A 115343-nucleotide genomic window follows, 5' to 3' on the forward strand; every position below is an offset into this window, starting at 1 on the left:
GCCGTGCGGCGATACTCGCGGAGGACCTCGGCCAAGCGATCCGGGCGATCTCGCCGCCGGCATAGGTCGGCCAGCTTATGGCGCGGAAAACCGCGAAGGGACCGGACGCCGGCGGAAAGAAATCCGACACACAGGATGCCGCACGTCAGAATCCAAAAACCGAGACTTTGGGCCTCCACGTGAGCTTGCCGACCTCCTTTAAGCTGTTTCCAAACCGAGCCGTTCCAGGTAGTGGTCCTCCCGTCGGCGCATGACCGCCCGATCGCGGGCCGCAATATCATCGTAGCCCGCCAGGTGCAAGGCCCCGTGAACGACGTACAAAATCAACTCATGCTCGGGCGGTCGCCCGAAGCGCGGGCCTTGCCGCACGGCGGTTTCGGCACAGACGATGATCTCTCCCTCTATATGATTGTTCTCCACCTCCAGGGGAAAACTCAAGACGTCGGTGGAGGAGTCGTCGCCCAGGTAACGGGCGTGCAAGGCTCGCATCGCGGCGTCGTCCACCACTGCCACGCTGATTTCGCCGGTTTCGAAACCGGCCTCGGAAAGGACCAGCTTCACGGCGCGGCGGATGCGGCGACGGTCGACGGGCACGGCGCGGCACAACACGGCTATCGGTACGCGAATCATGACGGCATGCCGGTACGGTGCGAGGGTCCCTTGCCGGGGATCGGCCCCTCTCGCCCCTGCAAAATGTTCGAAAATGCTCCACTCCTCGAATCGACGTCGTCTCCGCGGAAATGCCGCAACGACGGCATGTTCTTCATCGGTCTGAGGTTCATGGTCGAGTTTGCGGCGGTGCGGCGGGGCCTGCCGGGTCGGCGGACGAAGCCTCGGTCGATCGGTCCGCGGACCCTGCGATCGCGCCCCGGGGCTGCGTGCCGGGGGCGGCCTCGGAATCGCCGGACTTGGCGGCGGGCGATTCCTCGCGTTTCCCTCCCTCCCGCAACTCCTCCGTTCTGCGATCCGTCGTCTTTTCGCTCCGCTCGGTTCGCTCGGGGTACTTGATCCGGCCGTGATACATCGCGGTCAACGTTTTGATCATGGCGTCTTCGATCGCCCGCAACTCCCGCAGAGTCAGATTGCTGAAGTCGAACTGCCCTTCGTCGAGCTTGCGCTCGGCGATTTCCCGGACGACGGCCTCGATCCGCGAGGGTGCCGGGTCCTTCAGGCTCCGCACGGCGCTTTCCACGGCGTCGGCCAGCATCAGGACGGCGGCTTCCTTGGTTTGCGGCGGCGGGCCGGGGTAGCGGAAAATCTCCGCGTCCACGGCGCTGCCCTCCGGCCGGCCTTCGCTCTTCTCCCTGGCTCGCCCGTAGAAGTATTCCACCAGCGTCGTGCCGTGGTGCTGTTCGATGAAGTCGATGATCGGCTCGGGCAGGTGGTAGCGCCGTGCCAAGTCGGCTCCGTCCTTGACGTGCGAGATGATGACCATGCTGCTCATGGTGGGTTCCAACGTCTCGTGTCGGTTGGGGTTTCCCGCCTGATTCTCGATGAAATACTGGGGATTGATCATCTTGCCGATGTCGTGGAAATAGGCCCCCACGCGGACGAGGAGTCCCCGAGCGCCGATGGCGTCGGCCGCCGCCTCGGCGATAGCGCCCACATTGATCGAATGGTTGTACGTGCTGGGCGCTCGCCGGGCCAGCTCGCGGAGCAAGGGATGCGAGAGGTCCGTCAGTTCCAGCAGGCTCATGTCGGTTAGCACGCCGAAAAACCGCTCCACGAACGGAAGTAGGCCGGTCACGAGGAACCCGGTCGCCACCACGGCCAGACCGATGCGCCCGATTTCGCCCAACAAGGTCGCGTCGAGGGGGACTTCGTTGGCCAGCGCGAGGAGGAATCGGATCGCCATGGCGGCGGCGGCCGTCCAAAATCCCACGTAGATCAGCTTGGCCCGGCCGCGAAGGCTTTGCAGTTGCAAGACGCTGACGATGACGGCGGTGCCGAGCAGGATGCCGCTGCCGACGTCCTGCCCCGTGGCCAGCAGAAAGGTCAGGACGGCCACCCCGCCGAACAGCACGGCGAGCTCTTGCGAATAGGCGACGGCGAGGATTTGGGTGAAAATGAGGAGCGGGCAGATTTCGGCGTGGGGGACCTCTTGAATCAGCCACAGGGCGATTGCCAACGTAACCCAATACAGGACGAGCAGCGTTGCCAAACGTTGAATGCTGACCAGGATCCGGCGCTGGCGAATGAATAGATAGGCCGCGATTCCCGCGAATCCGCAGGCTACGATCAGCCAGGTGCCGAGGAAGCGCCGCGACTTTTGGCCCCAACCGCGGAGGTCGCGATATTGCAGAAAGGAATCGTGAAGCTCCGCTTCGGCCTCGGCCTGCTCTTGAGCCGTCCGCTCGGCCCGGATGCTGTCTCCCGCGTCGGCATCGGGCCGCGGAGGGGGGAACCAACGGTAGGAGGTTCCCGCGGGAAGCCCTTCGCGGCTGTCGATCGCGAGGTTGTCGCGCCCCTTGGTACCGACGGGCGGGTCCCACGCCCGGATGACCACCGCCGTTACCAGCGTGCTCAACACGCCGATGGCGATGCGGGCAATCACGTCGCGGCGGCGAAGGCGATTCCACGCCTGCTCCCACTTGCCGGGCGTGCGAATCAGACCGGTGACGCGGTCCGCTCGCGTTCGTTTTGTCGTTCCGGAAGCCATTTTCGTCGCTTCAAGGTGGAGTGGCGTCGTCGGCGATGCCGGCAGGGCGGAGTCATTCAGGCGGCGGCAAACGTTGCCCTGAGGAGCCTGCCATTCCGTGTCCTCATACGGCGTCGTCCGCGGAGGTCGAGCGGGCGTGCTCCGCGGCCGTCTCCTCCGGTCGTGTTTCGTCGTCGGAGGGCCTGGGTCGGCGCGGCCCCCGCCCTTCGTAGGCGTCCACGATCGCCTGGACGAGCGGATGCCGCACGATGTCGCCCGTCCCCAATTCCACGTGGGCGATGCCGGGAACGCTCCGCAGTCGAGTCCAGGCGTCGATCAGCCCGCTGCGCACATGCGAAGGCAGGTCGATCTGGGTGGTGTCGCCGGAAACCACGATCTTGGATTGGCTGCCCATTCGGGTCAGGAACATTTTCATCTGCGCGATGGTGGTATTCTGGGCTTCATCCAAGATCATGAACGATTCATTGAGCGTGCGACCGCGCATGTACGCCAGCGGCAGCACTTCCACCCGCTCTTCCTCCGCAAAGCGCCGCACCGTGTCGTAGTCGATCATTTCGCGGAGGGCATCCATCAGGGGTCGCAAATAAGGGGAGATCTTGGCCTGCAAGTCGCCCGGCAAAAAGCCCAGGCTCTCGCCGGCTTCCACGGCGGGGCGCACCAGCACGATTTTTCGGGTCCGCTGTTCGCGCAGGGCGGCCACCGCCAAGGCTACCGCCAAGTACGTCTTTCCCGTGCCTGCCGGCCCCCGGCAGAAGACGACGTCGTGGTCGAGGATGGCTTTGACGTACCGAGCTTGGCCGGGCGTCCGCGGATAGACGCGCCTGCCGGTATAGACCTCGATGGGCGGCACGCCCTCCTGAATCGGCCCGCTGCGCACCTCCATCACCAGCCGCCGCACTTCGTCCGCGGCGACCAGCCCCTGTCGGCGCACGATCTCTTGGAGCCGTTCCAAGATTTCGGCGGCCTGCGTGACGGCCTCCGCCTCGCCCGATACGCAAATCCGATTATGGTTGCTGGTCACCCGAACGCCGAAGGCCTCGCGGATCATCCGCAAGTGCTGATCGCAGGGTCCGAGGACCGCCAACAACGTTTCCGAATTGACGATGCTTAAAGTCTTTTCACTCATGCCATGAGCCGCGCAACGGGGGCGCGCGGCCGAATCGGAAAATGCCCCTCGCTTTGCAAATTGTAGTCTACCATAACGGCGGATAGTATTGGCTGCCATTCCGTCAACGGCAGACCTTGGCGGGCGATCCGGCGCCAATCATTCCAATGAGGGGTGGCCGACAAGCAAGAGCAGGTGCTTCCGTTGGAGCACTAGGGCGGTCGCCGGCGTCGATCGATAGCCGAGGTTCAAGGGGTACCTACCCCCCGTTGGTGTCGGCGGCGCTGTCGCGATCGGTGTCGGCTCATTCGAGCGACTTCTCGTAGATGCGGTACCGCTTGTAGAGTTTTCCGCCCACGGCGCTGACCGTGCGGTTGATGGCCTCGTTGTCTTCCAACGTCCAGCTCAGTTCGGCCCCTTCGAAACCCAGCCGACCGACGCCGTGATCGATGGTCCGGTAGATCATCTGCTCGGCGATTCCCCGGTGCCGATAGCCGGGGATCAGCCCCAGCACCATGACCCGGGCGATTCTCACCTGCCGTAGCCGCTGGAACAGCCGTACCGCGCCGATCGGCATTCCCCAGGAGGTCAGCCGGCCGTTGAGCGGGCGGATCGCCTCGTTGAAGTCGGGCACGGCGATGGAAAATCCCACCGCCTTGCCGTCCAATTCCGCGATCAAGACCATTTCGGGCCGGGCGAACTGGGCCAAGCGCTTGGCGAAATAGCGGAACTCGGCCGGTGTGAGGTCGATGAACGCCCATTGATCGTAGCGCGTGGCGGCATAGACCTTCGCGCAGCGCTCGATTTCGCTTTCGAAATGGTTCATGTCGAAGGGGCGAATCACCGCGCGACAACGCTGCTCCACCCGCCGCACCCGTTCCATCCAGGCATGAAGCCGTTCGTTGTCCGTGTCGAACCACCAGGCGTAGAGGTCCTTGGCTTTGGTCAACCCCCACCCTGTCAATAGGCCCTCGTAATACGGCGGATTGTGATTCATCATGACGCGGGGGGGATACTGGAAGCCTTCGATCAAGAGGCCGCACGGGTAGTTGATGGAGTAATCGATCGGCCCCATGAGGTGGTTCAAGTTGCGGGACTTGGCCCAATTGGCCGCGGCCTCCAGCAGGGCGGCCGCGACCCGCGGCGACTCGATCGACTCGAACATCCCGAAGCATGCGGTCTTGGTGCCGTGCTTGGCGTTGTAGCGGGGATCCTCGCTGACCAGCACGCGGCCGACCGGGCAACCGTCCTGACATGCCAAGAATTGAACCGCCGTGCCGTGCTGAAGAAAGGGGTGCTTGCGGGGATTGAGAAATTCCTTGACCTCGATCAAAAGCGGGGGAATCCAGGCCGGATCGTTGCGGTAAATCAACCACGGCAGGCGCGTGAAGTAATACTGATCGCGCCAGGTCCGCACTTGGCGCACGCGCACCGGGGCCTCCCTGTCTTGCGGCATCCGCAGCCGCAGCATGGGGCGGGGTTCCATCCCAAAGTCGAAGAAATTCGTAAGATTGAAGGAAGTCATCGTCGCCCCGATCGGGGTTCCACGGCAAACGGAAGGGAACCGGCTCCGCGGGCCGATCGCGCCCACATCACGGCCCCAGGTCGTACAGCCGATAGGTCTTGATTCGCTTGGCTCCCCCTTTTTCCAGGCTTCCCCGAGACAGCGCGTTGGATTCCAGAACCCAAGAGAACTCAGCCTCTTCGATGCCCCATTCCAGGGCCTTGGGCACCAAACCGTCCAGGAGTACCAGCCCCAAACCCAGCAATTGATATTCGGGCAGGACGTTGGTGCTGATGACGCGAATCCGTTTGATCGCCCGCTTGTTCCTCAGCAAATGGATAAAACCGAAAGGGAATAGGCGACCGTCAATTTTTTTGATCCGCGGGTTGTAGTCGGGCAGGCCGAACACGGCACCCGCCATCCGTCCATCCACTTCCACGCCCAAGGCCAGCTCGGGGACCATCAACCACCGGAGGGCGGAGGCCATGTGCCGTACCTCGCCCGCGCTCATGGGAACAAATCCCCAAGTGTTGGTCAGGGATCGATTGTAAATGTCCAAAAACAGATGCACATCCTCCAAGAATCGCCGCTTGTTCAAGTAGCGGATCCGAGCGCCCAACCGCTCCGATATTTTATCGCAGACCGGCTTGAGCTTGGAGCGAATATCGGGGAGCATGCTGACATGCCCCCAGTAGGCGTACAGGTCTTGCGTTTTGCGGAAACCGTAGGATTCGACGAGCCGCTGATAGTACGGCGGATTGTAGGTCATCATGAAGGTCGGGGGCGAGTCGAAACCCTCGATCAGCATCCCTAATTCGTAGTTCAGGCTGGGATTGACGGGGCCGCGCAGCTTTTCGATCCCCCGTTCGGCGAACCAACCGCGGACGGCGTCGAACAGCCCGGCCGCGGCTTCAGCGTCGTCGCGGCATTCGAAGAAACCGAAGAATCCGCGTTGATCGCCGAAGCGCTCGATGTGCCCCCGGTTCAGAATCGCCGCGATTCTGCCTACCACTTGCCCGCCCCGAAGTGCCAAGAACGTCTGCGCCTCGTTCCGTTCGTAAAAGGGGTGCGCCCGATAACCGACCAATTCCCGCTGATTGCTCCGCAGGGGCGGGATCCAGTTGGGATCACCCCGGTAGAGCGACCAGGGGAATTCCAGGAACAGCTTCTGCTCGCGTTTCGACGCGACCGGTTTTACGACCAAGGAGTCCATGCTTGAACCAATGCGGGGCGAAGTCGTCAAAAGCGGGATTGTACGCCCGAAATGGAGGAACGGTCAATCGGAGGATGCCGCAAGGGAGGCCGTGCGGCGAAAGGGAAGGCGGCGCTCCGTCGTCGGCCGGAGCGACCAAAACGGTGCTCCGGTGGGATGCCGTTCTCTGCTCCCTTCGCAGGGTGAGCGGGAGCGCGAAACATGCCCCGTCTCCCCGTTTCCAACCACGCGGCAGCAACTCCCACGGTTTCCGAACGGGGCCATTTTCGTCGGTCGGCGGCAAACGCTCTTTGCGACCCAAGCCTTCTTGGCGACCCAAGCGATTTGGGCGACCCTTGACGAGCAGCGGCCGACGGCTGACAATCGCTAAGGTTTGGACGGGCGGATTGGTTTGGACGGGCGGATTTTAGGACGGTCGGGAGGGTTGAAATACCTCGCAGGGCATCGGGATTTCCAGCGACGCGTTCGGCGACGACGCGGCGTTGCGGGTGGGGTGTGCCGTATCGTTTCGGGCAAGGCGTCCCACCGGGCTCACCCTTCATCTCTCAGTCCCCGATGCCGCCGGGTCCCACCGCACGGCACAGCTCAGCACAAGGCGTCGGGAGACGTGCTCACATGGATCTGGTCACCGTGTTGGCGTTCGTGGGCCTGGCGCTGTTGGCATGGGACTGCATCGAGGTCGGGCGGAATGACGCGGCCAACATCGTCAATGCCGTCTTCGGCGCCCGCATCCTGCCGCGTCGCTTAGCCGTGGCTCTGGCCGGCGCGGCGGTCATTCTAGGGGCGTCCTTTTCCACGCCCGTCATGGAAACCGCCCGGAAGGGCATCTTCGATCCTGCGCTACTCACGTTGCAAGCCGCCGTCATCGCCTACATCAGCGTCTACCTGGTGGACACGGTGCTGCTCTACGCGTACTCCACTTTCGGCATGCCGGTGAGCACCACGGCCTGCTTGATTTTCGAATTGGTCGGGGCCTCGGTGGGCTTGTACGGCGTCTCCATCGTCCATTGGGATCAAGTCGGGACCGTCGTCGCGGCCATTTTCGTCTCCATCCTCATGACAGGGTTCGCCGGATTTCTGATTCAGAGGGTCTTTCGGGCCGCGGTCGGCAGTCGCATCGAGGATCGTGAAACGATTCTGCTGCACGGCCCCTGGATTTGCGGTTTAATGCTCACGGGGCTGGCCTGGTTCATGGTGCTGAAGGGGATGGGCAGCCTGAGCGTCGTGCAAAGTTTTCGCGAATCGACGATCGACGCCTACACGCCCGCCTTCGTGCTGATGGCGGCTTGGGGGCTGGCCACGCTGCTGGTTCATACCTTTTTGTTATTTGCGGGCGAATTCGGAACCAAGTATTTGTTTTCCGGCATGGCGGTGATCGGCATGCTGTGTTTGGCGTTCGCCTTCGGCCAAAACGACCTGGCGAACTGCGCATCGCCGGGGCTTTCGGCGTTTTGGCTCTGGAAGAACTCGCACGAGTCGGTGGCGGCGGCCACCCAAATCCCCATCCCACCATGGGTGTTGTTTGCCTGCGGATGCCTCATCGTGGGGGGCATGTGGACCCGCGATGCCCAGCGTGTGACGCGGGCGGCGGTCAATACGGGCAGCCAGTTCGACCGCGTGGCGCTGTACGCGCCGCATTGGTGTCGCGTTTTGGCCCGGTGGATCGTGGCTCGGTTTCCCCACCGCCCCGAGTTGGCCCCGCCGCCCAGCAAGAGTCCCACCGGAAAGAAGCTGCACTACGACCCGCTGCGGGCCGCCGTCATCAGTTCCACCAGTGCCGGGGTGATCGCCCTGGCCTCCAGCCGCGGCTTGCCGGTTTCGACGACGTACGTCGCGTTCGCCGCGGTGATTGCCACGGGTTTGGCCGACCGGGTGCTGAGCCGCGGGGACGCCGATCTGAAGATCGGGCGGGCGATCTGGGTGGTCGTGTGCTGGTTCTTGGCGGCAGTCATCGCCGTACTCGCCACGGCGGCCGTGGCTCGGCTGATTTTCCATTTCGGATTGATCGGACTGGCGGCAGCCGTGGTGCTGAACGTGGCGGTGCGATTCGTCGCCAAACGCCGCGCGGATGCACAAGAGGAGCGGGTCCATTTGCGGGTGCGCGACACGGCCGCTCCCGAGGAACAATCGCAACACGACCACGACGCGGACCCGCCCTAACCCCGGCTCGCAAGGATGACGAACCGCCGCCGCGAGGCGCTACTTCGGCGGAGCCCCGCAAATCATCCGATAATAATCGATCGAGCGCTCCAGGCCGGTCAGAAAATCGACTTGCGGTTGGTATCCCAGCAGGGATCGAGCGGCTGCGATGTCGGCCATGCTCTCGCGGATATCGCCGGGCCGGGGAGGGGCGAACTCGGGTTCGATTTGGGTGCCCAAGACGCTGTTGACCGCGGCCAGCAGCTCCAGCAGGGTGATGCTCTTTCCGTTGGCGGCGTTGAATACCTTGCCTGCCACTCCCGGCCGTTCCGCCGCCAAGAGATTGGCGTGGACCACGTTGGCCACGTAGGTGAAGTCGCGGGACTGCGTGCCGTCGCCGAACACGACCGGCTTGCGACCGGAAAGGATGGCGGTAATAAATAGGGGAATGACGGCGGAATAGGGGCTGTTCGGGTCTTGTCTGGGGCCGAAGACGTTGAAATAGCGCAGCACCACCGTTTCAAACCCATACGTGGCGAAAAAGGCGCGGCAATAGTATTCCCCGGCGAGTTTGGCCGCGCCGTAGGGCGAGATGGGATCCGGCAGGTCCGTCTCGCGTTTGGCGCTGAACGGCTGATCTCCGTAGGCGCTGCTGGAGCCGGCATAAACGAATCGCCGCACGCCGGCCCGCCGCGCCGCGTCCAGCAGCACGATGGTGCCGGTGACGCAGGCGGCATGCGTGTCCAAGGGACGCTCCACGCTTCGCGGCACGCTGGCCAGGGCGGCCTGATGGAAGACGCAGTCCACGCCCCGCACGGCCTCCGCCGCCGTGTCCGGGTCCTGGACGTCGCCGTGGATGAATTCCACGCGATCGAAAAACGGCTCCAGATTGGCGAGATAACCGGTGCTGAGGTTGTCGAGCACGCGGACGCGGTCACCCCGTTCGACCAAGGCCTCCACGATGTGCGAGCCGATGAAACCGGCGCCTCCCGTGACCAAGACCGTGCGCATTGCGATAGGACTCCTTGCTTTGTGCGTCCAAACGGCCGGCGTACCCGCGGCGACGGCGCTGCCGGGACCGATGCCGCGAGGGGCGATCGCCGTGACCGGCCGATCTTCGCCCTGGAGCGGATTTCTCGTGACGTTTCCCGCTAAAGCTGCCGCGGCGCGGCGGGTTCTACGATAACCGCTTCCGCGGCGGATGATAAGGGGGCGGGGCGGCCGGCTAGTCTCCCTGTCCGGCATCGGCCAGCATGTGATCCAGGTTCTCGCAGCGCTGCAACAACGCGTGCTCCCGGACGAAGTACTCGTACGGGGTGCCGTGAATCAGCGCGGGCGGGAAACAAGCCAGAATCGAAGCCGCGGCCCGTTCATTGAGGCTTCCGCTCGGGCTGTAGCGAAACAGCGGCACCGCGTAAGCCGCCGTGAGCGAGGCCGTCATGAGGTGCCAGATGCGGTGCCCTTCATCCCCCAATTCTTCCCGGCGGTGGATGTCCGCGGAGAAGTCGCGAGCGCGGGCGGAGTCGGCCGCGAAACGGGCGACGTCTCCCCATTCCAAGAGCCGCCCGATGAGCACGTCGGTCCAGCGTTCGTTGCGCTGTTGGAGTTTTTGCAATTTGACGGCGTCGGCCTCCACGAACGGTTTACCGTCCAAGAGCAGGGAGAGGGCGCGGTTGCGGGCTTCCAGATGGGCGAGCAGCACGCTGTGGCCGGTCGGCCCCGCCTCCGTCCGCTCCCGATAGAGGTCGTACAAGTGCAGAACGGCCGCCCAGACCCGCGCCAAAATCTCGGCCGTGAAGATCTCCTCCATCAGGGCCGCGTTTTGCCGCCGATATCGGCCGGGATTGCCGCACTCGGAGACGTGTTTCAGCGTACGCATCCAGTGTTCGGTTCGCTGCTTGTGACTGTTCCAAAAACCCTCCAGCGCGGCAGGCGGGATTTGGTAAGAAGTATCCTCCGCCAGTAAATACCCTTTGTCCGCGACGAAAACCGCCAAATCGACCAGTTCACTGGAATGCATGGCTTGAAGCATGGAAATACCGACCGAGATAGGTTCACTTTGAGCGAGGAGACGCCCGAGGCCGGCGTGCGAAGCCCGGAAGCTTGGCCTCGAGCGGGGCGAGCCGCCGATATCCCTCCCACCACCAAACGAACATCTCTCAAGCAATTCGCATGCCATCTTTCGCCGACGTTGGGTGAACGCGGCTGAGTCCGTTGTTTTCGAGGCGACGAGCGACGAATTTGGCCGCACGGTCCGCGGTCGACCGCCTGTATTCTGCGATGGCGGGCGGTGATTCGCGAGTTGAAGGCAAGCGGATGATGTCATCGCGAGCCGCCGCGTTGCTTTCCGGCAACCAGGGAGTGGGAAATCGGCGTCATCTCGCAAGGGTCGGATTATGCGGGCCGGGCCGGACAATCCGACGGCTCGGGATATTCCCTCAATGCCGAATACGGATTCTGCCGATGACGTAAAACGATGGGAAATGTCGGACCGCGGCTTAGCGGACGCGTCTCGGCGGGGAGGCGGGAGGTCGTCCCCGCGGGATGGGGCGGCGTTCGCCGCGACGGGCTTGCGGATCAACTCGAAGACAGATTTACCGATTCAGGGGGAACTACGATGTTTCGGCGCTTGATCGTTGCCGCGTTCGTCGCCGTGATGTTGACCGCGGCCGTGCATCAAACGGCTTCCGCGCAGCAGGCATACGGTAGGCAGTGGGGCCGAACCTACAGCACGCAGGATTGGAACCGTTTCTACCACTACCCGTACGTGTATTATCCCCAGAACTACTTCGGCCCGGACTACTACAAGAGCAGCGAGGATCTGTACTTCCGCTACCCGCCGGAAATGCGAATCCCCGTCTACAACCAACGCTGGCAGAACTATTACCCGGAACCGCGGCGATTCCATAGCGGCCACCACTTCATCATGGACGTGTTCTAGGCCGAGGATCGCCCGCCGCCGATCGGGCGTAGCATCCGAACGAATGTCGAGAGGACTCCCCGGCCGCCGGGCGCGGTAACACGTGTGCGGCGGTCGTCCTTCTTTCTTTTCTTGCCCAGATGCCTCCTGGCGTACGAGTCGCAACCTGTATACTGCCTACCCCTGCTCCTCCAATATGAGTCGGGCGGCGCTGTTTCGTGTCGGCTGTTCAGGACCTCGTAAGCGGGAGCGTCGGCCCGAAGCGGCGACGCTGAATTGCGAGGGGTGCTTTCTACCACTTACGGTGGGGACCTTTTTTTGCATCGAGCCACGATGGATCTCGGTGTTGGAGCTCGGTGCCGGAAAAGAATCCTCATCACTTTTCATCCGAGGGATTAGGGCCCACCGCGGCCGAATGAGGGTCCCCGGTCCAGCGCCGCCGGATTCCATGACGCCCACCCACGAACCTTTCTTAAGCGTTTCCGCCTTTAATCCGCATTGGCTTTGTGATAAGATGTGTCGGTGCCGTTCGCAAAGCCGGCCGTTGGGTAGCGTCAAATTGAGCAGCGAAAAATTCGCGACCCCCCCCGAATGAAGTATTGAATTTCTCCGATCACAAGCCGATAATCAAGAGCAGTGGGGGTATCCCTCACAGCTCAGCCCTTCGTAGGTCCCTGCCCCGCCTACGGAGGGCACTTTTTTTGGTTTCATCCAAGCATCGCTTTTCCGTTTTAGGGCCTTGATCGGGCTGGTATGATTGCGATTGGCAGCGAGGGTCCATCCCGTCTTGCGTCGCGAACCGTCGCTTTGTCGTTCACGTACGGCACGCGGGCGGGTAATCAGGTTTGAGAGAGTTCCTGCTGTAGCTTCGTTGTGGGTCGGTCATGGTTCGGCGAGTCAACGGAGTTTGGAAACGCTGCGCCGTCCTTGCCTTGGCGGGATGGTGGGTTGTTTCGCTTACGTTCGCGCCGCTCCTGCACCGCCACGCGGCCGAGCTGATCGGCGCTTCGTGCGGCCCGATCTGCCTGGGCCTGCCCGATGCCTCTCCGTCTTCGGACGCCTGCCACGTCGGCCTTAAGCACTCTCGGCACGTCGGGGGCGCGTTGTCCGCCGGCACTTCGGACGTTGACGGGCCCGGTTTGCGGTCTGCGGCTCCCAGCCGGCAATACCTCGACGCCGCGCACTGCCACGTCTGCCATTTTCTCTCGCAAGGCCAGGATCGCGCCCCCTTGGGATGCTGGGTTCCACGCAAGGCGTTGATTGGTTGGAACCTGGTCTTGGACGACGCCCCGGGCGGCTTCTCGCTCCGGCTCTCTCATTACAGCCGCGGTCCCCCGGCCGGCGCATGATTCCGAAATTCGGCCCGGCCGACCGCGTTTCGACCTGATCCGGCGGAGCATTTTCCGGATCGTCGGATGCGCGGCGAGACCGGCCGACAGTCTCTCCGCGGCAGGCCGCGCTGCGCTGCTGCACGTCGCGGATTCATCGGACGGATCGGTATCGGGACGCCCCCTTTTCCCGCCTAGGGATCGGGTGCCTCCCGGCCGAGCTCCCCTGCTCGGATCGCGAAAAGCTCGCTGGCGACGCCCCCGCGATCCATCGCTCGGTGACGGGTTGTCCCACGGAATCATTCATCTTCGACGGAGAACCGTATCATGCGTAGGTTCAAGACCTTGGAATCTCGTTCGCCCGAAGCGCGGCATCATGGTTTTACCTTGGTGGAGCTTTTGGTCGTGATTGCGATCATCGGAATCCTGATCGCACTCTTGCTGCCGGCCGTTCAAGCTGCGCGGGAGGCGGCCCGGCGGAGCCAGTGCAGCAATAACCTCAAGCAGATCGGCTTGGCCATCCAGATGTATCACGACGTGCACCAGCGTCTGCCCGCCGGTTGGACCGGCTACAGCGAAGACGGGCGGCGCCCGCTGGTGAACGGCGGGCCGGGTTGGAGCTGGGGCGCGGTCATCCTGCCCTATCTCGAGCAGATGAATCTCTACAACGGCAAAATTGTACTGGACGCCCCGATTTGGGATCCTCGCAACGAAGCAGCACGCCAGGCCGTGCTGCCGATCTTCCTCTGTCCCTCGGACATCAATTCCAGCGAAAAGCTCTTTCACGTCGAGGAGTTGCACGAAAGCCACGACCATGAGGAAGACCACGACCACGATCACGATCATGGGGACGAAGACGAGGAGCTGATGGAGATGCTCTTGGCGAAGAGCAACTATATCGGCGTGTTCGGCGTGAAAGACGTCCACGATTGCGAGGGGCTGGCGGAAGGGCAGCAGTGCCGCAGCGACGGGGTTCTGTACCATAACAGCTTCTTGTCGCTCGCCCACATTACGGACGGCCTGAGCCAGACCCTGCTGGTCGGCGAACGCACGGCGGAGCGCGGCTATTGCACGTGGACCGGTACCATGCCGGGCGACGCATGTGTCTTGGCGGCGGTTGTCGGGTCGGCCATTCTGCCGCCGAACATCAAGGAATTTCACGCCCACGGCTTCAGCAGCCAACATCCCGGCGGTGCGCAATTCTTGCTGGGAGACGGCTCCGTGCACATGATCTCGGATACGATCGATGTCCGCGTCTATCATGCCCTGGCCACGGCCTCGGCGGGCGACATCCCCGGAAGTTTCTGAGGCCGGCGGTGGTCCGCGTCAGCCGGACGGGCCGCGGGGAGCCGAGGTCGCGCGGTCGCCAACGGTGGGGTTGGGACGGGATGCCCGGCCCCGGCCGCCGCTCGCGTTTCCGTATGGAACGGCGGGAGAGAAATTGGTATCCTGCCCCACCGGAAATCGGCGGAGCCGGCCGAAATATCCGCATCGGGTACGACGAACCCCGCGCGTGGTGACGGAGATGATCGGCGCGACCTCAACATCGAAACACGACGTGCGGCGTCGGCAAGCCTTGGACGGCGCCGAGCGTCGGCCTCCCCGCGCCATCTGGGTGTTCGCGGCCGCGGCGGTGTTGCTGGTGCCGGGCTGCGTTCAGCGACGCCTGATGATCCGCAGCGATCCGCCGGGAGCCATGGTTTACGTGGACGATTACCAGATCGGTTCCACGCCCGTTGCCACGACGTTCACGTACTACGGCACGCGAAAGATCCGCCTCGTGAAGGACGGTTACCAAACCTTGACGGTCTACGAGCGCATCGATCCGCCCTGGTATCAGGTTCCGCCCCTCGATTTCTTTTCCGAGAATGTCGTGGCGAGCGAGATTCGAGATATGCGGGTTTTGGACTATCAGTTGGTCCCGCAAGTGGTCGCGCCGCCGCAAAACCTGCTGGATCGGGCGGAAGAGCTGCGAGCGCGAAGCCGAACGCCGCTTCCACCGAACATCATGCCGGTGAATTGAGGCTCGGGCGGTACGGGGGGGACCGTCCTGCGGCTGCCGGATTCGCGATGCCAAGGCCGGTTGGACGCTCCCAGTGGCCCGGTTTCGATCGCCCGTCAAACAAAGCGTTTTGAAGTCAACCGCCGGACCCGAGCCCCAAGCCTCGGGCGTATGCATGAGCTGCGGGCGTCAGCATGAGCCTCGGGCGTAAGCCCGAGGTGCCGGCCGCGCCGCCGATCCCCGAATGCACCACGTGTTCGCGGCGATTCCACCGCCGACCCGCGCCGGCGGCTCGGCATCCGCGTGACGCGGCCGAAGGCGTCAAAGACCAGGTGGTTGACCACGGTCGTGGTCCCCGTCTGCGGCTCGAACTTGGCGATGTCCCGCACCGTGTTCAGGTGGTCCGTCAGCGCCCACGCTACCAAATCCGCCGTGGGGGTGTCAAACAAAATGATGGCTGCGATTCCGCGTGACGGATGGACCGCTGTGGTTCGCCCTCTCCCGCGGCGAGAGCATCGCGAGCGCCGGCGAGCCGGGTGTCGAAGGTCAATTTCCACGCCGGGCCCCCACAGGTAGCCCCGGCAGAAGTGCGCGACCGGGGAGAAACTCACGGGGTTCGAGCCCACGGTGGCAAAGTCCGCGGCATTACGACAATGGCAATTGACCGATGTAAACAGTATAAAGCTGTACCCGGCCCCTTATGCTGGCATTGCGAGCCTCACTCGATAGGCCGTTCGGTAGGCCGCACATTCCCGGTAATACCTCCAGGCGGGTGGCACAACGAAGCACACAAAGCTTGCAAAGCCCGTGAAGAAGCCAGCGAAAAATATCGTAACAGCTGCCTCTCCTCCAGATGCTGAATATGCAGCAAGAGACACCAACCAACCGATTATGCCAATCGGGAACAGGACGATTTTGACGACGGCGCCCCAAGCATAGCCGCAGCATGCGAATATCGTCGCAATCACTTCCAGGAGCCCAAGGCCGCAGCTCCCCAAACCTAGTGTAGTGTCTCACTCAGATGGGGCCTTATCCAGTGCGGCGCGGGCGCGACGGACTTTGGCGAGGATCGCCTCGGCCTTGGCCGTCCACGTGAAGCCCTTGGGATTGGCATTGTGATCGGCAATGTATTCATAGATCGCCCGTTCCAACTGCCGAACGCTCTTGAAGACGCCGCGGCGAATGCGGCGATCCGTGATGTCGCGAAACCAGCGTTCGACCAGATTCAGCCAGGAACTACTCGTCGGCGTGAAGTGGATGTGAAAGCGTTGGTGCCGTGCCAGCCACCGCTGCACCTTCGGATGCTTGTGCGTGGCGTAGTTGTCCACGATCAAATGCAAGTCGAGTTCGGGCGGCGTCTCCGCATCGATCTTCTTGAGAAACTTCAACCATTCCTGATGGCGATGTCGCGGCATGCACTCGGCGATGACCTTGCCTTCAGCCACCTCGATGGCCGCAAACAGCGTCGTCGTCCCGTGGCGTTTGTAGTCGTGCGTCAGCGTACCCAACCGGCCGGGATACAGCGGCAAACTTTTCTGCGTGCGATCGAGCGCCTGAATCTGGCTCTTCTCGTCGCAGGAGAGCACCAAGGCGTGTTCGGGCGGGTTGAGGTACAGGCCTACGAGGTCCACGACCTTTTCGACAAACCGCGGATCGTTGGAGACCTTGAAGGTCTTCACCAAGTGCGGCTTCAAGCCGTGGTCACGCCAAATGCGATGCACAGTCGCCTTGCTCACCCCCACGGCCTTCGCCATCGAGCGGGTCGACCAGTGCGTGGCGTTGGCGGGCTTCTCCTGCGTCGTCTTGCGGAGGATCTCCGCCTCCTTCGCGGCGCGGACCTTCGGTCTGCGACCGCCGCGCGGCTTGTCCTTGTCGAGGCCCGCCAGGCCCGCCTCCAGGAAGCGGGTCCGCCACGTTCCCACCGTGCGACGCGTGCAGCCGAGTTCGGCGGCAATCTCGTCGTTACGCTTGCCCGCCGCCGCGGCCAGGACGATCTTGGCACGCAACACCACGCGTGCCGGCGTGCTCCGACCCCGCGACCATTTCGTCAGCGTCGTTCGTTCCGCGTCACTCAACTCGATGGCTTTCGCAACTCGCATGGCGTCATCCTCCTCGGTCTGAGAGTGAGACGCCGGCGGCCATGGATAAGTTCCCTCAATTACAAGACACTACACTAGGATTGCCAGAGCCGCAGCCTGGTCGGGGCTATTGGCAAGAAACTGGTTTTCACCCGCTTGTCCCACTAGGGATGATACGACGGAAAGCAAGAAAGAAAGAAAGTAAAGGGACAAGCCGGCTACGATGACACCCGGCATCGCAGGTTTCCTAAGCTCGGAAACACCCGCCTGCCCAAATCTTCCGTAACCGATACCAGGTAATGGCGGAGGAGCGGGGTTCGGGCCTATCGCGGTCTCTGTCCCACAATGGGGACAGGCGATATTTTCACCTGGCGAAGCATGCGAGACCCCAAGCCACTGGCGGCACTTCGGGCACTGAAAAGTGAGCATGTGATCACCCGCTCCCGTTGACAGGCTACCAAGGAGACCGTATTCCAAGTCGCAATTACATACCCTTCCGCCGAGGCTTACGGTATCGGCCAAAGCGAAAAACCTCCACCCAACAGCCATGTTTCTCGGCGGCGGCGTGGGGCACGCACCTTTGGCTGCCCTTGGCATCTGCGATCCCATTATAAATCCCTGGGACAGCGACGCAAATGGTTATGGGGGGAACCCCATAACATTGCCCCATGACGGCGCAACCGTTGTGCGTACGACGCGTCAAAAAACAAGAGAAGAATCCAACCGACCTGGAAAAGGTGCCCGGCGCCACCCGGCTCCCCGGTGGTGGCCAGGCGCAACGGGGATCTATGAGGCATCTACAGCCGGCTCTTCACCTACCGCGGCAACCAGATCGTGATGGACTTATTGTTGCCCTCACCCTCGGCCCCCTCTCCCAAAGGAAGAGGGGTAGAGGTGTAATCGTTACCCCAATCCGTCACGTTAAGGGAGACGAAGCCTGGAACTCATTGCGGTGGCGCTCGATGCCGCCAATCCCCGCACGCACCACGTGTTCGCGGCGATTCCACCGCCGGCTTACGCCGGCGGCTCGGTCTTAAACGATCTGCGAATCCCTGTTCGTACAGATGCCCGTCGCCGTCGGCGTCCAGCCGCTTGCGGACCCAGCGGTTCTCGTAGTCGTAGGCGTACTCCACCACCTTATCCACCGCCGCCGCGTGGTCAGATTGACGACTAACTTGCTTGACAATCGCTCCGTGGCACTTCAAGATGGCACCAGCTTCCGAGTGGGATCAGCCGCCTTCGAGGTGCCTGGCATCCGCGAAGTGTTGCGGGCTGAGACGTCATCTTTCTGCGATCCAGAAATGGGAGGGACGAAGATGTGTGAGCACTGCAATCGCCGCGAGTTTTTGGGGTCGGGCGTTCTGACGGCGCTGGCCTCCACGGGGGCGTGGAATTACACCTGGGCATCGCAGGCCCCCGCCGCCCAGCCGCCGGGAAAGGCCCGCATCTGCGTCTTGTTCGCGGGCGGTCCGGGACCGGCGGATCGCGGTTGGAATGCCGATCCGAGCCAAATGGAACAGGCCCGCCAAGTCCTGGCCGATTGCGAGGCCAAGCTGGGCAACATCGAGTTGATCGTGGGGCAATCGAACAGCAACGAGCAGACGGCGGAATTGTTGGACAAGGCGGGCGAAGGCGTGCCCGTGCTGGCGATCAACTTGAATTGCTTCGCCCTGACGCGGCTGGTCAACCCGATCCTCGAGAGACGGCACCCCATGGCCGTCTTCTCCCTCCCCGCCAGCGGTCACGACTGGATGTATCCGCCGCGGTGGCAGCGGGCGGGCCATCGCGTGACGCTGCTGGCCAGCAGCGATTACGGCGAGTTGGAGCGAGCCTTACGCCTGCTCCGCGTCATTCCCATGATGCAGAAGACCCGTATCTTGCTCTTCCCGCCCGCCCGAGGCACCGCTCCCGCCTGTTCGCCGGATCTGGTCAAAGAGCGTCTCGGTGCGGATGTCTTGGCGGTGGAGCAAGCCGCGTTCGACGAGATGATGGCGGCCGTGGATGAAGAGACGGTCCGCGCCGAAGCGGAGACCTGGACGAAGAACGCCAAGCAGATCATCGAGCCGAATGAAGAGGATATCGCCAAGGCCGCCCGCGTCAGCATCGCCTTGCAAAAACTGATGGAACAGCACCAGGCGCAGGGGTTGGCCGTCGGCACGTGCATGGGCTGGCTGCCGCGGGGATTCCCGTGCCTCGGCTTCGCACGGCTTCGCGATCGCGGTCTGCCCGCCGCCTGCGAAGGCGACATGGACTCGCTGCTGACGATGATGCTGTTCCAGTACGCCATCAACAAGCCGGGCTTTCAAGGCAACGCCACGTTCGACACCTCGCGGAACGTGCTGTGGACGGCGCACTGCACGGCCCCGCTCAAACTGGACGGCCCCGACGGCCCCGAGGCCCCGTACCTGCTCCGCGGACACTCGGAAGTCGGCGGCAGCGGCTGCGTTCCCGAAGTGCAATACCGAGTCGGCGAGGTCATCACGCGGACCAAATTCGTCAACCTCGATACGTTCCTGGCGTCCACCGCGAAGATCATCGAGGTGCCGGAGAAATCGATTCGGGCGTGCCGCACGCAGATCGTGACCGAGGTCAAGGATGCCGCAACCATGGCCGCCAATTGGAGCAGCGCGCTCGACACCGAAGACGCCATGACGTTGCTGCACCGCGTGGTGTTCTACGGAGACCACATGCAAGACATCCAGCACATGGCGCGGCTGATGGGCTTCAAGGTGGTCATGGAAGGCTGACCGTCTTCCCATTTCCCGGTCTGTATCCCGGACCGGCGGCCGGGGTCCGAACCGGTCCCTATATCCACCCGAACGTTCCGAAGCGCGGCGACAAGACTTGCAGCTCCGATCTTTTCCCGGTCGCCGCGTTTTTTCTCCGCCGCAACGTCATCTCGGCTTGTCCCGTGCGTTCGATTCTCCCATAATCCGGGGACGCGGTCGTATCGACGTCACGGCGGTCAGCCGACAAAAACCGGTAATGACGAACATCATCGGGGGGATTTTGCGTGCCGACTCCGTCTCGCAGTGGTGATTTGCAAAGCGATTCCGAGGCGACCCGGCTTGCCCGGCGCGGCATTCCCCCCACGCGCTACGGGCTGTTTTTCATTCTTGCGGCGGGCGGATTGTGGGCGGATTTGGCCACCAAGGAATGGATTTTTGCCAAACTGGGATTGCCCGGCGAAAAGCCCGTTTGGTGGATCATCCCGCACGTCTTCGGTTTTCAGACCAGCCTCAATGAAGGGGCCTTGTTCGGTTTGGGACAGGGCTGGAGCCTGGTCTTCGCCTCCGTCTCGATCCTTTTCGCCGCGGCCGTGATGGCATGGCTATTCCTGCTGGGAGCGGCACGAAGCAGATTTCTGACCTGCACCATGGCGTTGATCACGGCGGGAATCCTGGGGAATCTTTACGACCGGCTGGGGCTTCACGGGCTCCGCTGGCCCGACACCACGGCCATGCACCAGGCCGGCGAGCCGGTCTACGCGGTCCGCGATTGGATCTTGGTTATGATCGGCCGATGGCCTTGGCCGAACTTCAACATCGCCGATAGCCTGCTGGTCTGCGGCGTGTTCCTCTTGTTGCTGCAAGCCCTGTTTTTCGCGGAAGGTGACGCCGCGGCCGCCAACGGTCCCGCGGATTCGACCGGTTAGACCCGGGACGCGGCCGGGGTGCAAAGGAAGGCTCGCCGTCGCGACAAGGACGGACGTCGCTCGCCGGGCGAGGCGGTCCGCCGCGAAAGTTCCGGCCGCCTTCCTTCCATCAGGATCAGGTTGAGTTCTCCATTCCGAGTCTTTTGAATCCGTGAATCCTCCCCAAGGAACATCACCGCAAGGCCCGCATGCCGTTTCTCCTCCGCCCCGGCAACGACGGCGGGGCGACGCACCGCTCCGTTTCGATTGGGCCGTTCCCTTGGCCGATGGGATCCGCCGGCTGTTCTCGTGGGACACCTCCGGACGGATGCTGGCCTGGAGCGCCCTCACGGGCGCGGTGGTGGGCATGGCGGGCGTGGTCTTCGTTTGGGGATTGGAATCCGTGCAACACCGGGCCTTGCGCGAGACCATGGGCTACCGCTCGCCGCCCGAAGCAGCCGCTGATCCTCACGCCCCCTTCAGCTTGCCCGAGCGATGGTGGTTGGTGCTGCTCCTTCCCACCTTGGGCGGCCTCGCCTGCGGCTTTGTCGTCGAGATGTCGGCCCCGGCGGCCAAAGGGCACGGCACCGATGCCGTCATTCGGGCATTTCACGGCCTGCGGGGAGTGATCCCGGCTAATATCCCGTGGGTCAAGGGGCTGGCCAGCGTGATCACCATCGGGACGGGCGGTTCGGCGGGGCGAGAAGGACCGGCCATGCAAATCGGCGCCGGAATCGGCTCGATCTTGGCCTCGCGCTGGAAGCTCAGCGACTGGGAACGTCGCATCCTTCTGTTGGCCGGGGCGGGCGCCGGCCTGGGAGCCGTCTTCCGGGCCCCCTTGGGCGGCACCATGTTCGCCGTGGAAGTCCTGTATTCCACGACGGCCATGGAGTTCACGGCCCTGGGGCCGGTCTGCGTGGCGGCCGTCGTCAGCTACACCGTCTTCGTCTCCGTCTTCGGCGGGAAGCCGATGTTCGTCCTGCCCACCGAGCCGGATCTCGAGACGGGGTTTCTGCCTTGTGCCTTCAATGGGGCCCACGAGCTGCCGTTCTACTTCGCGTTCGGCCTCCTCTGCGTGGGAGTTGCGTGGCTGTACGTCCGCGTTTTTAACGGCTTCGAGCGCGTGTTCGCGCGACTCCCACTCCCACCGCTGCTGAAGCCGGCGATCGGCGGATTGGGCGTCGGGCTGATCGCCCTCGCCTACCCCCACGTCATGGCGGGAGGATACGGTTGGGTGCAAAAGGCGATCTTGCAGTCGCCCGACCTCCCCTGGAAAACCATGGCGATCCTCGTCCTCTGCAAAATCGCGGCGACCTCGCTGACCATCTCGTCGGGCGGGAGCGGCGGGATGTTCGCCCCGTCTCTATTCATCGGCGCCATGCTGGGTGGCTCCTTCGGCGGCATTTGCCGGCTGTGGTTTCCGCATCTGGCGCCGCCGGTCAGCGCGTTCGTCTTGGTGGGGATGGGGGGATTCCTGGCAGGCGTCTTCAAGACCCCCTTGGCCGCCCTCATCATGGTCGCCGAGTTGACCGGCTCGCACGACCTGCTCGTTCCCATGATGCTGGTCTCCTTCCTGCACGTCGCCCTGCTGCCGGGGAAGGTTTCCCTGTGTCGCGAACAAGTGCCGAGCCTGGCCGACAGCCCGGCGCACATCGGCGACTTCGTCATGGACGTGCTGGAGCAAATGCGGGTGCGGGAGGTGTACCATCCGCAACCGCGACCGACGATCGTCGCCGAATCCTGCAAGCTGCCTCACCTGCTGCGGCTGGCGGCCGATTCCTCGCAGTACGTCTTTCCCGTGGTCGATCGCGAGAACCGCCTGACCGGAATCATTTCCCTGAACGACCTCCGTACGGTGCTGGCGGGCGAAGGGGCCGGCGACCTGGTCATCGCCGTCGATATCGCGGGACCGGCGGTCACGCTGCGTTCGGCCGACGATCTGCACACCGCCCTACGACTCATGGCACGCCATCGTTTGGACGAACTGCCCGTCGTGGCCGACGACGACCCCAACCGTATCTTGGGAACGCTGCGCCGCGAGACCATCCTCGCCGCGTATGATCGCCGCGTGGCGGCTCTTCGCGCGGGAGACGAGACTTTCGGGAGCGCGTAGCCGATTTGCCGGACCGGCCGGCCGACCTTTCGAGCGGGCGATCGACGACCCACAGCCTCGAGTTTCCCCTCGATTTACGTCAAAAGCGGTTGCGGATATTATGGGCGGAGGACCGGAGTGGCTGAACTACCGCGTCTCGGCGGGGCGGGTGAACTTCGGCGGGCGGACTTCCCGTCTGCGATGCGCGGTCATGCCCGGCGTGCCGGCGGCCGGCCGGGAGCGGGGAAAACCGGCCTCGCCCTTTGCCGGTCCATTTCAACCTGCTGAGACCTGAAAACACTGGAACCTGCAGTCCGAGGAAAAGAGGGATTATGGCCGAAGCGACCTACCGCGTGGAGCGTGATTCGATGGGGGAAGTGCGGCTGCCGGCCGAAGCGTATTACGGCGCGCAAACGCAGCGAGCGGTCGAGAATTTTCCCATCTCCGGCAGGCGATTGCCCGGCGAATTCATTCACGCCTTGGGCCTCGTGAAATGGGCGGCGGCCCAGGCCAATCACGCGCTGGGGCGTCTGACGACGGGCCCAAAACCGCTCAACGAGGCTCAGGTGCAGGCCCTGTTGCAGGCTTGTCGCGAAACCGCGGCAGGCCGGTTCGACGACCAGTTCCCCGTGGACGTGTACCAGACCGGCTCGGGGACCTCGACCAACATGAACGCCAACGAGGTCATCGCCAATCGCGCGATCGAGTTGTCCGGCGGCGATCGTTTCCGGCCGGAAAAGCCCATCCATCCCAACGACCACGTCAACATGGGCCAAAGCACCAACGACATCTTCCCCACCGCGGCGCACGTGGCCGTTGCCGTGGGGATACGGGAACGCCTTCTACCCGCCCTCCACGACGCTTGGAAGGTCTTGGACGGCAAAGCCCGGGAATGGAAGGATATCCTCAAGATCGGCCGGACGCATTTGGCGGACGCCACGCCCTTGACCTTGGGGCAGGAGTTCGGCGGATTGGCCCGGATGGTTGAACTGTCGGTCCGGCGGGCGGAACGGGCGGTGGAGGCCGTGCTGGAGCTTCCGGCGGGAGGCACCGCCGTGGGCAGCGGCATCAATACGCACCCCGAGTTCGGCCGCCGCGTGGCCGAACTGCTCGCCCGCGAGACCGGCATCCCCTTCCGCGAAGCGGAAAACCATTTCGAGGCCAATGCCCAGCGTGACGGGTTGGTGGAATGCCACGGGCAACTGCGAGCCGTGGCGGTCACCCTGTTCCACGTGGCCAACAACATCCGGTTTCTCGGCTCCGGCCCTCGTTGCGGGTATTACGAAGTCATTCTGCCCGACCTGCAGCCCGGCAGTTCCATCATGCCCGGCAAAGTCAATCCCGTGATGTGCGAAAGTCTGATGCAGGTTGCCGCGCGGGTGTTGGGCAACGACCACACCATCGCTTTTGCCGGGGCGACGGGCGGGCAATTCCAGCTCAATATCATGATGCCGGTCATGGCCGATACGGCCCTGGAGTCCGTGCGCCTCTTGGCCGGCGGAGTCGCCGCTTTCACCGACAAGGCCCTCCGCGACCTCAAACCCAATCCCGAGGCTTGCGAGGCCGCCGTGGAAAAGAGCTTGGCTTTGGTGACGGGCTTGAACCCGTACATCGGTTACGAACGCGCCGCGGCCATCGCCAAAGAGGCCTTTCGCCGGGGAAAAACCATCCGCGAGGTGTGCCGCGAACAGCATGTCTTGCCCGAGGATAAGCTGGCCGAGGCACTCGACCCGCGGCGGATGATCAAGCCGCTGGATTGACGGAACCCGGGAAGCCCGCGTCGGCTTTCCGCTTGAGGTCCCCCTCTTTCCTCCCCTTCCGCGAACCGCAGGCGGCGCTTCCCGTCCGCCCGGCGACCATCCGCATGGTTCCGCCGTTCCACCGCCGGGTTACACCGGCGGCTCGCGGTTTCGGGTTGGAAAGGAGGAGCCTCGGGCATCAGCTGGAGGCGGTCAAAACTGGGAGCCTGGAGTGTCCGCGCGAGGTGCAGAGACTTCGGTGTCAAATCGCCCTCCCCAGCCTCCAACGTCGGCCGGCGGCGAAAAGGCCGAAGACTGCGGCACGGCGGAGGACTACAGATCGAACCACCGGCGGAACATGTGGATCGTAGCGGCGCGCCCCATCCGCGCGATCGACGTCGTCAGCGGAATCTCCTTGGGGCAGACCTTGACGCAATTCTGGGCATTGCCGCAGACTTGGATGCCGCCCTCGCCGATGAGGACGTCCAAGCGTTCGCGGGCGTTCATGGCGCCGATGGGGTTGCTATTGAAGAGGTCGATTTGGGCGATGCCCGCGGCCCCCATGAACGCGCGATTCGTCATTTCCGCCTCCCGACGGCGATAGTCGTCTTCGCTTTCGCCGGGCAAACGCCGGACTTCGATCTTGAGAAATTGCGGGCAAGCCTCCATACAGCAACCGCAGCTCATGCACTTGCTCAACAGGTAGGCGACCTCCTGATTCTCCTGGGATTGCCGCGGCCCCGGCCCGAGGTCCAGGTAATTGTCCACCGGCACCCATGCCCGGACCTTCTTCAAGGTGGCGAAGATCCGCGTGCGGTCCACGACCAAGTCGCGGATGACCGGGAACTTGGACATCGGCTCCAATCGGATTTCGTGAGGGTTCTGCTCCAAAAGCCGATCGACCAGCGCGGTGCAGGCTTGACGCACCCGGCCGTTGATCAGCATGGTGCAGGCCCCGCAAATCTCCTCCAAGCAATTGCACTCCCAGGCCACGGGAGGGACGCGTTTGCCCGCGGCGTTCTCGCCCAAGGCGGCGATCTTTTGCAGCACGCTGATGACGTTCAGGTCGGGTTCGTAGGGCAGGGCGAACGTTTCCCAATAGGCCGCCCGGCCCGGGCCGTCTTGCCGCCGTACCCGCACGTTGATTTGCCGCGGGCGCTGATCGTCGTGCCGGTGGGAATCGCTGGAATCCGTCATGGTCTTAGTACCGAATCGCGTCAAAGGTCCGATGTTTTTGCGAGTCCGGCGGCCGTGGGAGGGCTGGGGCGGGTCGCATCGCGCCGTCGCGGCGCCGCGGCCGGCCGGTCCGCCCGATTATGCCGTCGCGGCGACCTCCGGCCGGCGGCGTTCCCGCCAAACCTGCTCGATGATTTGCCCGCCGACCAACCCGTACAATCTCGGCCGCGGGGGAATCAGGCTGGTATCCACTTCCTCGTAATGAACGACCGGCTCGCCGTCCGCGTCGCAAGTCGCGATTGTGGACTTGAGCCAGCGCCGGGTATTCGCCTCGAAGCGGTCGCACCAGGCCTCGGCCTGCCGCCGAGCCTCGGCGGGATCCTTCGCCGTGACGGCCGGCATCTCGAATTCCGGCTTGTAATGGGCCCCCCGGCATTCGTCTCGCATGCGGGCACCGCGGAGAATCGCCTTGGCCACGGGGAACATGTCCTCCAAGGCACGGGCGAATACCAAATTCTGATTGGTCCACGAACCGCTGTCGGAAAGGGAGCAGTGCTTCGCCCTGGCTTCCAATTCCAGCACCTTTTCGTACGCCTGATCCAGCTCGTCGTTATGCCGGACTACCGTGGCCGCGGCGGTCATCACCCGGCCCAATTCCTGGTGAATCCGGTAGGGGTTATCTCCGTCCTGCGGGCGGCGCAGGAACTCTTGCAGGCGTTCTTTCTGGCGCCGCTCCGCCTGCTCGAAGAGCGAGGAAGGCGCCCGGTCCCGCGACCCTTGGTCACCGTCCTTTAGATACGATAGGATGCCGGGGGCCGCGATCAAACCGCTGAAAATGCAAGACAACAGGGAATTCGCGCCCAGCCGATTGGCCCCGTGGTACTGATAGTCGCATTCGCCCACGGCGAAAATGCCCGTGATGTTGGTGTGCTGATTCCGCGGCGAGCCGATCCTCAGACCGCCGGCCGCCGTACGCTCGTAATCCACCCACAGCCCGCCCATCGAATAATGCACGGCGGGAAAGATCTTCATGGGCACGGAGCGGGGATCGACTCCCTGAAACTTCTCGTAGATCTCCAAGATGCCGCCCAGCTTGCGGTCCAAGAGATCGCGGGGCAGGTGCGTCAAGTCCAAGTACACGCACAGGCGGTCCTTTTCCACGCTCAGCCCCTCTTGCGTGCAGACCTTGAAGATTTCCCGGGTGGCGATATCGCGGGGCACCAGATTGCCGTACTTGGGATAGCGTTCCTCTAGGAAATAGTAACGCTCGCTTTCCGGGATTTGGTGGGGCGGCCGGGGGTCTTGCGGTGTGCGAGGGACCCATACGCGCCCGCCTTCGCCCCGCGCCGATTCGCTCATCAACCGCAGCTTGTCACTACCCGGAATGGCCGTGGGGTGGACCTGGATGAACTCGGGGTTGCCGTAGCGCGCGCCGGCCTGGTAGGTCCGGCTGACGGCGCTGCCGTTGCACGCCATGGACATCGTGGACCGCCCGAAGATCACGCCGCAGCCGCCGGAAGCGATGACCAGGGCGTCGGCGGGCAAGGCTCGAATCTCCATGCTCACCAGGTCCTGAACCGTGCAACCGCGACAGACGCCGTTTTCGTCCAAGATCGGGCCGAGGTATTCCCAGAACTCGAGTTTCCGCACATGGCCGGTCACCTCCCAGCGGCGAACCTGCTCGTCCAGCGCGTACAAAAGCTGCTGGCCGGTGGTGGCCCCGGCGAAGGCCGTTCGCGGATAGAGCGTTCCGCCGAAGCGGCGCTGATCGCGAAAACCCTCCGGCGTGCGGTTGAACGTAACGCCCAAGCGGTCCATCAAGTCGATGATCCGCGGCGCCCACTCCGCCATCTCCTTGACCGGCGGTTGATGCTGGAGGAAGTCGCCGCCGTACACCGTGTCCTCGAAGTGGGACCATTCGGAGTCGCCCAACTGCCGGGTCAAATTATTGACGCTGTTAATGCCGCCTTGGGCGCAACAACTGTGGGAGCGTTTGACGGGGGTGAGACTGACAAGCCAGATCTCCGCCCCCAGCTCGGCCAATTTCATGGTCGCCGAAAGACCGGCCAAGCCTCCCCCCACCACGATCACGCGAAACGATGCCATGCCGTGCCTCGCAAAAGATGAAACCGCCCGGCGTTCGAGAGGTGCGCCGGGCGCAGGTCAGGGACTCTCGGCGAAGGAAGTTTCCACGCGGGCCTCGGCCGCCGGCACGCCGCCCCCGGAAACCTTCTCACTCGCCCGACCGCCCGCGGTGTCGATCGTATTCATGCCGTACAGGGCGGCCACGGAGATGCCCCCCAAAAATAATCCGATCACGAGGGCCAAGGCGGAGGCCGTCCGTTGTGCCCGCGGGCTGATCCATACGCCCCACGTGATCCCCGCCGTCCAAATCCCGTTGACGAAATGGTATACGCAAGACAGCACGCCCACGATGTAAAACAGCCGGATCCAAATCGAGGCTTGAATCGCCTCGGCCGCCGTGATGACCCGTGCGGGATCGAACTGATGGCCGCCCAAGGGCTTGGCCACGTAGTTCACCCACCATTCGAATTTGAGCCAACCGTGCATGTGAAAGACATGCCAGAAGATGAAAAAGAAGGCGATCACGCCGGTCCACCGCTGGAGCGTGTAGCGGATATTCTCGGGATAGGGATACGCCGTCACGTTGCGCTTGCCGCGCGAGACGATCATCATTCCCACGATCGCATGGAACAGGATCGGCAGAAAGATGAACGGCCATTCCAGCATCATGATGGTGGAGGGGCCTAGGCCGTGGATCACGTTCACCCGGTACTGGAAAATCTCCACGCCGTCGGCGATCGAGGCGTTGGTCGCGAGGTGAAAGACCATGAAACCGCCGACCGGGACCAGCCCCGTAAAAGAATGCAAGCGACGGATGAAGAATTCGTGACGCCCGAACAAAGAAGCCAAATCGGCCTTGAGCACGGGAAACGATCCTATGGGCTAAGGGTTAGCAGCCTGTTGAAAAACAAAAACGCTTGCACAAGCCGTCGTGGGTGGAAGCCGATTGCAACCGCTACCAGTTGTGCTAGCAAACACTTTTTCAACAGGCTGTTAGGAGCGATCGCGGCCGGGCACGCAACCCAGCCCGACGCGAAACCGCGCCTCGAACCGGATTCGCCGGCACCGGGGGCGCAAGGGGCGGCCGTCTCGATAGGAGATCATTACGTCGGCCGCGAGTGTCTTTATTCGCAATATAATCCTCCGCCCCGCGCGGGACAAGGCGCAATCGCCGCCCTCTTCCTCGGCCGGAATCTGGTCCACCGCCGGGCCCCACAGATAGCGCTGGCGCAGGTGCCCGATCTGCAAATCTCCCGAGTTGGCCCGGCAGACGTGCAAGAGCATGTGTCCGGTGGCCCTCACCCCCAACCCCTCTCCCAAAGGGAGAGGGGAGTTTATATGCCTCCCAGGCAAGCGCCCCCGGTTAACAGCCGCCGCTGGTCGGTGTGCCCGTCGCCGTCGGCATCCAGCCGCTTGCGGCCCCAGCGTTTCTCGTAGTCGTAGGCATACTCCACCACCTTGTCCACCGCCTGCCGCTCTTGTCAGGCACGGTGTGCCTGACTTACTTGGCTGGAAACAGCACTAGGAAATCCGTAACATTTCAGCCATCTGAAGCGAAATGCTGTTCAGGCACCGGGAAACCCCGTGCGAAGGAGGAACTCCGTCACGTTCGGGCCGCCGGATGCCGCATTGCCACTTGTCGGCCCCTCCAATTGGCTGAAATGTTACGGAAATAGCATTCGCGGTCTCATTTCAGTGGTGTAGTGGGCGGTAGCTCCTCAAGCTCCCATGCCAGAAGTACCAGGCACAGAGTGGCAAGTACGACCAACCAAGCGACGCCGCATATCAGGTTTGCAATCGTGTGTCTGTGTTTGAGCGCAGCCAAACCGCCCACGGCCGCAACAAGGATCGCAACCACCAGGCCAAGCCACCAATGCTGCAGGAGCGTTGTAGGCAACGTGTACCTGGGAGGATGTGCATGTGCAATTCTGACGCTGACGCATTTCATTTGCCCGTACGCCCATGCGAAGGCCGCGACAATAATCAGCGCCATAGTGGCGCTGAGTACCCTGAACCATTCGTCATATCTGCGCATCTCTGGCACCTTCGATCCCCGGGACATCGCGTACCAGAAACACTTTCTGGGCCGGCCTTACAGATTCTCCATCGCTGCGTCCCATGCGTTTCCGGGGGAAGTTGCCGGAATGCTGCTGATAACGTCGCCGTTATGGTATTCTTGCCCCGCGAAAACAAGCACGGGCGGATGAGAATCCACCCACTGAAAGTTGATACAGCCCAGCACCTGCTGAACGGTGACCGCAATTCCCGATTGCAGGTGGTATAGGCATGTCGTGCATACCGCACAGACTGTGATTTCCCATCTATGCGCAGAAGTAAAAGCCTTCCAGGGATTGTAAGGCCGATCTACGATACTGTTAGGCGCACTGCCCGATTGCCCCGGGTATGGCGGCCAAAACAGGTTCGGCGGCGTGTCTCCTGCGTCGAATTCGGGTGACGTACCGGTAAGCCATCCATGAGAGTACAATGCCTGGACCATATGGATAGTTTCGTTTGCCTGCTGGCATACACCAGCTGGCGGACGGTAGGTCACTTCGTACCCGATTGCTGTCTGGCCAAGCACCGCCTGCTGTTTTGGGTCGGAAACTTGGACAACGTGGAGGCTCACGTCGAACGAGCCGGATGGAGACGGGTAGATACTTACCGCGCCTGGGAGACGGACAGTTCCGCGGGGATCGGCCAGCACCAAAGGCGCATTCCCCACGTACCGGTACAAGTTCTCATCGCCGGCATTGAAGCCCACCGGGTCCTCGCTCAGCCACCTTCCTACCGCCGGGTCGTACCAGCGGTGGAGGTTGTTTTGCAGGCCGGTGTCGGCGTCGAAGGGTCGGGCAGTGAAGAGGAAGAGACTATCCACCGCCGGCTCACGCCGGCGGCTCCCCATCCGCGTGACGTTGCCCAAGGCGTCGTAGACCAATTGATTGACCACGGTCGTCGTATCCGTTAGGGAATCAGCCCCGGTATATGGTTAAGGCGGCCTACATCATTCACTTGGTAGACGTTTCGAATGGGTCTGAGATTTCCCCCACAAGCAGCTTTCCCGCAGTGTTAAGGTGAGGAATTACGTGATAAAGAAAGCCTATTAAAAATTCGCCGGCCTTGTCTGGATTCCAGTTCTCAGGGTTGTGAACCATATCGTAAAGCTCCTCTAGATCAAAGAGCCAGTCTGTCATGTGAAAAACAAAATCGAATTGCTGTTGGCGAAACTTCTTGGTGCGCCGCCCGGCCTTACACACCTCAAACGCCCGAGCCAAGAGCTGTTCCAGCTTGTTGATTTCGCTGCTAGATGTGTTCACTCTGAGAGTCTCCTTAGTTGGTCTTTCCATGCCTGCACCTGTGGCTCAATCTGTTCGCGCGTCCTTTTCCCCACGCAAGGTAGGTATTCCTCCACACGCCGTATCAACACCGAAATTTCGTGCTTCCAATGGGCTACTGCTTGAGCACCGGGCTCTTTCGCTAGTTTCGCAAAATGAATGTCGATTTGCTCTGCAAGGCCCCAAATACGCTTCAAGGCTTCCCTCCGCGCGAAGCCAGCCAGGGGACATACGAAGTCTGAGGGATCAAAATTCTGGCGGCACTGGCGGATGCCCTGCTCGTCATACGGCCAAAAGAGCCAATCCGGCCACCATCGAGGTCTGGGGGTTGGACGTATTACTACCACTGCTAGGCCAATGGGGTCAAAAGAGTTCCCGGGGGCATTGCCCACGTACCGATACAAGTTCTCATCACCCGCATTGAAGCCCACCGGGTCCTCGCTCAGCCACCTTCCCACAACCGGGTCGTACCAGCGGTTGAGGTTGTTTTGCAGGTGACTATCTTGGTCGAAGGGCCGGGCGGTGAAGATGAAGAGCGAGTCCACCGCCGGGTCGGTCTCGCTCGTCACGTTGCCGAAGGCGTCGTAGACCAGGTGGTTGACCACGGTGGTGGTCCCCTCGTCCTGCTTCCAGCGCCCTTTCCTTATATTCGCGCCAGGGCTATATATTTATAGTCCCGCGATGCCCGTATATTCCCGGTATGGGCGTGTTAGTTGCGAGGATTCACGCCACTGCCCGGCTGAGCGTGGCGATGTACGGCATGGTGTTAAGGTGATCCAACAACAGCCATTGAACCAGGTCCGCCGCCACGCCGTCAACTTCCTCCGCCGCGTCAACCGCCTGCGGGGACGTGCACACGAGTCGCAGCGGGCGCCTGTGAGCCGCCCGCATAAGCCGGCGGAGGATGCGATCGGCGCGCGTTTTCCATGCCGCACGGCGGTCGGCATCCTTGCCTCGGGCGAAAGCCCCAAGCGGCCGAAGCGCGGCGGCAAGCCCGGCCTTCACTCGATCTCGAACCGCAGCGGCGCGGAATAGACGTTGGAATGCGGCCCGCTGCGGCCCATCGCCACGACTTGCAGCGAAACGGGACCGCGCCCCAGCCTTTTCGTGTCCGCCGTCAATCGGCCGGTCTCACCCAAGCAGCGATCCAAGACTCTGCCGTTGTGACGCAGAAGGAGGGCCATGGCGCCCGGCGATCGGGCTTGCACCGCGATGGTATTTCCGAATGCGATGCGGTCCGGGACGTCGGCCTGGACCTGAATCTCGCGGTCGTAATTGCGAAAGACGACGTCCACGACCAAGGAGCCGCGGGCGGCGATCAGCCCCTTTTCCACGGCGACGACCCGCAACTCATGGCGCCCATCGCCCCAGGCGGCGGTATTGATCACGCACTCTCGGCCCGGCTGACAGCGCTGCCGCAATTCGCCGTCCAGGTAGTATTCGAAGGCGCTCGCCTCTCCGCCGCCCAGCGGGGCGGGCAGGCCCGGTCGCGGAAAATGGGCGGTCGCCCGCAGGCGAAGTTCCCCGCTGACGATCGGCCCCGGCAACCCTTCCAGCGTGACCCGCGGAACATTCGCCCAGGGGCGGCACAGCGGGTCGCCCACGATCAGCAGTTGATAGGGTCCGTAAACCGATTGATAGAAGGCCTCGGCCGCCGTGCAGCCCCGCGCGTAATGCACGTGGAGCATGGCGAAGGGAAATTTCTCTTGGATGGCGAACGGCTCGGTAACGGTTCCGGAGGCCGCGGCCGCTCCGTGACGGAGAAACTCGCTGAGCGGCGTTTGCCCCCCGTTCCGACGCATGACCCCTCCCAGGCTGGTCAGATGATCGCAGAGGGCGCCCGGCCGAATTTCGCTACCCGACTCCTTCCAGTTGAATTGGGCCGTGCCCATCATCACGCCCTGGCAATCCTTCTTCTCCTTCGGCATGATCCCGAAGACGATCTCGCCGCGGACGCCCAGCCGTTCCAGTTGCTCCACCGCCTCGGGGAAGGCCGAATGCCGCGTCTTCGAACGGATGTCGTCGTTGCGGACGTAATAAATCGTCCCCGCCGGAAACGTGGCGTCGGCCCGGGCCGAGCGTTCGAGATAGCGCAGGATTTCGGGGAGGCTATTGCCGCGGTTCTTTTCGTTCTCCACCACGCCCAGCACCATGGAGAGCAGATAGCGGCGGCGCGATTCCACTTTCAGGGGATCGATGCCTGGGGCGGAGGGCCAATCGCGGTCCGGCTCCCAAACCTCTCCGTTCGGCCCGAAACGCAATCGGCTGCTGAAACCCAGCGTCGGAACGCCTTCCTGCTCCGGCGTCGCCCGGCGCATGTACTGATTTTCATGCAGATTCATGTAGACGGGCGGGGCGGCCGCCAAGACCGGGAGGTAAAGATACGTCAAGCCGTTGATTGATCCGACCGGCGTCAACGGCTTGGGCCACCGCGCCAGGGGATCGTCGTTCGCCGCGGGGTTTCCGCCGCCCGCCTTTCGCTCCGGCGGCGCCGGGAACAGCTCCGGGTTTTCTCGAATAAAGGTCCGGATATCCGCTTCCAACTGCACGCCCCAGGGAAAATCGGTGGAGTAGGCCACGCAGTCGATTCCGAGTCCGCGAGCGAGCACGACGTCGACGACGGGCCGGAGTATCTTCTCCCGAAACTCGGCGACCTCGGCCACGGTCCGGAGCGGGTCCCAGTCCAGATACAGCACGTTTTCGGGCGGTATTCCGCGGAGGGCTTGGTAGTGATTGGCGACGGTCAGCGAGGTCTCGCTCCGCGCGTTGACGACCAGGAGGACGTTTTCCGGCCCGACGCCGGCCGCGCATATCCCCCACCAGGCCGGCAGCATCGCGACGGTGAAGCAAGCGATCCGGAGCCGCATGCGGCGGTTCGACCGATGGAGCATGGTACAATCCTCCCGTCTCGCCTACTATCTCGGGCCGGCCCCTGAGCCTCGCGACTCCGCGGTGGACATGACGCATCTCCGAGCCGCCGGCGTAAGCCGGAGGTGTTGCGGCATCGCCCAAGAGTTCACGCCGGCTTACGCCGAGGTCTTGTCGCCGGCGGTCAGTCGGCCGAGCGACCCAAGGCCCGGCGAAAGCGCGAACCGTTTTCGCGTTCCTCGGCGATCCATTGGGAAATCTGCCCGGCGGCGTCTTGAACGGGCAACCGCAGGGCCGTCGAATCCCACCTCCATTTGATTTCGACTTCGCCGTTTTGCAGGCCGCGCTCGCCGACCACCACCCGGAGCGGAAAACCGATCAAGTCGGCGTCCTTGAATTTGACGCCCGCGCGGACGTCGCGATCGTCCAACAGCACGTCCACTCCCGCCGCGCTTAATTCGTCGTGCAGCGCCCGAGCCGCCCGAGCGGTTTCGGGATGAGCGGCGTTGACGGGCACGACCAGCACCTCGTACGGTGCGAGCGATACCGGCCAAAGGATCCCGTTGTCGTCGTGAGTGGTCTCGATCAGGGCGGCCAAAATGCGATTCACACCGATCCCGTAGCAGCCCATGATCATGGGGTGCAGCGTCTCGTCCTCGCCGGCATAATTGGCCGACAAGGCCACCGAGTATTTCGTGCCCAATTTGAAGACGTGGCCGACTTCGATGCAGGGCCGCAGCCGCAGGATGCCGCTGCACCGGGGGCACGGATCGTTGTCGGCGGCGCAGCGGAGATCGGCGAATTTCTGAGGCTGGAAATCGCGTCCCACGCTGACGCCGCGCAAATGCATGTCGGCTTCATTGGCCCCGGTCACGGCGTTGGTCAAGTATTGGACATCGTAGTCGGCCCAAATGGGGATCGGCTGTTTCAACCCGACCGGCCCCGCAAAGCCCACCGGCGCGCCGGTCACGTGCTCGATGACCGCCGGTTCGGCCAGCGCGACCTCCTTGGCTCCCAGCGCCCGGCGAATCTTGTTTTCGTTCGCCTCGCGATCGCCGCGGATCAACACGGCGACCGGTTTGCCGTCGGCGACGTAAATGAGGGTTTTGATCATGTCGCGCGGGCGGCAGCCCAACAGCTTGCTGACCTGTTCGATGGTGCTGCTGCCGGGAGTGGGCACCCGCTCGATCGGTCCCGGCTCAGGGACGGCGTCCTCCGGGGCCCGGGCGCCGATCTCGGCCCGCTCCAGATTCGCCGCGTAGCCGCACTGCCGGCAGTGGGCGATTTTGTCTTCGCCGTTGCCCGCGGGGACCATGAATTCGTGGCTGGCATCGCCGCCGATGGGACCGCTCTCCGCCTCCACCGGGATGTAATCCAGCCCGCAACGGTCGAAAATCCGGCAGTAGGCCCCGTACATGGCCTGATAGCTGCGATTCAATCCTTCCAACGAGACGTCGAAGCTGTAGGCATCCTTCATCAGGAATTCGCTGGTCCGCAGGACGCCGAAGCGCGGTCGCTCCTCATTACGGAACTTGGTCGAAATCTGGTACAGCGTGATAGGCAACTGTCGGTAGCTGGAGATTTGATGCGCCACCAGGTCGGTCACGATCTCCTCGTGGGTCGGCCCCAGGACGGCCGCGACCTTGCGGTTCTGGCGCTTGAGCGCCACCTGGATCAGGACGTCTCCGAATGCCTCCTTACGGCCGGTTTGCTCCCATAGGGAAATCGGGCTGAGGCAGGGCATCAACAACTCCACGGCGCCGGCGGCGTCCATTTCCTGCCGGACGATCCTTTCGGCCTTCCTCAAGGCCCGCAATCCCAGCGGCAGGTAGGTATAGGCTCCGGCCATGACCTGGTTGATCAGCCCGGCGCGAACCATCAGGACGTGGCTGGGAACTTCCGCCCCTTCAGGCGTCTCTTTCAACGTAGGGATGAAAGTCTTGCTCCAGAGCATGTGGCGATTCCGTGCTGAAAATGGCGAAGACGGGACGGCCGCGACGGCGGCACCGGAATACTGGATTCTAAAAGAGTCGGGCGAGAAGCGGTAGGCGAGTCGTCGGCCGAGTCGTGCGGTCGCACTCGCGCGCCGCCGGAATCAACGCGCGGCTCACTCGCCGTCCCGGCGTTCCGATCCGGTCCAGAGATGCACCTCGGGCTGACGCCGCGCGGCTCGCGCGGACGCGCACCGTATTCCCGTATGGATGCATCCGGCGCCGCCTGCTAGCGATTCCCGCCGCTCGAGGCCTCCGCTGCCAGACGCGCGAGCCTTTCGGCCGTGTTCATCAGCGCCCGGCCGTTGTGGTAGCCGGCCTTCCAGATGTGCCCCAAGGCGCGATCCGGCAAGGGCTTCCCCTCTTCCGTCACGGTGTCGTACCATTCGCCCAGTTGCGGGTCGATTTGATACCGGCGAATGAACTCCCATTGCTTGCGGAAGGCCGCCAGGTAGCGATCGCTTTCCGCCCCGAACCGATCATGCATCAGCAGCAAGGCGTTGAGTCCCTCCGCCTGCGTCCACCAGATTTTCTCCTTGGCATACGCCGGGGAGAAGGCGAAACCGCGGTCGTAGAATCCGCCGAGGCGGTCGTCCCAACCGTAGTCCAGGGCGTGATCGACCAGGCTCCGGGCGACGGCCTCGGTGCGGGGATCGCGATCCTCTCCCAGGGCCTCGGAAGCCTCCAGAATCAAGTAGGCCGTCTCCACGTCGTGGCCGAACGAGTCGTGGTCGGGCACCGCGCGCCAATCCGGGGTGAAATAGAGATTCAAGCATCCGGGCGGAACGGCGATCTTGTCCCGTACCACGCCCAGCAGTTCCCGCAATCGCTCCCCGACGGCGGGATCGGGGCGGGCACGATACAGTTCCGTGACGGCCTCCAAAATGTGGATATGGCTGTTCATGGACTTGTAGCCGTAGGGCGTCCCCAGCAGGTCGCGCGGGCGGCGCGCGCCGTCCGGCAGCTCCGGCGACTGTAACAGCGGCGTGCCATCTCGGGCGAAGGCCTCGAAATACCCGCCGTCTTCTCGATCCCGGGCGTGCTCCTCCAGCCATGCGAAGGCCGCCTGAGCCAGTTCCAACGCTTCAGGATCCCCGCAGGCGCGATAGACGCCGGCCGCCGCATAGATCCCGAAGGCCGTGCCGTAGAGGTGCTTTTCCGTACCGGACCCGGCGAGCGGGCGGCCGTCCGCCGTCACGCCCCAGTAGAACCCGCCGTGGACTTCATCCCAGAGCAAGTCCCGGAGCGCCCGCAGACCGTGCCGGGCATAGTTCGAATAAGGCTCGCGGAGGTCGGGATACCGCCGGGCGACCTCGGCGGCCAGCCACGTCATGCGCGCCTGGAACACAACCGTGCGGTCGGAGATCGGCCCCTTGGAACCGTCCGCCGAAAAATGGGGATGAAAACCCCCGCGCTCAGCGTCCACGCAGCGAGGAAACCAGAACGGCAAGACCTCGTTCAAGAAATGGGTTTCCACTTGCCGGGCGAGTTGTCGGTACTCGTCCGGTGACGGCGCGGACGCGTACCCCGACTCCGCCCAGGCCGTGCGCGATCCGGCGACGATCAGCACGGCCGCCGCAAGGCACCGGCCGGCGCGGAAGGCAATGCTCGGGAGGCGGCCGCCGGCAAGGGCCGCAACGAAAGCCACGCGGCGAATCGGTTTGCCGTTCATTTCGAGAAACTCCAGTTCAGCTCTTTGCCGTCGCGGGCGCGCAGGGTTATGCCCAGGATTTGCAGACCGCGCGCGTCGTCGGGCTGGAAGCGCAGGTGAATCAAGCGGCCGGCGACGGGCAGTTCCAATCGGATGGTCGTGGGTTCCGCGGCGGTGGCCCAGGCGGCCTCCGCCTTGTTGTCCGGCAGGAAGTCCTTTTGGCCCGCGGTCCGCCAAGCCAACACGCCTCGACCGGCCTGTTGGGCCCGCAATTGGAGCGCGACGGTGACCGGACCGGCCAGGTCCATCTGAGCATGGGCGATGAACGGACGGGCGTCGCCGGGCCGATTCGGATCGGGCACGATGACCAGCGCGCCGTCCCGAACGGCGAGTGTGCCGTTGCGGCAGAGCCAGCCTCCGAAAGCGTCCGCCTCGGCGGGGGAGGCTCCGCCGTCGGGCGCTGCCGCCGCGGGCAAGGGGGCCGGCTTCCCCTCCAGGTAATAATCGAAGTATTGGTCCCAGACGGGCGCCATCGCCCCGTTGGTCAAGCCGGGCGGGTCGAGTTCGTCGCACCAAGCTTGCAGCCGGGCGCGCAGGCGGGCCGCGATGTCGGGGTGGATTGCCGCCAGGTTATGTTTTTCCTCAATGTCGGTCGCAAGATCAAAGAGATACTCGCGATTCCCGCCGCGAAGCAGCTTCCAAGGACCCTCTCGAACGGCACTTTGGGCAATCCACCGCCAGCACAGCGCTTCATGCGGCCGCTTGTCGATCTCGCCCGTCAAATACGGGACGAGATTCACGCCGTCGAGGTCGCCCGGCTTCACGGGCAGGTCGGCGAGCCCGGCCAACGTGGCGGCGACATCGAGCGCGCTGACGGGATGCTCGAAAGTCTTGCCCGCCGGAAGGGTACCGGGCCACGCGATCAGGAACGGCACATGGATCCCGCCCTCGCTCAGCATCCCTTTTTCGCCGTTGAGGGGGTCGTTGAGGCTGCCGTCCCAGCCGGCGGCGTCGCCGGTCAAGGGCGAGTCCAGCTTGTGGATCTTGAGCGGCGCACCGTTATCCCCGATGAAAAAGATGAGCGTCTTTTCACGGAGGCCGTGTCTCTTCAGCGTCTCGGTGATCAGCCCGACGCCGTCGTCCACCGCGGCCAGCATGCCCAGCGCCGCCCGGCGCCGTTCGGGCATCGAACCGGGAAAGCGGTCCTTGTAGTGCTGCGGGGCGTCGAGCGGCGTGTGCGGAGCGCGGTACGCCACGTACAGAAAAAACGGACGATCCTTGTATCGTTCGATGATCGCCGCGGCGGCCTGAGAACAGGCGTCGATGTGGTACGCGGCCGGAGCGAGGTCCCCCATCGGCCTATCCGTGCCGTCGATGTTGATGTTGGCCGCGAACGGGTGCCGGCCGTCCTGGGCGAAGACGTGCGTGAAGCCGTGCCGCGGAATTTCGTTTTTCGGACCGAGGTGCCATTTGCCGAACTGCGCGGTAACGTAGCCGGCCGCTTGCAGGCGTTCCGCGATGGTGGTTTGGCGGTTGAAGCCGTCCAGCGGCGACGCATTGCTCTCGACCCCGAATCTCGCTTGGAATCGTCCCGTCAGCAAGCCCGCCCGCGAAGGCACGCATTGCGGCGCGGTAACATAACCGTGTCGGGCGATGACGCCGCCGCGGGCCAACTCGTCGAGATGCGGCGTGCGGACGTCCTGCACCGCGCCGTGGACGCCGAGATCGGCCCAACCGTGGTCGTCGGTGTAAATGACGATGAAGTTGGGACTCGCCGCCGAGGCTGTCAGCGTTGCGAGGGCGGAGCAGAAACAGAGGAGGCCTACGAACGTCGGGAGAATCGTTTTCATCTTGTTCATCTTGCGCACCCTCGTCGTGCCCATCGTCGTTTCTCCGCTGCGGTCGCGACGGTTCGTTCGGGCGGGGCGGCGGCACATCCCGCGCGGCCGAAGACGCCGGACCGACATTCCAGGCAATCCGCTCACGGAAGCCATTCCGGACGCGGTTCGCCCTGCAAGTAACCCAGCGAAACCAGGAAGCGGTCGGCCTCCAAGAGGGTTTCGCGGAATGCCCGATTGTCCGCCCGGCCGAAATTGAAAAACCCGTGGTCGAAGCCGGGCCAGACCTTCAATTCGCAACGATTGCCTTTTTCCTCGGCGGCCTTTTGGAACTCTCGGGCGCCGGCAAGAAAGCGATCCTCGCTCCCGAAGAACATGACGCTGGGCGGCAAGCCCTCGCGGATGTGATAGTACGGGAGGACGTCCTTGGCGACGCCCAACTGTCCGGTTTGGCTGCCATCGGGCAGGGCCTTGCCCAGCATGGCCGGATTGAAGAGGACCAAGGCGTCGGGTCGGCTGCTGACGGCGAGGTCTTCGCCCGGTTCGTCCCAGCCGGGGACCGCGCCGCAGACGGCGGCGATCATCCCGCCCGCCGATCCTCCGCCCGCCGCCAACTTGTTCGGGTCGAGGCCGAGCTCCTCGCTATGGAGGCGCATCCAGCGGACGGCCGACTTGCCGTCGCGGAACGATTCCAGGGGCGTGGTGCCGTGCCGGTTCTTCACGCGGTACTCGGCCGTGACGGCGACCATGCCGCGTTGACTGAGGTAGCGGCAATGCGGTTCGAACTGCTTGGGCGAACCGCTCACGAATCCCCCGCCGAAAAAGAACACGATGCCCGGTCGCGGCTCGGTCGGAGGGCGGTGTTCGGGAAAGAATACGTAGAGCGAGAGCGCGACATCGCCGATGGTTTTGAAAACGACGACACGGTCCGCCTGGATTTCGGAATCCGTGCCTTCCGCCCGGCGAGCGGCCGCACCCCTTCGCGTGGGATTGCCCCCGGTCTCCGCCGCATCACCGGTTGCCGGATCGATAGCGGCTACTGCCAAAAGGGTGACAAACGCGATCATCATCGAGAACATGGAACGCACGGTGAATCTCCCTGACTCGAAACCGGGGCTGACTCGAAACCGGGGCGAGACCGCACAGCACGGATTTGCGACGACACCCCTGCCTAGCCTAGTTTAACCACCCAAACGACCATAGCTATCCCCTTTGGGGAAATATTTCGGTAACTTTGAGACGTCGGCGTGTTTACAATAAAAGGGAGGTGCCGCCATCGGTTGCGGGTGCGAGTCGCGGCGAAAGCCCACCGGCGAAGCGATCGTTTTGCTTCCGACGATAGTTTTCCTTCCTCGCTTCGGGGCCGTTCGGGCGAATTGCTTGGCCGCGTGCAGCCGTCGTCCGGGGGGAGATTCCAGGCCCTCGGCGGCAACGAGCCGGCATTGGGGAATCACCGATCGACCTCGTTCCATTCGGTGTTCGTGCTTAAGGACTGTGCAGGATGTCTGAATCGAAAAACCGTCAGACTGATCGGGGCGCGCGCCGTTCCGGCTGGATCATCAAGGGTACGCTCTTCGCCGTCGGTGCGGTCGCGGTATCCGGGCTGGTCTTTTTGACCTCGTTTCTTCCCAAGCTCTCCTGGGGTGGGACCGGCGAGAAGCCGCTGACGTACCAGGTGGTTCGCGGCGAGTTCGTCAGCGAAGTGCTGGAGCGCGGCGACGTGGAAAGCGCCAGCAACGTGGAGATCCAGTGCGAGGTCGAATCGCAGGGCAACGGCGTGATGATCCTGCGAATCGTTCCCGAGGGCACCTACGTTCAACCCGGCGATTTCCTGGTCGAGTTGGATTCCTCCTCCCTGCGAGACCGCTTCACCCAACAGCAGATCACGGTCGCCAATGCCCGGGCCAATTTGATTCAGGCCCAAAACGTCTTGGATACCGCCCGCATCGCCAAGCAGGAATACCTGGAAGGGCAATACCGGCAGCAGTTGCTGGCGATTCAGATCGAGAACTTCGTGGCCCAGGAGAACAAGCGGCGAGCGGAAGATTATCTCAAGTACAGCCAATCGCTGGCGCAAAAGGGGTACATCACGCAGGCCCAATTGGAGGCCGATCGTTTCGCCCTGGAAAGGGCCGAGAAGGACGTCGAATCCGCGCGAACCAAGCTGGACGTCTTGGAGCGATTCACCAAACCCAAGATGCTGAAGCAATTGGACGCCGACATTCAGACGGCGCAGGCCAAGTTCGAGGCCCAAAAGCACGCCATGGAGCTTGAGGAGCAGGAGTTGAAGGAGATCGAGGACCAAATCGCCAAGTGCACGATCACGGCACCGGAGGCCGGCCAAGTGGTTTACGCCAATCAAGTCGGCGTCCGCGGACAAACGGACATCATCATCCAAGAGGGTGTGCGGGTGCGCGAGCGGCAAACCATCATCCGTCTGCCCGATCCCAAGCGGATGCGCGTGAAGACCAAGGTCAACGAATCCAAGATCGGCTTGGTGGCCGAGGGGCTGCCCGCCCAGATTCAGGTCGACGCCCTCGCCAACCAGGTGTTCGAAGGCCAGGTGGTGGACGTGGGCGAATATCCTTTGCCGACGTCGTTCTTCAACTCCAACGTCAAGGACTACGAGGTCATCGTCCGCATCGACAGCCCGACGGAACAACTTCGGGCGGGACTGACGGCTCAAGTGCGGATCGTCTCCCACCGCGAGCCGAACGTGCTGCAAGTCCCCGTCCAGGCCGTGTTCGAGTACGCGAAAAAGTTCTATTGCATCGCCTGGCAGGACGGCGTCATGAAACCCGTCGAGGTCGAACTCGGCCCGAGCAACGAGAAGTTCGTGATCGTTCGCAAGGGTTTGGAGGAGAATCAGGAGGTCGTGCTCAACGCGGCGGCCTACCGCGACAAGGTCGGCATGGCGGATGAGAGCCTGGTCGTGCAAACGTCGTCCTCCGGCGCACCCGTGATTTCGGGAGAGAGAAAGGCGGGGGCGGAAGGCGCGGCCGGTCCCGCCCGTGACTCGGAAAGCTCGCGAGAGGGCGGCCCGAGTATGGAACCGCCGCGGCGAGGCGGAGAACCGGGAGCGGAGGGGCCGCCCGGTGGCGGAATGGGTCCCCCCGGCGCAGGCATGGGACCGCCCGGCGGCTTCGACCCCGCCGCGATCGTCGATCGCATCTTCGACCGCATGGACGCCAACAAAAACGGCAAGATCGATCCCGACGAAATCCCCGAGGATCGCAAGGAACAGATGCTGCAAAACGACACCGACGGCGACGGGGCGATCTCGAAGGAGGAGATGCGGGCGGGGATGGAAAGAATGCGGGCTTCCGGCGGGTTTGGGCCTCCCGGCGGCGGAATGGGTTTCGGTGGTGCAGGTCGCGGAGAAGGACGCGGCGAAGGACGCCGCAACGGGCCGCCCAACGCCGCGCGCGATCCCGCCGCGACCGGCAATCCCAACTAAGCCGGAGCCGCTCACCATGAAGCTTGCAGCCTCGGTCCAAAACCTGGTCAAGGAATATCACCTCGGCGGCGAAGTCGTCCGCGCCCTCCGCGGAGTCTCGTTCGACGTGCCGGAGGGCGATTACGTCGCCATCATGGGCGCCTCCGGCTCGGGAAAGAGCACGCTCCTCAACCTCCTCGGGTGCCTGGATCACCCTACTTCCGGAAGCCTCTTTCTCGGCGACGAAAACATCGCCCACGCAAGCGATGACCGCCTGGCCGAATTGCGAGCCGGGCGGATCGGATTCGTTTTCCAGTCCTTCAACCTGATTCCCCAATTGACCGTGCTGGAAAACATCGAGGTTCCGCTCTATTACCAGGGACGCCTGAGCCGCCGCGACCGCGATCGTTGCCGCGAATTGGCCCAGTTGGTCGGTCTGGGGGATCGGTTGAATCATCGCCCCACGCAGCTTTCCGGCGGGCAGCAGCAGCGCGTCGCCATCGCGCGCAGCCTCGTCAACGATCCGTTTTTCATCTTGGCGGACGAGCCGACCGGCAACCTCGATTCCGCCACCACGGAGGAAATCCTGGCCTTGTTCGACCAGTTGAACGCGGCGGGAAAGACGATCGTGCTGGTGACGCACGAAATGGACGTCGGAAAACGGGCCCGGCGGATCATCCGCTTGAAGGACGGCCGCATCGAAAGCATGATCGATAATCCGCCGTCCGCCCGGCCGGCAAGCGCCGGCGCCGCGCTCTCGGCGGCGTCGCCGCCGTAATTCCCGTTTTTTGCTTCGCTCGTATCCTTTCGTCGCGTGAATCGACCCTCGCCATGCTGATTTGGATTCGCACGTTTCGCCTGGGCACCAAGAGCCTCATGCTCCATCCCCTGCGGTCCCTGTTGACCGTGCTGGGCATCTTCATCGGCGTGGCCAGCGTGATCTGGCTTTTGGCCATCGGCGAAGGCATCAGCCGCAAGGCTCAAGAGCAGATCGAGAGCCTGGGCGCCACGAACATCATCGTCCGCACCATCAAGCCGCCTTCCGACCAGGTCACCTCGACCAGCTTGTTGCTGCAATACGGAATCACCCGCGCCGATTACGAGCGGTTGTCCCAAACCATCCCCACCATTACTCGGGCGATTCGGATTCGCGAATTGCGGCAGCGCTTCAGCCGGGCGGGCCGCGAGATGGACGGCCGCTTGGTCGCTTGCACTCCCGAATACAGGGACATGCTGCGGCTGGAGATGGACCGCGGCCGATTCCTGCAAGACGTCGACCTAAATCAGGCCAAGAACTATTGCGTTTTGTCGGCGGGCGTGGCCGAAAAGCTCTTCCCCTATGAAGACCCCGTCCACAAAACCATCCGCATCGAGGAGGCGTTCTACGAGGTCGTCGGCGTTTGCAAGCCCAAGATGCCCTCCGCGGGGATCGGCGGTTCGATGGCCGCCCAAGACTTCTCCAGCGACGTGTACATCCCCATCACCACCTTGTGGTGGCGGATCGGCGATGTCGTGATCTCGCGCCGGGCGGGCTCCATGGAGGGAGAGGAGGTCCAGTTGAGCCAAATCACCTTCCAGGTGGATCACGTGAAGAACGTCCTGCCCACCGCGGAGATCATCAAGTCTTTGCTGGCCAAGTACCACCGCATGGAGGACTACGGCGTCACCGTCCCGCTGGAACTGCTCGAGCAAGCTCGCATCACGCGGATGATGTTCATGATCTTCATGGGCCTGATCGCGGCGATTTCGCTGGTGGTGGGCGGCATCGGCATCATGAACATCATGTTGGCCACGGTCACGGAACGGACCCGCGAGATCGGCATCCGCCGCGCCTTGGGGGCCAAACGCCGCGACATCATCCGCCAATTCTTGGTGGAGACGATCGTGCTATCGACGGTCGGCGGCCTGACCGGCATCTTGGCCGGCTTCACCTGCCCCTTGTTCACCTACTTGCTGAAGGCGGGCGTGGAAGCCTTCCTCCCCGGCGTCTACGGCGCCTTGCCGGACATCGTCAAGACCATGCACCCGGTGATCGTTCCGGCCTCCCTGCCGCTGGCGTTCGGCATCTCGGTGGCGATCGGGGTGATCTTCGGGCTGTATCCGGCCCGCCGCGCAGCCGCCATGGATCCCATCGAAGCCCTGCGGCACGAGTGAGGACGGGAACGTACCGCCAAGCTCGCGGCACGGGACGAGCCGCTGGCGAGCCGCTCCCGCCGCCGGAAGCGTGATGGGGACTTTCGCGCGCTCTCGCCGTCGGCCCGGCGGGAGCGGAAACCGCTTCGTTTTGCTCGGAGAATTGCCGCTGAAATCGTCCCTACCCCAGGCCGTACTTGGCCAGTTTGTCGCGGAAGGTGGAGGGTTTCATCCCCAGGGCCGCCGCGGCCGCCGATTTGTTCCCGCCCGCCTCCCTCAGCGCCGCCTCCAATAGTTCGCGTTCCGTCTGCTCGATGGTCTGCTGAAAACTCCCGCCGCCGATCGGACGTTCACCCTTGCCGTTGCGCTCCGGCCAGGGGGTGATTTGCGATCGAATGAGGTCGGCCGTGAGATGCTCCGAGCCGAGCAGGTACGTGCGCTCCAAGGTGTGGTACAGTTCGCGGATGTTCCCCGGCCAATCGTGTTCCATCAAGACGGCCACGGCGTCCGGGTCGATGCGGAACGCACGATCCGGGGCGATGCGGCGCAGGAGATGTTCCGCCAGGGCCGGGATGTCCTCCTTCCGCTCCCGCAGCGGCGGGATGCTGATCCGCAGCACGTCCAGGCGGTAATACAAGTCCTGGCGGAACGTGCCCTCCCCCACCTTTTCCAGAAGATTCTTCTTGGTCGAGGCGATGATTCGGACGTCGGCGTGGACCGACTCGGTGCCGCCGACGCGCTCGAAGACCTTCTCCTCGATGGCGCGGAGCAGCTTGGCCTGATGCTCCAGGGGGATGTCGTCCACATCGTCGAGGTAGAGGGTGCCGCCCTCGGCCAGTTCGAATCGGCCGATGCGCCGCTGCTCCGCCCCCGTGAAGGCGCCGCGTTCGTGCCCGTACAATTCGCTTTCGATCAGATGCGACGGAAAGAGCGTGCATCCGACCTTGACGTAGGGTTTTTCGCGGCGATGGGAATGCCGGTGGATGGTCTGCGCGATGAGGTCCTTGCCGACGCCGGTTTCGCCCCACAGCAACACGTTGGCGTCGGTCCGCGTGCAGATTTCGATCATCTTTTTGACACGGCTCATCGCGGCGGAACGGCCGATCAATTCGCGATCGACCTCGGCGCCGACGGGTTCCGCAGCGGCGGATCGGGCGGTTGCCGGCCCGCGTTTCTCCTCCAATCTCGCCAGCAGGGGAAACAAGTCCTCGTTGCGGAAGGGCTTGGTGATGAAATCGTAGGCGCCGGCCTTCATCGATTCGACCGCCAATTGGATGCTGCCGTAGGCGGTCATCATGATGACCTCGGTGGCGGGGGCCTGCTCGCCCTGTTTGATGCGGCGGAGAAGCTCCAAGCCGTCCATGCGCGGCATCTTGACGTCCGCCACGACCACGTCGAAGGGTCGGCCGCGAAGCCGCTCCAAGGCCTCCTCGCCGTCGGCCGCCGTATCCACCTCGTGACCCTGGGCGGCCAAGTCGTCCGCCAGGGTCACGCGCTTGATCTTTTCATCATCGACGATCAGAATTCTCATGGCTGATGGCTGGATTCGTGATAGGCGTTCAAGACCACGGTAAAGGTGGTGCCTTGCCCCAAGGCGCTGCGGACGTCGATCCGGCCGCCCATCTCGGAAATCATCATGCGACACAATCCCAGGCCGAGGCCGGTCCCGCCCGCCTCCGCCCGCGTCGTGAAAAACGGCTCGAAGATGCGCTCCAAATTGACGCGCGGAATGCCCACTCCCGTGTCGATCACGTCGATCGCCACGGAATTCATCTGGTCGTCGTCCTGGGTGCCGAGGGTCCGCGTCCGCACGGTCAGCGTTCCGCCGTCGGGCATGGCGGCCAAGGCGTTGGTACAAAGGTTGAAGACGATTTCTTGAATGGTGTACATATCGCCCAGCACGGGCGGCACCCGGCGGAGGTCCTTCTCTACGCGAATGTCGTCTCCGATGCGCGGGCCGAGCATGGCCAAGGTACCCTCCACGGCGGCGTTGACGTCGGTCTTTCCCAACACCACGCCTCGCGGCTGGGCAAAGGCCTGCACCCGCTTGGCCGTCCGCTCGATCCGCTCCAACGCCTCCGTCATCAATTGCACATACTCGGTAAGTCGGGGATTGTCCTTGACTCCTTCTCCGATGCGGCGGAGGCAGTTTTGCACGCCGTCCAGCGGATTGGCGATTTGGTGGGCGATGCCGGCCACCAATTGCCCGATGCCCAGCATCTTCTCCTTCTGCCGCAGTTCCGCGTGCGCGCGATCGACGTAGCGGCGGATGGAGGTCGTGAAATAGACCGCCATCCAGATGCTGCTGGTAACCGCCAAATACACTCCCAGCACTTGCAGGGCGTGGAGCGGCTGATCCCCGCCCGGCCCGAAGTGCAACGGAAAGCGAGGCAACCGGCCCGCGTATTCCGCGAACATCACCAACCCCAGCAGCACCGTCGCCAAGCCCGCCGCCTGAAACGGACGATAACCCCGCAAATACATCCCGGCGATGATCATGTGGAATACGTAATAGATGATGAACGGATTCCGCGCGATATCGGAGAAATACAAGAGCAAGGTCAACGACAGCAAGTCCAGAACGACCTGGGCGAAGATGCTGTCCTCCGGTCGCAAGAGCTGCAAGGGATTATTTTCCCAGAGCAGCCACGCGAAGGCGAGGTTGTAAAGCAGCAGGAAGGCTCCCACCCCGTAAATGGGCACGGCCGATTCGATCACGCCCAAGACGGACGAAGCCGAATAACCGGCAAGAAATACGCCCCCGGCCGCGATCCACCGCAGCCGAATCAGCCAGAGAGCGCCTTCCGGGGGTAATTTCATGGAGACAAGCGGAGGTCTTGGAAGTCCAAGTCGATCTTTCGGAGGTCCGGCGCCGCTGCTGGGCCGCGAGCACGACGCACCAAGCCGCGGATCGGGTGAGAGGCCGACCCCTTCGGAACCACGCATTTCGGCGAAGCCGATCCCGTGTATTGTACCAGCCCGCCGCAATTCCGGCACGTCGTCGGATCATCGCCCCGCCGCACCGCGCGGGAGCTTGAACCTCCGGCGGGGTGTGAGCCTCGGGTGTAAGCCCGAGGTGGAGGTCGCCAGCCTCGGGCGTGAGTCCGTGTTCCGAGTGGAAACGCGAGCCTCGGGTGTGAGCCCGAGGTGGAGTGGAGGTCGCGAGCCTCGGGTGTGAGCCCGAGGTGGAGGAAACGGCCCCTCGGTTTGCCTCGGCGTAAAAAAAACACCGCCGGCTTGCGCCGGCGGCTCGCGTTTGCCGTATACAGGGCCGGACGTCGGCGGTCCGGCCGAGGGGCGATCAGAACCAACCCAGGGCGGCCAGGCTGTAGCGGACGGCCAAGCCCGCCACCACCACGCTCACCATGCTCATCAGCTTGATGAGAATGTTGAGGCTGGGGCCGCTGGTGTCCTTGAACGGGTCGCCGACGGTATCGCCCACGACGGCGGCCTTATGGGCATCGGTCCCCTTGCCGCCGAAGGCGCCGCGCTCGATGTGCTTCTTGGCGTTATCCCAGCTTCCGCCGGCATTGGCCATGAAGACCGCGATGCAGAACCCGGCCGAGAGGGCGCCCATCAACAGGCCCATCACGCCGGCCACGCCCAACAGCAGGGCCACCACAACGGGCGTGACCAGCCCCAGCACGGAGGGCACGATCATCTCGCGCTGAGCAGCTTGGGTGCTGATCCGCACGGGGCCGGCATAGTCGGGCTTCTCGGTGCCCTGCATGATGCCCGGCTTCTCGCGGAACTGCCGCCGAACTTCCTCGACCATGCGGTAGGCGGCGCGGCCCACGGCTTTCATCGTCAAGGCGCTGAACAGGAACGCCGCCATGGCCCCGATCAATACCCCGACCAAGACCTTCGGATTCATCAGGTGCGCTTCGTAGTAATTGGCGAAGTCCGGCATCGTGGCGCGATCGATGCGGACCAAGGGGGACTTGGTTTTGACGAACTGGAGCCGATTGCGCTGGATGCCCTTGGCCGTGTCGGTAAACGTCTCCAATACCCCCTCGGGAATAGGGACGGGGCCTTTGGAGGCGTCCAGCTTCTTCCAGTCGTCGGCGATGCTGGGATCGGCGACGGTGGACGGGAAGACCAAGTAGCCGTGAATCTTGGGCTTGCCGGAGACGTCCTTTTCCGTGCTACTGACTTCTCCCACGAATCGGTCGGAGAGCTTGTACAACCCCGGCTCAGCCGATACCAGGGCGGAGTGGGACCACCGCTCGAAGCCCACGCGGACCTCTTCCACATAGGCGGCCAAGAGGGCCAAGGCCGTCAACGCCGCGGAACCGATGGCGAAGCCCTTGCCGGTCGCCGCCGTTGTGTTCCCGAGGCTGTCCAGGGCGTCGGTGCGTTGCCTGACCTCGGGCGGGAGGTGCGACATCTCGGCGTTTCCGCCGGCATTGTCCGCGATCGGACCGTAAGCGTCGGTGGCCAAGGTAATGCCGAGCGTGCTCAGCATACCGACCGCCGCGATACCCACGCCGTAAAGCCCCATCGCGAACCAGGTCACGTCCGCGAAGTTGCCCTGCACGGCGAAGGCGAAGGAAAGCAGCGTGGCTACGGCCACCACGATCACAGGGAACCAAGTGCTCTTCATGCCGTCGGCGATGCCGCCGATGATGACCGTGGCGGGGTCGGTGAGGGCCTGCTCGGCCAACTTTTTGGTCGGCGTGAATTCATCGCTCGTCGAGTATTCGGTCCATTTGCCGATCAACCAGCCGGCGATCAAACCGGTGATCACGCTCAGCGACACCGTCCAGAAGGCCGGCATCAGCCAGAAGGTGAAAATGAAGGTGACGACCACGATGGCCGCCGTGGACAGGTTGATACCCCGGGCCAGCGCTTTCAACAAGGTCCGCTGGGTGGCGTCCTCGTCGGACCGCACGGCGTAGATGCCGAGGATGGAGAGCAGGATGCCCACGCCCGCCAAAACGATGGGCAGAAACATCGCGCTAAGCTGGTAATTCAGCTTCGCGGCCTCCATCGAGAGCGCGCCCGCGGAGATCTTTTCCAGCACGGAGGCGGGCAGCAACTCGCCGGTGGCGAAGGCGGCCACGCCCAAAGCCGCGGTGGCCAAGATCGAACCGCAATAGGACTCGTATAGGTCGGCGCCCATGCCCGCCACGTCGCCCACGTTGTCGCCCACGTTGTCGGCGATCACGGCGGGGTTGCGGGGGTCGTCCTCGGGGATGCCGGCCTCGACCTTACCGACCAGGTCGGCGCCGACGTCGGCGGCCTTGGTGAAGATACCGCCGCCGACACGGGCGAACAACGCCTGGCTGCTGGCGCCCATGCCGAAGCAAAGCATGGTCACCGTGATTTGCTCCAGCGACATTTGATAACCGAGCCAGTACACGACCCAATACAGGATCGCGAACCAGAGGCAGATATCGAGCAGGCCCAAGCCGACAACCGTCAAGCCCATCACGGCGCCGCTGCGGAATGCCACGCGGAGGCCGTCGTTGAGCGACTTGCGGCAGCCCTGCGCCGTGCGGCTGCTGGCCCAGGTGGCCGTCTTCATACCGAACCAGCCGGCCAACCCGGAAAAGAAACCGCCCGTCAGGAAGGCGAACGGAACCCAGTTGCTTTGCGCGTGAAGGCCGAAGGCGGCAATGGCCAGCAGAACGAAGATCACCAGGAAGAACAGCGCCACGATCTTGTACTGCTGGTACAAGTAGGCGTTGGCACCCTCGCGGACGTAGCCGGCGATCTCTTCCATGCGCGGATCGCCCTTTTCCGAGGCCATCATCTCCTGAAAGAACTTCCAGGCGAATATGAGGCCGACCACCGATCCGGCCAGGCCGATGACCCAGGGGAAGAAAATCCACCAGCTCGACCCCGTGCCGGCGCCGCTTGCCGCGGCGGCGCGGCTTGCTGCGGCGGCTTCTTCAGCCGACGCCACGGCACCGAGTCCGCAGGCCGTCGCGAAGACCGCGGCCGCCGCGAGTGGGGCAAGCCCGCGACCCAACCATGCACTCCATTTTCTGGCAGTCATACGAACCCTCACTTTTTCCCAACATTTCCGAATGAATTGGAACCCTCACGGTACCCGTACCCGGCGGGAGCCAAGATGCCGCCCCCGGGTTTCCGATACGCCCGTCCCCCCAAAGCGACCAAAAAGACTTGCCCTTTCCGATTGCGGAATCGGCGATCTCGCGCGCAGTCCGTTCCCCGGCATTCGGTTTCCATATTCGCTTTCCCACCTCTTGGGCCGCCGTCTCGCCCGCGAATCCGCCCGGTGGGCGATCTTCGTCTCCTTCGAATACGGTACGGCAGACGATCGGCGGAGATGGGTGAGTGATGCCTTCGGCGTTCACTTCGGCCGGGCACGCGATAGACAAAACAAGCAGTTTAGCGGAGGGGCTTCGTCTGTGTCAACAATAGCTTGCGCCGCTTACATTGCGCGCCGTAGCTGCTCGACCGTCGCGATTTCCCCAGCTTTTCAGCCCGAACAGTCGCCAAGCCTCTTCGGTCCGACAAATCCCGCTCAAGCCGAACTGTTTCGGTAATCGACCAGGATTACCCCTCTTGCGGAGTAGGGGAGTCGGAACTTTCAGCGGATGGCATTCGTCCAAATAATGTGCAGCCCCGGGCCGGGACCGAGACGGACCGGCCAAATTCGCGCTGCCGACGGTTTTTGCGTTGCTTTTCCCGACTTTCCGATTACGCTGAATTAGTAGGTGTTGCGAGCGCGCTGAACCGTGCGGCCGCAGTTCGTACTTTTTGGAGGAAAATTGGGATGTCTCGCTCGGTTTTGCGGATCGTTTGTCTAGTCGGCGCCTTTCTCTTCGGCGCTTTCATTTCCTGGTTCGCCGGAGTGGAACAAGCCCCCGGGGCGGAACCGAAGAAGGAAGTTCCGGCCGCTGAAAGCGTAGAACTTTTCGCGGCCATCGAACAGGGCATGGTGGAAGTCAAGCTCATCGCCAAGGACTCCACCGAGTGCAATGTCCGCGTCAAGAACAAAACCGATAAACCCCTCAGCATCCGGCTGCCGGAGGCCTTTGCCGGCGTGCCGGTCTTGGCTCAATTCGGCGTCGGCGGCGGCGTCGGCGGTCTTGGCGGCGGGGGCTACGGCGGAGGCTACGGCGGCGGGGGCTACGGCGGCGGTCTCGGCGGAGGAGCCCAGGGCTTCGGCGGCGGCTTCGGCGGCGGCGGATTGGGCGGCTACGGCGGAGGCGGATATGGGGGCGGAGGCTTCGGCGGCGGTATGTTCAACGTCCCGCCCGAGGTCGTCGTGCAGGCCAAAGTCCCCATCGTCTGCCTGGACCACGGCAAGCCCGATCCCAACGCCCATGTTCAATACGAGATTCGTCCCCTGGAGGACTACGCCAAGAGGCCCGATGAAGTCCGCGAAGTATTGAAACTCATGGCTGCCGGCAAGATTCCGCAGCGCGTCGCCCAAATCGCCGCTTGGCATTACAACAACGGCATGAGCTTCGAGGAGCTGGCGGCCAAGACGATCCGGTCGGCCATCGGCCTGCGTCGTCCGTACTTCTCACCCGCCGAAATCCAAGCCGCCTTGCAGGTCGTCAGCCTGACGAATCAAGTCGTGATGAACAACCGAGCCAAGTCCAAGCCGGCGGAGGTCTCGCCGGGCGAAACGGCCACCTCCTTCAACCCGTAAGGCCCGCCGGAGGCCGCGGCGGTGCGTTCGCGTCCGCCGCGACCCTTCCGTCCATCGCCTTCCACGATCGGGGACGCAGATGCCTGCGTCCCCTCGTCTTGCGCCCTTCCGCGCAGGGCCGCTTGCGACGGCGACGTTGCGCGGTCCCGGCGTCCCACGCTTAGGGGAAGCCCGGCCCTCGCCCCGCAGACGTATGCTAGACTTTCTGGTTGACGGCGCCGGACTACGCCCTTTTCGGCCGGCATGCCGACCGCGCTTTCGTTGCCGGGATCGCGCCGGGGGGCGAGAATCCTCCGCCGCGGGACGGCACGCTGCATCGGTTGCGATTAAGAATTACCAGGAGTTTGCCATGGGATTGCAGGACCTCGAGGCCAAGATTCGCGAGAAACAGGCGACGATCGGCGTGATCGGTTTGGGATATGTGGGCTTGCCGCTCTTGCGTGCGTTCATCCGATCCGGCTACTCCGCCCTGGGTTTCGACATCGACCCGGAGAAGGTCCGGCTTTTGAACGCCGGGAAGAGCTACATCGGGCACATCCCCTCGCAGTGGATCGCCGAATGGCTGGCGGCGGAGAAGTTCGAGGCCACCTGCGATATGGCCCGGCTCGGCGAGCCGGACGCCATTCTGATTTGCGTCCCCACCCCCCTCAACGAGAGCCGCGACCCGGACTTGCAATACATCGAGCAGACGACCGTCGCCATTAGCAAGGCGTTGCGCCGAGATCAACTGGTGGTGTTGGAAAGCACCACCTATCCCGGCACCACCCGCGAAGTCATGCTGCCCATTTTGGAAGGTACCGGCCTGAAGGTCGGCGAGGACTTTTTCCTTGCGTTCAGCCCGGAACGCGAAGATCCGGGCAACCCGAATTTCTCGGCCGAACGAATTCCCAAGGTGGTGGGCGGGATTGAACCGAAGAGCGCTCGGTTGGCGGCGGCCCTCTATGCCAATGCCGTGGTGCAAGTGGTGCAAGTCGGCAGTGCCGAGGTGGCCGAGGCCTGCAAAATCCTGGAAAACACCTACCGCGCCGTCAACATCGCCATGATCAATGAGTTGAAGGTGCTCTTTCAGCGTTTGGGCATCGACGTTTGGGAGGTGATCGAGGCCGCCAAGACCAAGCCCTTCGGCTTCCAGCCCTTTTATCCCGGCCCGGGATTGGGCGGGCACTGCATACCCATCGATCCTTTCTACCTCAGTTGGTTGGCCCGGCGACACGGCATGCCTACCCGGTTCATCGAGTTGGCCGGCGAAATCAACACCTCCATGCCCGAGTACGTCGTCCAGCGCCTCGCCGAGGCCCTCAATGAGCAACGCAAGCCCGTCAAGGGAAGCAAGATTTGCATCTTGGGCGTGGCCTACAAGAAGGATGTGGACGACCCGCGCGAAAGTCCCTCCTTCGAGCTGATGCAATTACTCGCGGCGAAGGGCGCCGAGCTGAGCTACAACGATCCTTACATTCCCAAGCTCCCGCGGATGCGGCACTATCAGGTCCCGCCCTTGAACAGCCAGGAGCTGACTCCGGAGTTTCTGACAGGGCAGGATTGCGTCTTGATCGCCACCGACCACTCGGCCTACGATTACGACTTCATCGTCCAGCATGCTCCCCTGATCGTGGATACCCGTAACGCCACCAAGAACGTCAAAGAACACCGCGAAAAGATTTGGAAGGCGTGAGAGATCGGGAACGGGGGACGCACCGAGGCCGCCACGTTGCCGGGCGCAACGCGGGTTCACGGGACGGAATGACGCGATATGGCGAATCGCTATTTGGTGACGGGTTGTGCGGGCTTCATTGCGGCCAGGGTGTGCGAGCTGTTGCTCGACGCCGGCCACACGGTCGTCGGCTGGGACGAACTCAACGACGCGTACGATCCCAGCCTGAAAGTCTGGCGACTGGCGCGGCTGCAAGGGAGGTCGGGCTTCTCGTTTCGCAAGATCGACGTCTCGGACGCCGACGCCGTGCGGGCGTGGTTCGCCCGCGGCACTCCCGACGCCGCGCCGCCCGCCGATGGACCGCCCTATGATGCCGTCATCAATCTTGCCGCCCGCGCCGGAGTCCGCGCCAGCGTTCTCCGGCCCGACGTCTATTATCAAGCCAACTGCATCGGGACGCTGGTCCTGCTCGAACAATGCCGAGCCGCCGGCGTGAAGAAATTCGTCTTGGCTTCCACGTCCAGCCTGTACGGGGCCCATAACCCCGTACCGTACCGCGAGGACGCCGATACGGACCGACCGCTGTCCCCCTACGCGGCCTCGAAGAAGGCGGCCGAGACCTTGGCCTACACCTACCATTACCTGCACGGCCTGGACGTCACCGTGTTTCGCTACTTCACGGTGTACGGTCCCGCCGGGCGACCCGACATGAGCATCTTTCGCTTCGTCCGTCAAATCAGCGAGGGCGAACCGATCACCGTCTTCGGCGACGGCTCGCAGCGCCGCGATTTCACCTATGTGGACGACATTGCCCGGGGTACGGTGGCCGGTCTGAAGGAACTGGGGTACGAAGTCATCAATCTGGGCGGCGATCGTTCGCTCCCGCTCTCCTTCGTGATCGACGAGATTTCCCGGCAGTGCGGGCGGTCGGCGATCGTCCATTATCAGCCGGCGCACCCCGCCGACGTGCCGGCCACTTGGGCCGACATCGCCAAGGCCCGATCGCTTCTCGGATGGACGCCCGAGGTGCCGATCGAAGAAGGCATCCGCCGCTGCATCGCCTGGTATCGCGAACATCGCGAGACGATGCGGCACGTGCGGCTCTGACCGATGCGAACGCTATCGCCCCGCACCAACCTCCGGCGTCCGCCCGCGGTGGCAAAACTTTCGGCTCCCCGCGGACCGTTTTCCTGCGATAAACTACCTCTAGGCGGCCGCGATATGGTAATTGCGCGCTGCGCGGCCGACAAAACGATCGCGGCACTTCCTTGAGCCCGACGGGAGCGGTAACCATGGAGACAGTTTCGGACACGATCCTCGTCACCGGCGGGGCGGGCTTCATCGGCAGCAATTTCGTGCGGCTTTGGCTCCGGGAGGAGTCCGGCCGACTGGTCAACCTCGATAAGCTCACCTACGCCGGCAATCTCGACTCCTTGGCCGATGCCTTGCGGGACCCCCGCCACGTGTTCGTGCAAGGGGATATCTGCGACGGCAAACTGGTCCGCCGATTGCTCGACGAGTACCGGCCCTGGGGCATCGTCAATTTCGCCGCCGAATCGCACGTCGATCGTTCGATCGACGGCCCCGCCCCGTTCGTGGAGACGAATGTGGTGGGCACCTTCCGCCTGCTGGAGGCCTCGCGGGACTATTGGAACGGTCTCGCCCCCGACGATCGCTCGCGCTTCCGCTTTCTCCACGTTTCGACCGACGAGGTGTACGGCTCGCTCGGTCCCACCGGGTATTTCGTGGAAACCACGCCTTACGCCCCGAATTCGCCCTACTCCGCCTCCAAAGCGGCGGCCGACCATTTCGCCCGAGCCTACTTCCACACCTACGGCCTGCCGGTGTTGGTGACGAATTGCTCGAACAATTACGGCCCGTACCAGTTTCCCGAAAAACTCATTCCCTTGATGATCCTAAATGCCTTGGAGGGCAAGCCTTTGCCCGTCTACGGCGACGGCGGCAACGTCCGCGATTGGCTGTACGTGGAGGACCATTGCCGGGCGATTCGTACCGTGCTGTGCCAGGCCCCGCCGGGTGAGGAATACAACATCGGCGGAAACTGCGAGCGGACCAATCTCCAAGTCGTGCACGCCATTTGCGACATCGTGGGGCGTCTCCGGCCGGACCTGTCCCACAAACCCAGGGACCTGATCACGTTCGTCAAGGATCGGCCCGGACACGACCGCCGCTACGCCATCGATGCCGGCAAGATTCGCCGCGAACTGGGCTGGGAACCGCGGGAAAACTTCGAGTCCGGTCTGGAGCGTACCGTCCGCTGGTACATCGAGAATCCGATCTGGGTGGACCGCGTGACCTCGGGCAAATATCGGCGGGAACGCCTCGGTCTTGGCAACCGGGAATGACGTGGGCCGGGCCGGGCATTTCCGCCTCGGGAGGACGCCCGAGGCCCGTAGCTCGCTCAACTCGTGCTCTCGCCCGTCGGGTACCTGCTTTCGCCTCTCCGCCGCCGTACGTAAAATCAGGGTTTACCCAACCGAGCGGAACTTGCCGCACAAGGCACGTTTCCGAACGCCGTCCGCTTCGTCGTCCCCCTTTGCGGATGGAGCCGGTGAGGTCCGCTTTCCAAGATTGGCTTCCCGTCGAGGTTCCCTATGGTTCAACAAAAGCTCTTGCGTGTGGCGGTAATTGGAGGTGACGGCACCGGACCGGAAGTGACGGCGGAGTCGGTCAAGGTCCTGAAGGCGGCGGCTCGCTTGGAGAACTTCGAGATCCAATTCAAGGAGTTCGACCTGGGCGGCGAGCGCTACCTCAAGACGGGCGAGATTCTGCCGGAAGAGGTCTTCCAAGAATTGAAGACCTTTCCCGCCATCCTCTTGGGCGCCATCGGACACCCCGACGTGCCGCCCGGCGTCTTGGAACGGGGCCTGCTCCTGGAGCTCCGCTTCCGCCTGGATCAGTACATCAACTTGCGGCCGGTAAAGCTCTATCCCGGCGTCGAGACCCCGTTGAAGGGCAAGGGTCCGAACGACATCGATTTCGTCGTCGTCCGCGAGAACACCGAAGATCTGTACACCGGGGTGGGCGGATTCCTCAAGAAAGGCACGCCGGACGAGGTTGCCACGCAAACCGCCGTCTTCACGCGCAAGGGCTGCGAACGTTGCATCCGCTGGGCCTTCGAATATACGCGCAAACGGAACGCCAAAAAACGGTTGACCTTGGTGGCCAAGACCAACGTCTTGACCTACGGCCACGACTTGTGGTGGCGGACCTTCCAAGAGGTGGCCAAGGAGTACCCGGACATCCAGACCGACTACAACCACGTGGACGCCTGCTGCATGTGGATGGTCAAGAACCCGGAGTTCTACGACGTGATCGTGACCACGAACATGTTCGGCGACATCATCACGGACTTGGCCGCCATTCTGCAAGGCGGGATGGGCGTGGCGGCGGGCGGGAACATCAACCCCGAGCCGGGCGGTACCAGCATGTTCGAACCGATGGGCGGCAGCGCCCCCAAGTACACCGGCAAAGGCGTCATCAATCCCATCGCCGCCATCGCGGCGGGCGGAATGTTGCTGGAGCAGGCGGGCTTCGAATCCGCCGCCGCCAAGATCAACAAGGCCATCCAGGTCGTCACCGGCACCAAAATGAAAAGCCAAGCCGCGGGCAAGATGGGCTATTCCACCTCGCAAGTCGGCGACTTGGTAGTCGAGGCCCTCGGCTCCGTGTAAGCCGTCTCGGCCGCCGCTCCTGTGCCCGTTTCACGCGCCGTTCGATCTCGCCCGATCCGGACGGCGCGATTCGTTTTCCGCATCCGCCGTATCCGCCGCCGTGCCCGCCCCGGCCTCGGACGCGCCGATCGTGCCATTTGGGCGACCGCCCGGCGATTCCGCGAAAACTGCCTCACCGCGGCCGATCCAACCTCGCCGGTAGAACGTGTACATCATCCCCAAGGCCACCAGCAACATCAAACTTAACGCAAAGGGATACCCGAAGGTCCATCGCAGCTCGGGCATGTTCCAGGGGGAGGCGTCGGGGTCGAAGTTCATGCCGTAAATGCCGGTGATGAAGCTCAGCGGGATGAACAGCGTGGCCGTCAGGGTCAGCCACTTCATGACTTCGTTCATGCGATTGCCGATCAGCGACATGCAATAGTCGCGGAGATCGGCGCACATTTCGCGGTAGGTCTCCGTCAACTCCATGATGGCCGTCACGTGGTCGATGCAATCGCGGAGATGGATGCGGGTTTCGGGGCCGAGGAAGCGGTCCTGGCGGGCCAGCGTCTGCAAGGCGTCGCGATGCGGCCAAACGGCACGCCGCAAAAACAGCAACTCGCGGCGCAGGCCGTGGATGGCGTGCAACACGGAACGCGGATCGGAAGTCGCCGCCTGCTCGTCGATCGCATCGATGCGGTCGCCGAAGTTTTCCAGCACGGGATAAAACGCGTCCACCGCCAGGTCCAGCAACGAATAGGCCAGGTAGTCGGCGCCCGCCGAGCGAAGGGGCGAGGCCGGATCGCGCAACCGCTTGCGAACCGGGGCGAAGGCATCGCCGGGCCGGGGTTGAAAAGTGACCAGCAGACCTTTGCGCAAGAACATGCTGATCTGCTCGGTTTCCAATTCCCCGTTCAAATGGGGCAGCCGGGCGACGATGAAGAGCCAGTCTCCGTATTCCTCCACCTTCGCCCTCTGGTGCGAGTGCACGACATCCTCGAGCGCCAGCGGATGAAGCCCGAGCGTCCGGCCGATCTGCTCCAGCGCCGCCGCGTTGCCGGTCCCGTCCACGTCGATCCACGTCGTGACCGTCGGTTCGGCGGTCAGCGGCAGGTCTTCCAGGCGGGGGATCCGCCGTTCCGAGCAACTCTCCGCGTCGAACACGGTGTAGGTAACGGTGGGCGGCGGGGCGGAAGGCACGGAGACCAGGGTGCCCGGCGGCGTCCCCGGCGGCGTCCTCCGGCGAAAACCGTGACGCCGTGACTTGAGGCCGGCGGCGCGACGCTTCTTCGATCGCATGGCAGCGCTCCCTGGGCGTTTCGTCGGCCTGAGCGGATGCCGCCCGGGCGAGACTTCGACCTATTTTGCCGACTTTTGCGCCCCCGTGGAAGCGAAGTCCCCGGAATTCGCGTCGTGGAACTCGAGTCGCAGGTAGCGTGCCGCGAACACACCCCTATCGGGCCTGTGCAGACGGCCTGTGCAGACACCGAGAAGGGCGATCGCCCCGCAGGCTCCGGAATGGGCCGCGCTCGGTCGCGCAGGACGCCGGCCGGGCATCGCGCTGCCGCCGCGGACGAGACGGAGCACCTGCGCCCTGTTCGCCCCGGGCACCAAAATCGCCGGGAAACCATACCATCGGATGGGTCGCCCGGCACCCATAGCTGCGGGGTTCGTTGACGCCGGCGTGCCCAGCCCGTAGACTAAACGGTTCTATCGGATGGAATCTTTATCAGTTACGGTGGGTTTACAAGTCCACCGCGGGACGCGTCGCGCTAGCCGTCGCCCATTCGCGGCGAGTTTCGTTCCCATTGGCGCGAATCTTAGCTGTTGGGGCTTGGCAACCACAGGGCGGGCACAGAGGACGGAGTCTTAGGATGTCCCCGCATCAAGGGTAGCCGGGAGTACCCTCCGGGGAGTTGGGAAGGTCGTTCATTTTTTAAGGAACTCACACGATGGCACAGTCTGCAAAGTACGTCTATTTTTTCGGACCGCAGGGCACCGAAGGCAACGCCGGCATGGTCAACCTGCTGGGCGGTAAGGGCGCCAATCTAGCGGAAATGGCTGGACATCCGGACCTCCGCCTCCCCGTCCCCGCCGGTTTCACCATCACCACGGAAGTCTGCACCCACTTCATGAAGCACGGCGGGCAATATCCCGAGGGATTGAAGGCACAGGTGGCCGACGCCCTGGCGAAGGTCGAAGCGGCCATGGGCATGAAGTTCGGCGACGCGGAGAATCCCCTCTTGGTCTCTTGCCGTTCGGGCGCGCGGCGGTCCATGCCCGGCATGATGGAGACCGTGCTGAACGTCGGTTTGTGCAGCAAGACGATCCCGGGTTTGATCAAGAAGACGAATAATCCCCGGTTCGTGTACGACGCCTATCGCCGGCTCATCATGATGTATTCCGACGTGGTGATGGAGAAGGCCGAGGGGGTGGAACCCGCGGAAGGCCAGGGCATCCGCCAGCAACTCGAGCGTCTGATGGAAGCCCTGAAGCACAAAAAGGGCTACGAGAAGGACACCGATCTGACGGCCGAGGATTTGCAGGCCCTCTGCGAGCAGTTCAAGGCCAAGGTCAAGGAGGTGCTCGGCAAGCCGTTCCCGGACGACCCGCAAGAGCAGTTGTGGGGCGGGATCGGGGCGGTCTTCAAGAGCTGGAACGGCAAGCGGGCCGTCTCCTACCGCCGCATCGAGGGCATTCCCGACGAATGGGGAACCGCCTGCAACGTGCAGAGCATGGTGTTCGGCAACATGGGCGACAACTCGGCGACGGGGGTGGCGTTCAGCCGCAACCCGGCCACCGGCGAGAACAAGTTCTACGGCGAATGGTTGCCCAACGCCCAGGGCGAGGATGTGGTGGCGGGCATCCGTACCCCCAACCCGCTCAACATCGCCACGAAAAGCGAGCAGAACAAGCACCTGCCTTCGCTGGAAGAGGCGGCCCCCGCCCTCTACAAGGAACTCGACGATATTCGCATCCGCTTGGAAAAGCACTACAAGGACATGCAGGACATCGAGTTCACCATCCAAGAGGGCAAGCTTTGGATGCTGCAATGCCGGGTCGGCAAACGGACGGGCACCGCGGCCTTGAACATCGCCATGGACATGTTGGCGGAGGGCTTGATCGACGAGGCCGCCGCCGTCCTCCGCGTGGCACCCAAGCAATTGGACGAGCTGCTGCACCCGATCATGGATCCGGCCGCCGAGAAGAAGGCCAAGCCGATTGCCGGCGGCTTGCCGGCCGGCCCGGGCGCCGCCTGCGGTCAGATCGTCTTCACCAGCGATGACGCCGTGGCCTGGGCCAAGCAGGAGAAAAAGGTCATCCTCGTTCGCGAAGAGACCAACCCGGAGGACGTGGAGGGCATGCGTGCCGCCGAGGGCATCCTTACCGCTCGCGGCGGCATGACCAGCCACGCGGCCCTGGTGGCCCGCGGTTGGGGCAAGTGCTGCATCGTCGGCGCCGGGATGATCAAGATCGACGTCGCCGCCGGCGTGATGAAGATCGGCGATAAGACCTGGAAACAGGGCGATTACGTGACCTTGAACGGCACGCGGGGCCTGGTGTACGAAGGGCGGCTGCCGCTCATCGACGCCACGGAGAACCCCCGCCTCAGGCGGTTCATGGAGCTGGTGGAGAAATTCCGCGAGCTGGGCGTGCGGACCAATGCCGACACCCCGCAGGACGCCAAGAAGGCCCGGGAGTTCGGCGCCGAGGGCATCGGGCTGTTCCGGACCGAGCACATGTTCTACGGCGAAGGCTCCGATGAGCCGCTGTTGGTATTGCGGAAGATGATCCTCAGCAAGACCACCGCCGAGCGCCAAAAGGCCTTGGACGAGCTGTTCGTCTTCTTCAAGCGCGACATCAAGAGCACGCTGGAGGCGATGGACGACTTGCCGGTCACGATCCGTCTATTGGACCCGCCCTTGCACGAGTTCGTCCCGCAAGAGGAGGACAAACAGGCGGATCTGGCCAAGGTCCTCGGCATTACGGTCGAGCAGATCCAGGAACGGGCCCGCGAATTGCATGAAAGCAACCCGATGATGGGCCATCGCGGCGTGCGGCTGGGAATCAGCTACCCCGAGGTCACGGCCATGCAGGTCCGCGCCATCTTCGAAGCCGCCGCCGAGCTGCTCAAGGCCGGCAAGAAACCCCACCCGGAGATCATGGTCCCCGTCACCTGCGACGTCAAGGAACTCGACGTCACCAAGGCCGTCGTCGATCAGGTCCACGCCGAGGTCGAAAAGCAGTTCGGCGTGAAGATCGCATATCTGTACGGAACGATGATCGAGATTCCGCGGGCCTGCTTGCTGGCGGACAAGATGGCCGTCACGGCCCAGTTCTTCTCGTTCGGCACGAACGATCTCACGCAGATGGGCTTCGGCTTCAGCCGGGACGACATCGGCGGCTTCCTGCCCGCTTACCTGGAGAAGCGGATTCTGATGGCCGATCCGTTCCAGACCATCGACCAAGAGGGCATCGGCCAATTGATCCAGATGGCCGTGACCAAGGGTCGCGCCACGCGTCCTGAACTCAAGGTCGGGATCTGCGGCGAGCAAGGCGGCGATCCGGACTCGGTCGAGTTTTGCTTCCGCACGGGCCTGAACTACGTGAGCTGCTCGCCGTACCGCGTGCCCATCGCCCGACTGGCGGCCGCCCAGGCCTCCATCAAGGCCAAGCGCGCCAAGTAACGCGAGCCAAGTAACGCGAGCGACCCGCCGGCGCGAACCGGCGGCCGGAATCGCCTGATGCAAGTGTGAAAACGAGCCCGCACCACCGGCGCAAGTCGGTGGTGCTTTTTTTGCGAAGTTGCCGCAATGCGAGCCGCCGTCGAAGCAAACGGGGGATCAGGCGGCTCGGGCGAGTTGAAGCACCCTGCGATACTTGCTCACCGTCCGCGCAGCGACGCGATCCCAGGTCAATTCACGCAGTACCCAGTTTCGCGCGGCGAGACCGGCCCGGGCGAAGGCCGCCCCGGGGCATTCGGCCAGGTTGCGCAGATCGCGTGCCAGTTCGTCCGGCTCACAAAAAGTCTCCCAGCCGGCTCCCGCGGCCGCCACCTCCTCCGCTACATTGGTGCCGAGGGTCACCAAGACCGGCAGTCCGTACGACATGGCCTCCAACACCGCCGTGGGATGTCCCTCGGTACGGGAAGGATGGACGAACAAATCGGCGGACCGGAACCAGTCCCGCTTCTGATCGCCTACCGCCGCATCGGCGAGCCGCACCAGCCTTCCCAAGTCCGACGCCCGAATACGGTTTTCCAGCAGCCGCCGGGAACCGTTCACGTCCGGTCCCACGATGACCACCTCGACGCCGCGGCGGAGCAAAAGCTCCTTCACCCGGGCACACGCCTCCAAGAGCACGTCCAAACCCTTGTGTTCGACGTGGAGCCGTCCTAGGAAGAGCCATCGTCGATCGGCACGCGACCCCGGCCGGGCAAGCTCGTCGTCGGTTGGGGGATGAACGCCGTTGCCTGCGATGATCACAGGTCGTCCCCAATCGCCGGACCTTTGCCATTCGCCGTGCGAAAGATATTGGATGGCCGCCGCGTGCCGGATCAGCTCATCAAAGAACCACAGCCGCCCCAACTGCTTTTTCCATGCCTTTTGCCGCAGGGCTTCCGCCGTCATGCCGCCGTGGGGGCAAACGAGATAGGGAACACCCAAAGCTCGCCAGTGCGCCGCCAGGACCGCGTGATGCGGGACAAAGGTGCTATGGAACACCACCAGGTCGGGGCGACGAAACGGTTCCGGCAGCCCGGCCGGCAGCCGGCCGCGGGAAACCTCGAACCCTTCTCCCAACAGGAAAACGGGAAACTCCAGGGGCGGTGGCACCCCGGCGTCGCGCGAAGTAATCAAGAGGGCCGCACGACAGTCGGGCACCGCGTTCTGTGCCGCAACCGCGGATTGAACCGCCGACGTCACGCCGTTCGGGGAAGACCACGTAACCGGGGCCGCATGGAGGATGATCATCGGTGGAAGACTCGGGGACTGGGCAACGCGGGGATGGTGTCGGAAAACCCACCCCCTTTCCTATCGACAGGGGGAGGAAGGTTTCTGAAGTACCCGCTTGGAAACTCTCGCCACGCCCCACCGCCGCAACCAAGAGCAAAGGCCCCACTCGGGATCACCGCCGGGTCTTCCGATCGCGTGGAAGCCCCCATGCCCGCCCCCAGCGAAGCGGGATCCAGAAAGGCCAACAACCAGGCCGACGTGACGATCCAATGAAAGTGGCGGTAAAGCACGGCCGTCATGCCGAATAGCGTCGTGGCAAGCAACAGCGTGCGGCGGGAAAACGTTCCCTCGGCTCGATCCAGGAGCGAAGCCTGCCGCCAGCAGGCCAAGTAGAACCAACCGCCCGGCACCAGGCCGAGGATGCCGAAGCTCAACAGCCATTCGATGAACATGTTATGGCAGTTGCGGAGGTAGTCTCCGTGCTCGCTGGGGGCGGCGCCCTCATCGAGTTCGCCCACCGCGTAGTCGGCCTGCCCCGTCCCGGTACCGATCAGAATGCGGCTGACATCCGCCGTCCAAGCGCGGAAGGCGTTTTCCCAGATGGGCAGACGACTTCCCAGCGAGCGGATGCTGACCGATTCGCTGCCCATGAGGCGTGCCTGGATGCGTTCCAACGGATTGATCCCGGAGAGGAAGACCGCCAAGGCACCCAGCCAAAGGGCGACGAGGCCCACCGCCACGAAGTCGCGTTGTCGCCCGCCTCTTTGGAATCGAGCATCCGCGATCAAGAGCACGCCGAGGGAAGCGAGAAGCGCCAGGCCGGCCCCGCGCGAACCGGTGAGGATGCACCCCAGGGCCAAGAGGCCGGCCGCCGACAGCGACAGCCAGTCGAAGGCCGCCGCGCGCACGGCGCCGACGCCGGGGCTTGCGTCGAGGTGGGATAGGCCCCGCGAGCAGGACCGTGCCGCGCTGAACGGCACGTTCGAGACGCCCCCGGCGGCCCCGCCGCCGACAGGGACGATGCAGTCCGCGCATTCCCGGCGGTCGCTCATGCCCGGCAGGGCATCGCTCGAAGCGCCCGACTTCGGCGCCGCGCGGCTCGACCTCAGAAACAGGATCATTCCCATGACGGCGGCCAGGGCGAATTGCCCTCCCACCTGATTCGGATTGGTCGAGGCCTCGCCGTCTTGCAGGCAGGTGTAGCCGAATCGCACGAGGATACGGCCCCAACTCCCCGCATGCACGACATAGTCCAAATACAGGATCAGCAGCAAAGCGGCGGCGTTGGCGAGGACGAAGACTCGGGCGGCGGGAATCCACCAGCGGTGAGCGGTAATCATCGCCGCAATGGGAATGCCCATCACAAGGAAGGCCGCGACCACCAGCGGCGTGTTGCCGCCCGCGAAACTCGCGTAGGTCAAACCCACGATCGGGACGGCCGCGAAGACCGAGACCGCCCGCGAACGGGGAAACGACGGACAATGCAACCAGTACATCATCCCCAAGAGGAATGCCGGGGCGTAGGCGAAGAAATGGGTCAACTCGGGAAAATGGACGCCGCCGTACTCGCCCAGCCGCCGCAGCGTGATCGCGAATGCCGCGACAACCACAGCCGCCATGATGGTCGCCTTGGCCCAGCTCACGCCGCCGACCTCCCTTCGCGCAGCGTTTCGCTTTCTCCCGCGCCCTCATTACCGAGAGGAAGCGACGATGCCGCCGGGCGGCGACGCACGCCTTCCCAGTCGGGGCTGCTCTCGGCAAACGCCGGCTCCAGCCAAAGTTCGCGCATCTGCCGGGCATGGTGTTCGATGGTAAACGGGCTTTCGGCGAACGCACGCCGCATCGCCGACCGTTGCGCGGTGGTGGGATGGGCCGCATGGGCGATCAGCTTCGCCCAATGGCGGTCCGACTCGGACAGCGAGATCACCCGGAGCCCCGGCAAGAACTCGGCGATTTCACGGATGCTGGGCAGGTCCGAGGCGACCACCGGCGTGCCCGCGGCGAGGCTTTCCAACACCGCGCCGGGCAACCCCTCCCACAACGAGGGGAACAGCATCACGTCCGCGGCCGCCAGCAAGTCCGGAACGTCGTCGCGGCGCCCTAGCACGCGAACCGAGGGACACAACCCGAGCGAGCAGAGCCGTTCCGCCAGCCACGCCGTGCGGTCCAGCGTATCGCCCACCAGCATTAACATGGCCCCCGGCGTGCGTTCTTCGACCGCCTTGAAGATTCGCAGCACACGCTCGTGATTCTTCGGCGGACGCAGGCTGCCGACGTGGATGCAAAGCGGGCTTTCCGGGAGAACGCCCAACTTCTCCCGCGTTTTCCAGGCTTTTTGGACATCCGTGGGATCCGGGAAGCGCGTCAGGTCCAGGCCGTTATAGATGACGCGGCAACGCGGATCATTGCGTCGGGACGGCTTCCAAGCTTTTTCCATAGCGGCGCGGCTGACGGCCACGATGTCGGTCGCATAACGATCGATCAGGCGTTGCAATCCCCAGCACACGATCCGCCTGGTCCAAGATTCGCTCCGGCCGTCGGAATCGCTGCGGAAATGGACGATCCGCCGCTTCACACCCGCTTGATAGGCCAGGCGTAGAATCCACCCCGACGGATAGTGCACATGCGCATGCACCACATCGTAGCCCTCGCCGGCAAGCAGGCGGCGAAAGGCCCGGGCAAAGCCGGCCTGCTTCAACGGCAGCCGGTGGACTTGGCCCCCAAGCGCCCGAATCTCGTGATCCAGAACTCCCGGCAACCCGGACAACGCGCAAAAATCCATCCGGACTTCGCGCGGATCGACGGCACGCATGAGTTCCAGCGTGCGGTGCTCGGCCCCGCCGCAGTTCATGCGGGCAAAAATGTGCAGGACTTTGACCGGGCGACTCATGCAGCAACGCCCTCTTCCTTGACCGCTGTGCGCATTGTTCCCCCCCTTCCCGTTGCGGTTTTGCGGCAGACCGGCACCGCCGGGAGGGGAGAACCTAGCAAACGCTCCGTGCGGGAGCAAGAGAGAAACAGCCGCGGCACAGCCCGACGCCCCGCCGGTCCCGCTTCCGCGGTCGCGCCCGCCGGTTTGTAAAAAATCGGTAAATTCCATTTCCGTCGGTGGAAACAGCCGCAATAAGCCCCTAGAATCTTCAACGATAGTCAGCCTCCGGCGAGAGCCGACGGCGGAGACGTTGCGTCCGCGGCCAAGTAAGGAAAGATGAAAAGATCGCAACAACTGAGCTTGGTTGCGGTATTCGGGTAAAAAAGAGAGAAGGAGGAAAAAGTGATGCGTCGTGTTTCTCGGCGTAACGTACTGGCAAGTGCCTTGGCCGCCTTGGGCGGAAGTCTGTGGGGGAGAGGTGGTACGGCTCGGGCCGCGACCACGGCGCTCGCCCCCAACGGTTTTCGTTTCGTCCATCTCACGGACATTCACGTGCAGCCGGAACTGAAGGCGGCCCAGGGTCTTGCAGCCTGCCTCCAGGCCGTCAATCAGCTCGACCCCAAGCCCGACTTCATCATGACCGGCGGCGATCTCATCATGGACGCCTTGGAGCAGTCCGCCGAGCGATCCTCTTCGCTGTTCGATCTGTTCAAGAAGGTCGTCGCCGACAATACCGACATCCCGGTTCGCCATTGCATGGGCAATCACGACGTCTTCGGCTGGGGCCGCAAGCACGGCGTGACGGAAGAGACGCCGGGGTTCGGCAAGCGCATGTATTGCGAAAAGCTGGAGATCAAGCGGCCCTACTACGCCTTCGATCACGGCGGCTGGCGATTCTACGTCCTGGACAGCATCCTGCCCTCCGAGTCGGGACTATATGAGGGCGGCCTAGACGAGGAACAGCTTGCCTGGCTGCGTCAGGACCTGAGCGAGAAGCCCGCCGATACCCCCGCCGTGGTCGTCAGCCACATCCCGATCATCACGGTTACCGTCCTACCTAACGCCGTGAACGAGGGGGCCTTCAAAATCGGAGCCGCTTCGATCTGTGCGGGAAGCCAATCACTCGCCGGGCTTTTCGGCGAGCGCAACGTCCGCTTGGCCGTCTCCGGGCACATCCACATGGTGGACGAGGTGTTGTACCGAGGCGTGAAGTACGTCTGCGACGGGGCCGTCTCCGGCCGCTGGTGGAAAGGCGCCAACAAGGGCTTTCCCGAGGGCTTCGGCATCTTCGACCTGAACCCCGACGGCAGCACCCGGTTCACTTACCACGCCTACGGTTGGCAAGCCGAAGGACAAGGCTGACGCAACCGGTGTTCCCGCGCGGGCAGGATCGCACCCTTCGATGGGCGGCGCATGCGCCGGCACGCGGTTCCTCATGCGACCGGAATGAAAGCAGCCCCGCCGCTTCCCATGCGACGGGGCCGCTTCCGTTTCTTGGGTCGGCCGCTCCGGACCGAATCCCCTTCCTCAACCGTCGATCCCGCCCGGCCTCCGTGTCCGAGGCGGATCGCCGGTGCCATTCTTCCATAAAACCTCAGAAGAGCAATGTAGCGTCGATCGCCGCGGTGAACTGATCATCGCGATTGCCGCCGTCGAAAGGCAGCCCGGTCGGGCCGGCGGGACCGTCGTACCAGTCCCAACGGATTTCAGGCCGGACCAGCCAATTCGGCGTGGGGCGCCAATTCAACCCCAGCGTGACGTTGTAGAAGTCCCCCGCGAACCCCCGCCCGCTGAACGCCCGCACGCCGGGGATGTTTCCCGGCCCCGCCACGCGCGCGCCGTCGTCGTCGCGCAGCCATTCCACCCGCATCGCCGCCGACCAGCACGGGTTGATGGTGTAGATGAAATACTGATTGATCCCGTACCACTCGGCGTCCTGCCGGGCCGGCGGATTCTGAAGGTCCGGCAAGGCGTCGTTTTCGTAGCCGATGTTCTGAACCAAAACGTACTTCCAACGCTTGCTCGCCTGCCACTGGGCCACGAAGCTGCCGGCGAAGCGGTCCTGATTGCCGGCGTCGTCCTGAGGTCCTACGGAGATTGCGTACGCGAATTGCAATCGCCCGTCGCACGATTTCCACCTAATCCCGCCCATGAAGTCGAGCGTGTCGTTGTTGTCCTCGAACATCATCCAGCCGCGATGAAAACCGGCTTGGATGGAGAACTGATCGGTCCAGCGATAGTCGGCCAACATGCCGGTCACCAGTTGCGGCACCGTATATCCGTAGGAGTAGGAGTGGCTGTAGAAGGGATTCATGGGCGCCGGCACGGCCTCGTAATCCAGAATCCCCGCGAAGTGCCCCAGCTTGATCGACAGACGATTCCAGGCGAACTCCAGGTACGCCTGCGGTATGACCAGTCCGTAGGTCTGCCGGTTGAAGCCGTTGATGCGATCCTCCAACCCGCGATTGATGCCGAATCGCCAGTCCGTGCCGTACGTCATGTCCAGGTGACCGCCCCAAGCAAAACCGCAACCGCCGTTGTCGGCGGGGCGGTCGAGGAACAGCCACAACTGGTTCATCTGGTATTCGCCGTCCAGATCATTGGTTGCCACGGGACCGTTGAAATGGTCGGCCGGGTCCGTGGCGTTGAAGGTGATACCCTGCTCCAGCCAGCCGCCCAGGCGAATGTTCGCGGCCTGCAAGAAGCTCGGCTGAGGCAAGTGCCACGGCGTGCTCCGCGGCGGACAGATCCGCGGTAGAACGGCCGACGAGGAAGGCTCGGACACCGTGAGCATCGCCGCGGGGCTATAGGCGGTGCCGCTCACGGCGGCCGCGGACTCCGGCACGGCGAACCGATTCTCCCCGCCGCCCCAAGCCTGCCCCCATGCCCCCGCGCCGGTGAAAAGTGAGACGCAGAGCGCGAACGCGAAGCCTGAACGCACCGGGCGAATTCCTTCCATGAATCATCACCTTCCCTGGTCGACGCCGGCCGGTCCGATGCTGACGATCCGTCGGATTCCGATGTCTGATCCCCAGACTTCAAGCGCCTGCCGCGAACGACGACGAGCCGCAGGGAGTGGCGCGGCGGAGGCAGGCGATCCCGCGCCGCGATCCCTTTTTCGATTCCATCGAAAAAATCGGTCTTCGCGAATAACGAAAAGACGCGCCGCGCCGTCGTCTTTTCCGCGGAGAAGCCGTCGCAGTGGGAAGGTTTTCCGTTCCGGCAAGTCGGGCAAATCCCGTCTCGGCCGTGCGCCGGCGCGGGGCGGGGTCGGCGGCGGGGGACGCCGGCGACTCAGTTTCGGCCGCGAGATGATCCGTTTGCCCCGGTGCCCAACGGACGCTTGCTTGGGACGCGATTGCCGTTGACGCGTCCCGCTGTTGAGCCGCGGGAATGGCCGTTTCTGCCGTTCCGCAGTCGCAAGGCCAACCTTCGCACGCGGCCCGTCCCGAGAATCTCCTCGAGGCGATCGGTCAGTTCCGAGTCGAGTGCCACGCCCAACCCCCGGCAGTCCATGACGACCTGCCGGCCGTCCCGCAACAACAACAGCAATTGCAATTCGCCCTGGCCCGGATACCTCTTCACCAGCCGGTAGAGATGATCGAAAACGTCGCCGGGATCCCGGTCCTCGATCACCTGAAGCTGAAGCCCGCGGGTAAAACGCCGTTCCAAATCCTCGACGGGGATCAACTCTTGCACGATGAGGTTGAATTCGTCGCCGCCGCCGCGTTTGTCGATCGTTCCCAGAGCCACCACGACGCGATCGCCGGAGAGATGTTCGCCGTACCGGGCGTAGGCCTCCGGCCACATGATGCAGCGGACGATGCCCGAGGTATCCTCCAAGTCGAACATGGCGAATTTGTTGGGGGCATCGGGCCTGGGGTTGCGGGTGAGCTTGACGTTGACGGCGGATACCACGCCGCCCACCGCCGCTTCCGCCCCCTCGCCCAACTCGGCCAGGTCGGCCGTCCCGTGTGAACAGTATTGCCGCAGCTTTTGCTCGTATTCGCGGAGGGGATGGCTGGAGAAATAGAAGCCCAGCACCTCCTTTTCATGGGCCAGTTTTTCCCGCTCCGACCAGTCGGGAACGTCGGGGAGGGTCATCTCGCTCGGCGCTTCGCCGGGTCCTTCGTCGCTCTCGAACAGGCTGCGCTGCCCTCGGCGGCGGTCCTCGGCGGCGGCGGACCCGTGCTGGATGGCCCGGTCCAAGACCGCCGTCAACTGCGCCCGATTCCCGCCCAGCCGATCAAAGGCCCCGGCCTTGATCAGCGACTCGATCGCGGTGCGGTTGACGGCCGACTGTTCCAGCCGCTCGCAAAAATCGAAGAGGCTGCGGTAGGGTCCGTTGCGGAGCCGCTCGGCGACGACGGCCTCGGCCGCCGCTCCCCCGCAACCCTTGACGGCCGACAGCCCGAACACGATCCGCCCCTCGCTCACCGAAAACTCGGTCTCCGATAGGTTCACGTCGGGCGGCACCACCTCCAGCTCCATGCGGTGGCAATCCTCCAGATGCTCGACCAGCGAGTCCTTGCGGGTGAAATTGCGGTTCGTAATGTCGCTGGAAAGCAGGGCCGCCATGAACTCCAGGGGATGATGCGCCTTGAGGTACGCCGTGATGTAGGCGATCCGCGCGTAGGCCGTGGAATGGCTCTTGTTAAAACCGTAGCCCGCGAATTTCTCGATCAGATTGAACAGTCCTTCGGCCGCCGATTTCGACAGCCCTTGGGCGCACGCCCCCTTGACGAAGTCCTCGCGATACTTGGCGATCTTGTCGTGCTTCTTCTTGCTGATGGCCTTGATGCAGGTATAGGCCTCGGCCAGCTCGATTCCGCCGAGCCGATTGAGAATCCGCATGACCTGTTCCTGATAGACCATGACCCCGTGCGTCTCCTCCAGGATTTCCTGCATCACGGGGTGGGCGTACTCGGCCTTTTTGCGGCCGTGCTTGACCTGGATGTAGTCGTCCACCATACCGCCTTCCAGCGGCCCCGGGCGGTACAGGGCGTTGACGGCGATGATGTCGCGGATGTCGTCCGGCTTCATCCGCTGCAACAGCTCGCGGATGCCGCCGCTTTCCAATTGGAACACGCCCTTGGTCTCGCCGCGGCGCAGCAATTCGAACGTGGCCGCGTCGTCCAGGGGAAACTCGTAAGGGTTGACGCGTTTGCCGGTGGTCTGCTCGATCAGCGCGATCACCTTGGAGAGGATCGTGAGATTGCGGAGGCCGAGGAAGTCCATCTTCAACAGGCCGGCCTTCTCCACGCAGCCCATCTCCCACTGCGTGATGACTTCCTCCTTGCCCTGAATCCGCTGGAGGGGCAGATAGTCGCTGAGCGGGCGATCGGCGATCACCACGGCGGCGGCATGCGTTCCCACATTACGGGCCAACCCCTCGATCTGACGCGCGTAGTTGATCACCTCGCGGACTTGCGAGTCGGTCTCGTAGCGGCGGCGGAGGTCTTCGCTCAACTGCAAGGCGTTCTCGATGGTCATGTGCGGCGTGTTGGGAACCAGGGCCGTGACCTCGTTGACGAACGCGATGGGCAGTCCCAGGACCCGTCCCACGTCGCGAATCGCCGCCCGCGCCGCCAGCGTATTGAACGTACAAATCTGGGCCACGTTTTCGTGCCCGTACTTCTCCTTGACGTACTGGATCACCTCCTCGCGGCGCTCTTGGCAGAAGTCGATATCGATATCGGGCGCCTCGCGGCGGTTCAAATCCAGGAACCGCTCGAACAGGAGGTCGTACTCCAACGGGCAGACGTGGCTGAGATGCAGCGCGAATCCCACCAGCGAGCCTACGCCCGAACCTCTGGCCGTGGCCTGAATCCCGCGCGATCGGGCGAATCGCACGAAATCCCAAACGATCAAGAAGTAATTGGGGAACCCCAGCGTGTTGATGACGTGGAGCTCGCGTTCCAGCCGCTGCTTCACTTCGGGAGCCAATTCACCGTCCTTCAGCCGCCGAGGATCGCCGCGGTAACGCTCCTTGAGGCCCTCCACGCACAATCGGCGGAGGTACTCCTCGGGCGAAGAGCCGTCCGGCGGCACGAAGCGGGGAAAGTGCCGTTTGCCCAATTCCAAATCCAGCTCCGCCCAATCCGCGATCTGTTGGGTCCGCGCGACGGCGTCCTCCAAGCCGGAGAAGGCGGCGCACATCTCCGCCGACGATCGCATGTAGTATTCCCGGCCGTCCATCTTCATGCGATTGGAGTCGTTGCGGTACTTGCCCGTATTGACGCACATCAGCACGTCTTGCGCGTCGCAGTCCTCTTGGAGCACGTAATGGACGTCGTTGGTGGCGACCGTGGGGACGTTCAGCCGCTTCGCCACCTGTACCTGGCCGGGGAGCAATTGCCGGTGAATATCGATGTGATTGTTTTGAATCTCGATGAAGAAGCGGTCGCCGAAGAGGTCGCGGTACCAGGCGGCGGCCTCGCAGGCGGCGCGGATGTCGGGATCGTCCTTGGCCGCCAAGATCCGATTCATTTCGCTGGAGGCGCAACCGCTGAGGCAAACCAGCCCCTCGTGGTGCGCGGCCAGCAGATCCTTGTCGATCCGCGGTCGATAATAGAAGCCTTCCAAAAACGCCGCCGAGGCCAGCTTCAGCAGATTCCGGTAGCCGGCCGCATTGATCGCCAGCAAGGTCAAATGCGTGCTGGCCTCCCGCATGCTCCCCTCACGGGTGAAGCGGCTGCCGGGCGCCACGTAGGCCTCGTAACCGATGATCGGCTTGATCCCCTTTTCCAAGGCCTTTTGATAGAACTCCAACGCCCCGTAGAGGTTGCCGTGATCGGTCAGGGCGAGCGCGTTCATGCACAGTTGCCGTGCCCGTTCCAACAGCCGATCGACGGTCCCGGCGCCGTCCAGCAAACTGTAATGGCTATGACAATGCAAATGCACAAAAGGCGGATGAGACATGTCGCGTGCTCCTGCGCGGTGATCGCCGATGCTTCGTGCCTCGGCAGAGGCCCGTCCGCCGATTGTAACGCGCCCGGCCGAGAGAGAAAGAAACCCGTAATGGTGGTTCGGCTCCCCGACCGATGATGAACCGGGGCGGCACCGTGTCGGAGGGACTGCGCTTCGCCGGCAAAAAGGCCCCGCGGATTCGCCCGTACCCGATCGAGGCCGGCCGGGCACGTAGCCGCAGGAAAAGGTCCGCGGCGCGGAACGAATCGCCGCCTGCGGGAGGGCCACGCTGCGTCGCACCCGCTACGGCGCACACCATGCGGCGGAAAACGCGGAAGCCTCCGCACTGCCGAGAGATTCGCTTGCGCGTCCGGCATTGGGAGGCCGGAATGCGGCCCTCATCCCCTCGGCGAGCGGATTGCCCACGGCCTCATTCACTCCGTCGGCTCGCCGATCTGCTTGAGGTACCCGGCGACGCGGTCGTAGAGGTCGAGTAAAGCCTGCCAGCGGCGCTCGTCGATTTTGACGTGGCCGCGATGCGCCGTCATCTCGCCCGACCTCACGACCCGGCGGATGCGGTAGTGAATGTAATGGAAGATCTCGGCAAGTTGGGCGTACTGGGCAGGAGAAAGCCCCTCGGGCAGCTCGGGCGGCAACAGCTCGTGAAGCGGCGCCAATTGGTCGGCTTGCTCGCCCCAATCCAGTTCAAAGTCCAGGGAGACCGGCGCCCACGACGACGAGGCGGAACTCGACGGCGAGTCCGATTGCCCCCCCGCGCTCTTGCCGGCCGCCGTTTGAGCCTTGCGCAGGTCGGCCAGACGCTCGGCGATCTCCTCACGGGAACCGACGAGCATCACGGTCTTTCCCAACGATACCACGTCGCCGGGCCGGACGATCGTCACCTGCACCGGTTCCCCGTTGACCTTGGTCCCGTTGGTGCTGGCCAAGTCGGTGAGGACCAATCGGCCGCGATCCTCCTGGATTTTGAGATGAAAGCGGCTGACGCGCTCATCGTTCAGACGTATCGAGTTCCCTTCCTCCCTACCCACCGAGACCGGCGTGGGAAGATTCTCGAAGACGCGTCCGCGATCCGCTCCATCGACGATACGGAGAGTTACCAAGGCCATGATCGGCCACCTGGGATCACGCGAAATCCGTTCTCAAAAGAAAACGGGAAGAGTCGTGGCATGCGACGACCGCCGTGGGAACCGGGCCGGTACCCTGCCTTAACGGCCGAAACCCCCGACTTGAGTGTTTTGTAGCACGTCGCGAGGCACGGGGCAAGTTGCCGCCCCCACGGCTCGCTACGAATGCGACGTCGGCCCTTGGACACTTTCCGAACTCGAGGTCCCGTCGTCCCCTAGGTCACGGGCGGCGGCAGCGGACCAGGGTCATGATCGCGAACGCCGTCCCATACTGCTGGTGGTAATCGTAGAGCGGGTAATCCCACCACGAACCGTCCTTCTCCTGCAAAGCCAAGAGGATGGTCGCCAGGTGGTCTTGATACCGGGGCCGTTCCTCCGGCGGGAGCAACTCCACGCACATGGCCGCGTAATAGTGGCCGTAATAGTAGAAGTAACCCGCCACGGCGAACCAGGACTCGTGGGGAATGGGTCGTTTGCGGCCCATATCCAGCCATCCGTTGCGGGCGATCAGGCGCTCCAGCCAATTCTTGAGGATCTCGTCGGTGACGGCCCGGTCGCCCCACAACCGCATCGCCAGGTTGCACGCCTGGTTGCGTCCCAGGCTCCCGCCCGGCTGATTGACGGGATGCATCGGCACGTACTTGAGGTATTCGCCGTAACAATAAGTGAAATCCGGCTTGCGCTGGCGGAGGATGGAGGCCTTGGCGCGATCCACCAGGCGGGAAGGGATTTCCAGGCCCGCAGCTTGGGCTTCGTGAAAGGCCGTCAAGACCGTGGCCGTGACGAAACTGATGGTCGATCCGGCAGGCTTCTGCGTACCGTAGTCGAAGTCGTAGTAGGCCCAACCGCCGTCCACGCATTCGTAGCGGGTCAACCGATCGAGCTGGCCCCGCATCAGTTCGCGAAGGGCCTCTTGGCGCTCCGGGTCGCCCTCGTGCCTTGCCACCAGCCGGGCCAGGGCTTGCAAGGCGTAGGCATGCGCCCAGTTGTTGTAGATGGCGTCGGGGGTCGCCCGCCGCACGCGCGGCAGATTCTCCCGCAGCCAAACCTCGCCGCGCTCGACGGCCTCCGCCACTTCCGGTCGATCGTCTCCGCTGTCGATCAGGGCCGAGATGCACAACGACGTCGTCGCCGCGCGGAACCCGTGGTGCGCGCCGGGCACGGGTGCGTAGATGTTCAACTCCTTGGTATTGCGCGCGGAACCCCACGAGCCGTCGCGGTTCTGCCGCAAGAGGAGGAAATCCACACCCCTGCGCAAAGCGGCGGCGACGGCTTCGCCGGAAGGCTGCTCGACGTCGGCCGGTCGGGGACCTTCCACCGCCGCCAGATACGGGGCGGGGTGGGTGGGGGCTTGGGGAGCAATCCCCTTCGCGAAGCGAACCTCGAAGGTCCACCCCGCCAGCCCGATCATCGCGGCCGCCGCCAACGCCCCTCTCATGCTGAGGACGCTCACGATTGATTCTCCCAAAGCGCGAAACGTGCCCGGCCGCTCCAGCCGATCCGGACCGCGTTTTCCGCCACGCCCGCCGTCACGCGGACCCTCACGCCGTTTTCACTCTTCCGACTTGGGCTTTTCCAGATAGACGACCTCGGCCTCGCGCAAGCCGTCGAGAATCTCCAGCGATTCGCCGACCGACTCGCCGACCTCGACCGGCCGCTTTTCCGGGCGGTCTCCCTCGCCTTTGACCCAGACGTAGCGCCGGGCCGGGTCCAAGTCCTCGGTGAACACGGCCTTAGCCGGGACCAACACGGCGTCCTTCTTGACGTACACCAAGAACCGCGCCGTGCCCGTCATGCTGGGCACCAACCCCAGAGGACGCTTCGGCAAGGTCACTTCGGCCGTGACCTCGAACTTGTCGGCCGCGATCGGCACCCCGGCGACCTGGGTCACGACCGCGGGCAGATACGTCCGCGGGGCGGCCTTCGGCTCGACGGTACCTTCAAGCCCGGCCTCCATCCAGCGGATGTCGGCTTCACCCACGCTGAACGTGACCTTTTCCGTCGGCAATTGCACGATGGTGAAGAGGACTTCGTTCTTGGAGACGGTGCCGCCCGGCTTGAGTTTGCTTTGCAGGGACGTGGCGCCGCCCCACTCTCCGCGATTGAATGCACCGTAATAGGCGATGCCGTCGCACGGCGCGCGGCAATCCAACAACTTGCGGTCGGCCACCAATTTGGCCAGCCGTTCCTCCGCGCGCTCCAGGTCGATCTTCTGTTGCTCCACGGACCGGCGCTGCTCCACCAGCATGGCGGGCAGGCTGATGCGCGACCGCGCGGCAAGGAGTCGCACGCGCTCCAAATCGCGCTTCATGCCCTCGTCCTGCCGCGGCAAGTCGATCTTCATGAATTGTTCATGCCGATTTTGGGCCAAGACGAAGCTCAGCTCGGCCCGTTCCACGGCGAAGCGCTGGCGACGCAGGATCAACTCCTCCGTCTCCTCCGTCAGGTCGTCCGCCTTGTACATCTTTTCCAGTTGCTCCAGCTCGGCCCGGGCATAGTCGAGCGATTCCTTGGCACTGCGGAACGACATCTCATAGCTCCGCAGAAGCAATTCGCGATCGACCTCGAAGTACCGTTTGGTATCCTGTTCGGTTTGCTCGAGATTGATTTCCAAAGACTTCAGGTCGAAGGGCACCGTCTTTTCCATGATGGCCAGCAACTCCTCGCCGTCCTTGAGAGATCGCCGTGCGCCCTCCAGCGAGCGTTTTTGATCGGCGATGGCGCGATCCAAGTCCTCGGTCTTGAAGCGGACCAAGACATCGCCTTTCTTCACCCGGGCACCGTGTTCCACCGCATCCAAGACTTCCGCCTGACTCCACGCTTGAAAGCGCAGGGCCAACTCCGTCATGTCCTTGGGTTGGAAAACCGCGTTATACGTCTTTTCGACTTTCACCAGTCCGCGTCGGACCGTGGCGGTCGCGGGGGCGGGTTTCGCCGGTTGCTGAGCGGGGGCTTGCGCCGTTTTGGGCGGCTCCGCGGCCGGTTTGGCTTCAGCGGTCGGCTTGGCTTCAGCGGCCGGCTTTTCCTTGTGGGAGTCGCCCGCCTCCGCCTTCTTTTCGGAGCCCTCGTCGGCCGGCTGTTTCGCGGCCGGTTTTTCCTCCGCCGCCGAATCTTCGGCCTTTTCCTGTTTTTCGCCTTCCTTGGAATCCTTCTCTTCCTTGGAATGCTCCTCATCGGCCTGCTCTTCCACAGCGGCCGAGGAAGCCCTCGCCTCGAATGGATACGGATGCGCTACCCAAGTCACCCAAACCAGCACGCTGAACGCGACCAACACGTGCCTCAAGGACCGATTGTCAGTGCCCATAGCAATACTTCCCGTCCGATTTGTTGAAACAGGTCAACTATTCCGAATTCACCCCTCGCGCGAAGGGTTAGATCATGCCTGACAGTAGCTTGTCACGGTGCAGAAAGCAAGCTACCGGCGAATTTGCCGAGGCGTTGCCCGGTGCCTGCACCGCGCCGATGGCGACACGTACGAGGGGACTCCGCGCGGTGCCTCTGGAAAGCATACGTCGCGTTTGAAGCCAAAGCGATACCGCACCCTTGCGGTTACCCAGAACTCTTTAACCTTCCAAAACGCGCAACTATGCCGCAACTATGCCAAGCTATCGTCTCGCTCGCAGCGAAGCAGACCTTGCATGAACCCCATCGCGTAGGCCATCCCGGCGTGCCACGGGGCTTCGCAGGTCATCAGCGGGGTGTGGTCGGGGATCAACGGCCCGTCATAGCCGCAGTCTCGGAGGGTCCGAACGATCCGCCGCATGTCGATGTCGCCTTCGTCCAAAAACGTCTCTTGATAGTTCGGAATCTTCCCCCGCACGTTGCGAAAGTGGATGTACGCGATGTTGCCTCCGCGGGCAAACTCCTCCGTTGCCGCGTAGATGTCGCCCTCGGTCATCTCGGCCAGAGTGCCCAGACAAAACTCCAAGGCGTTGCACCGGCTGGGATAGAGGTCCAGCAAACGACGGTACATCCACGGCTGGTACACCAAGCGCGGCGCGTTGCGGAGGACGGGAAACGGCGGGTCGTCGGGATGGGCGGCTAAACGGACGTCGGCCTCCTCCGCCGCCGGCAGCAAGTGCCGCAAGAACCACTCCAGCCGTTGCCAAAGTTCGTCGTGGGGGAAGAAGGCCAAGTGCCCCGAGCCGCCGGGGGCGTAGCGCATGTTCCAGACCATGCCCAGGGGGATGGGCCGCTCGTCCGGACCGGCCACATAGACGGTTTCCGCGCCGCCGCGGGCGAGGGGTCCCGATTTGCGGCCCGCCACCCCGGCGATGGAAAAGTTGTATCCGAATGCTCGGATCCCCGCCCGGCCCACGTCTCGTATCAGCGTTTGCAACCGCGCCATCTGCCGATCTCGCTCCGGCCCGTTCAGCAAGATGTCGTGCCACAGCGCCGGGTCGAAGTTCTCGATCGCCCAAATCGTCAGGCCGTGCCGCCCGGCCGACTCTTGCAGCCGGGCCAAGGAGTCGTAGTTCCAAATGGGGTCCTCGGGGTCGCCCGCCCAACCCCAACCGTCGTCTCCCACCGGTTGGTTGTCGCGCAACTCGCCGCCGCGGAAGTAATCGACCAAATGCACGACCAATTCCGTCGCACCGCACTGCCGCGCAAAGCGAAAGTTGTCGTCCGTCAATTGGTGCCGATACAGTCCGAATCCCAGTTTCATGATGTCAATCCCGGTAAATCTCACAATGCGGTAGAACCGCAGTAGGACGGCCTCGGGGGTTCCTTCCGCCCGCAGCGCCCAAGGTCACGATAACCGGGCGCAAGTCCGCGACCTGATTTCCGCCGGATGCGGCGCCGTGAGTGCGCAAAAATCTCGAACGGGGAATCGTATTCGTCTCTGCCGGGAAAGAAAATGGAGGGTGCAGGCCCATGCTCCATCGTTACGCCGTGCGTGAGGAAATGGGCATCCGGCAATCGCAACGGCGCGGGACCCTCCGGGCGCGGCGCAAGCGTGGGGGCCTTGCCTGCGGCAGCCGCCCGGAAGCCGCACTCCGCGGCGTCGAGAACAGGGCCGACGGCTCGCATAAGCGACCGGCGCCGGCTCGGCCGCGGGCGGACGTGGGCGTGCGGATCGTCACCGTGCATCCGGCCGCCGAGATCTTCCTGTTTCCCTCGTTGTACAAGCAAAAGCAGACTATGGCGAACAACGGAGAAGAGAAACGCATTCGGTGCCCCATCTGCGGCAAGCCATTTTCGCCGCGGCAGAGCGACGCCCTACCGTTTTGCAGCGGGCGGTGCCGCAACATCGACCTTTATCGGTGGTTGAAGGAGGACTACGCTCTGCCGCTTCCGCCGCGATTGGAAGACGAAGAGGACGCGCCGCGCGAGGAGGCCCATCCCGGCCGCGAAGACTGAGGTTCCTCGGGAAACGGACGCCTCGTGCCGCGCCCGCCGTCCTCGCGAGGGCCTGCGACTCGCTCTCAGGCCGAAGCCGGGCGCGCAACCCGCTTTTCCAGGGCTGCCGCCACGAACGCCTGAAACAACGGATGGGCTCGCGTGGGCTGGGACTTGAATTCCGGGTGAAATTGAACGGCCACGAACCAAGGGTGTTCGGGCACCTCCACGATCTCCACCAATTTCCCGTCCTGACTGGTCCCGGTCACCATCATGCCGCAGCGCTCCAGCGTTTCGCGGAACGCGAGATTGAACTCGTAACGGTGGCGGTGGCGCTCGGAGATTTCCCGCTTTCCGTAGGCGGCGGCCGCGCGACTCCCTTCCTTGAGCACGGCCGGATAGGCCCCCAGCCGCATCGTTCCGCCCTTGTCCGTGACCATCCGTTGCTCATCCAGCAGGCAGATGACGGGATGCGGGGTATCCTTGACGAATTCGGTGGAGTGGGCATCCTGCAAGCCGGCGACGTTCCGCGCGAACTCGATGACCGCGCATTGCATACCCAGGCAGATGCCGAAGAAGGGGATTTTCTTCGCCCGGGCGAAGCGGACGGCCTGAATCTTGCCGTCGATGCCGCGTTCGCCGAAACCGCCCGGCACAAGAATGCCGTCCACCCCCGCCAGGAGCCGCTCCGCTCCCTCCCGTTCCACCCGTTCGCTGTGCAATCGCTCCACGCGGACCACGGTCTGATGGGCGATGCCGGCATGGTCCAAAGCCTCGTAGATCGACTTGTACGAATCTCGCAGTTCTACGTACTTGCCCACCACCGCAATGGAGATCTCACTCTTGGGGTTGCGGATGCGGTGCAGCAGTTCGTGCCAGCTTTCCAGGTCCGGCATGCCGCACTTGAGATTCAACTTGCGGACGATCAGGGCATCCAGGCCGTGCTCGACCAGGCTGAGGGGCACCTCGTAGATGGAGAAGGTCTTGTCTTGCTCCTCGATCACGCACTCCGAGGGGACGTTGCAGAACAGACCGACCTTCGCCCGCAAGTCCCGGCTGAGGGGCTTTTCCGTGCGGCAGATGAGGATGTCGGGCTGGATGCCGATTTGCCGCAACTGGCCCACCGAATGCTGCGTGGGCTTGGTCTTCAGCTCGTCGGCGGCTCGCAGATACGGCACCAACGTGAGATGGATGTACAGGCAATTCTCGCGCCCCAGGTCCAGCGACAGTTGCCGGATGGCCTCCAGGAAAGGCAGGCTCTCGATGTCGCCGACCGTCCCGCCGATCTCGGTGATGACGACGTCCACGTCCGGCTCGGCCAGCTTCGTCACCGCCCGCTTGATCTCATTCGTAATGTGCGGGATGACCTGCACGGTTTGCCCCAGGTATTCTCCGCGGCGCTCCTTAGTGATGACCGCCTGATAGATCTTACCGGTCGTGTAGTTGCTATCCCGGGTGAGGGGACTGTTGGTGAATCGCTCGTAGTGCCCCAGGTCCAGGTCGGTCTCGCTGCCGTCGTCCAACACGTACACCTCGCCGTGCTGGTAGGGGCTCATGGTCCCGGGATCGACGTTGATATAGGGGTCCATCTTCTGCATCCGCACGCGGAGTCCGCGGCGCTCCAGCAGCATCCCGATCGACGCGCTGGTGAGACCCTTGCCCAGGGAGCTGACCACGCCCCCCGTGATGAAAATGTGTTTGGTCATGGTGCCCATCCGTACCGCCGACCGCGGATAAAAACGAATTCGCCGCGCACAGCCATGCGGGACTCGGCCGCCCCATGGAACGCAGCGAAACGCTTGAGAGAACGATCAGAAAGAGGCCGTCGGCGCGGAACCAAGGCGGAACGCTCCCCCGCCTCCTCCGCCGCGCCGCCTACCGGAGATTGTACCGAGCTTGGTACCGGGCCACAAACCGGCGGTAATCCTCGGGGGTGTCGATCCCGGATGATGAGGTATCGATGATCCCCACCATGATGCGCGTCCCGTGATAGAGGAATCGCAATTGTTCCAGCTTTTCGACCTGCTCCAACGGCGGCGGCGACCACGCACCTAATTGCAGCAAGAATTCCCGCCGGTAGGCATAGATGCCGAGATGCTGGAGGAAGACGGGCGGGTCGGCCTGGAGGAGACGGTCATCCCACTCGCGGGGATGAGGGATGAGGCTGCGGCTGAAGTACAAGGCCCAGCCCTCGGCGTCGCGGACCACCTTCACGCAGGCCGGATCATCGAGCAATTCCCGCACGCGGAGCGGGGCGGCCAAGGTTCCCACGCGGGCCTCGGGGTGCTGCTCCATCAACTCCAACAAGCGATCGATCGCTTCCCGGGCCATCTCCGGCTCGTCGCCCTGAAGGTTGACGAAGACATCCACCTCGCGCATGGCGCGGGCGACCTCCGCCACGCGATCCGTCCCGCTTTGGGCGTTGGGGTCCGTCATCCGCGCCGTCCCGCCGAAGGCCTCCACGGCGCGGCGGATCTCTTCGCAATCGCAGGCCACGCACACGCCCGCCGGCCTCGTCGCCGCAGACGCTACCTCGTAGGTATGCTGAATCAAGGGCTTGCCCGTCTCGCTCAGCAGCATCTTGCCGGGCAGTCGCACCGAAGCCAGCCGGGCCGGGATGACGACCCAGGCGGTCAGCCCCCGGGACGATTTACCGGCGGAGGCGCCGGGTTCCCGCGTTTCGCTCGTCATGTCCTTGCTCACATGGATTCGGGCCGAAGAAGCGCCGCCCACCCCGCGGTGCCGGACTGCTTCTCTTCGCAGGCGGATTTCCGGCCCAAGCCGGCAACGTCACCCTACGGCCGCCAAGGTCCGCATCCTGGGAAACGGAATTGGGTTCACCGCCAGTCTAACGCAAGGCAATCAGCATGGAAGCCGGGCCTCGCGCTCACTACGGAGCCGGATCCGTCACTGCTGGAACTGCACCTCGGCGGGTTCGTCCGGGACCGGGGCCGGGGGCAGCGGCATGGGCAAGCCTAGACCGCCGTTCGGCGCCGCAGGCTCCGCCGGGGAAGGCGATGACGGCGCCGGCTGGACGGGCGGAGCGGCAGTGCCACCCGCAGGCGGCATGGGCTGCGGCGCGACACCGCTCGGATTCGGCCCGACTTGCGCGGCACCATTGGGGGCCGGCTCGGTCACCGGCGGCACGGCGGGGGCGACCGGCGCGGCGGGAGCCGCGGCCGGCAGCGGCTGCGGTGCGGGCGTCGGACTTGATCCCGACGAAACTTCGCCGCCCGCGCCGGCCCCGGTCCTCAGCGAAACGAGTACGTTGCGGGGCTGCTGATACCGAACCTGCCAACCGCCTCCCAACGCCTTGTACACGGAGACCAGGTTCAAGGCGACCTTGCCGCGGGATTCCGCCAGGGCGTCTTGTTGCTGCACCAACGCCCGCTGCGAATCGATCACCCGTTGGAAGTCGATCAAGCCCTCTTGGTATTGCGCCATGGCCAGCGCGGAGGCGGCAGCCGTGGCTTGCGTGGCCTGCTCCAGGGCGAGGAGCCGACGTTTCTCCTCCAGGAAGGCGGTAATCATGTCTTCCGCCTCTTCGTTCGCCCGCAGAACGGTTTCCTGATAGCCCAACACCGCCTGGCGGAATCGCGCATCCTCCATCAACACGGAATTGCGAATGCGGCCGTAGTTGAGGATGTTCCAGCGGAACCCAGGCCCGACCATACCGGCGAAACTTCGGCCGTTGAACAAGTCGCTGAAGTTCTCGGCTTGATAGGCGATTTGGCCGGTGATGGCGATGTGAGGATAGAACTCGGCTTCGGCGATGCCGATGCGGGCGGATTGGGCGGCCGCCAAGCGCTCCGCGCGTCGGACGTCGGGCCGCCGCCGCAGGAGATCGGCGGGGATGCCCACCACCACCTCGGCCGGGGCCTGGGGGATTTTGCCGCTCGACCCGAGGATCGGGTCCAAGTTTTGCGGCGGTTCGCCCAACAACGTGCAAAGGCGATTTTCCGCCACCCGCCGCAAGGATCGCAACATGGGGATGAGGGCTTCGGTGTTCGATAGGATGGCCTGCGCCTGGTGCACGTCGAGCTGGCTGACGACCCCCTGCTCGAACCGGGCCTGGGCGATGGCCAGCGTGTTCTTCTGCAATTCCACATTCTGCCGGGCCAGGGAGAGTCGCTCGTCGATCGTCCGCAATTGGATGTAAGTCGAGGCGGTCTCAGCCTGCAAGAGCACGAGGGCTGCGTTATACGCCTCCTCCTCGGCCTCCAGGTTGGCTTCGGCGGATTCGATCATGCGGCGGAATCGCCCCCAGAAATCCAGCTCCCAAGCCATTTCCGCCCCCAAAGCCCAATTGTCGTAATTCATCTTGAAGCCGGGGATCTTGCTGAAATTGGACATGGGGAAGGCGTTGTGGCTCATTTGGTTGCGAGAATACGCCCCCACGACCTCTTGCTGTTGCGGCCACCAGGTGCCGCGGGCCACGCCGAGCATGGCCCTAGCCTCCAAGATTCGCTCGGCGGCGATCTTCAGCGGAAGGTTCTCCTCGTAGGCCGCCTGAACCAGCTCGTTCAGCGTCGGATCCTGGAACACCATCCACCACTCGACATAGTCGGCCGCGCCGTTGCCGATCCCCGGCTCCGAGGAATCCAGAAAGGCCTCGCCGACCTCCGCCCCGGGCGGGCAGTAGTTCGGGCCGACTTTAAAGCCGTTCTGGATCCATTCGCGGAAGCTCGTCATGCAGCCGGCCGCGAACAACAGGACCGTAAGGATCGCCACGGTGCGGGCGGTCCGTTCGACGCGGGATCCGGCGGGAGATCTCGGGGCGTGCCGATCCCGCATGGTTTGACGGCCGACCGGGGATTCCCCACCGTTCTGAACTTGTGTCCCAAAAGTGAAACCCATGGTTCCGCTCCCAAAAATCCCCCCCAAATTTCGGTGTCGTTCCGCAGTTGCCTACAGTGACAACCGCCCGCCCAATCGAGGGGTTTTCATTAATCGTAAAGCAGTAATCTGCGGCACAGGCGGCACGTTCGACAGCAGAGTCACCTTCAGTGTTTTCGGAAAAACCGGCCGACGCGCTTGATTCGTAAACTGCCGAGTCGTAGAAATGAATGTACGGTCATTTTTCTGAAAACCAGTTCGGAGGTCTGGCCGTAATAAGAAAAGAGTAGTGCTTTGGGAACGAAAGCAACCGAGCGAAAGCCGATTGGTCGAGAAAAGATCAGTCCCGCTCTCGATTTCGAATTCCACGGCGTCGACCGGTCGCCAAAAAGAAGAATTAGGGCAAGCTAGGGAAAATGCACGGAACAACAAATCTGACGGAGCGCTGCCGAAAAATTGCCGGCGACGCCATGAAGGAAGGCATCCTTCAGGCGGCGCTCGACGTGCTTAGAAGCGACGGCTTCGAGCACCTCACGATTGAGAAAGTGGCCGAGGCCGCCGGAATCGCCAAAGGCAGCGTGTACAACTACTTTCGCAATAAGCAGGAGCTGGTGACCCAGGTCTTCGAGCGGTCCATTGAACCGGCTATTGAAGCGGGGGGGCACATCATCGCTAGTTCGATGGGAGCCGTGGAGAAATTGGAGGCCATGCTGCGGCTGTGGTTCAGCCACTTTTCGAAGCACCGCGGCCTGTTCGATTTCCTGTTTCGCGATCCGCATGTCCGCGAGCTGTGCTTCACCTCGCAGCGAAGCAAGAACACGTTGGCGATCGACCGGTTCCGCAGCATTTTCGAGCAGGGCATCGCGGAAGGGAGCTTTCGCGAGTTCAACGCCGTCTCCGCGGCCGAGATGGCCGTGGGGGCCGTGCAATTCTGCATCGAGCGGCAACTGGAGTCCGGCGAGCAACGGCCCATCGAAAACTCAATCCGGGAGCTGATGGACCTGATCCTGTGTGGGATACGGTCTCACGAAGCCGGGAGGGGGGCGAACTCATGAAAGCGAATCGTAGATGGTGGATTCAAACCGCCGTTACGTTGAGCGTGGCAGGATTGATAGTGGTGGGAGCGGTCTTGGCCGCGGCCGCCGCCGGGGTGTTCGGCACCGCCCGCGCGGAGCCTTCTCAAAATGGTGCGAGTGAAAGGACGAACCCGGCGGGAGGTTCCGGCACGCCGGCCGCCCCCGCCGATGCCGTACCGGTCGTCTTGACCCCTGCCAAGGAGATGATCTTCGAGGAGCGGTTGATCATCGCCGGATCGGTGCTGGCCAAGCGTTACGCCTTGGTGTCGGCACGCATTCCCGGCACGCTCGACCAGATTTTCGTCGAGGAGGGAGACTACGTCGAGGCCGGCAAGACCAAACTCTTTCAGACCGATTCGGTCAAGCTGGCCCAGGCGGTGGCCATCGCGCAAGAGCAGCTCCGCGTGGCCGATTGCGCGGTCCGCGAGAAGGAGGCGCTCTTGGAAAAGACGTTGGTGGCGCAACAACAGGCGCTGACGGACCTGGCGCGCTACCGAGACCTGAACGCCCGCAACGCCGTCGCCACGCAAGTCGTGGAGCATCAGCAGGCGCAGTGCCGCCAGTTGGAGGCCGACGTCCGCCACGTGCAGACCTTGATCGATCTGGCCAAGGCCCAACTGGAGCAGGCGCGGCTGAACGTCAAGGTCGCGGAAAAAGACTATGCCGATTCGCTGGTCGTGGCGCCGATCTCGGGCCGGGTGTCCCTGCGGCTGAAAGAACCGGGCGAGAGCGCCGGCTCCGGCACGCCCGTGCTGCGGATCGATGATTTGACGCTGATCGAGATCAGCGTGTTCGCGCCCGCGGAATACTACGACCGCATCGAGGTGGGGAAAAGCAAGATGCGGGTAACGGTCGGGCGAACGGAGGTCGGCGAACTGACCGTCACGTATAAAAGCCCGACCGTGGAGCCGAAATTGCGGACCTTCCAGGTGAAGTGTCTCTTGGAGAATCCGCCGGCCGACGTCGTCCCGGGTCGGCTGGCCCAAACCACCCTGCTGCTGCAATCGCGGCGCGGCGTGGGCGTGCCGATCGCCGCCGTGGTCCAGCGGGAAAACCACCAGATGGTCTTCTCGGCCAAAGACGGCAAGGCGGCGGCAACGGCGGTGCCCCTGGGGATGCAAACCGACGGCTGGTGGGAGGTTCTGTCCGGAATCGAGCCGGGTACGCCCATCATCTCCATGGGTCAAACCCTGGTCAGCGACGGCACGCCCATCCGCGTGATCGAGGAGGCCGCCCGATGACCCTCTCCGATTTCGCCGTCCGCCGCCCGGTGGCCACGAGCTGCTTGTTCATCGGCTTGACCATCCTGGGGATCAACGCCTACCGCAACATGGGCTTGGAGCTGATGCCCAAGCTGGACGTCCCCTTCATCACGGTGCTGACGGTCTACCCGGGCGCGTCGCCCGAAGAGCTGGAAATCGACGTCGCCAAACGGATCGAAGACGCCGTATCGTCGGTGGAGGGCCTGAAGCACGTCTCCTCCGTGTGCATGGAGAACGTGGTCCAGACGCTGCTCGAATTCGAGATGAGCGTGGATGTGGACATCGCGGCCACGGACGTGCGGGAAAAGATCGATCTCATCCGCCGCGATCTCCCCGAGGACGCCGAGGATCCCATCATCCAAAAGTTCGACATCAACGCCAAGCCGGTGGCCACGCTGGTTTTGACCGGTAATTTGGGCGTGGAGGAACTGTACGACTACGCCGACAACGAGTTGCGGGACCGCCTGAGCGTGCTGGAGGGCGTGGCCGACGTGCAGCTCATCGGCGGCGCCAAGCGCGAGGTCCATCTGGAGCTGGACCGCGACAAGCTCGCCGCGCGGGGGCTTTCCACGATGGACGTCGTGCGGGCCGTGCAGTCGGGGGTCCGCACCATTCCCTCCGGCCGCGTCCGCGAGCACGGCATCGAATACAGCGTCAAGTTCGACGCCGAATACGAAGAACTGGAGCGATTGAACGACCTGGAAATCGCCAATTCCGAGGGAAAGCGGTGCTACCTGCGGGACGTCGGTCGCGCGGTGATGGGCACGGAGGAGTTGCGGCAGCGGGCCTATCTCGACGGGCGCGAGGCCGTCGCCGTCAAGATCGTCAAGAAGGCCGACGCCAACGCCGTGCGCACCGTCGACGGCGTTCGTCGCACCCTCGACCGCATCAATCGCGATCTCCCCGCCGGAATGAAGCTGGAATGGGTCTCCGACGACGGCACCTTCATCAAGGCGATGAATCAGGACGCCTGGATGAACGTGGGCATCGGCATCGTGCTCACCGCCGCCATCCTCTTCTTCTTTCTCTACAATCTGCGGTCGCTCATCGTCGTCAGCATCAGCATGCCGCTGACCATCGTCATCGGCCTGTTCTTCATGCAGGTGGTGGGCTACACGCTGAACACGTCCACGCTGATCGCCATCGGTCTGTCGGTGGGCATCTTGGTCACCAACTCGATCGTGGTATTGGAATCGATCGTGGCGCGGCTCCAGGAGTCGGGCGACCCCAAGGAGGCCGCCCGGATCGGTGCCTCCGAGGTCTTCGTCGCCGTGCTGGCCAGCGCCCTGACCAACGTCGTGGTGCTGTTCCCCTTGGCCGTGATGCGGACGCGGGTCGGCCTGTTCATCGGCCCCTTGGCCATGACCATGTTCATCATGACCGTGGCCTCACTGTTCATTTCGTTCACACTGACGCCCATGCTCTGCGCGCTGCTGCTGAAGCCCGCCAAGGCCGATTCGCGATCCCTGCCGGCGCGGCTGGAGCGGGCGTTCAATCGCATGCTGGACGCGAACGTAGCCCTCTACCGTTGGTTGCTCAAGTTCACGGAGCACCGCCGTTGGGCCGCCGTGCTGGTCCTCCTGGGCGTGGCCGCGCTGTTCGTCCACGCGCTCTTCCTGGCCGGCGAGGTGGGCACGGGATTCTTCACCGACTCCGACCGCGGCGAGGTTTACGTGCGGTTGGAGTTCCCCACCCGCTACGACCTCGACGCCACTGTCGCCCAAGTGCAAGAGGCCGAGCGGCGGTTGCGCGACGTGCCCGAGTTGCGACACATCCTGACCACGGTGGGCAAGGCCGAGGGCGTGCTGGGTCAAAGTAGCGAAGGCGTGTACATCGCGCAGGTGCTGTTGGTCTTTTCGCAGCGGATCGAGCGGAAGGCCGACATCTACGCCCTGATGGACGACGTGCGGCAGCGGTTGCAGAACTTTCCCGACGCCTTGATCACGGTCAGCATCCCGTCGATTATCGGCGGTCAGTCCAACCCGGTGGAAATGGAGATCGCGGGGCAGGACCTGCGGGAATTGGATCGCTTGGCGCTGGCGGCGTTGGCCCAGGCCCGGCAGGTCCCCGGCGTCCTCACGCCCGACACCTCCGTCCGCGCCCCCAAACCCGAAATCCGCATCCGTCCCCGCCGCGACATCCTGGCGGACCTCCAGTCGCCCGCCGTGGGTATGGGGCTGATCCTGCGCGGCAATTTGGAAGGCATCAAGGCGGGCACGTTCAAGTCCCGCACCACGGCCCGCAATTACGACATCGTCGTCAAGTTCGCGGAGCAAGAGGGCAAGGATCAAGTGGCGGGCTTTCTCTTTCCCGGCGCGGAAGGGCACCCCCTCGTTCTGGCGGCGTTGGGAAGCGTCGAAGAGCGCACCATGCCCATCCAAATCATCCGCAAGGACAAGCAGCGGATCGCCAAGCTGACCTCGCAATTGGCCCCGGACCTGCCTTTGGGCAAAGCCGTGCAAGAGATCAGCGCCCAATTGGATCAAAACGTCGCCTTCCCGCCGGGTTATCGCTACACCTTCGCCGGTCTGTACGAGACGATGCAAGAAGGGTTGGGCGGTCTGGCCGAGGCCGGGTTGATCTCCGTCCTCTTGGTCTTCCTCTCGCTCGCCGCCATCATCGAGTCGTTCAAACGGACCTTCCTGGTGCTGGTCACGGTGCCGCTGGGCCTGATCGGCTCCATTTGGGGCCTGTATTTGATGGGAGAAAGCCTCGGCATCTTCGCCGTGATGGCCATCGTGATGTTGACCGGCATCGTGGTCAACAACGCCATTCTGATCGTCGACGAGTTCAATCAACTGGTCGCGCAAGGCGTCCCCTCGCACGAGGCGATGATTCAGGCGTCGTGCGATCGTTTTCGGGCCATCGTGATGATTACCCTGGCGGCGGTCCTGGGGATGCTGCCGCTGATGCTGGGGAAAGGGATCGGGGCCGAGCCGCGGGTGGGAGTCGGCGCCGCCAGCGTCGGCGGGATCTTGGTTTCCGGCGTGTTGACGCAAATCACCGTACCCATCTTGTACGACATGGCCACGCGCGGGGCCGACGGCAGACGGAAGAAAGCCAAAGCCGCCTCGGCCCCGGCAACCGCCACGTGAGACCGGGCCCGCCCCGGCGCGGCGGAGCGAACGATCGCCGGCGACGCCGACCGGGCTTGACGCGGCGGCAGAGAACGGCCGGGCGCCGCTTCATGCCGTATCCGGCGAGTCCCCCGAGGCGACGGGCAGGCGAAGGCGAAACACGCTGCCCTTGCCCAGCGTGCTTTCCACATCGACCTCGCCATGATGGACCTGCATGATGTGTTTGACGATGGACAGGCCCAAGCCGGTCCCGCCCAGTTCCCGGCTGCGGCCGGGGTCCACGCGGTAAAACCGTTCGAAGATGCGGGGCAGGTGGCGGCTTTCGATGCCCCAGCCCTCGTCGGCCACGGTGATTTCCGCCCACCTCCCCCGACGCTCCGCCGAAACGCGGATCGTCTTGCCCGGGTCGCTGTATTTCACCGCGTTATCAATCAGATTGACCACGGCTTGCTCCAACAGGCGGCGATTGGCAAAAGCGGTCAATTGGGAGTCGGCCGCCAATTCCAGGGTCATGTTCCGCTCCTCGGCGCGGACCCGGCACAGTTCCAAACTATCGTGCAGGACTTCGTGAACGAAGAGCGGCTCCATCGGCGCCGGCTCTTGGTCTTCGCTTTCCAAGCGGGCGAGGCTGAGGATGTCGTCCATCAGGGCGTCCAACCGCTCGGTCTGTTCGCGGATGATTTGCAGAAACCGCGCGGCGGATTCGCGATCGTCCAGGGCTCCGTCCAACAGCGTCTCCACGAACCCGTGAATAAGGGTCATCGGCGTCCGCAGCTCATGGCTGACGTTGGCCGTGAAATCCCGGCGAACGCGCTCCAGATAACGGATCCGAGTGACGTCGCGGAAGAAGATGAGAAAGCCGGTGTTTTCGCCCTGTTGACCGCGCAGGGCGGCGCCCTGCACTTCAAAGGCCCGGCCGTCCGCCTCGCCGGCGGCCAATTCCATGCGAGTCGCGAGGCCCGTCTTCATGAGCGTGCGCGCGTATTCCACGAGCTTGGCGTGATGGACGACGGACTCGATGCGTTCGCCCCGCGGGTCCCCGGCCTCGAATCGCAACATGCGGCGGCCGACGTCGTTGTAGGCCCGGATGCGCCCCTCGGAATCCAAGACCAACAATCCCTCGGGCACGGCTTGAAAGACGGACTCCAAACGTTCGGCTCGGGCGCGGAGGTCGGCGTGCTCCCGGCGGAGGGCTTCGGCCGCGTCCCGGAGCGCATCCCACAGTCCCTCCAACTCCCGCGGGGCGGCGGCGCGTTCGGCTGCCGCAGGGGGCGAGAAATCGCCTTGAGCCCAACCGCGGAGCCGCGATTGCAGCCCCTCCAGGGAGCGCGCGAAGCGGGCGGCGATCCACAGCACTCCCCCCACCCCCGCAGCCGACATCACCCACGGCACGTACTGCCACTGCGCCGACAAAGGCGGGAGAAGGAATAGGGCGATGACCGCGAGTTGCGGCACGATCACGGCCCGGAGAAACGCGCCTGCCGGCCGCAAGGCGGGTCCCGCGGCCGAAACCGAAGAACGGGAGATCATGCGAAACGTCCTGCTGCCGGTTGTGCTTCGGGAGTGGAAAAACCTGCGGGTCGAGCGGCGATCGTCCCAGCCCGCCGGCCGCCCCGAACGCGGCCCTTCCGGCCGGTTGACCCATCCCGACCGGCGACTTAAAGTGAATGCTAGAGAGAGATTCCGGAACGACCGCCGTTCTTGGTTTTCCTTCACAACGGTGCCGTGCCTTTCCTCCCGGCATTCCGCAGCGCGGCCAGGCAGCCGCAGGGCTTCGCGGGTTGGAAGATCGCTTCTTCTCATTGTAAACGACGCTCATGCTGGCGAAGCGCATCATTCCTTGTTTGGACGTGGAACGCGGCCGCGTGGTCAAAGGCACGAATTTCCTCAACCTGCAAGACGCCGGCGACCCCGTGGAAATAGCGCGGCGGTACGAGGCGGAAGGCGCCGACGAGCTGGTATTCTTGGATATCACGGCCAGCCATGAGGGCCGCGACATCATCCTCGACGTGGTACGCCGCACGGCCGACGTCGTGTTCATGCCCTTGACCGTGGGCGGCGGTATTCGCTCGCTGGAGGATATCCGGAACCTGCTTCAGGCCGGGTGCGACAAGGTCTCGATCAATTCGGCCGCCTGCCGCAACCCCGAATTCGTCTCGCAGGCCGCCCGACGTTTCGGCAGCCAATGCATCGTCGTCAACATCGACCCCAAACGGGTGATCCGGGAAGGCAAGGAGTTTTGGGAGGTCCATATCAACGGCGGACGCATCGGCACGGGCTTGGAGGCCGTCGCTTGGGCACGCGAGGTCGAGCGGTTGGGAGCCGGCGAGATCGTGCTCACCTCCATGGATGCCGACGGCACGCGCGACGGCTACGACCTGGAAATCACGCGCGCCGTCCGGGAAGCGGTCACGATTCCGGTCGTGGCCAGCGGCGGGGCGGGCTGCCCGGAACATATGGCCGACGCCATCCTCCTCGCCGGAGCCGATGCCGTCCTGGCGGCGGGGATCTTCCATTTCGGCGTTTACTCCATCCGCGAAACCAAGCAATACCTGGCCTCGCGAGGAATACCGGTGCGACTATGACCGCCACGCCATCGAGCGCGCCGCCCCGCAGCGCCGGCGGTGACCGCCGCGGCCTCGCGACGCAGGGCGGCACCCGCTTGAAACCCCACGCCCCGGCAGGGGAAGATATAGGTTCCGCCGTCACGGCGGCGCCTCGGCCGCGACGCCGAGACTCCCGAATGCGGCGCCTTTTCGCAAAATGACGACACGGATCCTCCGAGTTCGCGCCCATGACCATACCCATCGAAGAAGACAAGAGGCGATTCGGCAAGCGACCCTCGAACCTCGAGATCGACAAGCTCTTTCGCGCGCTGGTGAAACTGCAAGGGAGCGACCTGCACCTCAAGGTGGGGCGGCCCCCGGTCGTCCGCGTGGCGGGCACGTTGCGACCTCTGAACCGCGAGCCGATCGACGAGGACGAGATGGTGCGGCTCATCTTCCCCATGCTGGATGAGCGACTGCGCCGCATTCTGGACGAAGACGGCGGCTGCGACTTCGCCTACGTCGTGCAGATCGACGATATCCGCTGGCGATTCCGCGTCAACGTCCTTCAGCAGATGGGATACCTCGGCCTGGTGGCGCGCAGGATCAACAATTACATCCCCGACTTCGAAAAACTCTTCCTGCCCCCGATTCTCGAGGATCTCTGCAAGTTCCACCAAGGGATGATCCTGCTGGCGGGCGTCACCGGTTCCGGTAAGAGCACGACCATCGCCTCCATGCTCAATTGGATCAACCGCAATTATCGCAAGCACATCCTCACGCTCGAGGATCCCATCGAATTCACCTTCACGGAAGACAAGTGCCTGATCAATCAGCGGGAAATCGGCATCGACGTGAAGGACTTCATGATCGGCATGAAACACGCCGTCCGCGAAGACCCGGACGTGATGTTGGTGGGCGAAATGCGCGACCGGGAGACGTTCGAGACGGCGATCCAGGCGGCGGAGACGGGCCACTTGGTGTTCGGGACCATTCACGCCTCCACCGCCCCCAGTACGCTAGGGCGCATCTTGGACCTGTTCCCCAGCGAAATGCACAGCGCCATCCGCAGCGCCATCGCCTTCAACATGAAGGCCATCATCGCCCAAAAACTCCTCCCGTCCATCAAGGAGGGCGTCCAGCGCGTACCCACCTGCGAAATCATGATCTTCAACCCCACCGTACGCAAGCTGATCTTGGAGGGGCAGGATCACAAGTTACCGGACGCCATTCGCCTGGGTTATCAGGAGGGCATGCAGGACTTCACGCTCAGCCTGAAGCAACTGGTGGAGCGACGGCTGATCGACCGGGCGACGGCCTTCGAGGTCGCGCCCAATCCGGAAGCCCTGAGCATGGCCCTCAAAGGAATCGAAGTCAAAGAGCCGGGAATCCTTTAATGCAGCCTTGGATGTTTCCTTCACGCAAGGTTTCGCGGCGGGCATGTTCGCTCGCAGCGGCCGCAGCGGCGGTCGCCGGGCATGCCGTCCCCGCCTTCGCACAGACGATCGCGTCGACGACCTTACCCCTGGCCCAATCCGGCTGGTCCGGACCGGGTTACTATTTCAGCCTGCTGAAGTTGACCGTCTTCATCGCCCTCTATCTGGTGTGGGTCAAGATCGGCGATTGGGTCAACCAGGACGTGCAGCGGCTGCACCTCAACGCCAAACTTTGGAACCCCTTGGTGTTCTTCGTCTTCGCGGTCTTTTTCGGCATCGGGTTCGTCGTGCCGATCTTTCCCGTGGGGATATTTCTGGCGACCCTGGCGGTCTTCGTGCCGTTCATCGTGTACGTGGTCCATCGCAACGGCAAGGTCGATCGCGAGGATCGCGTCTTTACGCCCTTGCACATCCGCAAGGTGATCGGTCGTTTGTCGGGGAAGAAGGTCGTGGAGCTGGGGCCGGACGATCGCCCGCCCCCCATCCGCTTCCAGGCCCTGGGGCCGAACGAGCAGGTCCGCAACCTGCGCATGATCCCGGCGCGGCAGCACCCGGGCTATCAGGCCGCCCGCGAGCTGGTGGCGGGGGCCGTGGAGCATCGGGCGGAAGGGGCGGTCTTCGATATTCAGGCCGCCGGCGCCACCTGCCAGTATGAGATCGACGGCGTATGGATCAGCCGCCCGCCCTTGCAGCTCCCGCAAATCCTGCCCGCCGTGGAAGCCCTCAAAATCCTCTGCGGCCTCAATCCGCAGGATCACGTCAATCGCCAGGAAGGACGTTTCGAATTTCAATACGCCGGCGTCCCCCTTGCCGCCACGTTCCTTTCCCAAGGGATTTCGGGCGGAGAAAAAGTCGTCCTTCGCTTCCAAGAGAAGCAGACGCGATTCCGCAAACTCGAAGACCTGGGCATGCGGCCCAAGCTCATGGAGCAGCTCGCCAAGTTGCTCAACGAGCACCGCGGGATGATGATCTTCTCGGCACCGCCGGCCCACGGACTGCGGACCACCGTCACCTGCGCCTTGACTTCCGCCGACCGCTTTTCCCGGGAGTGGATCGCGATCCAAGAAGAGAGCGCCGTCTATCAGCCCGTGGAAAACGTCCACGTGCATACCTACAAGGCCGCCGAACGCGCCTTGCTGCCGGATATGCTGGACAAGTGGTTCCATTTGGAACCGAACGTGGTGGTCTTCCGCGATATCCCGGACGGGGAAGTCTTGGAGCTGACCGCTCGGGAAGTGGAAAACGATCGCCTGATCATCACCACGGTTCGGGCCAAAGACTGCTGCGACGCGCTGCTTCGCCTGGCGGCCTTGCAACCGCGTTCGCCGTCCTATCCCAAGGCGGTGTTGGGCGTGCTGAACCAGCGGGTTTTGCGGCGATTGTGCGACGCTTGCAAGCAGCCCTACGCCCCGCCGCCGGAATTGCTGCAACGATTGGGCATCCCGCCGGGACGCGTGCAGGCCTTGTACCGCCCCGGCGCACCGACGCAAGAGCGGCCGGAGCCGTGCCCCCAGTGCCAAGGAATGGGTTATCTGGGACGCGCCGCTTTCTACGAACTCTTGGTCGTCAACGATACGATCCGCAAGATTTTGGCCGGCAAACCGGACTACGCCACGCTCCGCAAGGCCGCCAAGGCCGCCGGCATGGTCAGCCTGCAAGAGGAGGGCGTCCTTTTGGTCGCCCAAGGAATCACGTCGCTGGAGGAGCTTCAGCGGATCCTACAACAGAAGTCCTAGTGCCGCATCCCGAAGGAAAAACGTTTCAGCCGATCCTCGGCCCGATCAGAGGCGTTCGTCATGATCCTACTGCTCATCAACCTCGCCGTCCTCGCCGCATTCATCGCCTTCGCCCTGCGGGACGGTGCTTGGGGCACGTTCATCCGCGCATGGAACCTCCTCTTCGCCGGACTGCTGGCGACCAATTTCTTCGAGCCGGCGGCACGGTTCCTGGAAGGCACGATCGGTTCGGAGTTGACGTACTTCTACGATTTCTTGGCCTTTTGGGGGACGTTCGCGGTCTTCATGGTGATTCTGCACTCCCTGACCGCCGTGATCTCGCGCGTTTCGGTTAAATTCAATATCTACGTGGACCGGACATTCACGGTGTTGGGCGCACTCTCGTGCGCCGGCACCTTCAACGCCCTTTTGCTGTTCTCGCTGCACTTCGCCCCCTTGGGGCCGACTCCCTTCGGCACGCCCTTGGTCGGCGACAGCGGTGTGCCCCTCGGTCTGCGATGGGGCGTTGTCGCGAACATGATGTCGACCGGTGCCTTATCGCGGAGCGTGTCGGCCGAGGAGGCGGCCGCCTACGGGGCCGAGGTCGCCGCCTTCCCGGGCAAGAACAAGATCTTCGAGGTCTATCAGAAGCGGCAAGAGGCCTTGAAAAGCCAGGTCGAGAGCGGCGGCGGATACAAGGCCTCGGGGGCTGAAGCACGGTAGCCTTCCCCGGCAAGCCTGTCACGAACCGTTCCTGCATCCCTTGCGTAGGGTTTGCAGCTAGGCCCCGGACGGCGACCGGTCGGCCGCGGGGCGTCCGGCATCCGATCGGCAAAGCGTTGCAGCCTGTGAGGCCGCCGTATGAGCGCAACCCGTCACTCCGAGACAACGTTTACCTCGGGCGAGACCGCCGAATACCGCCCTTTGAGCGGTGCGGCCGTAGCCGCCCTGATAGCGGGCCTGCTATCGGTTTTGGCCTTCTTCTCACCGTTCCTGTGGTTCATTCCGGCCCTGGCCGTCATCTTGGGCGTTTGGGCCGAGTTGTCCATCCGCCGGCAGGACCCGCCGCGCTTGGGGCGGACGGCGGCGCGGATCGGGGGCGCCCTGGGCTTGTTTCTGTTCGCCGCCGCGCCGGCCCAGTGGTTTACCCATCGCGCGCTGGTCGACGCCGAAGCCCGGCAGTTCGGGCAAACCTGGCTGGAACTGGTACGGTCCGGCGACTTGCTCCGCGCCCATCAGCTCAGCATGTCCGCGCCCTTGCGGCAGCCGATGGATGACCGTTTGCCGGAGAAGTACGCGGTGGGACAGCCCGCCCGACGCGATCTGGAGGCCTTTTTGGGGCGGCAAGAGACCCAGGCCCTGACGGCCTTGGGAAAGCGCGGCGACGGTCGCATCCGCTTCTTCGACACGGAAAAGATCTATCGCGAAAACAACAGCGACGTGGTCGTGCAAAGCTACGCCGTCACCTATCACGACGATCAAGGAAAGGAAAAGACCTTCTTCATCGTCATGGCCATGACGCGATTGCCGATCCCCGATGCCGGTGCCTCCGACTGGTACGTGACGTACGTCCGCTCCGACGTGGCGCCCGCTGCGTTGGAGGACCGCAAGGGCGTCTGGGAGGAGGCGCAACGTCAGGCCCGCATGAACCGCGACGACGAAGGCCCGGAGCCTTCGCCGGACGCCGGTTGAAATCTCGCCTCCGCCCCGCGTCTCGAACGCAATCCACCGCGTCCGCTGCCGCCGGAACATCGTGGTGCGACAACCCCGCCGATGTCGCCAAGCCCGCCGTTTTCAATACCGCGGGGTGGGTGGACGGTAATGGCTGATGTCGATCGACCGGAACCAGGCGATGGTCCGCTTCAGTCCCTCTCGCAGCGGCATGGTCGGCTGCCACTGGAGCTTACTCTTGGCCAGCGTGATGTCCGGCCGGCGCCGCGTGGGATCATCCGGCGGCAAGGGTTTGAAGATCAACCGCGAGCGAGAGCCGGTCAGCTCCAGCACCAAATCCGCCAATTCCCGGATCGTGAACTCCTCGGGGTTGCCCAGATTGACCGGCCCGGTGAAGTCCTCCGCGACGTTCATCATTCGGATCATCCCCTCCACCATGTCATCGCGGTAGCAGAAGGATCGCGTTTGCGAGCCGTCGCCGTAGATCGTGATGTCCTCGCCCGCCAGCGCCTGGCGAATGAAGTTCGAGACGACGCGGCCGTCGTAGGGGTGCATGCGGGGGCCGTAGGTGTTGAAAATGCGGACGATGCGGACGGGCACGCCGTTCATGCGGTGGTAATCCATGAAGAGGGCTTCCGCCGCCCGTTTCCCCTCATCGTAGCAGGCCCGCGGCCCGATCGGATTGACCGCCCCGCGATAGGACTCGGGCTGGGGGTGGACCTCGGGATCGCCGTAGACCTCGCTGGTGGACGCCTGCAAGATCTTGGCGCGGCACCGCTTGGCCATGCCCAGCACGTTGATGGATCCCATCAGCGACGTCTTCATGGTCTTGATGGGGTTGTACTGATAATGGCCCGGCGCGGCGGGGCAGGCCAGATTGTAGATTTCGTCCACTTCCAACCAGATCGGCAGCGTGATGTCGTGGCGGATCAGCTCGAAGTTGTGCCGATCCAAGAGGTGCATCACGTTGGCCTTTTGGCTGGTGAAGAAATTGTCCAGACAGATCACGTCGTGGCCCATCTCGACCAGCCGCTCGCAAAGGTGGGAGCCGAGAAAACCGGCTCCCCCGGTGACTAGAATTCGCTTCAACATTCCAACCTCGTGAATTGCATGTCGGCTCGATGCGTGCCCGGGATTGCCCCGCCGCAAGACCGTCATTCTCGCAGCCCGAACCCCGCGCGGGGAGGTCCGCCCGGGCCGAAAACGTCTACACCCCGACCGGGCGGTCGGCCTCCCGCGGCAGTCGGCGACGGATCTCGCGCCACAGTTCGGCCGAGGTGACCGGCTTCACCAAGCAGCCCGTGTGGCCCGCATCGACGAACCCGCGGAGCAATTCCGGATCGTTATGCGCCGTCAAGGCGATGATCGGCAGCTTGCAGCCGGCTTGCCGCAGGGTGCGCACCGCCGTGGGACCGTCCATCTCGGGCATTTCCACGTCCATCAGTACGAGATCGAAGGCAGACTCGGCTTGCGCGTCGCCCCGGGCGGCGGAGAGCACGGCGTCCACGGCCAGGCGCCCGTTCTCCACCGTCGTCACCGAGGCTCCGCCGCGTTCCAAGAGCCGCCGGATCAGCCGTTGGTTCTCCAAGGAGTCCTCGGCCAACAACACGCGGACCGGCCCGGAGGTCTCGCCGAGAGGAGCGAGGCCGCCTTCCACTTTCGCCGCCGGCTCGGCGTCGTCAGGTCGGCCGTCGGTCTCGGCGCCGGATGCTTCCGCCTTCGCGATCTCGCCCGCCACTTGAACGTGGAAGACGGTTCCCTGCCCGGGCTTGCTTTCCGCCCAGACGTCGCCGCCCAAGAGACGCCCCAGGCGACGGCAGATCACCAGTCCCAGACCCGTGCCGCCGTACTTGCGGGAGGTGTCCGCCTCGGCCTGAGCAAACGGCTGGAACAGACGACCGAGCTGCTCTTCGCTCATGCCGACGCCGGTGTCGCGGACTCGCACGCAGAGCTTCGGCGCGTGGTTGCCGTCCGCGGCGAAGTCCGCCTCGATCCGCACAAACCCTTGTCGTGTGAACTTGATGGCGTTATCGGTCAGATTGGCGATGATTTGTCGCAACCGGAGCGGGTCGGTAAGAATGCGTTCCGGCACGTTCGGCGCGACCTCGCTTTCCAGGCGAATTCCCTTGTCCCGCGCTCGAATGCCGAACATCGAAACCACCTGTGCGATCACCTCCCGCGGGGACACCGGCCGGATATCCAACCGTACCTGGCCCGCCTCCAATTTGGAGAAGTCGAGGATGTCGTTGACGACTTGCAGCAGATGCTCGCCGTTGTTCAGGATGGCGTCCACCGCTTCGTAATGCGCGGCGGAATCGCCGCTCTCCCCATGACGGCCGCTGCAACCGCCCTGCGAGCGGTCAGGTGCGTCCCGGTCGGCCGCTTTTCTCGCACACCCTTCCCGCAACAACCTGGCGTAACCGACGATCAATGAGAGCGGGGAGCGGATTTCGTGCCACATGCCGGCCACGAAGGCGATGCGTTCGCGGGAGGCTCGCTCGACAGCCTCCGAGTACGCCCGCAGTCGCGCGTTGGCCTCTTGCAGCGATTGCGCGGTCGCTTCCAGCTCCCGCCGCGCGGCGTTCTGCTGGGTGACGTTGTGAAAGGCCGTCAGGCATCGCCGGCGACCGCGGATTTGCACCGCCGCCAGCGAGCCTTCGATTTCATACAGAGTCTCCCCTGCCGTCCACCGCCACTCGGCGCACTCGGGTAGGCGCCAACTCACAACGCGGCCGACTTGCCGACGGAGGGCGTCCGCATCCAAGGACACCAGCTCATCCAATCGCCGCCCCGCGGCCTGCCTTGCATCGGCGCGGAGCAAGCGGGCGCCGGCGGCATTGATTTCGTAGATCCGCAAGTGCTCGTCCAACACCATCAGTCCTTCCAAAGCTGACTGGAAAAGGACGTGATACTGCTGACGTGACTCGGCCAGGGTTTGGGCGAGGATGCGTTGAGCACGTCTCACGGCGGAGCTGAGCCGCGTGCCGATGAGCGTCACGCCCACGGCGGCCGACGTGGCCAGCCCCCCGACCGCCCAAATGATGCCCGGATCGATCCCGGCCCAATCTTCTCCGATATCGTTGGGAGCGACCAGGGCAAGCCAAAGAGGGCTTTCGTCCCACTGCACCGGCCTGCAAAGCACGCGGTCGCTCGGCGAAGACGACGGCCGGCCGATCGTTCCGGCCGAATCACTCCCCGTAAAGCTCTTGCTTATCGCCCCGCTCGATTCGCCGCGAAAGGACGGTGCATTCCCGGTCTGCGCGATGCACGGACCGGTTCCGGGGTACCCCCAAAACAAAGCCACATCACCGGATCCGGTCACCGTTGAGCGGATGCGCTTCAAAAGCTCGTCGGCATCTATTTCCAGCACGATGTAGCCCCACGGACGAGGTGAGACGAATCGCTCCGTATGATAGCCGGCATCCGTGTCGTCGCCGGAATCCGAAGAGCGAGCCTCGACGGCACCGTTGCCAGCCCTGGAAATGGCTTGCGCCGCCGTCTTATCGTAGACGGGCATCCCCATCCGCAACCGCATCGAGTTCCCGGGTTCGCCGGCCTGTTCCCCCGACTGGGAAAGGTAGAGCGACGGATGCCAAGCAAGTTGATTGCGGCCGGAAAGCTCCATCCCGCTTGCGGCTTGTGACGACGGCAGACACTGGATGCTCTTCAGGCCGGGCCGTTTGGGAACGGCGTTGATTCGCAGAAACGTCGCCCATTCCTCAGCATCCACGTTTTCGCCGGCCGCATATAGGAGGCATGCGTTCTTCGCGATGCCGGCCAGTGAATCCAGTTGCCGGCGAAAGGCGGCGGCCGCCGCCGAGGAATAACGGTCCTCCGCTTCCTGACGATGAAGCGATCGCTTCAGTCCTTCCGTACGACTGACCGCAAGAGTCGTCCAAAGACCGAGAAGAACAATGGCCGTCCCGGGAATAAACGGAAGCAAGCGAGAAAGGATTCGTCGCCGGCCCGCACGATCCGGCCGCGGCTCCTCCATGCACGTTGTACACATCGGGGTGTCACACATTCTTCAAGAAGGTCGTACTCGATGCCCTTCCCAGGCAAACTCCCATGCCGGTCAGCCGAACCGATCGGCGCGAAAAAGGAATATGCGAGCCGGCTACCGGGCGGAACGCTCAGCCGCCTGGAATCGTGGAAATACCCCTGCCCTCGTGACGCCGGATCAGCCCGCGCCGACGAATACGTGCGTCCAATGGCACCACGCTGTCAAAAGAAATTTAGGACAAGTACATCAGCATTAACTGATTGTTGTCCATGATAAGAGAATTTCGCTCGGGGGTCCCGTGCCGCCCAGGCAGTACAGCCCACACAACCGAACCTCCCCGTACGCCGCTTGGGCGGGTCCGCGGCAAGTGCGGAGGGCGGCGATGGCGGCAAACCAAGGGAAAGCGTCTAAAGATAACGCCGACGTCTCTACCGGCGGCCGAGGTAGATTCTTCTCATCGGCCTTTTCACCGACGGCTTGACGCGGCGACACGAGGCTTCCCTGTCAGCCCGAGGCAGCGCTTGCGACCACATCCGCCCCCGCCGTGGCGCCTGTAATGTACACGGCGGGCTGATTGCCCGTCCGCCGGTGGTATTCCGTGCCGACCTTTTCGGCGAAGTCGGCCGCCGCACCGGCCTCCACCAGGGCCACCGCGCAGCCGCCGAAACCGGCGCCGGTCATGCGGGCGCCGTAACAACCGGGTTGCTCCAAGGCGATCTCGACCATCGCGTTCAAAGCCTCGCTGGAAACCTCATAGTCGTCGCGGAGGCTCTCATGGCCGGCGATCATCAAGCGTCCCAATGTCTCGGCGTCGCCCTTTTGCATGGCATCCGCAGCCTGCACGGTCCGCACGTTTTCGGTGACCACGTGCCGTACGCGACGAAAAGTCACCGCGTCCAGCTCGCCGGCCCGCGCGGCCAAGTCCTCCACGCTCAGATCGCGGAGGGCCTTCAGTCCGAATCGAGCGGCGGTCGATTCGCAGGCCTGGCGCCGCTCGTTGTAGGCCGAGTCCGCCAACCCCCGCCGCGTGCCCGTGTCCAAAATCACGACCTTCACCCCTTGCGGCAGAGGCACGGGCCGGCACTCCAACGTGCGGCAGTCGATCAGCAGGGCGTGGCCTTCCTTGCCGTCGGCCGAGATCAATTGGTCCATGATGCCGCACTGCACGCCCACCCAGCGGTTCTCGGCTCGCTGGGCGACGAGGGCCATTTTGACGGGGTCCCACGGGAGGTCGGAGACTGCGGCGAAGGCCCGGGCGACGGCCACCTCCATCGCGGCGGAGGACGAAAGTCCCGCCCCGATCGGTACGTCGCCCAGCAGCACGCCCTCCCAACCGCGCAGGAAAAAGCCTTCCTCTGCCAGCGACCAGGCCGTGCCTTGGACGTACTCGATCGGCTCGTTCCCCGTGCGTCGCAACGCATCGAGGTGGAATTCCCGCCGGCGCGATTCCGCCGCGATGTAGACACGAACCCAGCGGTCCGCGCGGCGTCTCAACCCCACCCAAACGGCGCGTTCGATGGCCATGGGCAGGACGAAACCCTCGTTGTAGTCGGTGTGCTCGCCGATAAGATTGACCCGGCCGGGCGCGCGCACCACCCAGTCCAAGTCCCCCCCCATTTGCTCCGAAAACAACCGTTTCACCGTCGCGGCGTCGATGCTCATATGCGGCCTTTGCCCCGCTTCGGGGCCGAAAACAATTCCGTATTCACAGCCATTGGCAAGGAATTGTTCATCGTGCTGATCCCATGCCGGAAGGTCAAGAAGGGGGGCAAGCGCCGACCGCGCCGATCCTGTCGATCTTGCCGATAAAGCGGATAGAGACGAGCCGCTCGGGGATCCGAGCCGATTCGGCGACCCCGCCGGCGAGTGATTCCCTCCAGCCACGGCCGCCGCCGGGAACGCAACCTATAGTTTGAGTGGATATTCGGGTGGGAACGGGCATGAAGCCTTGTCGGGAAACAACCGGGAATCGGCTCTCGGGCTAAGAACCACGGCGCCCCAAGGAACCAAAAGCCGTGCTTCCTTGGAACCCCTGGACGAGATTGAGCCATGCCTAAACGCTCGATCATGGTGGTGGACGATTGCGAGGTCAATCGCGATATCTTAGTGGAGCTATTGCAAGACGACTTCGAAGTCACCGCCTTTGTCAGCGGCGAGGAGTGCCTTCAGCATCTCGTCGCGGTCGCTCCCGACATCATTCTGCTGGACATCATGATGCCGGGTATCGACGGCTACGAAACCTGCCGGCGTATCAAGCAAAGCCCGATCGGCGAGTTTACGCAAGTGGTGCTGATCAGCGGCAAAGGCTCCGCCTCAGAGCGTCTGGCGGGCTACGAGGCCGGCGCCGATGACTACATCGTCAAACCGTTCGCGCCCGATGAGCTGCTCGCCAAACTCCGCGTGCTGTTTCGCCTCCGCGACATGATGGAAAAACTGTGGCAATCTAATGCCCGCATTCAAGAATTCAACGAAAAACTGGAAAGGCTCGTGGCGGAGCGGACGCAGGAGGTCTTAAGCACCCGGGACTGCACGATCACGGCCTTGGCTCGATTGGCCGATTCCCGCGACCCCGAGACCGGCGACCACATCGCGCGGATGCGGCATTACTCGCGGATCTTGGCCGCCGAAATCGCAGCCATGAACCCTCAGGCCGGACTCGGCTCCCAGTTCGCCGATGAAATCTATCGCGCGGCCCCCTTGCATGACATCGGCAAGGTCGGCATCCCGGACTCCATTCTCCTCAAGCCGGGCAAGCTGACGGAGCAAGAGTTCGAAGTCATGAAACGCCACACGCTGATCGGATACGAAACGCTCTTGAATGCGGCAGGCAAGAAGTTGCAGACAAGCTTCTTAAGTACGGCGGCGGAAATCGCCCGGCACCATCACGAGCGCTGGGACGGCCGGGGCTATCCCGACGGATTGAAGGGAAATGCCATCCCCTTATCCGCCCGGATCGTGGCCGTGGCCGACGTCTTCGATGCCTTGACCTCGAAGCGGGTTTACAAAGACGCAATCCCACCCGATCAGGCGGCTTCCTTCATCTTGCGTGAGGCGGGCCGCCAATTCGATCCTACCGTCGTGGAGGCCTTCCGCCGCCGCTGGAACGAATTGCTGGACGTCTATCACCGATATCACTTCGGCGAAACCGCGCGGAGCGACGGCCCCGGGCTGCCCACCACCGAGCCGATCCGGCCGAGCCTTGTCCCCGCCCTCCCGGCCCAGGATCCGGAAGTCTCGCTCCAATCCATTTCCATTACGAGCGACTGCTCGACTTGAGCGGCGGCTGATGGAACGGAGGCCGAACGCAGTCGTCATGCCCGACGCATGAGCGTCTTGCACCACGCACCGGCGCGAGCCGCCGGCGTGAGCTAGCGGTGAACCGCTGCCCGCCGGCGCAATGTTCACGCAGCGCTTCCACCGCCGGCTTACACCCGCGGCTCGAGTTGTGTCGCGCGCTTCCACCGCCGGCCCCACCACGCTCGTCGCCCGCGGGGGTTGCCGTGGCCGGCGGAAACCTTCAGAATAGCCTTTCCAGGTACCACCCAAGGGCAATCCGCCGCGCGGCTCGGGACCTCGACGCCCGGCCGCCCGTGACCGATCCGGGAGGGTGCCGCCGGTTGTTTTCGATCCCGCGTTTGTTTGAACAAGAGGTCCCCGCCATGCCAACGGAACCCCGAGTTATCTTGTCGGGCTTCGCCGACGAAGCCGCGGTCAACAAGACGGCGCTGGAGCAGTTCGTGGCCTTCGCGGCCTTGGGCTTGCAATACTACAGCATCCGTTTCATCGACTTGGGCGGCGGCGTCAAGAACGTCATGAAGCTCTCGCCCGAGGAATTGAGCACCGTCAAGAGGCTCCAGGCCGACTTCGGGCTGCGCGTGTCCTCTGTAGGATCACCCATCGGAAAAATCAAGCTCCGCGACGAAGAAGACGGCACGAAGAACGTTTACATCCCCTTCGATCGTTATCTCGCCGAAGACGTGGCCCGGGCGTGCGAGCTGGCCGAATTCCTCGAAACCAAGCTGATCCGCGGTTTCTCCTTCTATCACCCCAAGGGGACGGACCCGGAACCGCACGTCAACGAAGTCGTCGATCGACTGGGCCGGATCGCCGATCGCTGCGCCCGATCGGGCCTGATCTTCGGCCTGGAGGTGGAGGCGAATCTGGTGGGTCAAAACGGGCATATCTTGGCGGAGATTCATCGTCGCCTGGCGCATCCGAACTTGGTCCTGGTCTTCGACGGCGCGAACCTGGTCGTGCAAGGATACACCCCGGGCGAGATCTACGAACAATACTTGGCGATGAAGCCCGGCCTGGGGTGGCTGCACATCAAGGACTATCGCCGACCTCCGCGCGAAGCCAAGGGCGGACACGTGGACGAGGACATGCTCAAGAACTTCGTGCCGGCGCATTTGGGAGACAGCGGGCACGAGGTCATCCTCCGCGATTTCGCCCAGTGCTTGCCGGAACTGGAATCGCGACTGGCCGAACGTGGGGTGCCGGGTGTGTTCCTGGACCTGGAACCCCACGTCAAAGGCGGCGGACAATTCGGCGGCTTCAGCGGCCCCGACGGCATGGGCGTCGCCCTCCGCGGACTGTGCCGGGTGCTGGACTACGTGGGAATCCGCTATCACCTGCGGGACTTCGAGGACGTCCGCGCGGCGCGGGGCTTCTGACGCCGGCCCGTTGATCGCACCCCTTCGCCGGTCTCCCGCGCGAGAAGCCAAAAGGCCGGATCGGGTACCACCGATCCGGCCTTCGTTGTTTTGGGAACCCTTCATCGCCCGAGCGGCGCCGAGCGAGCGACGATCACGTGGCGAACGGATTGTCGTCCGCGGCCGGTGGAGTCGGTGCCGGAGGATCGGCCGGGGGGGCCTCGGGAGCCGGGGGAGCGACCGGCGGCTCACTCGGTTGCATCTCGTCCGCCGGGGCGGCGGGCTGAGCGGGTTCCGCGGAGAACGGGTCCGCGGCCGCGGGCGCCGCAGGCGCAGCCGGTTCCGGAGCTGCTGCCGGGGCGGGAGGCGCGCTCGGGGCGGCCTCGGGCGCCGGCATCGCAGGGGCGGCAGGGGCCCCAGGGGCCGTCGTGCAGTCCTGCGGCAAACCCACCGCCGGGGCCGATTGATCGAGCACCCGGGCTTCCTCGCGCCTCAGTTCCTCATAACGCGCCCGGCGAACCTTCTCCGCCTCGATCCTGGCTTGCAACCGAGCGTCGTCGCGATACTCCTCGATTATCATTCGGTTGCGTCCTTGAATCCGCTCCAAGGCCTTGCTCACCGAGAATACCTTCGTCGTGTCCCGCATCTCCAACTCGGCGCCCTGCCGGAAATCGTCATGGGCCTCCTCCTCGCGTCCCAGGTTCAGATAGGTCAAGCCGCGGAAATAGTAGCAGCGGGGATCGTCGCTCCCATTCTCGATGGCCTTATTGAGGTACTCGAAAGCACCGGCGTAGTCCCTGGCGAAGTAGCGATGGACGCCCTTGCCGTAGAAATGGGCCAAAATGTCGTCCTGGGCCGGCGAGGCGGAACACAGAACCAGCCCTCCTGCAATCACCAGCAACAGTTTCCGCAACATGGAGTCGACTCCTAAAGGCCTGACGGAGCAAATCGGAGGATGAAACCCAACGAGACTTCCATGTCGCGCCGGCCGCGCTATACCGCAAAGCCCAACCGCCGGATCGAGCGGCATCCCTCCGCCGCTCGCTTGGGAATTTCCGGGTACGGATGAGACCTAATCACCCAGCCGACAAAAACGGGATTACCATACCGGTCATAATAGTTGCACAGGATGGGGATTTCAAGCAAAGGCCACGATATCTCTAAACCGGGGTGTTTGGAAGGATAAACCAAGGCGGAGCGATTGGGAAGCTCCCCCCGGGTTAGTTGCGCCGCAACAGGAATCCGCCGCCCGGCGGAAAATCCAGCCGCACGCTTTCGCGTCCCGCTTCCGTCCAGGTGCGCGCGTCCGAATCGAATGTTTCCCAGACGCCCGCGCCGTAAACCTCGGCCGTCCGCGCCGCGCGGTAATCGAGATTCACCACGACGGCATGAGTGGGGCGGTCCGCTGCCGGTCCGAAAAGCCCGAGCAGCCAGCCCTCGCCTTCCTCCGCGTTACCTTGGCTCGGCCCGGCAGCTCTTATCCGCACGGGGGAATCGTCGGGCAAGGGAATGCCGCCCCACGGCACCTTCCCGACGTGGTACACCGCCGACGATTGCAACGGTTGAAGCTGCTCGGCCGCGGCCTCGAACCGGCGATTCAAGTCTTGGGCGGCGTGATACAGCGGCGTAGGCGTGCCGTCCGGCTCCGCCATTCCGCCCACGTGATTCGGCCAGCAGTACACGTAGTACGAGATCCCCTGCGCCCCGTACGCCAGGCTGGTGTAGACCAGGTACCGCAGCTCATCGCCGTTGGGTACCCGCATCGACGGCGTCCAACTGCACGCCTGCACGATGTTCAGGAACGGAACCCCGGCCTGGAGCGCCGTCTCCCGGATCATCGCCAAATTGAGGAAGTATTGATCGCCGTCTCCGTTCGCGCGGAACTGGTAGTGGTCGTAGCTCACCAGGTCCGGTTTGACGAGCTCCATGTAAAGCCGCAGGTGTTCCCGATACGCCGTCACCACGTCGCCTTCCGTTCCCAATTGCGCATTGTCGGCGTAGGTGGGAAACAGATTGATGTAAGCCAAGTGGGCCGGGTCGCGCTCTCGCAGATAGGCGACCAATTTGCCCAGACCGGGAAAATCCTCCGCGCTCGGTTCATCGCGAAGAAAATAGCTGTACAGCGCGGGGTGGTTCTTGACGCGATCGACGAGGGCGTCCAATTGCTCGCGGCGTTGGGGATCGTCCAACGATTCCGGATTCAGCAGCGGATGCTGCAATTGGGCCCGCAAACCGTGCCGGGCGGCCACGTCCAAATCCTCTTCACCGGCCCAAACCACGTTCCAGCCGCCCTCCGCCAATTGTCGCGCCACGGCATCCGTGAGTCGAGGGCCGGCCCAGTAGGTGACGATGGGCTTGCCGATGGTCCACCGCGCGGCACGCTCGTCCGCCGAACTCCGTCCCGCGCCGACAAGCAGCATACAGGCGATCGCGATGGCGACGGCCCGCCTTCCGGCAAACATCGGGGCGGTCGCGCTCCGTCTCGGTGCCTTGTCCATGGTACGGCCTCCCGTTAGGGTATCGCTCGAACTCGACTTCACCGTTGGAAGCGAACGAGTATGGGATACCGTCGCGGCGGCCCGTTGTCAATCGGCGCGCCGCACGGGAGCCTGTTTCCCGGCACGGGCGAGAGGAAAGGCGAGAGGGATCGCGTCCCGCCGATGTCGGACGAAGAGGGCGTGCCGCCGGGCGCGGTCTCGCGGAGGGCCGCCTGGGGTCGTGGCCGCATCCACGGCGCAATGGATCAACCGGCGGAGACGACGCAGCGCGTCCCGTCCGGCGATACTCGGGCCGTGGGGAGGCAACGCCTGTGGATCAAAAGCCCGACCCGGACCCCGCCGACGCGACGGCGTTCGCGCGCCGCGGCCCGATGGCGACGCCGAGCCACCCGTTTTCCAACTCCAACTGGGAAATGGTGAGGTCGGCCAGGCTGGGATGTTCCTTGAGGAAGCCTGCCGAAATCCGCCACGGCCGAGATTTCGAGAAGGTCTTGCTGAAGACCCCGCGGAGGGCGATTTGCGACCGCATGTCCATGGGACCGATCAGTTGCACCACACCGTCGCGGACGAACTGGATCTGATCGTCGGCGACTTCGGGTCGGTAATGGGCGCGGACTTCGAAGTTCTCCCAGCGATTGGGCGATGCGGACAACTCGGCCACCGAAAGCACGACGGTCAACCGACCTTCGCGAAACTCCACGCGGGCCGCATTGCGGGAGGCGAAGGTGATCGCGGCATCGGCTCGGGCGTTCTCTCCTTCTTCCTCATCCGGCTGCGGAAGCCGCAAACGCTCCCGTAGTTTGGCCTCCAAGTCCGGCAGGGCGAAGGTCCGCCCTTCCAAGCGGAACTGGGCCAAGAAGTTGTTGACCGCCGATTCATGCACCTGGCAGCTTGCCAGACTGTCCGAGGCGGCCCACGGACGCAAGGTGTGGCCGCCCGGTTGCCAAGCGTCGCCCAATCGCCAGCGCAGGACCAAGCGGTCGGTCGTGGTCTGAGCGCCGATCCAGGTCGGCCCGAGGGAGAACTCCGACAGCCGAGCTAGGACGTCCGTCTCCAACTTGCGATTCATCTCGGCGAAGCGGCTTTCGCTTTCCCGCTCGATCTCCGCCAAGGCCTGCGACGCCAGCTTCCATTTCACTTCCGCGTTCATCGCCAAGCGGCGCTCGGCGAGTTGATCGCGGGCCACCTCCTGCGCCAAGAACCCCAAGACCGGAATCGGGTCCAAGCTGGTGGAGACCTGCCGCAATTCCACCCGATTCCGTACGTCGATTTCGGCGGGCCGCGTGACGATTCCCCGCGGCGACACTTCGATCTCCTTGCGGGCGTCATAGACGGCGAATCCATCGTTGTAGAACGTCGCCGGCCCGGCCTGCGACCACGTCTCGGAGGTCACGCGCCCTTGGACGATCAAGGCCAGTCGGGCACGCCGCGGATCGGGCAGCAAACGGAAATACGCCGTGGTGTCGGCCTGGCTGGTACCGTAGACCGGCCGGCCGAGGATGGTATCCGAGACGGGGCGCGACTCCGGCGAGCGGGCCGGCATCACGCGATTCAGCAGATCGGCGGTCACCACCACGCGCACATTCGCATTCCGATACAAGATCTGCAAGCACCGCGCCATCGCCTGGGCGGCCTCGTCCGCGGAAGGCTCCAAGCGATAGTACCGGGCCATGACGGCCTCCGCGTCGGCGGGACTGCCGCTTTGCTCGTACCGCTCCACCGTTCGCAAGAGGTCGCCCGCCGTTACCGCCGTTTCCCGCCAAAATGCCAATTCTTTCAAGTAAGCGGTAAGGGCCGGCTGATCGAGAAAGCGTCGCTGATCCGGGGCCAGGTCCCGCGTCGTGACGTCCCGCAGCACGGCCGTCGCGATTGCGCGACACTTCTCTTCCGCCAGCACCGATCGCTTGGTCACCACTTCCTGAATCGCCGCGATGCGGAGGAACTCCTTCCAAGGGCCTGCTTGCGGATCGCGCAAATACCCGTCCACGGCCGCGGTACGCTCGGCCAGACGCGTCCAATCCGCCTCGCTCAAGCCGGCCATGGGCCGGTTCAGCCCTCCCATCGCCGCCGTCAACTTCCACATATTCATGCGACGAATCAAGGCGTAACGGACCTGACGGAAGGCTGCCGCCTCGGCCCCTTCAGCCAAATCGGCCTGAAGCCCGGCCGCGTCGTCCAATCGCATTTGCAATCGCGTCAGGACGGCCTCGGCCTCCGCAAGGTCATCATCCTCGAAGGCCCTGCCCAAGGTCTCCAGGTCGTCGCGGACTTTCAGCGCCCAATTACCCGCGGCCGCATGATGTGCAAAGCGCTCCAATTGATCGTAGAGGGCTTGCGGCGGCGTCCATCGGGAGGGCGATTTGACTTCGCGGGCGAGCCGGGAATCTCCGACCGGCGGTGAGGGGGCCGGCTCGGCGCCCGCGGTGGCCCGATCTTGCATCGGCGCCGCGTCGCCGGGAGCCAGAAGCCGCAAGCCGCCGGCTTCCTCCGGCACGGCGTCGGATTCGGACGCGACGTTCAGGGCGTCCTCCGGGCCCATTTGCGGTCCGACGGCCCAGGGTGATTCGGCGACCGGCTCGGTCGGCATCGCATCGGTGTCGGCAACCGCGTTTCCCACGGCGCTGTGCGGCACGGACAGGACCAGGCCGTCGTCTCGCGCCACAGCGTCCTCCGCCGCGGCCGCAGGCGAGGAGGGGTCGGAAAGCGACCGCTCGCCGAGGAGCGTCGTCTCTCGGATCGCCTCCTCCGACGGAGACTGGACTCGCGGCCGGCTGTCGCTGCTTGCCACCTTCGTCACGGCGGCAGAATCGGTAAACGGAATTGGGGGAGACGGCGGAACAGGCGCCGCCACGTCCACCAGGTCCTGCCTTGCATAGCTGCTCCCCGCCCTCGCCACGTCGCTTCGCAGGTGGGGCGGATCGGGACGCTCCACCTTTCTCCAGGCTCGGGGGGCCGTCGCACTCAGCGCGAAAAGAATGACGAGAACCACCAGGAACGGCCAGGTCGGCTCGTGTCGTTCCGATGAGGTCATGCTCGTTCCCTTCCGTAGGAGGCGTAGCCGCGGGGCAAGAGGCCCCGAACGGGTCTCGGGCCTCGCTAGATGCGGCTGTCTATTTCGGCAGCGAATCGCGGACGCTCCCCGAAAATACGCCCGAAGATTCGGATTACTAGTGAGAATCGGCCGGTTTCGGCGGAAGCACAAGCTCAAACTATCCAGGCAACACGAACACTCCGTCAATTACAAATAACCCAAATTAACAAACGAGCGAGAAGCCTTGGAAAGTTGCGGCAGAAATGGTCCGAAGGCACGCGACGCTGAAGCGCGCTCCACAATCCCTTGTGGTGGGCCACACCCGTTCGTGCGTTTCCATACCCACTTACCGAAGGGATCCGTCTGAGCGGACGCGAATGGTCCCCGGAAAACTCTGGAACGCGCCGGGCGGACACCCGCGTTTCGATAACATCGGAAAAATCCGCTTGTCCGCTCTAGCGCAGAAGTGGCCGAATCTCGTTCAACAGACAGCGTACCCGTCGAAAAGCGCAGTCAACTCGATTCCCCGCTGTCGACAGCCAAGGCGAAGATTGCCGGACGGGGCGCAAGGAAAGACGCCCCCCCAAAAAAACCGCTATTCGACGCGAAGTCGGTCCGGAGATTTGGAACGCCCGACAGTCGAGAACCCGGTCCGTTTGGAAAGGAGGCTACGCCGCCGTATCCCCGCCGCCTTCCTTCCAATAGAAAGCCACTCTGGTAGGGGGGTAGCGACGCACGTCCCAGAGGTCGGGACGGGGCAGCCGGTCCGTATCGAATCGGTCGTCCGATTCGATCATGAGGACGCTTTGCGGGGGAATTTCGCGCACCAATCCCGCGATCAAATCTTCCATCTCCTCGCCGGCCTCCGAATAGAGGCGGTAGGGTGGGCAGCAGAACACCACGTACGGTCCCTCGTGAAAGGGCGGATGGTGTTTCCACCACGCGAAAACGTCCGCGGCGAGGACCTCGCCCCGGGAACCGAGGCCCAACTGCTCCAGGTTCTTGCGGACGAATTGGGCGGCCAGGCGATCGCGCTCCACGAAGAGGACGGATTCGGCTCCCCGACTGACGGCCTCCAGTCCCATCGCCCCGGTCCCCGCGAAGAGATCCACCACCCGGGCATCGACCACGGCATCCCGCAGGATGCTGAAGACGGCCTCCCGGACCCGATCCCGCATCGGTCGGGTTGCAAGGTCCCCGCTGTAGAGCAGCTTTCGGCCGCGGAATCGGCCGCCGATAATCCGCAGCCCCACCGGCGAACGGCGAAGCCGAGGTTGCGAGCGAGGATCGTCGGGCTTTTTCCGGGGCATCGTCAATGGCCCTGTACCGTCGGCGCGACTGCATCACCCAAGAGCGGGCCGATAATCGCCCTGACCATTTCCCACGGCTTCCCTCCCTCTATTCCCGATCGGGCAAGCGACCGGCGAACCAGCTCAGCAGTTCATCCATTCCCTCTCCGGTCCGGGCGGAGACGGCGAACACCGGGCCTTCGTTCCCCAGCTTGCCGAGGTCTGCGCGGACCCGATCCAGGCGAAAATCGAAGTGCGGAGCCAAGTCGGCTTTCGTCACGATCACCGCATCGGCGGATTGGAAGATCGTGGGATATTTCACGAGCTTGTCATCGCCCTCCGGGACGCTCAACAGCACGAGTCTCAGATGCTCGCCGAGATCGAAGCCGGCCGTACACACCAGGTTGCCCACGTTCTCGATCAACAGCAGCGTAACGCCGTCCAGGGGAAGCTCGCGGACGGCGGCGGCAACCATATTGGCATCCAGGTGACAGGCCCCCTCCGTGTTGATCTGAAGGACCGGGATTTGCCGGGCGGCCAATCGCTCGGCGTCCACGGTGCCGGCCAAATCGCCTTCGATCACGGCGGGTTGATGCCGCAGGCGGCCCGCCTGGAGTATCGCCTCGATCAGCGTCGTCTTGCCGCAACCGGGCGAACCCAGGATGTTGACGGTAAACACGCCTGCTCGTTGGAACAGGGCACGGTTCTCGGCGGCCAATTGGTCATTGGCCTTGAGGATTTTCTTGGCGGCGACGATTTTCATTCCCGCTGCTACCTCGCGCTTCGGAAGCACGCTCGGAATCGGCGTAACAATGTTGTTCCGGTTCTCGCCCGGTCTCGCCCCGACGAAAAGGCTGGCAGGCTGCGAGCATCCTGACGAAAAGCCCCTGCTCGGGCGCTGCGCGGGGGCCTTCGAGGAATTCTACGAATCAGGGGCGGGCCGGGGCCGGGTCGTCGCCCGTTTCGCCGTCCTCCACGTCCAATTCGATCTCTTGCAGGACCAAGTCGGAGCCCCCCTCCATGCGGATATCGGGGCTGCCGCATTGCGGGCAAACCGGCACCGGCTCGGTGATCGTGGATGCGGCTTCGCATGCCCGGCACCGGCACACCGCGGGGATCTCCACGATCTCCAGCCGTGCGCCCTCGCCCAATCGGTCCGGAGCCAGCACATCGAACGCGAATCGCAAGGCGTCGGGAAAGGCCCCCGACAGCACACCCACGTGAATCACCACGCGCGCAACTCGGGCGTCGGCCAATTCCTCCGGCAATTCGCGCCGGACGCTATCCAACAAATGCTCGACCAGCGCGACTTCGTGCATGCTGAGAAGTCGTCGCGAGGCTCACAACGTGGCCAACTGGACCCGGGCGTTTTGCAGGCGATGCGCCAAGAGCTTGGCGATTTCCTGCATCAAACGGTAGCCCACCAAGGGGTCTTTTTCGCAAATCTCGCGCAAATCCTTGGCCTTGATACTGATGACCCTGGTCGGTTTGGAGGTCGTGCCGTAGGCGGTGGTCTTGTACGGTTCCACGATCGCGGACCAGATCAGGATGTCGCCGCCGACCAGGGTGTCCACCGTCCGCATTTCCCCGCTGCCGAGCAGGTACTGAATCCGCACCTCGCCTTCCAAGATGATGTTGAGGGTGTCGGCGGGATCGCCTTCGCGGAAGAGGACATGCTCGGCGGGATACGACTTCTCGTCCGAGATCATGGCGACCTGCTTCAACGAATCCTCGCTGATCTTGGCGAAGTACGGAAATCGGCGCAACAACTCAGGCGATACCATGGCATGTTTCCTTTCGTCTGGTCCCAGATCCCGCTTTTGATCCGCCCGGAAAGCGATCCGCCGCTTACCTTCCAACCGACCCGCCGGGAATCTCCGCGGCGCTCGAAACCGAGGCCTAATCCGCCGGTCGCAGGCAATCCCACTCGGCTAGCACCTCCCGCACCACTTCGACCGCATGCGGGATGGCCGCCTCCACCTCCGGGGTACACGCTTCCCCAAACGTCAGTATATCGGCGGCTTCCACGGCGACAAGCACAAGGCGGTCATCGGGCGGGAGCACCAGCCCCATTTTTCGACCGAAGGCCAAAGCGGTCGGCAGGTTCACATCGTGCGCCGAGGCGCTGTGCTGGGTGGGCAAATCGTGAG

General features: G+C 63.8%; 82 protein-coding genes (2 of these 82 cut by a window edge). 30 read left to right on the top strand and 52 right to left on the bottom strand.

The features are described 5' to 3' along the window. The 6 genes from ACZ5B4_RS12860 to ACZ5B4_RS12885 form a co-directional block, all read right to left on the bottom strand. Positions 1 to 179, bottom strand: partial view of a hemolysin family protein gene (locus tag ACZ5B4_RS12860; RefSeq protein WP_464911634.1) — the start only. 1189 nt of this gene lie to the left of the window's left edge; only the first 179 of its 1368 coding nucleotides appear in the window; it begins with the start codon at positions 177 to 179; its stop codon lies off the left edge, out of view. 19 nt (positions 180 to 198) lie between these two features. Then, positions 199 to 630: an rRNA maturation RNase YbeY gene (gene ybeY / locus ACZ5B4_RS12865; RefSeq protein WP_464911635.1), complete on the bottom strand. Its 432-nt coding sequence runs from the start codon at positions 628 to 630 to the stop codon at positions 199 to 201. A gap of 148 nt (positions 631 to 778) precedes the next feature. Further along, a complete protein-coding gene (locus tag ACZ5B4_RS12870) occupies positions 779 to 2659 on the bottom strand; it encodes an HD family phosphohydrolase (protein ID WP_464911636.1) in 1881 nt (626 codons plus the stop codon). A 103-nt stretch (positions 2660 to 2762) separates the two neighbouring features. Then, complete coding sequence (locus ACZ5B4_RS12875; RefSeq protein WP_464911637.1) at positions 2763 to 3785, bottom strand: PhoH family protein; 1023 nt, start codon at positions 3783 to 3785, stop codon at positions 2763 to 2765. Between the two features lie 283 nt (positions 3786 to 4068). After that, positions 4069 to 5289: a GNAT family N-acetyltransferase gene (locus tag ACZ5B4_RS12880; protein WP_464911638.1), complete on the bottom strand. Its 1221-nt coding sequence runs from the start codon at positions 5287 to 5289 to the stop codon at positions 4069 to 4071. 67 nt (positions 5290 to 5356) lie between these two features. Further along, positions 5357 to 6481, bottom strand: coding sequence for an N-acetyltransferase (locus ACZ5B4_RS12885; RefSeq protein ID WP_464911639.1), 1125 nt, complete (start codon positions 6479 to 6481; stop codon positions 5357 to 5359). 615 nt (positions 6482 to 7096) lie between these two features. Here ACZ5B4_RS12885 and ACZ5B4_RS12890 point away from each other — a divergent pair. Further along, entirely contained in the window at positions 7097 to 8641 is a 1545-nt protein-coding gene (locus ACZ5B4_RS12890; protein WP_464911640.1) for an inorganic phosphate transporter, read from the top strand. Between the two features lie 39 nt (positions 8642 to 8680). Here ACZ5B4_RS12890 and ACZ5B4_RS12895 read toward each other — a convergent pair whose 3' ends face one another. Together ACZ5B4_RS12895 and ACZ5B4_RS12900 are read right to left on the bottom strand one after the other, a co-directional pair. Further along, positions 8681 to 9631 (bottom strand): SDR family oxidoreductase, encoded by a 951-nt coding sequence (locus ACZ5B4_RS12895; protein WP_464911641.1) that lies wholly within the window; start codon positions 9629 to 9631, stop codon positions 8681 to 8683. 214 nt (positions 9632 to 9845) lie between these two features. Continuing rightward, the gene (locus ACZ5B4_RS12900; RefSeq protein WP_464911642.1) at positions 9846 to 10652 is read right to left on the bottom strand and encodes a hypothetical protein; all 807 of its coding nucleotides are present in this window, start codon (positions 10650 to 10652) and stop codon (positions 9846 to 9848) included. A gap of 624 nt (positions 10653 to 11276) precedes the next feature. Between ACZ5B4_RS12900 and ACZ5B4_RS12905 the strand changes: the two genes are divergently transcribed. The 4 genes from ACZ5B4_RS12905 to ACZ5B4_RS12920 all read left to right on the top strand — a co-directional run bounded on the left by ACZ5B4_RS12905 (position 11277) and on the right by ACZ5B4_RS12920 (position 14891). Next, positions 11277 to 11561, top strand: a complete 285-nt coding sequence (locus tag ACZ5B4_RS12905) for a calmodulin-binding protein (RefSeq protein WP_464914023.1) — start codon at positions 11277 to 11279, stop codon at positions 11559 to 11561. An 863-nt stretch (positions 11562 to 12424) separates the two neighbouring features. Next, positions 12425 to 12889, top strand: coding sequence for a hypothetical protein (locus tag ACZ5B4_RS12910; protein WP_464911643.1), 465 nt, complete (start codon positions 12425 to 12427; stop codon positions 12887 to 12889). Positions 12890 to 13195: 306 nt separating this feature from the next. Then, entirely contained in the window at positions 13196 to 14176 is a 981-nt protein-coding gene (locus ACZ5B4_RS12915) for a DUF1559 domain-containing protein (RefSeq protein ID WP_464911644.1), read from the top strand. Positions 14177 to 14381: 205 nt separating this feature from the next. Next, positions 14382 to 14891 (top strand): PEGA domain-containing protein, encoded by a 510-nt coding sequence (locus ACZ5B4_RS12920; protein WP_464911645.1) that lies wholly within the window; start codon positions 14382 to 14384, stop codon positions 14889 to 14891. Between the two features lie 992 nt (positions 14892 to 15883). Here the strand turns inward: ACZ5B4_RS12920 and ACZ5B4_RS12925 are convergent. Together ACZ5B4_RS12925 and ACZ5B4_RS12930 are read right to left on the bottom strand one after the other, a co-directional pair. Next, on the bottom strand, positions 15884 to 16969 hold the full coding sequence (locus tag ACZ5B4_RS12925) for an IS630 family transposase (protein ID WP_464911496.1): 1086 nt from the start codon (positions 16967 to 16969) through the stop codon (positions 15884 to 15886). 923 nt (positions 16970 to 17892) lie between these two features. After that, positions 17893 to 18153, bottom strand: coding sequence for a hypothetical protein (locus tag ACZ5B4_RS12930; RefSeq protein WP_464911646.1), 261 nt, complete (start codon positions 18151 to 18153; stop codon positions 17893 to 17895). Between the two features lie 111 nt (positions 18154 to 18264). Between ACZ5B4_RS12930 and ACZ5B4_RS12935 the strand changes: the two genes are divergently transcribed. The 4 genes from ACZ5B4_RS12935 (at position 18265) to ACZ5B4_RS12950 (ending at position 24434) form a co-directional block, all read left to right on the top strand. Next, on the top strand, positions 18265 to 19695 hold the full coding sequence (locus tag ACZ5B4_RS12935) for a hypothetical protein (protein ID WP_464911647.1): 1431 nt from the start codon (positions 18265 to 18267) through the stop codon (positions 19693 to 19695). Positions 19696 to 19961: 266 nt separating this feature from the next. Beyond that, on the top strand, positions 19962 to 20603 hold the full coding sequence (locus tag ACZ5B4_RS12940; protein WP_464911648.1) for a signal peptidase II: 642 nt from the start codon (positions 19962 to 19964) through the stop codon (positions 20601 to 20603). A 151-nt stretch (positions 20604 to 20754) separates the two neighbouring features. Continuing rightward, entirely contained in the window at positions 20755 to 22695 is a 1941-nt protein-coding gene (locus ACZ5B4_RS12945; RefSeq protein ID WP_464911649.1) for a chloride channel protein, read from the top strand. A gap of 311 nt (positions 22696 to 23006) precedes the next feature. Then, on the top strand, positions 23007 to 24434 hold the full coding sequence (locus ACZ5B4_RS12950) for a class II fumarate hydratase (RefSeq protein WP_464911650.1): 1428 nt from the start codon (positions 23007 to 23009) through the stop codon (positions 24432 to 24434). A 312-nt stretch (positions 24435 to 24746) separates the two neighbouring features. Here the strand turns inward: ACZ5B4_RS12950 and sdhB are convergent, their stop codons facing one another. The 14 genes from sdhB to ACZ5B4_RS13020 form a co-directional block, all read right to left on the bottom strand. After that, positions 24747 to 25610, bottom strand: coding sequence for a succinate dehydrogenase iron-sulfur subunit (gene sdhB, locus ACZ5B4_RS12955; protein ID WP_464911651.1), 864 nt, complete (start codon positions 25608 to 25610; stop codon positions 24747 to 24749). A gap of 117 nt (positions 25611 to 25727) precedes the next feature. Continuing rightward, positions 25728 to 27695 carry a succinate dehydrogenase flavoprotein subunit gene (gene sdhA / locus ACZ5B4_RS12960; protein WP_464911652.1) on the bottom strand — a complete coding sequence of 656 codons (1968 nt, stop codon included), beginning with the start codon at positions 27693 to 27695 and terminating at the stop codon, positions 25728 to 25730. A 57-nt stretch (positions 27696 to 27752) separates the two neighbouring features. Beyond that, on the bottom strand, positions 27753 to 28538 hold the full coding sequence (locus ACZ5B4_RS12965; protein ID WP_464911653.1) for a succinate dehydrogenase/fumarate reductase transmembrane subunit: 786 nt from the start codon (positions 28536 to 28538) through the stop codon (positions 27753 to 27755). Between the two features lie 129 nt (positions 28539 to 28667). Further along, on the bottom strand, positions 28668 to 28976 hold the full coding sequence (locus tag ACZ5B4_RS12970) for a hypothetical protein (RefSeq protein WP_464911654.1): 309 nt from the start codon (positions 28974 to 28976) through the stop codon (positions 28668 to 28670). 32 nt (positions 28977 to 29008) lie between these two features. Next, complete coding sequence (locus ACZ5B4_RS12975; RefSeq protein ID WP_464911655.1) at positions 29009 to 29140, bottom strand: hypothetical protein; 132 nt, start codon at positions 29138 to 29140, stop codon at positions 29009 to 29011. Between the two features lie 626 nt (positions 29141 to 29766). Further along, a complete protein-coding gene (locus ACZ5B4_RS12980) occupies positions 29767 to 30621 on the bottom strand; it encodes an RHS repeat-associated core domain-containing protein (RefSeq protein WP_464911656.1) in 855 nt (284 codons plus the stop codon). 58 nt (positions 30622 to 30679) lie between these two features. Further along, the gene (locus tag ACZ5B4_RS12985) at positions 30680 to 30988 is read right to left on the bottom strand and encodes a hypothetical protein (protein WP_464911657.1); all 309 of its coding nucleotides are present in this window, start codon (positions 30986 to 30988) and stop codon (positions 30680 to 30682) included. Beyond that, positions 30985 to 31611 (bottom strand): RHS repeat domain-containing protein, encoded by a 627-nt coding sequence (locus ACZ5B4_RS12990; protein ID WP_464911658.1) that lies wholly within the window; start codon positions 31609 to 31611, stop codon positions 30985 to 30987. Before ACZ5B4_RS12990 ends, ACZ5B4_RS12985 begins: the two co-directional genes overlap by 4 nt. Positions 31612 to 31729: 118 nt before the next feature. Further along, complete coding sequence (locus tag ACZ5B4_RS12995) at positions 31730 to 31864, bottom strand: hypothetical protein (protein ID WP_464911659.1); 135 nt, start codon at positions 31862 to 31864, stop codon at positions 31730 to 31732. 143 nt (positions 31865 to 32007) lie between these two features. Further along, positions 32008 to 33897 (bottom strand): hypothetical protein, encoded by a 1890-nt coding sequence (locus ACZ5B4_RS13000; protein WP_464911660.1) that lies wholly within the window; start codon positions 33895 to 33897, stop codon positions 32008 to 32010. 161 nt (positions 33898 to 34058) lie between these two features. After that, complete coding sequence (locus tag ACZ5B4_RS13005) at positions 34059 to 35828, bottom strand: proline--tRNA ligase (protein ID WP_464911661.1); 1770 nt, start codon at positions 35826 to 35828, stop codon at positions 34059 to 34061. A 266-nt stretch (positions 35829 to 36094) separates the two neighbouring features. Beyond that, positions 36095 to 37537 carry an AGE family epimerase/isomerase gene (locus ACZ5B4_RS13010; RefSeq protein WP_464911662.1) on the bottom strand — a complete coding sequence of 481 codons (1443 nt, stop codon included), beginning with the start codon at positions 37535 to 37537 and terminating at the stop codon, positions 36095 to 36097. Then, positions 37534 to 39375 carry a sulfatase family protein gene (locus tag ACZ5B4_RS13015; RefSeq protein ID WP_464911663.1) on the bottom strand — a complete coding sequence of 614 codons (1842 nt, stop codon included), beginning with the start codon at positions 39373 to 39375 and terminating at the stop codon, positions 37534 to 37536. The genes ACZ5B4_RS13010 and ACZ5B4_RS13015 overlap by 4 nt, the downstream gene beginning before the upstream one ends. Positions 39376 to 39497: 122 nt before the next feature. Further along, positions 39498 to 40433, bottom strand: coding sequence for an alpha/beta hydrolase (locus tag ACZ5B4_RS13020; protein ID WP_464914024.1), 936 nt, complete (start codon positions 40431 to 40433; stop codon positions 39498 to 39500). Positions 40434 to 40855: 422 nt separating this feature from the next. On the opposite strand from ACZ5B4_RS13020, the gene ACZ5B4_RS13025 reads away from it, so the two are divergent. The 3 genes from ACZ5B4_RS13025 to ACZ5B4_RS13035 are packed head-to-tail and all read left to right on the top strand — an operon-like array spanning position 40856 to position 44944. Next, positions 40856 to 42811 (top strand): hypothetical protein, encoded by a 1956-nt coding sequence (locus ACZ5B4_RS13025; protein ID WP_464911664.1) that lies wholly within the window; start codon positions 40856 to 40858, stop codon positions 42809 to 42811. Between the two features lie 16 nt (positions 42812 to 42827). Continuing rightward, the gene (locus ACZ5B4_RS13030; RefSeq protein ID WP_464911665.1) at positions 42828 to 43568 is read left to right on the top strand and encodes an ABC transporter ATP-binding protein; all 741 of its coding nucleotides are present in this window, start codon (positions 42828 to 42830) and stop codon (positions 43566 to 43568) included. 53 nt (positions 43569 to 43621) lie between these two features. Next, positions 43622 to 44944 carry an ABC transporter permease gene (locus ACZ5B4_RS13035; protein WP_464911666.1) on the top strand — a complete coding sequence of 441 codons (1323 nt, stop codon included), beginning with the start codon at positions 43622 to 43624 and terminating at the stop codon, positions 44942 to 44944. Positions 44945 to 45104: 160 nt separating this feature from the next. Here the strand turns inward: ACZ5B4_RS13035 and ACZ5B4_RS13040 are convergent, their stop codons facing one another. From ACZ5B4_RS13040 to ACZ5B4_RS13050, 3 genes are all read right to left on the bottom strand, one after another. After that, positions 45105 to 46454, bottom strand: coding sequence for a sigma-54-dependent transcriptional regulator (locus ACZ5B4_RS13040; protein WP_464911667.1), 1350 nt, complete (start codon positions 46452 to 46454; stop codon positions 45105 to 45107). After that, positions 46451 to 47743 (bottom strand): sensor histidine kinase, encoded by a 1293-nt coding sequence (locus tag ACZ5B4_RS13045; protein WP_464911668.1) that lies wholly within the window; start codon positions 47741 to 47743, stop codon positions 46451 to 46453. Before ACZ5B4_RS13045 ends, ACZ5B4_RS13040 begins: the two co-directional genes overlap by 4 nt. A gap of 481 nt (positions 47744 to 48224) precedes the next feature. Then, the gene (locus tag ACZ5B4_RS13050; RefSeq protein ID WP_464911669.1) at positions 48225 to 50924 is read right to left on the bottom strand and encodes a sodium-translocating pyrophosphatase; all 2700 of its coding nucleotides are present in this window, start codon (positions 50922 to 50924) and stop codon (positions 48225 to 48227) included. A gap of 744 nt (positions 50925 to 51668) precedes the next feature. Between ACZ5B4_RS13050 and ACZ5B4_RS13055 the strand changes: the two genes are divergently transcribed. From ACZ5B4_RS13055 to ACZ5B4_RS13075, 5 genes are all read left to right on the top strand, one after another. Then, on the top strand, positions 51669 to 52553 hold the full coding sequence (locus ACZ5B4_RS13055; protein WP_464911670.1) for a hypothetical protein: 885 nt from the start codon (positions 51669 to 51671) through the stop codon (positions 52551 to 52553). A 349-nt stretch (positions 52554 to 52902) separates the two neighbouring features. Beyond that, complete coding sequence (locus tag ACZ5B4_RS13060) at positions 52903 to 54225, top strand: nucleotide sugar dehydrogenase (RefSeq protein WP_464911671.1); 1323 nt, start codon at positions 52903 to 52905, stop codon at positions 54223 to 54225. A gap of 78 nt (positions 54226 to 54303) precedes the next feature. Next, positions 54304 to 55311: an NAD-dependent epimerase/dehydratase family protein gene (locus ACZ5B4_RS13065; RefSeq protein ID WP_464911672.1), complete on the top strand. Its 1008-nt coding sequence runs from the start codon at positions 54304 to 54306 to the stop codon at positions 55309 to 55311. A 185-nt stretch (positions 55312 to 55496) separates the two neighbouring features. After that, positions 55497 to 56570 (top strand): dTDP-glucose 4,6-dehydratase, encoded by a 1074-nt coding sequence (gene rfbB, locus ACZ5B4_RS13070; RefSeq protein ID WP_464911673.1) that lies wholly within the window; start codon positions 55497 to 55499, stop codon positions 56568 to 56570. A gap of 249 nt (positions 56571 to 56819) precedes the next feature. Next, a complete protein-coding gene (locus tag ACZ5B4_RS13075; RefSeq protein ID WP_464911674.1) occupies positions 56820 to 57899 on the top strand; it encodes a 3-isopropylmalate dehydrogenase in 1080 nt (359 codons plus the stop codon). A gap of 30 nt (positions 57900 to 57929) precedes the next feature. Here the strand turns inward: ACZ5B4_RS13075 and corA are convergent, their stop codons facing one another. Next, positions 57930 to 59180, bottom strand: coding sequence for a magnesium/cobalt transporter CorA (gene corA, locus ACZ5B4_RS13080; protein ID WP_464911675.1), 1251 nt, complete (start codon positions 59178 to 59180; stop codon positions 57930 to 57932). A gap of 653 nt (positions 59181 to 59833) precedes the next feature. Between corA and ppdK the strand changes: the two genes are divergently transcribed. Next, positions 59834 to 62569, top strand: a complete 2736-nt coding sequence (gene ppdK / locus ACZ5B4_RS13085; RefSeq protein WP_464911676.1) for a pyruvate, phosphate dikinase — start codon at positions 59834 to 59836, stop codon at positions 62567 to 62569. 156 nt (positions 62570 to 62725) lie between these two features. Here ppdK and ACZ5B4_RS13090 read toward each other — a convergent pair whose 3' ends face one another. The 3 genes from ACZ5B4_RS13090 to ACZ5B4_RS13100 are packed head-to-tail and all read right to left on the bottom strand — an operon-like array spanning position 62726 to position 66725. Then, entirely contained in the window at positions 62726 to 63853 is a 1128-nt protein-coding gene (locus ACZ5B4_RS13090) for a glycosyltransferase (protein WP_464911677.1), read from the bottom strand. Next, positions 63850 to 65478: an O-antigen ligase family protein gene (locus ACZ5B4_RS13095; RefSeq protein WP_464911678.1), complete on the bottom strand. Its 1629-nt coding sequence runs from the start codon at positions 65476 to 65478 to the stop codon at positions 63850 to 63852. Before ACZ5B4_RS13095 ends, ACZ5B4_RS13090 begins: the two co-directional genes overlap by 4 nt. After that, positions 65475 to 66725, bottom strand: a complete 1251-nt coding sequence (locus ACZ5B4_RS13100; protein ID WP_464911679.1) for a glycosyltransferase — start codon at positions 66723 to 66725, stop codon at positions 65475 to 65477. Before ACZ5B4_RS13100 ends, ACZ5B4_RS13095 begins: the two co-directional genes overlap by 4 nt. Before the next feature lie 387 nt (positions 66726 to 67112). On the opposite strand from ACZ5B4_RS13100, the gene ACZ5B4_RS13105 reads away from it, so the two are divergent. Beyond that, positions 67113 to 68069: a metallophosphoesterase family protein gene (locus ACZ5B4_RS13105; RefSeq protein WP_464911680.1), complete on the top strand. Its 957-nt coding sequence runs from the start codon at positions 67113 to 67115 to the stop codon at positions 68067 to 68069. A gap of 232 nt (positions 68070 to 68301) precedes the next feature. On the opposite strand, the gene ACZ5B4_RS13110 is transcribed toward ACZ5B4_RS13105, so the two are convergent. The 6 genes from ACZ5B4_RS13110 to ACZ5B4_RS13135 form a co-directional block, all read right to left on the bottom strand. Continuing rightward, entirely contained in the window at positions 68302 to 69666 is a 1365-nt protein-coding gene (locus tag ACZ5B4_RS13110) for an outer membrane beta-barrel protein (protein ID WP_464911681.1), read from the bottom strand. Positions 69667 to 70001: 335 nt separating this feature from the next. Beyond that, on the bottom strand, positions 70002 to 73628 hold the full coding sequence (dnaE, locus tag ACZ5B4_RS13115; RefSeq protein WP_464911682.1) for a DNA polymerase III subunit alpha: 3627 nt from the start codon (positions 73626 to 73628) through the stop codon (positions 70002 to 70004). A gap of 422 nt (positions 73629 to 74050) precedes the next feature. Beyond that, on the bottom strand, positions 74051 to 74743 hold the full coding sequence (locus tag ACZ5B4_RS13120; protein ID WP_464911683.1) for an FHA domain-containing protein: 693 nt from the start codon (positions 74741 to 74743) through the stop codon (positions 74051 to 74053). Positions 74744 to 74981: 238 nt separating this feature from the next. Next, positions 74982 to 76214 carry a prenyltransferase/squalene oxidase repeat-containing protein gene (locus tag ACZ5B4_RS13125; protein ID WP_464911684.1) on the bottom strand — a complete coding sequence of 411 codons (1233 nt, stop codon included), beginning with the start codon at positions 76212 to 76214 and terminating at the stop codon, positions 74982 to 74984. 99 nt (positions 76215 to 76313) lie between these two features. Continuing rightward, complete coding sequence (locus tag ACZ5B4_RS13130) at positions 76314 to 78065, bottom strand: efflux RND transporter periplasmic adaptor subunit (protein ID WP_464911685.1); 1752 nt, start codon at positions 78063 to 78065, stop codon at positions 76314 to 76316. A 291-nt stretch (positions 78066 to 78356) separates the two neighbouring features. Next, complete coding sequence (locus tag ACZ5B4_RS13135) at positions 78357 to 79427, bottom strand: mannonate dehydratase (RefSeq protein ID WP_464911686.1); 1071 nt, start codon at positions 79425 to 79427, stop codon at positions 78357 to 78359. 209 nt (positions 79428 to 79636) lie between these two features. Between ACZ5B4_RS13135 and ACZ5B4_RS13140 the strand changes: the two genes are divergently transcribed. Further along, positions 79637 to 80122, top strand: a complete 486-nt coding sequence (locus tag ACZ5B4_RS13140) for a DNA gyrase inhibitor YacG (RefSeq protein WP_464911687.1) — start codon at positions 79637 to 79639, stop codon at positions 80120 to 80122. Between the two features lie 65 nt (positions 80123 to 80187). Here the strand turns inward: ACZ5B4_RS13140 and ACZ5B4_RS13145 are convergent, their stop codons facing one another. From ACZ5B4_RS13145 to ACZ5B4_RS13155, 3 genes are all read right to left on the bottom strand, one after another. Continuing rightward, a complete protein-coding gene (locus tag ACZ5B4_RS13145) occupies positions 80188 to 81807 on the bottom strand; it encodes a CTP synthase (RefSeq protein ID WP_464911688.1) in 1620 nt (539 codons plus the stop codon). 169 nt (positions 81808 to 81976) lie between these two features. Continuing rightward, positions 81977 to 82792 carry a 3-deoxy-manno-octulosonate cytidylyltransferase gene (gene kdsB / locus ACZ5B4_RS13150; protein ID WP_464911689.1) on the bottom strand — a complete coding sequence of 272 codons (816 nt, stop codon included), beginning with the start codon at positions 82790 to 82792 and terminating at the stop codon, positions 81977 to 81979. 216 nt (positions 82793 to 83008) lie between these two features. Next, the gene (locus ACZ5B4_RS13155) at positions 83009 to 84958 is read right to left on the bottom strand and encodes an efflux transporter outer membrane subunit (protein ID WP_464911690.1); all 1950 of its coding nucleotides are present in this window, start codon (positions 84956 to 84958) and stop codon (positions 83009 to 83011) included. Between the two features lie 395 nt (positions 84959 to 85353). On the opposite strand from ACZ5B4_RS13155, the gene ACZ5B4_RS13160 reads away from it, so the two are divergent. From ACZ5B4_RS13160 to ACZ5B4_RS13170, 3 genes are read left to right on the top strand one after another with little or no spacing between them, the layout of a single operon-like run. Continuing rightward, complete coding sequence (locus ACZ5B4_RS13160; RefSeq protein WP_464911691.1) at positions 85354 to 85992, top strand: TetR/AcrR family transcriptional regulator; 639 nt, start codon at positions 85354 to 85356, stop codon at positions 85990 to 85992. Then, complete coding sequence (locus ACZ5B4_RS13165) at positions 85989 to 87254, top strand: efflux RND transporter periplasmic adaptor subunit (protein ID WP_464911692.1); 1266 nt, start codon at positions 85989 to 85991, stop codon at positions 87252 to 87254. Before ACZ5B4_RS13160 ends, ACZ5B4_RS13165 begins: the two co-directional genes overlap by 4 nt. Beyond that, on the top strand, positions 87251 to 90370 hold the full coding sequence (locus ACZ5B4_RS13170; RefSeq protein ID WP_464911693.1) for an efflux RND transporter permease subunit: 3120 nt from the start codon (positions 87251 to 87253) through the stop codon (positions 90368 to 90370). The genes ACZ5B4_RS13165 and ACZ5B4_RS13170 overlap by 4 nt, the downstream gene beginning before the upstream one ends. Positions 90371 to 90460: 90 nt before the next feature. Here ACZ5B4_RS13170 and ACZ5B4_RS13175 read toward each other — a convergent pair whose 3' ends face one another. Beyond that, positions 90461 to 91882 carry an ATP-binding protein gene (locus ACZ5B4_RS13175; protein WP_464911694.1) on the bottom strand — a complete coding sequence of 474 codons (1422 nt, stop codon included), beginning with the start codon at positions 91880 to 91882 and terminating at the stop codon, positions 90461 to 90463. Between the two features lie 287 nt (positions 91883 to 92169). Between ACZ5B4_RS13175 and hisF the strand changes: the two genes are divergently transcribed. The 5 genes from hisF to ACZ5B4_RS13200 all read left to right on the top strand — a co-directional run bounded on the left by hisF (position 92170) and on the right by ACZ5B4_RS13200 (position 97741). Continuing rightward, on the top strand, positions 92170 to 92937 hold the full coding sequence (gene hisF / locus ACZ5B4_RS13180; protein ID WP_464911695.1) for an imidazole glycerol phosphate synthase subunit HisF: 768 nt from the start codon (positions 92170 to 92172) through the stop codon (positions 92935 to 92937). A 209-nt stretch (positions 92938 to 93146) separates the two neighbouring features. Further along, positions 93147 to 94295: a type IV pilus twitching motility protein PilT gene (locus tag ACZ5B4_RS13185; protein ID WP_464911696.1), complete on the top strand. Its 1149-nt coding sequence runs from the start codon at positions 93147 to 93149 to the stop codon at positions 94293 to 94295. Between the two features lie 11 nt (positions 94296 to 94306). After that, positions 94307 to 96070 carry an ATPase, T2SS/T4P/T4SS family gene (locus ACZ5B4_RS13190; protein WP_464911697.1) on the top strand — a complete coding sequence of 588 codons (1764 nt, stop codon included), beginning with the start codon at positions 94307 to 94309 and terminating at the stop codon, positions 96068 to 96070. Between the two features lie 60 nt (positions 96071 to 96130). After that, entirely contained in the window at positions 96131 to 96772 is a 642-nt protein-coding gene (locus ACZ5B4_RS13195) for a hypothetical protein (protein WP_464911698.1), read from the top strand. 138 nt (positions 96773 to 96910) lie between these two features. Then, positions 96911 to 97741 carry a DUF4190 domain-containing protein gene (locus ACZ5B4_RS13200; protein WP_464911699.1) on the top strand — a complete coding sequence of 277 codons (831 nt, stop codon included), beginning with the start codon at positions 96911 to 96913 and terminating at the stop codon, positions 97739 to 97741. Between the two features lie 102 nt (positions 97742 to 97843). On the opposite strand, the gene ACZ5B4_RS13205 is transcribed toward ACZ5B4_RS13200, so the two are convergent. From ACZ5B4_RS13205 to galK, 3 genes are all read right to left on the bottom strand, one after another. After that, positions 97844 to 98812 carry a UDP-glucuronic acid decarboxylase family protein gene (locus ACZ5B4_RS13205; RefSeq protein WP_464911700.1) on the bottom strand — a complete coding sequence of 323 codons (969 nt, stop codon included), beginning with the start codon at positions 98810 to 98812 and terminating at the stop codon, positions 97844 to 97846. A gap of 115 nt (positions 98813 to 98927) precedes the next feature. After that, positions 98928 to 101663: an ATP-binding response regulator gene (locus ACZ5B4_RS13210; protein WP_464911701.1), complete on the bottom strand. Its 2736-nt coding sequence runs from the start codon at positions 101661 to 101663 to the stop codon at positions 98928 to 98930. A gap of 564 nt (positions 101664 to 102227) precedes the next feature. After that, positions 102228 to 103385: a galactokinase gene (gene galK / locus ACZ5B4_RS13215; RefSeq protein ID WP_464911702.1), complete on the bottom strand. Its 1158-nt coding sequence runs from the start codon at positions 103383 to 103385 to the stop codon at positions 102228 to 102230. Positions 103386 to 103772: 387 nt separating this feature from the next. On the opposite strand from galK, the gene ACZ5B4_RS13220 reads away from it, so the two are divergent. Both ACZ5B4_RS13220 and ACZ5B4_RS13225 read left to right on the top strand, forming a co-directional pair. Continuing rightward, positions 103773 to 104999: an HD domain-containing phosphohydrolase gene (locus ACZ5B4_RS13220; RefSeq protein ID WP_464911703.1), complete on the top strand. Its 1227-nt coding sequence runs from the start codon at positions 103773 to 103775 to the stop codon at positions 104997 to 104999. Positions 105000 to 105382: 383 nt separating this feature from the next. Next, positions 105383 to 106396: a sugar phosphate isomerase/epimerase family protein gene (locus tag ACZ5B4_RS13225; RefSeq protein ID WP_464911704.1), complete on the top strand. Its 1014-nt coding sequence runs from the start codon at positions 105383 to 105385 to the stop codon at positions 106394 to 106396. 133 nt (positions 106397 to 106529) lie between these two features. On the opposite strand, the gene ACZ5B4_RS13230 is transcribed toward ACZ5B4_RS13225, so the two are convergent. The 8 genes from ACZ5B4_RS13230 to ACZ5B4_RS13265 all read right to left on the bottom strand — a co-directional run. Continuing rightward, positions 106530 to 107291: a tetratricopeptide repeat protein gene (locus tag ACZ5B4_RS13230; protein ID WP_464911705.1), complete on the bottom strand. Its 762-nt coding sequence runs from the start codon at positions 107289 to 107291 to the stop codon at positions 106530 to 106532. A gap of 304 nt (positions 107292 to 107595) precedes the next feature. After that, on the bottom strand, positions 107596 to 108873 hold the full coding sequence (locus ACZ5B4_RS13235; protein ID WP_464911706.1) for a hypothetical protein: 1278 nt from the start codon (positions 108871 to 108873) through the stop codon (positions 107596 to 107598). A 316-nt stretch (positions 108874 to 109189) separates the two neighbouring features. Next, positions 109190 to 111904 (bottom strand): hypothetical protein, encoded by a 2715-nt coding sequence (locus ACZ5B4_RS13240; protein ID WP_464911707.1) that lies wholly within the window; start codon positions 111902 to 111904, stop codon positions 109190 to 109192. 668 nt (positions 111905 to 112572) lie between these two features. After that, positions 112573 to 113214 (bottom strand): RsmD family RNA methyltransferase, encoded by a 642-nt coding sequence (locus ACZ5B4_RS13245; RefSeq protein ID WP_464911708.1) that lies wholly within the window; start codon positions 113212 to 113214, stop codon positions 112573 to 112575. An 88-nt stretch (positions 113215 to 113302) separates the two neighbouring features. Beyond that, positions 113303 to 113956, bottom strand: a complete 654-nt coding sequence (hypB, locus tag ACZ5B4_RS13250) for a hydrogenase nickel incorporation protein HypB (RefSeq protein WP_464911709.1) — start codon at positions 113954 to 113956, stop codon at positions 113303 to 113305. A 166-nt stretch (positions 113957 to 114122) separates the two neighbouring features. After that, a complete protein-coding gene (locus ACZ5B4_RS13255) occupies positions 114123 to 114512 on the bottom strand; it encodes a hydrogenase maturation nickel metallochaperone HypA/HybF (RefSeq protein ID WP_464911710.1) in 390 nt (129 codons plus the stop codon). 21 nt (positions 114513 to 114533) lie between these two features. Then, positions 114534 to 114977, bottom strand: a complete 444-nt coding sequence (locus tag ACZ5B4_RS13260) for a Crp/Fnr family transcriptional regulator (RefSeq protein WP_464911711.1) — start codon at positions 114975 to 114977, stop codon at positions 114534 to 114536. A 115-nt stretch (positions 114978 to 115092) separates the two neighbouring features. Further along, positions 115093 to 115343, bottom strand: partial view of a hydrogenase maturation protease gene (locus tag ACZ5B4_RS13265; protein WP_464911712.1) — the 3' portion only. The gene runs 241 nt beyond the window's last position; the window shows 251 of its 492 coding nt (coding positions 242-492); its start codon lies beyond the right edge, outside the window; the stop codon is at positions 115093 to 115095.

Source organism: Thermogutta hypogea (genome assembly GCF_055386265.1).

Bases quoted from the DNA above. Each gene is read 5' to 3' on its own strand.
- ACZ5B4_RS13015 (WP_464911663.1), bottom strand. From the start codon at position 39,375: ATGAACAAGATGAAAACGATTCTCCCGACGTTCGTAGGCCTCCTCTGT.
- ACZ5B4_RS13245 (WP_464911708.1), bottom strand. From the start codon at position 113,214: ATGCCCCGGAAAAAGCCCGACGATCCTCGCTCGCAACCTCGGCTTCGC.
- ACZ5B4_RS13090 (WP_464911677.1), bottom strand. From the start codon at position 63,853: ATGATCATCCTCCATGCGGCCCCGGTTACGTGGTCTTCCCCGAACGGC.
- ybeY (WP_464911635.1), bottom strand. From the start codon at position 630: ATGATTCGCGTACCGATAGCCGTGTTGTGCCGCGCCGTGCCCGTCGAC.
- ACZ5B4_RS13175 (WP_464911694.1), bottom strand. From the start codon at position 91,882: ATGATCTCCCGTTCTTCGGTTTCGGCCGCGGGACCCGCCTTGCGGCCG.
- ACZ5B4_RS13010 (WP_464911662.1), bottom strand. From the start codon at position 37,537: ATGAACGGCAAACCGATTCGCCGCGTGGCTTTCGTTGCGGCCCTTGCC.
- ACZ5B4_RS12875 (WP_464911637.1), bottom strand. From the start codon at position 3,785: ATGAGTGAAAAGACTTTAAGCATCGTCAATTCGGAAACGTTGTTGGCG.
- ACZ5B4_RS12910 (WP_464911643.1), top strand. From the start codon at position 12,425: ATGGTTCGGCGAGTCAACGGAGTTTGGAAACGCTGCGCCGTCCTTGCC.
- ACZ5B4_RS13195 (WP_464911698.1), top strand. From the start codon at position 96,131: ATGATCCTACTGCTCATCAACCTCGCCGTCCTCGCCGCATTCATCGCC.
- ACZ5B4_RS12870 (WP_464911636.1), bottom strand. From the start codon at position 2,659: ATGGCTTCCGGAACGACAAAACGAACGCGAGCGGACCGCGTCACCGGT.
- ACZ5B4_RS13020 (WP_464914024.1), bottom strand. From the start codon at position 40,433: ATGTTCTCGATGATGATCGCGTTTGTCACCCTTTTGGCAGTAGCCGCT.
- ACZ5B4_RS13120 (WP_464911683.1), bottom strand. From the start codon at position 74,743: ATGGCCTTGGTAACTCTCCGTATCGTCGATGGAGCGGATCGCGGACGC.
- ACZ5B4_RS13040 (WP_464911667.1), bottom strand. From the start codon at position 46,454: ATGAGAATTCTGATCGTCGATGATGAAAAGATCAAGCGCGTGACCCTG.
- hypB (WP_464911709.1), bottom strand. From the start codon at position 113,956: ATGAAAATCGTCGCCGCCAAGAAAATCCTCAAGGCCAATGACCAATTG.
- sdhB (WP_464911651.1), bottom strand. From the start codon at position 25,610: ATGACGGATTCCAGCGATTCCCACCGGCACGACGATCAGCGCCCGCGG.
- kdsB (WP_464911689.1), bottom strand. From the start codon at position 82,792: ATGACGAGCGAAACGCGGGAACCCGGCGCCTCCGCCGGTAAATCGTCC.
- sdhA (WP_464911652.1), bottom strand. From the start codon at position 27,695: ATGGCATCGTTTCGCGTGATCGTGGTGGGGGGAGGCTTGGCCGGTCTT.
- ACZ5B4_RS12935 (WP_464911647.1), top strand. From the start codon at position 18,265: ATGTGTGAGCACTGCAATCGCCGCGAGTTTTTGGGGTCGGGCGTTCTG.
- ACZ5B4_RS13050 (WP_464911669.1), bottom strand. From the start codon at position 50,924: ATGACTGCCAGAAAATGGAGTGCATGGTTGGGTCGCGGGCTTGCCCCA.
- hisF (WP_464911695.1), top strand. From the start codon at position 92,170: ATGCTGGCGAAGCGCATCATTCCTTGTTTGGACGTGGAACGCGGCCGC.
- ACZ5B4_RS13005 (WP_464911661.1), bottom strand. From the start codon at position 35,828: ATGCTCTGGAGCAAGACTTTCATCCCTACGTTGAAAGAGACGCCTGAA.
- ACZ5B4_RS13055 (WP_464911670.1), top strand. From the start codon at position 51,669: ATGTCTCGCTCGGTTTTGCGGATCGTTTGTCTAGTCGGCGCCTTTCTC.
- ACZ5B4_RS13190 (WP_464911697.1), top strand. From the start codon at position 94,307: ATGTTTCCTTCACGCAAGGTTTCGCGGCGGGCATGTTCGCTCGCAGCG.
- ACZ5B4_RS13135 (WP_464911686.1), bottom strand. From the start codon at position 79,427: ATGAAACTGGGATTCGGACTGTATCGGCACCAATTGACGGACGACAAC.
- ACZ5B4_RS13155 (WP_464911690.1), bottom strand. From the start codon at position 84,958: ATGGGTTTCACTTTTGGGACACAAGTTCAGAACGGTGGGGAATCCCCG.
- ACZ5B4_RS13160 (WP_464911691.1), top strand. From the start codon at position 85,354: ATGCACGGAACAACAAATCTGACGGAGCGCTGCCGAAAAATTGCCGGC.
- ACZ5B4_RS13185 (WP_464911696.1), top strand. From the start codon at position 93,147: ATGACCATACCCATCGAAGAAGACAAGAGGCGATTCGGCAAGCGACCC.
- ACZ5B4_RS13100 (WP_464911679.1), bottom strand. From the start codon at position 66,725: ATGAGTCGCCCGGTCAAAGTCCTGCACATTTTTGCCCGCATGAACTGC.
- ACZ5B4_RS13075 (WP_464911674.1), top strand. From the start codon at position 56,820: ATGGTTCAACAAAAGCTCTTGCGTGTGGCGGTAATTGGAGGTGACGGC.
- ACZ5B4_RS13200 (WP_464911699.1), top strand. From the start codon at position 96,911: ATGAGCGCAACCCGTCACTCCGAGACAACGTTTACCTCGGGCGAGACC.
- ACZ5B4_RS13225 (WP_464911704.1), top strand. From the start codon at position 105,383: ATGCCAACGGAACCCCGAGTTATCTTGTCGGGCTTCGCCGACGAAGCC.
- ACZ5B4_RS13035 (WP_464911666.1), top strand. From the start codon at position 43,622: ATGCTGATTTGGATTCGCACGTTTCGCCTGGGCACCAAGAGCCTCATG.
- ACZ5B4_RS13110 (WP_464911681.1), bottom strand. From the start codon at position 69,666: ATGGAAGGAATTCGCCCGGTGCGTTCAGGCTTCGCGTTCGCGCTCTGC.
- ACZ5B4_RS12925 (WP_464911496.1), bottom strand. From the start codon at position 16,969: ATGCGAGTTGCGAAAGCCATCGAGTTGAGTGACGCGGAACGAACGACG.
- ACZ5B4_RS13045 (WP_464911668.1), bottom strand. From the start codon at position 47,743: ATGAAATTACCCCCGGAAGGCGCTCTCTGGCTGATTCGGCTGCGGTGG.
- corA (WP_464911675.1), bottom strand. From the start codon at position 59,180: ATGCGATCGAAGAAGCGTCGCGCCGCCGGCCTCAAGTCACGGCGTCAC.
- ACZ5B4_RS13105 (WP_464911680.1), top strand. From the start codon at position 67,113: ATGCGTCGTGTTTCTCGGCGTAACGTACTGGCAAGTGCCTTGGCCGCC.
- ACZ5B4_RS12915 (WP_464911644.1), top strand. From the start codon at position 13,196: ATGCGTAGGTTCAAGACCTTGGAATCTCGTTCGCCCGAAGCGCGGCAT.
- ACZ5B4_RS13170 (WP_464911693.1), top strand. From the start codon at position 87,251: ATGACCCTCTCCGATTTCGCCGTCCGCCGCCCGGTGGCCACGAGCTGC.
- ACZ5B4_RS13025 (WP_464911664.1), top strand. From the start codon at position 40,856: ATGTCTGAATCGAAAAACCGTCAGACTGATCGGGGCGCGCGCCGTTCC.
- ACZ5B4_RS13240 (WP_464911707.1), bottom strand. From the start codon at position 111,904: ATGACCTCATCGGAACGACACGAGCCGACCTGGCCGTTCCTGGTGGTT.
- ACZ5B4_RS13060 (WP_464911671.1), top strand. From the start codon at position 52,903: ATGGGATTGCAGGACCTCGAGGCCAAGATTCGCGAGAAACAGGCGACG.
- ACZ5B4_RS13030 (WP_464911665.1), top strand. From the start codon at position 42,828: ATGAAGCTTGCAGCCTCGGTCCAAAACCTGGTCAAGGAATATCACCTC.
- ACZ5B4_RS13255 (WP_464911710.1), bottom strand. From the start codon at position 114,512: ATGCACGAAGTCGCGCTGGTCGAGCATTTGTTGGATAGCGTCCGGCGC.
- ACZ5B4_RS12890 (WP_464911640.1), top strand. From the start codon at position 7,097: ATGGATCTGGTCACCGTGTTGGCGTTCGTGGGCCTGGCGCTGTTGGCA.
- ACZ5B4_RS13205 (WP_464911700.1), bottom strand. From the start codon at position 98,812: ATGTTGAAGCGAATTCTAGTCACCGGGGGAGCCGGTTTTCTCGGCTCC.
- ACZ5B4_RS13260 (WP_464911711.1), bottom strand. From the start codon at position 114,977: ATGGTATCGCCTGAGTTGTTGCGCCGATTTCCGTACTTCGCCAAGATC.
- ACZ5B4_RS13145 (WP_464911688.1), bottom strand. From the start codon at position 81,807: ATGACCAAACACATTTTCATCACGGGGGGCGTGGTCAGCTCCCTGGGC.
- ACZ5B4_RS13235 (WP_464911706.1), bottom strand. From the start codon at position 108,873: ATGGACAAGGCACCGAGACGGAGCGCGACCGCCCCGATGTTTGCCGGA.
- ACZ5B4_RS13220 (WP_464911703.1), top strand. From the start codon at position 103,773: ATGCCTAAACGCTCGATCATGGTGGTGGACGATTGCGAGGTCAATCGC.
- dnaE (WP_464911682.1), bottom strand. From the start codon at position 73,628: ATGTCTCATCCGCCTTTTGTGCATTTGCATTGTCATAGCCATTACAGT.
- ACZ5B4_RS12905 (WP_464914023.1), top strand. From the start codon at position 11,277: ATGTTGACCGCGGCCGTGCATCAAACGGCTTCCGCGCAGCAGGCATAC.
- galK (WP_464911702.1), bottom strand. From the start codon at position 103,385: ATGAGCATCGACGCCGCGACGGTGAAACGGTTGTTTTCGGAGCAAATG.
- ACZ5B4_RS12880 (WP_464911638.1), bottom strand. From the start codon at position 5,289: ATGACTTCCTTCAATCTTACGAATTTCTTCGACTTTGGGATGGAACCC.
- ACZ5B4_RS13000 (WP_464911660.1), bottom strand. From the start codon at position 33,897: ATGCTCCATCGGTCGAACCGCCGCATGCGGCTCCGGATCGCTTGCTTC.
- ACZ5B4_RS12885 (WP_464911639.1), bottom strand. From the start codon at position 6,481: ATGGACTCCTTGGTCGTAAAACCGGTCGCGTCGAAACGCGAGCAGAAG.
- ppdK (WP_464911676.1), top strand. From the start codon at position 59,834: ATGGCACAGTCTGCAAAGTACGTCTATTTTTTCGGACCGCAGGGCACC.
- ACZ5B4_RS13140 (WP_464911687.1), top strand. From the start codon at position 79,637: ATGCTCCATCGTTACGCCGTGCGTGAGGAAATGGGCATCCGGCAATCG.
- ACZ5B4_RS12950 (WP_464911650.1), top strand. From the start codon at position 23,007: ATGGCCGAAGCGACCTACCGCGTGGAGCGTGATTCGATGGGGGAAGTG.
- ACZ5B4_RS12895 (WP_464911641.1), bottom strand. From the start codon at position 9,631: ATGCGCACGGTCTTGGTCACGGGAGGCGCCGGTTTCATCGGCTCGCAC.
- ACZ5B4_RS13165 (WP_464911692.1), top strand. From the start codon at position 85,989: ATGAAAGCGAATCGTAGATGGTGGATTCAAACCGCCGTTACGTTGAGC.
- ACZ5B4_RS13130 (WP_464911685.1), bottom strand. From the start codon at position 78,065: ATGGGCACTGACAATCGGTCCTTGAGGCACGTGTTGGTCGCGTTCAGC.
- rfbB (WP_464911673.1), top strand. From the start codon at position 55,497: ATGGAGACAGTTTCGGACACGATCCTCGTCACCGGCGGGGCGGGCTTC.
- ACZ5B4_RS13065 (WP_464911672.1), top strand. From the start codon at position 54,304: ATGGCGAATCGCTATTTGGTGACGGGTTGTGCGGGCTTCATTGCGGCC.
- ACZ5B4_RS13230 (WP_464911705.1), bottom strand. From the start codon at position 107,291: ATGTTGCGGAAACTGTTGCTGGTGATTGCAGGAGGGCTGGTTCTGTGT.
- ACZ5B4_RS12900 (WP_464911642.1), bottom strand. From the start codon at position 10,652: ATGCTTCAAGCCATGCATTCCAGTGAACTGGTCGATTTGGCGGTTTTC.